100 protein-coding genes and 2 pseudogenes (2 of these 102 only partly in view) are annotated in these 115,343 nt (G+C 42.0%); 48 read left to right on the top strand and 54 right to left on the bottom strand.

Going from position 1 to position 115,343, the window contains the following annotated elements:
* From HEQ19_28895 to HEQ19_28835, 13 genes are all read right to left on the bottom strand, one after another.
* Positions 1-729, bottom strand: partial view of a WecB/TagA/CpsF family glycosyltransferase gene (locus HEQ19_28895; protein WYM03682.2) — the 5' portion only. 75 nt of this gene lie to the left of the window's left edge; 729 of the gene's 804 nt are visible here — the first part of the coding sequence; the start codon lies at positions 727-729; its stop codon lies off the left edge, out of view.
* A gap of 515 nt (positions 730-1,244) precedes the next feature.
* Positions 1,245-2,408, bottom strand: a complete 1,164-nt coding sequence (locus HEQ19_28890) for a glycosyltransferase family 4 protein (GenBank protein WYM02901.1) — start codon at positions 2,406-2,408, stop codon at positions 1,245-1,247.
* 150 nt (positions 2,409-2,558) lie between these two features.
* Complete coding sequence (locus HEQ19_28885) at positions 2,559-3,434, bottom strand: glycosyltransferase family 2 protein (GenBank protein ID WYM03681.2); 876 nt, start codon at positions 3,432-3,434, stop codon at positions 2,559-2,561.
* 545 nt (positions 3,435-3,979) lie between these two features.
* Positions 3,980-5,227 carry a glycosyltransferase family 4 protein gene (locus HEQ19_28880; GenBank protein WYM02900.1) on the bottom strand — a complete coding sequence of 416 codons (1,248 nt, stop codon included), beginning with the start codon at positions 5,225-5,227 and terminating at the stop codon, positions 3,980-3,982.
* Positions 5,228-5,335: 108 nt separating this feature from the next.
* Positions 5,336-6,436 (bottom strand): polysaccharide pyruvyl transferase family protein, encoded by a 1,101-nt coding sequence (locus HEQ19_28875; protein ID WYM02899.1) that lies wholly within the window; start codon positions 6,434-6,436, stop codon positions 5,336-5,338.
* Between the two features lie 418 nt (positions 6,437-6,854).
* Positions 6,855-7,703 carry an FAD-binding protein gene (locus HEQ19_28870; protein ID WYM02898.1) on the bottom strand — a complete coding sequence of 283 codons (849 nt, stop codon included), beginning with the start codon at positions 7,701-7,703 and terminating at the stop codon, positions 6,855-6,857.
* Positions 7,704-7,780: 77 nt separating this feature from the next.
* The gene (locus tag HEQ19_28865; protein ID WYM02897.1) at positions 7,781-9,118 is read right to left on the bottom strand and encodes a flippase; all 1,338 of its coding nucleotides are present in this window, start codon (positions 9,116-9,118) and stop codon (positions 7,781-7,783) included.
* Positions 9,119-9,249: 131 nt separating this feature from the next.
* Positions 9,250-10,398, bottom strand: a complete 1,149-nt coding sequence (locus HEQ19_28860) for an O-antigen ligase family protein (protein ID WYM02896.1) — start codon at positions 10,396-10,398, stop codon at positions 9,250-9,252.
* Between the two features lie 278 nt (positions 10,399-10,676).
* Complete coding sequence (locus HEQ19_28855; protein ID WYM02895.1) at positions 10,677-12,902, bottom strand: polysaccharide biosynthesis tyrosine autokinase; 2,226 nt, start codon at positions 12,900-12,902, stop codon at positions 10,677-10,679.
* A 45-nt stretch (positions 12,903-12,947) separates the two neighbouring features.
* On the bottom strand, positions 12,948-13,382 hold the full coding sequence (locus HEQ19_28850; GenBank protein ID WYM03680.1) for a hypothetical protein: 435 nt from the start codon (positions 13,380-13,382) through the stop codon (positions 12,948-12,950).
* A gap of 1,180 nt (positions 13,383-14,562) precedes the next feature.
* Entirely contained in the window at positions 14,563-14,685 is a 123-nt protein-coding gene (locus HEQ19_28845; protein WZI67049.1) for a helix-turn-helix domain-containing protein, read from the bottom strand.
* Positions 14,686-14,988: 303 nt separating this feature from the next.
* Positions 14,989-16,776 carry an aspartate--tRNA ligase gene (aspS, locus tag HEQ19_28840; GenBank protein ID WYM02894.1) on the bottom strand — a complete coding sequence of 596 codons (1,788 nt, stop codon included), beginning with the start codon at positions 16,774-16,776 and terminating at the stop codon, positions 14,989-14,991.
* A 269-nt stretch (positions 16,777-17,045) separates the two neighbouring features.
* Positions 17,046-17,519 (bottom strand): DUF29 domain-containing protein, encoded by a 474-nt coding sequence (locus HEQ19_28835; GenBank protein WYM02893.1) that lies wholly within the window; start codon positions 17,517-17,519, stop codon positions 17,046-17,048.
* Positions 17,520-19,411: 1,892 nt separating this feature from the next.
* On the opposite strand from HEQ19_28835, the gene crcB reads away from it, so the two are divergent.
* The 3 genes from crcB to HEQ19_28820 all read left to right on the top strand — a co-directional run bounded on the left by crcB (position 19,412) and on the right by HEQ19_28820 (position 23,059).
* Positions 19,412-19,810, top strand: a complete 399-nt coding sequence (gene crcB / locus HEQ19_28830; protein ID WYM02892.1) for a fluoride efflux transporter CrcB — start codon at positions 19,412-19,414, stop codon at positions 19,808-19,810.
* 118 nt (positions 19,811-19,928) lie between these two features.
* A complete protein-coding gene (locus HEQ19_28825) occupies positions 19,929-21,263 on the top strand; it encodes a nitrate/sulfonate/bicarbonate ABC transporter ATP-binding protein (protein ID WYM02891.1) in 1,335 nt (444 codons plus the stop codon).
* A gap of 56 nt (positions 21,264-21,319) precedes the next feature.
* Positions 21,320-23,059: an ABC transporter permease subunit gene (locus HEQ19_28820; protein ID WYM02890.1), complete on the top strand. Its 1,740-nt coding sequence runs from the start codon at positions 21,320-21,322 to the stop codon at positions 23,057-23,059.
* Positions 23,060-23,101: 42 nt separating this feature from the next.
* Here the strand turns inward: HEQ19_28820 and HEQ19_28815 are convergent, their stop codons facing one another.
* On the bottom strand, positions 23,102-24,589 hold the full coding sequence (locus HEQ19_28815) for an aminotransferase class I/II-fold pyridoxal phosphate-dependent enzyme (GenBank protein ID WYM02889.1): 1,488 nt from the start codon (positions 24,587-24,589) through the stop codon (positions 23,102-23,104).
* A 238-nt stretch (positions 24,590-24,827) separates the two neighbouring features.
* Between HEQ19_28815 and HEQ19_28810 the strand changes: the two genes are divergently transcribed.
* The 4 genes from HEQ19_28810 (at position 24,828) to HEQ19_28790 (ending at position 29,399) form a co-directional block, all read left to right on the top strand.
* Positions 24,828-26,381 (top strand): HNH endonuclease, encoded by a 1,554-nt coding sequence (locus tag HEQ19_28810; GenBank protein ID WYM02888.1) that lies wholly within the window; start codon positions 24,828-24,830, stop codon positions 26,379-26,381.
* A 343-nt stretch (positions 26,382-26,724) separates the two neighbouring features.
* Positions 26,725-26,913 carry a hypothetical protein gene (locus HEQ19_28800; GenBank protein WYL98139.1) on the top strand — a complete coding sequence of 63 codons (189 nt, stop codon included), beginning with the start codon at positions 26,725-26,727 and terminating at the stop codon, positions 26,911-26,913.
* Positions 26,914-26,952: 39 nt separating this feature from the next.
* A complete protein-coding gene (gene ychF / locus HEQ19_28795) occupies positions 26,953-28,044 on the top strand; it encodes a redox-regulated ATPase YchF (GenBank protein ID WYM02887.1) in 1,092 nt (363 codons plus the stop codon).
* Positions 28,045-28,568: 524 nt separating this feature from the next.
* Positions 28,569-29,399 carry a helix-turn-helix domain-containing protein gene (locus tag HEQ19_28790; protein WYM02886.1) on the top strand — a complete coding sequence of 277 codons (831 nt, stop codon included), beginning with the start codon at positions 28,569-28,571 and terminating at the stop codon, positions 29,397-29,399.
* A gap of 23 nt (positions 29,400-29,422) precedes the next feature.
* Here the strand turns inward: HEQ19_28790 and HEQ19_28785 are convergent, their stop codons facing one another.
* A complete protein-coding gene (locus tag HEQ19_28785) occupies positions 29,423-29,608 on the bottom strand; it encodes a hypothetical protein (protein WYM02885.1) in 186 nt (61 codons plus the stop codon).
* On the opposite strand from HEQ19_28785, the gene HEQ19_28780 reads away from it, so the two are divergent.
* The 4 genes from HEQ19_28780 (at position 29,594) to HEQ19_28765 (ending at position 34,743) form a co-directional block, all read left to right on the top strand.
* The gene (locus tag HEQ19_28780) at positions 29,594-31,027 is read left to right on the top strand and encodes a HAMP domain-containing protein (protein WYM02884.1); all 1,434 of its coding nucleotides are present in this window, start codon (positions 29,594-29,596) and stop codon (positions 31,025-31,027) included. The two genes, HEQ19_28785 and HEQ19_28780, sit on opposite strands and share 15 nt — an antisense overlap.
* A 28-nt stretch (positions 31,028-31,055) precedes the next feature.
* Positions 31,056-31,841 (top strand): MinD/ParA family protein, encoded by a 786-nt coding sequence (locus tag HEQ19_28775; protein ID WYM02883.1) that lies wholly within the window; start codon positions 31,056-31,058, stop codon positions 31,839-31,841.
* A gap of 263 nt (positions 31,842-32,104) precedes the next feature.
* The gene (locus tag HEQ19_28770) at positions 32,105-33,349 is read left to right on the top strand and encodes a hypothetical protein (GenBank protein ID WYM02882.1); all 1,245 of its coding nucleotides are present in this window, start codon (positions 32,105-32,107) and stop codon (positions 33,347-33,349) included.
* Positions 33,350-33,654: 305 nt separating this feature from the next.
* Positions 33,655-34,743 (top strand): cyclic nucleotide-binding domain-containing protein, encoded by a 1,089-nt coding sequence (locus HEQ19_28765; GenBank protein WYM02881.1) that lies wholly within the window; start codon positions 33,655-33,657, stop codon positions 34,741-34,743.
* A 429-nt stretch (positions 34,744-35,172) separates the two neighbouring features.
* On the opposite strand, the gene HEQ19_28760 is transcribed toward HEQ19_28765, so the two are convergent.
* Complete coding sequence (locus tag HEQ19_28760; protein ID WYM02880.1) at positions 35,173-35,601, bottom strand: type II toxin-antitoxin system VapC family toxin; 429 nt, start codon at positions 35,599-35,601, stop codon at positions 35,173-35,175.
* Positions 35,594-35,854, bottom strand: coding sequence for a YlcI/YnfO family protein (locus HEQ19_28755; protein ID WYM03678.2), 261 nt, complete (start codon positions 35,852-35,854; stop codon positions 35,594-35,596). Before HEQ19_28755 ends, HEQ19_28760 begins: the two co-directional genes overlap by 8 nt.
* 610 nt (positions 35,855-36,464) lie before the next feature.
* Between HEQ19_28755 and HEQ19_28750 the strand changes: the two genes are divergently transcribed.
* From HEQ19_28750 to HEQ19_28710, 9 genes are all read left to right on the top strand, one after another.
* The gene (locus HEQ19_28750; protein ID WYM02879.1) at positions 36,465-36,647 is read left to right on the top strand and encodes a type A2 lanthipeptide; all 183 of its coding nucleotides are present in this window, start codon (positions 36,465-36,467) and stop codon (positions 36,645-36,647) included.
* Positions 36,648-37,168: 521 nt separating this feature from the next.
* Positions 37,169-38,230: a radical SAM protein gene (locus HEQ19_28745; GenBank protein ID WYM02878.1), complete on the top strand. Its 1,062-nt coding sequence runs from the start codon at positions 37,169-37,171 to the stop codon at positions 38,228-38,230.
* A gap of 422 nt (positions 38,231-38,652) precedes the next feature.
* Entirely contained in the window at positions 38,653-40,101 is a 1,449-nt protein-coding gene (locus tag HEQ19_28740; GenBank protein WYM02877.1) for an NHLP bacteriocin system secretion protein, read from the top strand.
* A complete protein-coding gene (locus HEQ19_28735) occupies positions 40,088-42,313 on the top strand; it encodes an NHLP family bacteriocin export ABC transporter peptidase/permease/ATPase subunit (protein ID WYM02876.1) in 2,226 nt (741 codons plus the stop codon). Before HEQ19_28740 ends, HEQ19_28735 begins: the two co-directional genes overlap by 14 nt.
* 367 nt (positions 42,314-42,680) lie before the next feature.
* On the top strand, positions 42,681-45,563 hold the full coding sequence (locus tag HEQ19_28730) for an NHLP bacteriocin export ABC transporter permease/ATPase subunit (GenBank protein WYM02875.1): 2,883 nt from the start codon (positions 42,681-42,683) through the stop codon (positions 45,561-45,563).
* Positions 45,564-46,005: 442 nt separating this feature from the next.
* Entirely contained in the window at positions 46,006-46,209 is a 204-nt protein-coding gene (locus HEQ19_28725; GenBank protein ID WYM02874.1) for a type II toxin-antitoxin system HicB family antitoxin, read from the top strand.
* Entirely contained in the window at positions 46,206-46,430 is a 225-nt protein-coding gene (locus tag HEQ19_28720) for a type II toxin-antitoxin system HicA family toxin (GenBank protein ID WYM02873.1), read from the top strand. Before HEQ19_28725 ends, HEQ19_28720 begins: the two co-directional genes overlap by 4 nt.
* Before the next feature lie 1,125 nt (positions 46,431-47,555).
* Positions 47,556-48,020, top strand: coding sequence for a hypothetical protein (locus HEQ19_28715; GenBank protein ID WYM02872.1), 465 nt, complete (start codon positions 47,556-47,558; stop codon positions 48,018-48,020).
* Between the two features lie 474 nt (positions 48,021-48,494).
* Positions 48,495-49,268, top strand: a complete 774-nt coding sequence (locus HEQ19_28710; protein ID WYM02871.1) for a hypothetical protein — start codon at positions 48,495-48,497, stop codon at positions 49,266-49,268.
* Between the two features lie 120 nt (positions 49,269-49,388).
* On the opposite strand, the gene HEQ19_28705 is transcribed toward HEQ19_28710, so the two are convergent.
* A complete protein-coding gene (locus HEQ19_28705; GenBank protein ID WZI67048.1) occupies positions 49,389-49,952 on the bottom strand; it encodes an RNA-guided endonuclease TnpB family protein in 564 nt (187 codons plus the stop codon).
* A gap of 87 nt (positions 49,953-50,039) precedes the next feature.
* On the opposite strand from HEQ19_28705, the gene HEQ19_31450 reads away from it, so the two are divergent.
* Positions 50,040-50,219, top strand: coding sequence for a hypothetical protein (locus HEQ19_31450; GenBank protein ID WZI67047.1), 180 nt, complete (start codon positions 50,040-50,042; stop codon positions 50,217-50,219).
* The gene (locus HEQ19_28700) at positions 50,138-50,326 is read left to right on the top strand and encodes a hypothetical protein (GenBank protein WYM03677.2); all 189 of its coding nucleotides are present in this window, start codon (positions 50,138-50,140) and stop codon (positions 50,324-50,326) included. Before HEQ19_31450 ends, HEQ19_28700 begins: the two co-directional genes overlap by 82 nt.
* Before the next feature lie 790 nt (positions 50,327-51,116).
* Here HEQ19_28700 and HEQ19_28695 read toward each other — a convergent pair.
* The 3 genes from HEQ19_28695 to HEQ19_28685 all read right to left on the bottom strand — a co-directional run bounded on the left by HEQ19_28695 (position 51,117) and on the right by HEQ19_28685 (position 54,302).
* Complete coding sequence (locus tag HEQ19_28695) at positions 51,117-51,563, bottom strand: DUF2127 domain-containing protein (GenBank protein ID WYM02870.1); 447 nt, start codon at positions 51,561-51,563, stop codon at positions 51,117-51,119.
* A 64-nt stretch (positions 51,564-51,627) separates the two neighbouring features.
* Positions 51,628-52,389 carry a circadian clock KaiB family protein gene (locus HEQ19_28690; protein ID WYM03676.1) on the bottom strand — a complete coding sequence of 254 codons (762 nt, stop codon included), beginning with the start codon at positions 52,387-52,389 and terminating at the stop codon, positions 51,628-51,630.
* A gap of 602 nt (positions 52,390-52,991) precedes the next feature.
* Positions 52,992-54,302 (bottom strand): type IV pilus twitching motility protein PilT, encoded by a 1,311-nt coding sequence (locus tag HEQ19_28685; protein ID WYM02869.1) that lies wholly within the window; start codon positions 54,300-54,302, stop codon positions 52,992-52,994.
* A 702-nt stretch (positions 54,303-55,004) separates the two neighbouring features.
* On the opposite strand from HEQ19_28685, the gene HEQ19_28680 reads away from it, so the two are divergent.
* Both HEQ19_28680 and wecB read left to right on the top strand, forming a co-directional pair.
* Entirely contained in the window at positions 55,005-55,376 is a 372-nt protein-coding gene (locus tag HEQ19_28680; GenBank protein ID WYM02868.1) for a hypothetical protein, read from the top strand.
* Between the two features lie 255 nt (positions 55,377-55,631).
* Positions 55,632-56,744, top strand: a complete 1,113-nt coding sequence (wecB, locus tag HEQ19_28675) for a UDP-N-acetylglucosamine 2-epimerase (non-hydrolyzing) (GenBank protein ID WYM02867.1) — start codon at positions 55,632-55,634, stop codon at positions 56,742-56,744.
* Between the two features lie 45 nt (positions 56,745-56,789).
* Here wecB and HEQ19_28670 read toward each other — a convergent pair whose 3' ends face one another.
* Positions 56,790-58,265, bottom strand: a complete 1,476-nt coding sequence (locus HEQ19_28670; protein ID WYM02866.1) for an NAD(P)/FAD-dependent oxidoreductase — start codon at positions 58,263-58,265, stop codon at positions 56,790-56,792.
* A 12-nt stretch (positions 58,266-58,277) separates the two neighbouring features.
* Entirely contained in the window at positions 58,278-58,400 is a 123-nt protein-coding gene (locus tag HEQ19_31445) for a hypothetical protein (GenBank protein WZI67247.1), read from the bottom strand.
* Between HEQ19_31445 and HEQ19_28665 the strand changes: the two genes are divergently transcribed.
* Entirely contained in the window at positions 58,394-59,176 is a 783-nt protein-coding gene (locus HEQ19_28665; protein WYM02865.1) for an ATP-binding cassette domain-containing protein, read from the top strand. The genes HEQ19_31445 and HEQ19_28665 overlap by 7 nt on opposite strands.
* Positions 59,177-59,229: 53 nt before the next feature.
* On the top strand, positions 59,230-60,666 hold the full coding sequence (locus HEQ19_28660; protein ID WYM02864.1) for an MlaD family protein: 1,437 nt from the start codon (positions 59,230-59,232) through the stop codon (positions 60,664-60,666).
* Between the two features lie 376 nt (positions 60,667-61,042).
* Here the strand turns inward: HEQ19_28660 and HEQ19_28655 are convergent, their stop codons facing one another.
* From HEQ19_28655 to HEQ19_28640, 3 genes are all read right to left on the bottom strand, one after another.
* Positions 61,043-61,459 carry a DUF4363 domain-containing protein gene (locus HEQ19_28655; GenBank protein ID WYM02863.1) on the bottom strand — a complete coding sequence of 139 codons (417 nt, stop codon included), beginning with the start codon at positions 61,457-61,459 and terminating at the stop codon, positions 61,043-61,045.
* 304 nt (positions 61,460-61,763) lie between these two features.
* Positions 61,764-61,931, bottom strand: a complete 168-nt coding sequence (locus tag HEQ19_28650; GenBank protein ID WYM02862.1) for a zinc ribbon domain-containing protein — start codon at positions 61,929-61,931, stop codon at positions 61,764-61,766.
* Between the two features lie 224 nt (positions 61,932-62,155).
* Positions 62,156-62,608, bottom strand: a complete 453-nt coding sequence (locus HEQ19_28640) for a hypothetical protein (protein ID WYM02861.1) — start codon at positions 62,606-62,608, stop codon at positions 62,156-62,158.
* Positions 62,609-63,214: 606 nt separating this feature from the next.
* Between HEQ19_28640 and HEQ19_28635 the strand changes: the two genes are divergently transcribed.
* Positions 63,215-63,559, top strand: a complete 345-nt coding sequence (locus tag HEQ19_28635; GenBank protein WYM02860.1) for a hypothetical protein — start codon at positions 63,215-63,217, stop codon at positions 63,557-63,559.
* A 145-nt stretch (positions 63,560-63,704) separates the two neighbouring features.
* Positions 63,705-65,819 (top strand): pentapeptide repeat-containing protein, encoded by a 2,115-nt coding sequence (locus HEQ19_28630; GenBank protein WYM02859.1) that lies wholly within the window; start codon positions 63,705-63,707, stop codon positions 65,817-65,819.
* 231 nt (positions 65,820-66,050) lie between these two features.
* Here the strand turns inward: HEQ19_28630 and HEQ19_28625 are convergent, their stop codons facing one another.
* Positions 66,051-66,548 (bottom strand): DUF29 domain-containing protein, encoded by a 498-nt coding sequence (locus HEQ19_28625; protein WYM02858.1) that lies wholly within the window; start codon positions 66,546-66,548, stop codon positions 66,051-66,053.
* Positions 66,549-66,956: 408 nt separating this feature from the next.
* Here HEQ19_28625 and HEQ19_28620 point away from each other — a divergent pair, with 408 nt between their 5' ends.
* From HEQ19_28620 to HEQ19_28590, 7 genes are all read left to right on the top strand, one after another.
* Complete coding sequence (locus HEQ19_28620) at positions 66,957-67,451, top strand: hypothetical protein (GenBank protein ID WYM02857.1); 495 nt, start codon at positions 66,957-66,959, stop codon at positions 67,449-67,451.
* Between the two features lie 1,208 nt (positions 67,452-68,659).
* On the top strand, positions 68,660-69,544 hold the full coding sequence (locus tag HEQ19_28615) for a sigma-70 family RNA polymerase sigma factor (GenBank protein WYM02856.1): 885 nt from the start codon (positions 68,660-68,662) through the stop codon (positions 69,542-69,544).
* A complete protein-coding gene (locus tag HEQ19_28610; protein ID WYM02855.2) occupies positions 69,484-71,091 on the top strand; it encodes a tetratricopeptide repeat protein in 1,608 nt (535 codons plus the stop codon). The genes HEQ19_28615 and HEQ19_28610 overlap by 61 nt, the downstream gene beginning before the upstream one ends.
* Positions 71,092-71,728: 637 nt before the next feature.
* Positions 71,729-72,004, top strand: a complete 276-nt coding sequence (locus HEQ19_28605) for a hypothetical protein (protein WYM03674.2) — start codon at positions 71,729-71,731, stop codon at positions 72,002-72,004.
* Complete coding sequence (locus HEQ19_28600) at positions 72,004-72,396, top strand: type II toxin-antitoxin system VapC family toxin (protein WYM02854.1); 393 nt, start codon at positions 72,004-72,006, stop codon at positions 72,394-72,396. The genes HEQ19_28605 and HEQ19_28600 overlap by 1 nt, the downstream gene beginning before the upstream one ends.
* 891 nt (positions 72,397-73,287) lie before the next feature.
* Positions 73,288-73,491: a type II toxin-antitoxin system HicB family antitoxin gene (locus tag HEQ19_28595; GenBank protein WYM02853.1), complete on the top strand. Its 204-nt coding sequence runs from the start codon at positions 73,288-73,290 to the stop codon at positions 73,489-73,491.
* Positions 73,488-73,694, top strand: a complete 207-nt coding sequence (locus HEQ19_28590; GenBank protein ID WYM02852.1) for a type II toxin-antitoxin system HicA family toxin — start codon at positions 73,488-73,490, stop codon at positions 73,692-73,694. Before HEQ19_28595 ends, HEQ19_28590 begins: the two co-directional genes overlap by 4 nt.
* 288 nt (positions 73,695-73,982) lie before the next feature.
* Here the strand turns inward: HEQ19_28590 and HEQ19_28585 are convergent, their stop codons facing one another.
* Positions 73,983-74,195, bottom strand: coding sequence for a type II toxin-antitoxin system HicB family antitoxin (locus tag HEQ19_28585; protein ID WYM02851.1), 213 nt, complete (start codon positions 74,193-74,195; stop codon positions 73,983-73,985).
* 239 nt (positions 74,196-74,434) lie between these two features.
* On the opposite strand from HEQ19_28585, the gene HEQ19_28580 reads away from it, so the two are divergent.
* Both HEQ19_28580 and HEQ19_28575 read left to right on the top strand, forming a co-directional pair.
* On the top strand, positions 74,435-74,695 hold the full coding sequence (locus HEQ19_28580) for a prevent-host-death family protein (GenBank protein WYM02850.1): 261 nt from the start codon (positions 74,435-74,437) through the stop codon (positions 74,693-74,695).
* Positions 74,696-74,781: 86 nt separating this feature from the next.
* Positions 74,782-75,000 (top strand): type II toxin-antitoxin system Phd/YefM family antitoxin, encoded by a 219-nt coding sequence (locus HEQ19_28575; GenBank protein WYM02849.1) that lies wholly within the window; start codon positions 74,782-74,784, stop codon positions 74,998-75,000.
* Positions 75,001-75,237: 237 nt separating this feature from the next.
* Here HEQ19_28575 and HEQ19_28570 read toward each other — a convergent pair whose 3' ends face one another.
* Together HEQ19_28570 and HEQ19_28565 are read right to left on the bottom strand one after the other, a co-directional pair.
* Positions 75,238-75,585: a DUF86 domain-containing protein gene (locus tag HEQ19_28570; GenBank protein WYM02848.1), complete on the bottom strand. Its 348-nt coding sequence runs from the start codon at positions 75,583-75,585 to the stop codon at positions 75,238-75,240.
* Entirely contained in the window at positions 75,572-75,880 is a 309-nt protein-coding gene (locus HEQ19_28565; protein ID WYM02847.1) for a nucleotidyltransferase family protein, read from the bottom strand. Before HEQ19_28565 ends, HEQ19_28570 begins: the two co-directional genes overlap by 14 nt.
* Before the next feature lie 262 nt (positions 75,881-76,142).
* Between HEQ19_28565 and HEQ19_28560 the strand changes: the two are divergent.
* Both HEQ19_28560 and HEQ19_28555 read left to right on the top strand, forming a co-directional pair.
* A pseudogene (locus HEQ19_28560) lies at positions 76,143-76,331 on the top strand (gamma-glutamylcyclotransferase).
* Between the two features lie 160 nt (positions 76,332-76,491).
* Positions 76,492-76,755, top strand: a complete 264-nt coding sequence (locus HEQ19_28555; protein WYM02846.1) for a gamma-glutamylcyclotransferase — start codon at positions 76,492-76,494, stop codon at positions 76,753-76,755.
* On the opposite strand, the gene HEQ19_28550 is transcribed toward HEQ19_28555, so the two are convergent.
* From HEQ19_28550 to HEQ19_28535, 4 genes are all read right to left on the bottom strand, one after another.
* Positions 76,748-77,365: a zf-HC2 domain-containing protein gene (locus HEQ19_28550; GenBank protein WYM02845.1), complete on the bottom strand. Its 618-nt coding sequence runs from the start codon at positions 77,363-77,365 to the stop codon at positions 76,748-76,750. The genes HEQ19_28555 and HEQ19_28550 overlap by 8 nt on opposite strands.
* 155 nt (positions 77,366-77,520) lie before the next feature.
* Positions 77,521-78,177, bottom strand: a complete 657-nt coding sequence (locus HEQ19_28545; GenBank protein ID WYM02844.1) for a sigma-70 family RNA polymerase sigma factor — start codon at positions 78,175-78,177, stop codon at positions 77,521-77,523.
* Between the two features lie 318 nt (positions 78,178-78,495).
* Positions 78,496-78,681 carry a hypothetical protein gene (locus HEQ19_28540; GenBank protein WYM02843.1) on the bottom strand — a complete coding sequence of 62 codons (186 nt, stop codon included), beginning with the start codon at positions 78,679-78,681 and terminating at the stop codon, positions 78,496-78,498.
* Between the two features lie 2 nt (positions 78,682-78,683).
* Complete coding sequence (locus HEQ19_28535; GenBank protein ID WYL98138.1) at positions 78,684-78,878, bottom strand: hypothetical protein; 195 nt, start codon at positions 78,876-78,878, stop codon at positions 78,684-78,686.
* A 190-nt stretch (positions 78,879-79,068) separates the two neighbouring features.
* Between HEQ19_28535 and HEQ19_28530 the strand changes: the two genes are divergently transcribed.
* Positions 79,069-79,884, top strand: a complete 816-nt coding sequence (locus HEQ19_28530) for a L,D-transpeptidase (protein ID WYM02842.1) — start codon at positions 79,069-79,071, stop codon at positions 79,882-79,884.
* Between the two features lie 233 nt (positions 79,885-80,117).
* Here HEQ19_28530 and HEQ19_28525 read toward each other — a convergent pair whose 3' ends face one another.
* From HEQ19_28525 to glyS, 6 genes are all read right to left on the bottom strand, one after another.
* Positions 80,118-80,660 carry a late competence development ComFB family protein gene (locus tag HEQ19_28525; protein WYM02841.1) on the bottom strand — a complete coding sequence of 181 codons (543 nt, stop codon included), beginning with the start codon at positions 80,658-80,660 and terminating at the stop codon, positions 80,118-80,120.
* Between the two features lie 121 nt (positions 80,661-80,781).
* Positions 80,782-81,780 carry a M23 family metallopeptidase gene (locus tag HEQ19_28520; protein ID WYM02840.1) on the bottom strand — a complete coding sequence of 333 codons (999 nt, stop codon included), beginning with the start codon at positions 81,778-81,780 and terminating at the stop codon, positions 80,782-80,784.
* Between the two features lie 869 nt (positions 81,781-82,649).
* Positions 82,650-83,630 carry an AEC family transporter gene (locus tag HEQ19_28515; protein WYM02839.1) on the bottom strand — a complete coding sequence of 327 codons (981 nt, stop codon included), beginning with the start codon at positions 83,628-83,630 and terminating at the stop codon, positions 82,650-82,652.
* Positions 83,631-83,834: 204 nt separating this feature from the next.
* Positions 83,835-84,815: an AEC family transporter gene (locus HEQ19_28510; GenBank protein ID WYM02838.1), complete on the bottom strand. Its 981-nt coding sequence runs from the start codon at positions 84,813-84,815 to the stop codon at positions 83,835-83,837.
* 420 nt (positions 84,816-85,235) lie between these two features.
* The gene (murD, locus tag HEQ19_28505; protein WYM02837.1) at positions 85,236-86,609 is read right to left on the bottom strand and encodes a UDP-N-acetylmuramoyl-L-alanine--D-glutamate ligase; all 1,374 of its coding nucleotides are present in this window, start codon (positions 86,607-86,609) and stop codon (positions 85,236-85,238) included.
* A gap of 87 nt (positions 86,610-86,696) precedes the next feature.
* Positions 86,697-88,847: a glycine--tRNA ligase subunit beta gene (glyS, locus tag HEQ19_28500; protein WYM02836.1), complete on the bottom strand. Its 2,151-nt coding sequence runs from the start codon at positions 88,845-88,847 to the stop codon at positions 86,697-86,699.
* Positions 88,848-89,538: 691 nt separating this feature from the next.
* Between glyS and HEQ19_28495 the strand changes: the two genes are divergently transcribed.
* From HEQ19_28495 to HEQ19_28480, 4 genes and pseudogenes are all read left to right on the top strand, one after another.
* Positions 89,539-91,023, top strand: coding sequence for a HEAT repeat domain-containing protein (locus HEQ19_28495; protein WZI67046.1), 1,485 nt, complete (start codon positions 89,539-89,541; stop codon positions 91,021-91,023).
* A 530-nt stretch (positions 91,024-91,553) separates the two neighbouring features.
* Positions 91,554-92,591: pseudogene (locus HEQ19_28490) on the top strand (PBS lyase).
* A gap of 939 nt (positions 92,592-93,530) precedes the next feature.
* Complete coding sequence (locus HEQ19_28485; GenBank protein ID WYM02835.1) at positions 93,531-94,748, top strand: MFS transporter; 1,218 nt, start codon at positions 93,531-93,533, stop codon at positions 94,746-94,748.
* A gap of 361 nt (positions 94,749-95,109) precedes the next feature.
* On the top strand, positions 95,110-96,081 hold the full coding sequence (locus HEQ19_28480; GenBank protein ID WYM02834.2) for a hypothetical protein: 972 nt from the start codon (positions 95,110-95,112) through the stop codon (positions 96,079-96,081).
* Here the strand turns inward: HEQ19_28480 and HEQ19_28475 are convergent.
* The 9 genes from HEQ19_28475 to hisD form a co-directional block, all read right to left on the bottom strand.
* Complete coding sequence (locus HEQ19_28475) at positions 96,070-96,825, bottom strand: hypothetical protein (GenBank protein WYM02833.1); 756 nt, start codon at positions 96,823-96,825, stop codon at positions 96,070-96,072. The genes HEQ19_28480 and HEQ19_28475 overlap by 12 nt on opposite strands.
* 360 nt (positions 96,826-97,185) lie before the next feature.
* Positions 97,186-97,524: a hypothetical protein gene (locus HEQ19_28470; protein WYM02832.1), complete on the bottom strand. Its 339-nt coding sequence runs from the start codon at positions 97,522-97,524 to the stop codon at positions 97,186-97,188.
* A 252-nt stretch (positions 97,525-97,776) separates the two neighbouring features.
* The gene (locus HEQ19_28465) at positions 97,777-98,163 is read right to left on the bottom strand and encodes a nuclear transport factor 2 family protein (GenBank protein ID WYM02831.1); all 387 of its coding nucleotides are present in this window, start codon (positions 98,161-98,163) and stop codon (positions 97,777-97,779) included.
* 129 nt (positions 98,164-98,292) lie between these two features.
* On the bottom strand, positions 98,293-99,081 hold the full coding sequence (locus tag HEQ19_28460; GenBank protein ID WYM02830.1) for a DUF3598 family protein: 789 nt from the start codon (positions 99,079-99,081) through the stop codon (positions 98,293-98,295).
* 173 nt (positions 99,082-99,254) lie between these two features.
* On the bottom strand, positions 99,255-99,938 hold the full coding sequence (locus HEQ19_28455) for a serine/threonine protein kinase (protein ID WYM02829.1): 684 nt from the start codon (positions 99,936-99,938) through the stop codon (positions 99,255-99,257).
* Between the two features lie 138 nt (positions 99,939-100,076).
* The gene (locus tag HEQ19_28450) at positions 100,077-100,967 is read right to left on the bottom strand and encodes a UTP--glucose-1-phosphate uridylyltransferase (GenBank protein WYM02828.1); all 891 of its coding nucleotides are present in this window, start codon (positions 100,965-100,967) and stop codon (positions 100,077-100,079) included.
* Between the two features lie 1,052 nt (positions 100,968-102,019).
* The gene (locus tag HEQ19_28445; GenBank protein WYM02827.1) at positions 102,020-102,184 is read right to left on the bottom strand and encodes a hypothetical protein; all 165 of its coding nucleotides are present in this window, start codon (positions 102,182-102,184) and stop codon (positions 102,020-102,022) included.
* A 34-nt stretch (positions 102,185-102,218) separates the two neighbouring features.
* The gene (leuS, locus tag HEQ19_28440; protein WYM03673.1) at positions 102,219-104,828 is read right to left on the bottom strand and encodes a leucine--tRNA ligase; all 2,610 of its coding nucleotides are present in this window, start codon (positions 104,826-104,828) and stop codon (positions 102,219-102,221) included.
* A gap of 591 nt (positions 104,829-105,419) precedes the next feature.
* A complete protein-coding gene (gene hisD, locus HEQ19_28435; protein WYM02826.1) occupies positions 105,420-106,733 on the bottom strand; it encodes a histidinol dehydrogenase in 1,314 nt (437 codons plus the stop codon).
* 911 nt (positions 106,734-107,644) lie between these two features.
* Here hisD and HEQ19_28430 point away from each other — a divergent pair.
* Entirely contained in the window at positions 107,645-109,906 is a 2,262-nt protein-coding gene (locus HEQ19_28430) for a glycoside hydrolase family 65 protein (protein WYM02825.1), read from the top strand.
* Between the two features lie 81 nt (positions 109,907-109,987).
* Here HEQ19_28430 and HEQ19_28425 read toward each other — a convergent pair whose 3' ends face one another.
* Entirely contained in the window at positions 109,988-110,410 is a 423-nt protein-coding gene (locus HEQ19_28425) for an NUDIX hydrolase (protein ID WYM02824.1), read from the bottom strand.
* Positions 110,411-110,700: 290 nt separating this feature from the next.
* On the opposite strand from HEQ19_28425, the gene HEQ19_28420 reads away from it, so the two are divergent.
* Positions 110,701-111,342 carry a phosphoribosyltransferase gene (locus tag HEQ19_28420; GenBank protein ID WYM02823.1) on the top strand — a complete coding sequence of 214 codons (642 nt, stop codon included), beginning with the start codon at positions 110,701-110,703 and terminating at the stop codon, positions 111,340-111,342.
* Positions 111,343-111,394: 52 nt separating this feature from the next.
* Here the strand turns inward: HEQ19_28420 and HEQ19_28415 are convergent, their stop codons facing one another.
* On the bottom strand, positions 111,395-112,396 hold the full coding sequence (locus HEQ19_28415) for a tRNA-dihydrouridine synthase family protein (GenBank protein WYM02822.1): 1,002 nt from the start codon (positions 112,394-112,396) through the stop codon (positions 111,395-111,397).
* Between the two features lie 312 nt (positions 112,397-112,708).
* Here HEQ19_28415 and HEQ19_28410 point away from each other — a divergent pair, with 312 nt between their 5' ends.
* Positions 112,709-113,194, top strand: a complete 486-nt coding sequence (locus HEQ19_28410) for a hypothetical protein (GenBank protein WYM02821.1) — start codon at positions 112,709-112,711, stop codon at positions 113,192-113,194.
* Positions 113,145-113,828: a PAS domain-containing protein gene (locus HEQ19_28405; GenBank protein WYM02820.1), complete on the top strand. Its 684-nt coding sequence runs from the start codon at positions 113,145-113,147 to the stop codon at positions 113,826-113,828. Before HEQ19_28410 ends, HEQ19_28405 begins: the two co-directional genes overlap by 50 nt.
* A gap of 356 nt (positions 113,829-114,184) precedes the next feature.
* On the opposite strand, the gene HEQ19_28400 is transcribed toward HEQ19_28405, so the two are convergent.
* The 3 genes in view from HEQ19_28400 to HEQ19_28390 are tightly spaced (at most 33 nt apart) and all read right to left on the bottom strand, a layout consistent with a single transcriptional unit that may run on beyond the window.
* Entirely contained in the window at positions 114,185-114,640 is a 456-nt protein-coding gene (locus HEQ19_28400) for an EVE domain-containing protein (protein WYM02819.1), read from the bottom strand.
* Between the two features lie 5 nt (positions 114,641-114,645).
* Positions 114,646-115,263, bottom strand: coding sequence for a Uma2 family endonuclease (locus tag HEQ19_28395; protein ID WYM02818.1), 618 nt, complete (start codon positions 115,261-115,263; stop codon positions 114,646-114,648).
* A gap of 33 nt (positions 115,264-115,296) precedes the next feature.
* Positions 115,297-115,343, bottom strand: partial view of a response regulator gene (locus HEQ19_28390; protein WYM02817.1) — the 3' end only. Its footprint extends 340 nt past the window's final position; the window shows 47 of its 387 coding nt (coding positions 341-387); its start codon lies beyond the right edge, outside the window; its stop codon occupies positions 115,297-115,299.

Below are 115,343 nucleotides of genomic sequence, written 5' to 3'. Positions count from 1 at the left end.
AGGATTGTTGAATAAATATCGCTTCCACAATCTTTTTGGTTCTCTAGAGAATCTAAACAGCCATTCTAACCCCATATTCTGTATCCAAATAGGTGCTTGCTTTACTCTTCCTGAATGAAAATCAAAAGCTGCTCCTACACCAAGCATTACCGCTGGAATTTTATCTTTATGTGCAGCCATCCAATACTCTTGCTTGGGACAACCAATACCAACAAAAAGGATTTGTGCCCCGGATTCAACAATTTGTGCTGTGTAACCAGCATCTTCTTCAGGAGTAAGTGAACGAAAAGGAGGAGAAATTTGACATACAATTTTGATTCCAGGAAAACGCTGATTTAAAAAACTAGTAAATGTTTTTAAGCTTTCTGGAGTTCCACCATAAAGACCAATAGGAACCGCTTGTTCAGCAGATGCTTGACAAATGTGTAAAGTCAATGTTGGACCGTAAACTCTTGATGCATAATTAATACCAAACATTTTTAATGCCCATACAAGAGGCATTCCATCAGGTGTAACTAAATCAGAATTATTTACTATTCGAGCGAATTCTGGAGAATCATAAGTCTCCATTACCATATGAACATTACCGACACAAATGTAACTATTTTTCTTCTCTTTAGCCCAATTTAAAACTATTTTAGTAGCATTCTCATAGCTGGTAGCGTCAACTCGCATACCTACCAAATTACGTGATTTTAGGGGAATGACTTCACTATTATTCGCCAGCATATTACTTCCACTTATTCAGTAAATATAATTATTATACAACTTAGGCAAAATATTATGTCATACTTAACGCTCAGTTCTGAATAACCTAGGATCTGTGATCAATTAGTGCTAAAATGCTAGTCAAAGATTACAGGTTTTGTTGCTTCTTGAAATTCTTAACCTCAAAGCTTTAGAGGTTAAGGGTTATAAAAATATCGTTGTCGATCCCAACAACATGCATACCCAGTTGGGAAAAGAATCGTACTGCTTCAGAGCCGATTAAACCTGCTGAACCTGTAATTATGACTACGGACATATTTTGCTCCAGAAAAAAATATACAAAAACTTTGGCTTTCCGTTATTCCTCATAAATATTGAGAATGCCCAAACTGATTTCACGAACAACCTTATATATGGAGTCAGGCTTCAGCCCTTATTCTTAAGTTGGCTCTGGTTAACAGTTAAAGCTGTCCAAAGCCTGGCTCAGAGGGTGTTGCAAATTTTCGTACGAGTGAGTCTAATGTGCTTCTTGAAAGTTACCTTTGTGAAACTAGAAACGCAATATCAACAAAAAATTTGGCCGCTGCTTCAGGAGTATGTTCGGATATTAATTGCTGTGATTTTTGACCCATTGAGGAAATGAGCTTAGGGTTGTCTATGAGGGTCTTCATAGCTTCAGCAAGTGTTTCTGGATGGTGTGGATCAAAAACATAACCATTTTCCCTGTCAACAAGTACTTCAGATGTACCTGCCCACTTTGAACACAAAATAGGCTTACCAAAAGCCATTGCTTCTAGAACAACCATTCCCCAAGTATCTTCTAGAGTGGGGAAAACAAAAACATCCGCATTGCTAAAATATAGCCCTAGACTGCTATAGTCAATCCATCCTATCCACTTTACACAATCTTGCAGATCCTCTGCTTGACACAAGCTCTCCAGTTCTTCTTGCTGAGGTCCTTTACCCACTACTAACAAGGTATAGTTGTAATGTCCTTGTTTTTTTAGGATACTGCAAGCTTGCAGCAGTTGGTGAAGTCCTTTTCTTTGTTCTATGCGACCTACATAAAGAAAAACTGGCTGTTTTCGCCATGAATCAATACATTTAGCATCAGAACTTCTAAGTGTCTGCAATAGAGTTTTTATGTCAGGCACCATGTATGGTCTAGCTCGAATTTTATCTTCTTTGACTCCTAGAAATTTTATCAGATAGTCTTTGCCAGCATAAGTATTTGTAATTAATGCATCAGCAAACGAAGCCATTATGCTCCTGAACAACAAACGAACTTTCGAGTTTCTGAAGTCTACACTTGGTGAACTACCCTCCCAGGCAATTACAAGTCGCCATTTACCGACGGGTTTAAGTAGCAAAGCTAATAGCGTCCAAACAGAGAAACCACTTGCAATAATCACATCGGGTTTAAATTGAAATAGATAACGAACAATTCCTAATGATAAATACATTAAGCCACCACCATAGTCACTTTTATCTTTATTTATCGTTAGTCTTTTGGTTTTTCCAACTACTTGGACCACAGAATTGTCCAAAATCTGCGAATCAAAACCAGGCCAAGGACGACCTGTGTAAAGAACCACTTTTTCCGATAACTTTGCGAGTTCATCCAAAACTGGCTGCCAATAGGCTCCTAACTCCACTGTGGGAAGGATTAGAGCAATACGAGATTTATTGATATTGTTCATATTTCATCCACATTGACGTTTTAATAATTAAAACCAATTATCTATGAAGATGCACATAATTACCATGCGTAGGCAGGATTTGCTTTTGAGTGAGTGGCTTACCTAAGGGCGTTAATGTGCAGACTCACATAAAATTGGTATAAGAACTAATTAATCTATTACTAACCTGTGGGAAATTGACTTAAACAGCATTCTTAAGTACGGAAGTAACCAGTAAAACATCCAGAGTAATCCCGCATGTCGATGAGCAAATACTTTCCATTCCCTAATTGGAAGTCCTCTAGGTTGGTTAATTTTCTCCCATCGTTGAGGTAGGGTTAAACCTGGTTCTTCCCAAGCTTGCTGTCGTAAGGGATTATATTCGCAAGTCCCTATATATCCAGGTGCAATCCAAACTGAGCCACCTAGCTTATGATTTCTGAGTCCGTAATCAAAATCTCCACTGCTATGGAGAAATGATGAATCGAGGTTACCTACTACTTGCACTACCTGTCGAGATATAAGGACGCAGTTGCCATTTACTGTTAGACAAGGTTTTGCCTCTTCACTAGGTTCGACTAGATCAAACTTAAGAGGATGCCACCAAGAACTATTAATCACACCTCCATAGCTCAATACACCAGTTATTGGATCTTGGGTAGACCCTACTACAATTGCTTGTGTATAACCTTGCTGAATTAGATGTTGGGAAGTTGCCAGCAAAGTATCTATAGCTTTTGGATAAAGCGTGGTGTCATCATTGATCCAAATGTAGTAGTCATAGTCAGATTTGATAGCCTCGCTGAAGGCTAGTCTCATCCCTCCATTCCAAAATAGGTTTCCATTTCCCTGAATGACTTTGACTACAGGGTAATTAATACCCACCGCTTCACCCGTACCATCAGTGCTACCGTCATCTACTAAGTAGACTTGAATTTCTACATTTGACGATAGTTCCTGCTGAAATAAAGCTTGCAAACAAGCTAAAGTTTTTGCTCGGCGGTTATGGCAGGTCATTAGTACAGCTAGACGGCAGGTTTTTATCATAAATTGATAATCATTTTTTGGTATTTACAAATTTAACGAAATTGGTCTTCGATAAATAGGGCTTGCTGAATAAGTCTCTAAAGCGAATCTAGAAGCCACACAGATTGCAAAATGGTTGTTTCATTGCTCAGTTTCCAAATTTACCCAGCGCTCGCTAACGAAAGCGCAAGGGTTTTGAGACTTTAGATGTTATAACCTTGCACTTGTTTGGTGAAAAAAGGCTGGAATTCCTTACATGGGCTACATTACACCTTTATTCAGCAACCCCTAAATAGGTTTTTATGACGATAACCGGCTTTATTTTTTATCTTCTTCTCATCAAGCATATACGATGTCGCAGCAATCAATATTGAAGGAAACACAGGGTGTAGCACAGGCAATCAATAGGTTCCATAAGTGCCCCAATTTATCCTCAGTAGAAGGTAAAACAAACACATTAACGTAATGTAATGAATTTATTCTCGTTTTGACTTTTCATAGTTCGATAATATTCCCTAGCGCATGACCAAGTAATTCCTATTGGGAATATCCATTATCGTCATGAACTATTTCGCCATATTTTTCATGTTATTAAACACCGACAAATATCGACGCGCTTGAATTTCTTGTGTAAATTCTTGCTCTGCCTTCTGACGAGCGTGGTAGGATAGCTTTTCATGCCTATCTGGATTTTCTAGTACCCAAGCAATTCCTTGCGCCAAGTCTTCAACTTTGAAAGGTTGAGCTAAATAACCATTTATCTGATGGTCAACAATATCTTTTAAACCAGTAGCATTAAACGCTACCACTGGAGTGCCACAAGCCAAAGACTCAGAGGCAGTCTGTCCAAAAGCTTCTTGAATTGATGGCACGAGCATCACATCAGCTGCTGAGTAAATAATTGCCAACGGAAGATCATCATTAATGTGTCCCAGATAGTGAACTTTTAAACCAAAATCAGGTTGATTTTCAGCTGCGCCGAAAATGGCTACCTCTAACCTATCTTTCCAACCTGATTTACTGAGATCTTCGAGGGCTGGTTTTAATAAATGAAATCCCTTTCGCGTATCACTAGTTGACCGTACCGCTCCGAATAAAATGAGTTGTTTATCCTGGGGTAAATTCAGCAGTTCTCGTGCGACACGTTTATTGATAGGTCTATAAGTTTGAGTATCAAGCCCATTGGGAATTACTTCTATTTGCAAATCTTTAAACAGAGAACTGGATTTAGCACAATTGGCCAACCAAGTGCTAGGGGTAACAATTGTCAGATTCAAATTCCTCCACGCCTTAGCTTTACGCTGCCATATCCAACTAGATAGGTCCCAATTTTTACTACTACCAAGCTGAGGACAGCCACCACATGATTTTAAGTATCGTTCACAATCCCCAGTGTAATGACACCCCCCGGTAAATGCCCACATGTCATGCAGTGTCCAAACCAAAGGACGCTTGAGCTTGGAAATTGTTTCTATCTGCATAAATCCTGCATTAATCCAGTGCAGACTGATGATATCAGGATTAATCTGATTCACTTTGGGAAGAATTGTGTCTGGTAACCACTGAAGAGAATATGTGGCTTTACTACGCTGACGATAAAATTTTAATGGCAAAGCATCAACCATTATCTTTGCTCGTGCTATGCCTTGAGACAGCCTTGTCTTGGGTGCAAACACTGTTTTGTCATCAATAGATTTTTCATGCACCAGCATCTGTGAGTTTAGACCTATATACTGTAATCCTTGGTGTAAGCGATAGGCAGCCCGAGCTGCACCACCTTGAATGTCAGAACTGTTAATCAGTAAAACCTTCATTATATTAGTTAGTTATTGATGAATAATTGAATCTGAAAAATATGATGGCAATTTTAACCAATTATATCCCATGTGCAAACTGGATAAAGTTTATCTTATAAAGTACCTTTATTTTAGAGCGTTACGCAATAAATAATCTTTTGATATTTGAATTTGTTGATTCAAACTTATTTTTTGTTCCTCTGTTAATAAGGGAGATAGTAAATCATAATCATTAGAGGTGATTGGTGAATTACTTATTTCACTTAAGTCTAATAATCTACTTTCTAAACCTAAAGGATTTAGTATATCTTTCACCTTAACTGTTTTTTGAGGATGACTAAAAACAATAAATTGCTTATTAAATATAAGTGAAAATAATACACCATGAAAAAATTTTGTGGCGACAAAAGATGCATTATAAAAATAACCTAGCCAAGATTCTGGTGCAATATCAAATATATTCAGCTTAAGGAATGGTGTTAAATATTTTCTTTGTCGTGAACCTATGGAAATAATATCTAATCCTTCTTGATCTGCTAATATTTTTACATATTGGGCTTCTTTTTGGTCTAGTAAGCCATAAACGAGAATGTATTTATGCTTAATATTGGGCGGCTTTATAATATCTTCATAATTTCCTAAAAGTGTTGGATCAACAACTTTTGTAATATTAAAATTTTCCTGATTAATTAGCGATAAGCTATTATTATCTCTTACTGAAATAACATGAAAATCACTAAGAAAATCATATATTTTTTCTTTATGTAGCCCCAGATTTATCGTAGAGCCAAAACTGGCTGCATAACTCACTTTACGGGCATCTTTACCAGATAGAAAATCTAGAAAATAAGGAGTATCCAAACCTCTTGGGCTATTTATATTCCATATCTCATCACTGCCACAAATAACAACATCATATGAATGTTTGTATTCATTCAAGCTATCACTAGTATCAAATCTTTTTTGACTAAGTTTAAGGTTTTTTTCCACAAATAGATTCATATTTAGATTTTTTTTCCTAGCCTCTATAATCCGAATTGGATTTAACCAAGAACGTTTAGGGTATAAATATCTTCTGTCTTCCAATCTAACTGATTTAGGCCTGTAATCAATAAACTCCACATCATATCCGTGCTTCATTAGAAAATCAGATAAAGCATAAGCTTGCAATGTGGCTCCATAGTTAATTGTAAAATGGTAAGTGATGATTCCGATTTTTAGAGACATATTTTTATTACACCTTTTGTTTGCAACTTTTTTGATGTATTAATTGGCTGAAAAAATTTCTAACAACAATGAAATGATAAGTACCAAATGATCAGGGTAGCATCCGACTTTTTATTTAGCTAGCAAAGATTAATCCATTAAGATAAGCACAAGGAACGGTGATTACTCTGAGATAAATTGCAAATTGTGTAACCAGACTGCTTTTTTGGAAAAAAACTGGGATGCTCCAAATTATAAGTAGCAATAGTTTTCTGGATTTCGTAGTTAAAAATCAATAAATTTATCAATATCCACTGACCGCCAAAACATTAAATTTCGTAGTGTAGGTTAGATTAAAAAATGTAACACACTCTTCAACACTATGATATTATCACACAATCAAACCAATATACAATAGATTTACTTTATAAATAGCCTCTCAATCAACTGTAATTATTTCGAGAGCAATTTTTTGCCTAGTTACGAAATGCAAAATTTGCGCTATTTTAATTAGGACAATTATTGAGTAGCTACTTTCTGATTGATTCCGTATCCAATTAGTAGTTTTATTAGAAAACATAGATTTACCTATTGAGAGACCTCTAAGCTTTCCGAGTATTCTAAAATTACCCAATTTGAATACAGAGCCACAATTAGGCGCTGTATTATCTTGATATTCTTTTGCCCACATTATTCTAGAATTTATAGGATTATCGTTAAATTTTGTTCTTTCAAACTTGAAAATCGCGCTCAATATCAGTTTTGAATGTATGCCAGTAAATAACGTTTCTCGATAATTACGGGTAATCTGACTATTTTCAAGTGTTTTTATACATCCATCTTCAAAAAAAGTTATACTTTCAACAAATTCGTATATTGTAGCTCCACCAAAGTGCTTTCCTTGACCAGCGTTCATTGCTAATGCACCCCCAATAGTTGCCGGTACAGACGCAAGATAATAAAAAGAATCCAGAGAATTTTGGTAGCAGTACTTTAATACCTCCATAACTGAAACCGAAGAAGATACTTCTAGTATATTGTCAGGCAAAGGAGTTATGTATTTAGGTAATTTATTTTTTAGTACCAACGATTGTATGTTTCTTTTAACAAAGAGTGTGTTAGAGCCATTTCCAATTATATAAATATTTACTTTGTTTTCTTCTGCGTAACTACAATATTCACGTAAGTCATCTACACTAGTAATCTCTCCTATTCGCTCGAAGTTATGTTGAGTTCTATAGTGGGAAAGAGTGTTTGATGTGAAAGACTCAATTTTTAAGTTAGACATAAGATTTTTTCCTAAATTTTATTTTACCTGTACTGAGTTGCTGAGTTGCTTTGATCGACTGAATTTTCTAGTAATAGTTAAAATTTGTGTGATTTAAAATCAAATATGATCAGAGATTTAAGTTGCACCATAAATAGTTTTTTAGTCAGCGGATGAGCAGCATTAGCTAAAAATGAGGAAAATGAATAAGAAATTATTGTTGCAATTGCAGCACCTACTCCTGAGTAACGAGGAATCAGAAATAGGTTTAACAGTACATTGATAATTGCACCAATCAGTTGTCTAATAAAAGCAATGTGAGTTAATTCTTCCGCGACAAACCATATGCCTGATGCGTATCCGAAAAATATAAAAAATGAAGACCATATGTGAATTGATAAGATTGTACCTGATTCTGCATAAGCGTTGCCGAATAGGGTAGTAATTAATGTAACTGATAAAAATGTCATTGGTAAGCTAATTATAACTGAAATAAGCATTAATATACGCATAATTTTTTTGAGCCGCCCATAGTATAGATTTTCATTTCCTTCTTTTTTAGCTGCATAAATTGCTGGGGCGGAGGAAGAGATAATTGCTGCTGGAATAAAATACCAAACTTCTGAAATACGGGAAGCAGCAGAGTAAATTCCCACTGCCTCTTCTCCGAGAATTTGACCTAACATTACTTGGTCTATTTTTAAATTAACGAACATTGCGAAAGCAGAGAATATTAGTGGCAAACTTTCATGCAGTAGAGACTTAGCAAGGGAAAAACTCCAACGCCAGGAAAAAAATGAACTCTTTTTAAATTTGTAAGCAATCACCAAACCTAATGCACCTAGACAAAACTCTGCCAATGTTGCAAAAGCAAAAGCTAGCAATGGTGCTTTTAGTGTAATCAGAGAAATCTTTAGTAAGGAAGTGACTACAAACGCTGTATTTTTAGCAATCACACTATACTTTGACTGCACTTGAGATTGAAACCATAAGTCAATTGTATCAAACGCTTGCAAAATAGATGTTGCTGAGAAAATTACTACTAACGACACAGTTAGTGGCTCATGCTCAGTTAACAAAAAGATGCTACCAGTTGCTAATAGTAGTGATAAAATTCCACCGACCAATTTCAGGCGAAAAGTTGTTCCTAGAATTTTTTCCTTAGCCGATGGGTCACGAACTATATAGCGGATTACTATATTGTCTAATCCCAAAGTAGCAATCGGGGTAAATAGTCCTACAAAAGCATATGCATAGTTAAACAGACCATATTGCTGCACTCCGAGATAGCGTGCAACCCAAACTCCCACAATCAGACTTATAACCATACGGAGTATACGGTCAGCAAAAAGCCAACTTGTATTTGTAATAATTGCACCCATATTAGTGCGATATTTTAAGAGCGATAACTTTTTAATTTTGAATTTATCTAGCATGAGGCTATAATAATTTTTGTGAGTTTTATTAATTTGTGACTTTTGACTTTTATTAACTCATAAATCAAACAAATTTGTAATCAATTTCACGGTACGGTATTGTTGATGCCATAAAATTTATCTATTTTAAATTAAATTAAATGAGACTTGGTTAGATTTTTATTTTTATGAATTCGACTATACTCTGTATAGCATGAAATACTTACGGCTACATGAATAACCCAAAATATATTAGGCGACAAAAAAGTCATAGTACCACTGATATTATTAATAATAATAAATCCTAAAAATTCGAGCATCCACAAACTTTCTATTGTTAGAGTTAATATGAGTAATTTAGTTGTTTTGATGATAAGATATAACATATGTATTATGGTTAATCCTAATCCTATAATACCTAATTGTACAAGCATTTCTATATAACCATTATGAGCATTCCATGCTGTAATACTAGCAGAACCCTCCTGTCTTCCAAGCCAAGTATTATTAATAACATAAGCACCCGCATCAGACTGCCAGAATGCCGAATATCCATATCCCAACCAATATCGTTCTTTAATTTTCTCTAAAGCTAAAGTCCAAATCGGTACACGTCCATTAAGTTCAAGTCCTTTACCTAGAAAATCTACAAGTATAAATTCTAAATTATCTATGATAATATAAGCTATCGACGCACTAAATAATATCATTGTTAATGATATTACTACCCGAACTAAGCTTTGTTGTTTTGCTATGTTATAAATTGACAATATTCCTATTGAGAGTAACACGAGGATCAAGCTAGACTTACTATTGGATAGCAAGATAAGGGCAAGTGGTATGATAACCAAAGATAAATTTAACCAGCGTTTCTTATCTTTATTGAAAATCTGAACTATAAAAAGTGAACATCCAAGAGCCATCGTCCGACCTAGCAGTTGTTTGTGAAAAAAAATACCTTTCCAAACTGCTCCAGCCTCTGTAAATTCAATTCCAAAAGATGGAATTAATATACAAACAAGTATACTAAGAATACTTGATACTATAATAGACCAAGATAGGAGACGCATCTGATCTCTAATGGTATATCTTGCCGCTAGATAAGCTCCAAATATAGTTGAACGAGCTAATGATTGAAGTTTTGAAAAAGTATCCCCTATGTATCCAGACCAAAAAACAGACAAACAAGCCAATGCAACTAACAGGATTAAAGTTTTGTCCTTGCTTATACAATAAGCAATCCGCTTCCAATACAATGAACCGATTACTATCACTCCTAAATTGAGAATGGTATTTTTCAAAGGGGCTACCTCCAAGTCCATTGCGTAAATAAGTAATATTACGACGATGCACCCTTCCATTTTCTGCAATACATGCTTCTCAATTTTCATTTTAATTTTAGGATTATCCTGTGATATGATATGTATTCTATGTAAGGAATTTCATGTCCTAATCTTTACTTATACAATTCCAATTTTTTGGACAAGGTATACTATTATCTCGACTAGGGCGCAAGGCCTTGCGCCCCTACTTTATGCCGAACTACTCCAGCATTGTTTCCACAATTTCGAGCAGCCGCTTATCTCGAAGCATCGCCTTTGCGTGTAACCTTGGAAGCCACTTCTTTGGGAACTAGAGAATTGCGCGACACAGAACCATACTCCAGCGCATTTCGCTGAGAATAGTAGAAGTAACTATCAGGCTCTTGTTTGACATTCACACCATTAATCACCATACCCAACACATGCTGTCCAGATTGTTTGAGATAGTCCTTAGCCGCATTGGCGCTGCTATAGTTAAGCACTCCCGGACGAACTACGAGTAAAACACCGTCAGCTAACTTGCTTAACACGGAAGCATCCGCCATTCCTGACAGGGCTGGAGTATCGAAAATTACGTAATCATAATCCGCAGCAAATGAGGTTACCAATGACGCCATCCGCTTGGAATCTAACAGCGCCACAGGGTTTGGAGGCACAACTCCCGACGGAAGAACGTAGAGGTTGGGCATAACTTCATCTATTGCTGTATGAAGCGACACTTGATCAACCATCACATTCGATAGCCCGACTACATTCGTCAGTGACCAGATATGATGCTGGACAGGATGACGCATGTCAGCATCTACCAATAGCACCCGATGTCCTAACTGAGCCATACTCACAGCTAAATTTGCAGCCACCTCAGACTTACCCTCTTTGGGTATGGAACTAGTAACTACGATTGCTTTGGGCTTCTTGTCTGAACTGAGGAACTTCAAGTTGGCTTGCAGCATTTGGTAGGCGTCACCAACAGGAAACTGGGGAATGTCTCTACCAATAACTTTGGGAATCTGTTGTTCTACCCCTGGCAGAAAAGAACTCTTCTTACTAAATGCGGGAATCACTCCCAACAAGGTGTATGGGAACAATTCTTTAGCTTCTTGAACAGTCTTGACGGAGCGGTCTATTAAATCTACAGTAAAGGCAGCAATGATGCCAACAATACCACCGACAACGGCACCGCCGATGATAATCAATAGTTTTCTTCCACCAGATGGCTTCTCAGGGACTAAGGCTGGGGAGACAACACGAGCATTACCAATAGTTTGGTTCTCTGCTAGCTGCACCTCTTGCAGTTTCGCCAACAAGGCTTCGTAAGTTTTTTGAGATGCATTCAGCTGGCGCTCTAGCTCCCGTTGGGTTTGTTCTAGCTTGGGTAAAATATTTGCTCTTTGTTTGTAGGCAGACCATTGATTAGATAGGGTAGTTATTTGTTTGACTAAACCGACCCTTTGTGCTTCAGTGCTAACAAATTGTCCAATGAGGTTTTGTCGCAGTGGACCAATCTGTAAATTTCCCATAGAGACTTGCTGATTGCTAGCACCGATTTCCTGTATCCGTCCATCTAGCAAGTTTTTGAGACTAGCTACTTTGGCTTCCAAGCTGATGATGGTAGGATGGGATGGCTGCAAAGTGTTTTTCTGTACTGCTAGTTGGGTTTGGGCTTCCTGAAGTTGCACCAGCGCTTGCTGAATTCCTGGTGTTTGACTCAAGGACGCAAAGGTCACAGCTTGGCGCGGATCAATGTTTGCCTCACTTTGTAACTGTTGTGACTGAGCGGTGACATCAGCTAGTTTGGATTGGGCTTGAGAAAGTTGCTGTTCTAACTGAGAAATCAGCTGGACTGATATCACTGCTTCTTGTTCGAGAGAAATGATTTTATTTTGCTCTTTGAATTTACGCAGGGCTGACTCTGCTTCTCTTACGGATTTTTCACTTCCAGGTATTTGTTCGACAATAAATTTGCGAGCTAAGACTGCTACTGCCCGATTCGTTTCTATATTATTTTTGATATAAATTTCCATAATTTTGTTGACCACTTTCGCAGCAAAAGCGGGATCATAGTCAGCATAGGAAACATCTAAAATTTCAGTGCCTTTGGCAACTTCTAATCTCAGACTTTGAATCAAGTCATCGACTGGGATGGGCTGTCCTTTGTCATCTTTGAGGTTAAGTTCTTTAATCGCTTCCTTCATCACTGGCACAGATAGCAGTATCCTGGCTTGAGTCTCTAACGGATTGTTTAGAGAAGTTAAAGACTGGATTTGTCCTAGACCTTGACCCAAACCAGTTAGTGAACTGGTTGTATCCGTCTTAATCAGCATACTTCCCGTTGCCATGTATGCGGCTCTGCCTGAGAATGCTAATACGGATGCGAGGGTAACGAAAATCCCACAAACTCCTGCCGCATGTATCCAACGTCTTTGCAGAACGAGTATGTATTTTTGCAAATCTATTTCTTCAATGTTTGGTCTAGATTCCATAATGCTTGATGTATGTATTTGTTCGTAATGTTAAGTTAAAATTAATTAGAAATCCTTGCTTTTATAGCAAAGTGTCCGTGCATTCCTGCGCGTAAACTCGCCAACGCAAGGGTTGCCGTCGGGATGAATTACCCCAGTCGCTTGTTGCCAAATTTCTGCCGATGGTACTGACAGTTCATAGCGGCAAGCCTCCTTCACAGGAGTTTTACTAATGCATTTTTTCACATGATACCACTTTGTTTCTTGGCATTGGTCACACCAAAATGCTTCGAGCCATTCATTGTCTAGGGAAACAGCGGTCTTACTCGCTATCAAAATTAGTGCATTCTGCCTACCGATACCTCTTTGTTGGAGTTGTCCAACAGTATCAGCAAATAACCTGTACTTTTGACTCACACTATCGAGGTAGCATCCATGAATTGGACAATAAATACCCCGTCGTTGGGAACGTTTCCGTTTTTTCTCACACTTATCCTGCAATTCGACCTCACTCATCGGCAGACATAGAACAGACAATGAAGAAGGTTACGCTGGAGGGACTGAGATAAATATCATCGAAGCCCAACTCCTAAATCCGCTATATTTAATTAAATTTATTAGATACACCCTTAACATACAACAGTGTGAACACTCGTTCACCGACTTTATTTCAGTTTTTGCTAACCTATGGTTAATAAAAAACCAAAAACTCAATTTGTTTAACTTACTTATTTATGACTAGGCTTCATCTTGCAGTGATATTATCACTCATGAGGCTGAATCATGGATTACAGCGGTTATTGTGCCCTAATTAACCACTATATTTATGTATTTGACTTATAATACCACTCACAAAGCTTCTGAAATAAGCATTTTTCCTCCTCTTTGATAAATAGGGATGATGCACTAAGACATATTGCCTAAGTCTTTATACTGTTTTGTTACGTTCAGTATACACCAACTGATTTTTTTTTGGAAGTAGTTAAGTTGATATATTTTTCTCTCATCCTTCAGCAATTATCCCACCTCAACCACGTCCATCTTCACAAATGGAGCGTTTTGAAAAGCTAGCTGAGATATATAGCCATTGATATATAAGCTTTTCAGTCAATAGGATTAAAATTACAGGCTCCAATGTGGATGAGACGTAAGCAGCAGTCATATCACAAGTTAGTCCGATTGAAAACAGTATTTACTTTTAGACTATAGAAATCGTACTCGTCACTTATTCTTGTCTAATTCAGTTCTCAAGTATTTTGTCAATAAGAAATTATACTTAAAATACTGCCGAGATGGCGATAGGGGATAGGCTACTCCCTTCCCGGTTTTTGATTATCTATAATTTTTCTTACTTTGCGCCTTCCCTACGTTCCCTGCGGGACGCTACGCATAAGCGAAGCTATGCCGCAGGCTTTACGTGGAGCGTATCGTAGACAGACGCTCCGCGAAACAGAAGCTCAAAATTATTTCCCTACGGAACGCGGAGTGTCCCGTAGGGAACGTTAATCTTGTAGTGGTTCGGGAGTAGGACTAAAGCTGTGTGTCACACTCAAGATATCGTGTAGGGTGTGCAACTTTTAAGCTAATCAAAACGCCTAAACGTGATTAACTATGGCATCCGTCAATTCTGTTCGCGTAGCCTGTCGCAGACACGAGTCAGAAAGCACGATAGAATCATGCGTCATCGCCTTTGACCACCTGGTGTCCGGATTGCTCTAAGCTTGCCTTCGTTTTCCCATCTGCGGAGACTGGAGACGTGAACACCAAGGATTTTAGCGGCTTCCTTGGGAGTGACATGTTGCATCAAAACCTTATTAACTCAACTATTTCTAGTCTAGCGTGAGTTAGTAAGTTTTACTCGGTTTCAGCAAATATTTTCCAATTAGTTACACGTCTCAGATTTTAGAAATAGCTGATTATCAAGAAATTTTTGACTTCTGACGCACCCCTCACTGTAGGGTAAAATCAGGGTTTTCGGCGTCGAACGATGATCTTCCGGGGCGCAAGTCCTTCTACCCCGGAAGATCATTGTCCTCACATAACCGATAAAATTTACCGCTAAAGCGCTACTACAAACGTTTTGCCTAGAAATTTCGGAAATGCTATACTAGGACTTGGGCTTGTAGGTTGAAGCAACGTGCAACTCTTTTAACTGCTTGACATCTACGCCGGCAGGTGCATCTGTTAACAAACAGCGTGCTTGCTGTGTCTTTGGAAAAGCAATGACATCACGAATCGATTCTTCCCCACTGAGTAACATTACCAAGCGATCTAAACCGTAGGCGATGCCACCATGCGGTGGTGTACCATATTCAAATGCTTCTAAGAGAAAGCCAAATTTATTCTGTGCTTCTTCGGGAGATAAGCCAATAGCTTCAAATACCTGTTCTTGAATTTCCCGCTGATAAATCCGCCGACTACCACCGCCAACTTCAAAGCCGTTAAATATCAAGTCGTAAGCTTGGGCGCGTGCGGTTTTTAAGTCGTCTAAATCATCAGGATGGGGTGCGGTAAATGGGTGGTGTAATGCTTCTAACCGTTTTTCCTCTGCATTCCACTCAAACATCGGGAAATCTGTAATCCACAGTAAGTTGATTTTCTCTGGATCAATTAAGTTAAATTCCCTAGCAGTAACTTGTCGCAGTCTATCTAAAGTTTTGTTAACAGTAGCTGCATCACCAGCACCAAATAGTAACAAATGACCTGCTTTTGCACCGGTGCGACGCAAAATTTCTTGTTTTTGTTCTTCGGTGAGGTTGTCTTTAATTGCGCCAATGGTATCAATTTCACCATTTTCTCGGACGCGGATGTAAGCTAAACCTTTGGCACCGGCTTCACTGGCTTCTCGGAATAAGTCGCCACCTGGCTTGATGCGGACATTAGATATGGCATCATTTCCGTTGGGAATGGGTAGGATTTTGACGATCCCACCATTGTTAATAGCTTCACGAAAAACTTTGAACCCAGAGTCTTTGAGTAGATCCGAAACATTAACTAATTCTAAACCATAGCGGGTATCTGGTTTATCACTGCCATAGCGTTCCATCGCCTCAGCGTAGGTCAGACGCGGGAAGGGATGGTATAAGTTAATGTCTTTAACTGTTCTGAAGATATGAGCAACTAATTTTTCATTGAGTTCGATAATTTCTTCCTGGGACATGAAACTCATTTCCATGTCTAACTGGGTAAATTCTGGTTGTCTGTCGGCGCGGAGATCTTCATCGCGGAAACAACGGGCAACCTGATAATATCTATCTAAGCCGGATACCATCAGTAACTGTTTGAATAACTGCGGTGATTGGGGTAAAGCGAACCATTCACCAGCATTGACGCGACTTGGTAAGATATAATCTCTAGCACCTTCTGGGGTGGAACGAGTGAGGACGGGGGTTTCGACTTCGATGAAACCTTCCACATCTTCAAGATAACGGCGGACAGCTTTGACAACTTGATGACGCAATTGTAAGTTACGGGCCATGCGATCGCGCCGTAAATCCAAATACCGATATTTTAACCGCAAGTCTTCCCGCACGGGATCATTATTCCCACTGGCAACTTGGAAGGGTAACTGCTTGCGGATCGTGTTGAGTAAAGTAATTTGATCAGCGTAAATTTCTACTTCCCCTGTAGGGATGCGGGAATTGAGGGATTCTTCAGGGCGTTGCGTTACCCGACCGAGGATTTCTACAACGAATTCATTTCGCAGCGTGTTTGCCTGTTCGTAAGAATCTGGTGTACGTTGGGGGTCGCTGACGATTTGGACTAGCCCAGAGCGATCGCGTAAATCTAAAAAAGTCACGCCTCCATGATCACGGTAACGGTCTACCCATCCGTACAAGGTAACTGTTTCTCCAATATGTTCTTTTCGGAGTTCGCCGCAATAGTGAGTTCGCATAAGTATTAATTCTATTTGTCTGGACTAGGTTGGGAAGTAAAAGTCAAAGCTTTCCCATTATCTAGCATCACTAGTTATTGTAATCATAAAAATGCAACAATCTCATGCCAATTTGGCAAATGTTTAGTTTGTGCGGGCGGGTGAGAGGGGGGAAGGGCTGTTACTTTGAGGCTGTAACAGAATTTCTGCAATAGTTCCCTGAATTCCTCATAACCGAATCGACATGACGATGTATTTTTGTTAACCAAAAAGCCTAAGTAACTTAGTTTCTAGGAAATACCTCCATAAAAATCTTCATCTAATAATTCTTCTAGAATAAAAGGACAATCGAGAGGATATTCTTCTAGAGCAGGTTTTCTCACGCCTAATTTAGCGTTTTTACTTTCTTTGATTGCCAATTTGCGAGCATCGGCATAGGCTTGAGACATAACTTCAGCAATATAGGTTTTAAATGAAGGATTTTCTGCGAGATCCTTTTTGACTCGGAAGCGATGTTCTGTTACAGAACTATACCAGCTTGCTTTCATCATTTCAGGAGCATCAGCTTGAACGGTTAATTTGAGTAAATGAGCCATCAGTATTGTTAAATTACTCACGAATGACCGTTTCTCAGCTTTTCCCATGTCTTCTAATTCTAAAAGCAAATGCTCCCAATCTATATCATTAAAACGATTTTCTTTAATTTGCTCAATTATGTTTTTTCGCCAAAGATTAAAATCTTGTTCATACAGTTGATTGTTCATAGGGCAATCCTCATGAGTAACTATGCAATTTAAAATAGGACTTATGCACTCATGACGAAAAATAAGCCTTTGCGATTACTACCCTAGGGGAACGCTACGCTCGTAATGACGTAAAATCCTAGTCCATGCCTAAGTCCTATAAAAGCGTAACACGCATGGTGCTGAAAACCTGTCTGATGAGTAGGGTTTTCCGGCTTTAAGTCTGAAGGAAGATATATTTAGGAGGTAAATACAGGTGAAAATTCTGTATTAGGGAAGAGGATTGTTTGAGAACTTAGTATATCTGCCGACACCTTTTCCATTATCTATATAATATCTTGTCAACTTGGTTGATGTCAAGGATTCTGGGTCTGACATTAGGGAAATCAGTTGAGCTGATTTATTCACCAAAGCTGGGTAAGATTCGCTGTTTGTTTTGTTGTGGATTTGATTACTGTTGTGGGTTGGCGTTAAGTTCACAATTAGGGAAGAGGATGGTTTGAAAACTTAGTATATCTGCCCACACCTTTTCCATTATCTATATAATATCTTGTCAACTTGGTTGATGTCAAGGATTCTGGGTCTGACATTAGGGAAATCAGTTGAGCTGATTTATTCACCAAAGCTGGGTAAGATTCGCTGTTTGTTTTGTTGTGGATTTGATTACTGTTGTGGGTTGGCGTTAAGTTCACAATTAGGGAAGAGGATGGTTTGAAAACTTAGTATATCTGCCCACACCTTTTCCATTATCTATATAATATCTTGTCAACTTGGTTGATGTCAAGGATTCTGGGTCTGACATCGGGGAAATCAGTTGAGGTGTTTTATTCACCAAAGCTGGGTAAGATTCGCTGTTTGTTTTGTTGTGGATTTGATTACTGTTGTGGGTTGGCGTTAAGTTCACAATTAGGGAAGAGGATGGTTTGAAAACTTAGTATATCTGCCCACACTTTTTCCATTATCTATATAATATCTTGTCAACTTGGTTGATGTCAAGGATTCTGGGTCTGACATTAGGGAAATCAGTTGAGGTGTTTTATTCACCAAAGCTGGGTAAGATTCGCTGTTTGTTTTGTTGTGGATTTGATTACTGTTGTGGGTTGGCGTTAAGTTCACAGTTAGGGACGAGGATTGTTTGAGAACTTAGTATATCTGCCAACACCTTTTCCATTATCTATATAATATCTTGTCAACTTGGTGGATGTCAAGGATTCTGGGTCTGACATTCGGGAAATCAGTTGAGCTGATTTATTCACCAAAGCTGGGTAAGATTCGCTGTTTGTTTTGTTGTGGATTTGATTACTGTTGTGGGTTGGCGTTAAGTTCACAATTAGGGACGAGGATTGTTTGAGAACTTAGTATATCTGCCCACACCTTTTCCATTATCTATATAATATCTTGTCAACTTGGTTGATGTCAAGGATTCTGGGTCTGACATCGGGGAAATCAGTTGAGGTGTTTTATTCACCAAAGCTGGGTAAGATTCGCTGTTTGTTTTGTTGTGGATTTGATTACTGTTGTGGGTTGGCGTTAAGTTCACAATTAGGGACGAGGATTGTTTGAGAACTTAGTATATCTGCCTACACCTTTTCCATTATCTATATAATATCTTGTCAACTTGGTTGATGTCAAGGATTCTGGGTCTGACATCGGGGAAATCAGTTGAGGTGTTTTATTCACCAAAGCTGGGTAAGATTCGCTGTTTGTTTTGTTGTGGATTTGATTACTGTTGTGGGTTGGCGTTAAGTTCACAATTAGGGACGAGGATTGTTTGAGAACTTAGTATATCTGCCCACAGCTTTTCCATTATCTATATAATATCTTGTCAACTTGGTGGATGTCAAGGATTCTGGGTCTGACATTGGTGAGCAAGATTTGTCCAGTAGAATAATCTCCTAGTATTAAACTTTGATATGTTGCAAGATCCAAACCTGCGCCATCCCATCGCGATTAGTTTAGGTGCGATCGCCGGGGCTTTAAGTCGTTACTATATCGGTATATGGTTTGCACAGCGTTTCGGGACAAGTTTTCCCTATGGCACCTTTTTTATCAACCTCAGCGGTTGTTTGGCGATGGGATTTTTCGCTACCTTAGCTGTAGAGAAGGTGGCGATAATTTCCCCAGAAGTGCGGTTGTTAGTAGCAACAGGATTTTTAGGCGCATACACAACTTTCTCTACCTACGGGTTAGAGACTATTTCTTTATTGCGTACTGGTCATTTATTAGCCACCATTGGTTACTGGGGTGGTAGCGCAATTTTAGGAATTATCTGCGTTCAGTTAGGTGTCATCGCAGCCAAATTATGGAAGTAAAGGAGTCAGGAGCGAGGAGTGAGGAATTGGGAGTTTCAATGACAACTAACTACCCACTTTAACTGTAAGATAACCTGAGCATGAGATTGTATTTAATTATAGGTTTAGTGAGATAGCGGTGGTTCCCAAAACAGCAACTGAACACCTGATTGCCTTAAGAGGTGTAAATAAATCTTATCGGCAGCCTAACGGTCAGCAAATTGTTATCCTGGACAATATCAATCTCGAATTGCGTCCAGGGGAAATCGTTGCTTTGCTGGGGCCTTCGGGTTCAGGAAAGTCTACCTTAATGCGGATGATTGCGGGGTTGATTCCCCCCACCCAGGGTGAAGTGATATACCACAATCAGCCGATGGTTGGTTTAAATCCTGGAGTGGCGATTGTTTTCCAAAGTTTTGCCCTTTATCCTTGGTTAACTGTACTGGAAAATGTGGAACTGGGTTTGAAGGCGAAAGGGGAACCACCGGAATCTCGGCGACAAAAGGCGCTGCGAATGATTGACGTGATTGGTTTGGATGGGTTTGAAAATGCTTATCCTAAAGAACTTTCTGGGGGAATGCGTCAGCGTGTCGGCTTTGCAAGGGCTTTAGCCGTAGAACCAGAACTATTATGTATGGATGAGCCGTTTTCAGCTTTGGATGTGCTGACGGCTGAAAACTTGCGATTTGAATTATTAGATTTGTGGTTAGAGCGTCGTATACCTACCCAAGCAATTTTAATCGTTACCCACGGCATTGAAGAAGCTGTAATTTTAGCTGACCGGATTATTGTTTTAGGACGCAATCCTGGGAGAATCAGATCTGATTTATCTGTGACGTTACCCCATTACCGCGATCGCAAACACCCCAACTTTCAAGCTCTGGTAGACCAGGTGTATAAAATTATCACAAATCCAGAGATGGAGACAGTAGAATCAGCCCAAACGGTTTCTGTACAAGCACCAACACCACAGCCTAGGTATCAGTCTTTACCACCAGTCAGAATCGGCTCCATCGCCGGGTTATTAGAATTGTTAGAGGATCGTCAAGAAAAAGACCTTTACCGTTTGGCGCAAGAACTGCAATTAGAAGTGGATGAAATTCTCCCGATTGTGGAAGGTGCAAAATTAATGGATTTTGTGGAAGTAGCAGAGGGGGATATTAGCCTGATTCCAATCGCACATCAGTTTATTAATGGTAGCATTGACGAGCGTAAACAACTCGTCCGTTCGCAGCTGCTGACCCATGTCCGCTTGATACAGCAAATCTATCGTCTGCTAGAAGCAAAACGCAATCAACGCATCCCAGAGGAACTGGTTTTAGATATCCTAGAAAGTCACTTTAGCCCTGAAGAAGCCGAGCGACAATTAAAAACTGCGATTGATTGGGGTCGTTATGCGGAGATTTATGGTTATGATGAGCCATCTGGACAAATCTTCCTCGAACAAGCTGCAAATGTTGAAGCTTTAGGTTAAACAAATTTGTCATTTGTCATTTGTCAATGACTCCTAACTCCTAACTCCTAATTGATATGACTCGACCCCTAACGCCGGCTAACAAAATTTTAGGACGCTTAGGCTGGACTTGGCAAGATGGATTGCTGATTCTGCTGATTGTGGCTTTTGCTGTCGCTATTGTCAAAACTGGTTCCCAGTTCAGCGGTACATTTCAAGGTAATCTGACGATTTCCACAGACATTTCTGCTTTACCAGGGTATACAGCCCAAACTTTGGTAAGGATGACATTAGCTTACTTTTTATCCCTATTTTTTACCCTGATTTATTCCTATACTGCTTATCGTTACCGCGTCGCAGCAATGGTGATGATTCCTTTACTGGATATTCTGCAATCGATTCCAGTATTATCCTTTTTACCAGGAGTAGTGTTAGCTTTAATCGCCCTATTTCCAGGTCAGCGCATTGGTATAGAACTTGCCTCAATTCTGCTAATATTCACAGGTATGACCTGGAATATGACCTTTAGTTTTTACCAGTCACTGCAAAGCATTCCGCGAGAATTGCTAGAAGCAGCACAGATTTATCGCCTGAATTTATGGCACCGGTTTTGGACATTAGAATTACCAGCAGGTGTAATTGGGTTGGTTTGGAATAGCGTCATGTCTGTAGCTGGAGGCTGGTTTTTTTTAATCGCCATAGAATCCTTTACCCTGGGAGATAAAGACTTTCGCTTACCAGGATTAGGCTCATTTTTAGCCAGCGCAGCTAGCAAGGGAGACTTTAAAGCGATATTCTGGGGTTTAACGTTGCTAATTGGCGTCATTGTCGCCATAGATTTTTTTGTATGGCGACCATTGATAGCTTGGGCAGAAAAATTTAAATTAGAGATGGTAGAATCGCAAGATGCACCGCAATCGTGGGTATTAGATATTTTCAGGCGATCGCCTACCTTAAAAATCCTCAGTGATAGCATTTTTCGCCCATTGCAAGCAGCCCTTGACGATGGTTTGATTCGCTCCTTTCCTGTGCGTACCCTCCCCGTCAACGCTCAAGGAAACTTACACTGGTTGAAATTCGTCAATTGGCTATTTGTCAGCGGTTTCGCCTTAATTGTCCTCTGGGGAACCTGGGAAGCAGTCTTATTATTAAGAACCTTGACTTGGGATAATTGGCTACAGGTAATTAAAGGCGCTGTATTTACCGCCTTACGGGTGACAATTGCCTTAATATTATCATTATTGTGGACAGTTCCCGTCGGAGTCGCCATTGGTCGTAATCGTCGATTAGCCCAAATTTTACAGCCAATAGTGCAAATAGCCGCTTCCGTACCAGCGACAGCATTATTTCCCATCCTGTTGTTAGGCTTAACCCACATCGCAGGTGGCTTACAAATTGGTGCGATCGCCCTAATGATGTTAGGAACAATGTGGTATCTTCTATTTAACGTCATCGCCGGCGCACAATCGATTCCCTCAGACCTAATCGAAGCCGCATGGGTATATAAACTTTCCCTTGTGGAACGCTGGCGCACTCTAATTTTACCCGCAATCTTTCCCTACCTAGTTACAGGAATCATTACCGCCGTTGGTGGCGCTTGGAATGCTAGTATTGTGAGTGAATACGTCACCTTCCAAGGACGGGTGATTACCACATCTGGACTTGGTGCGACAATTTCTAATGCTACAGCTACAGGTAATTTTTCCTTACTTCTAGCAGCTACAACGGTCATGTCTTTGTTAGTGGTGATGACTAATCGTTTAGTTTGGCGTCCCCTCTACCGCTTGGCTCAGGAAAAATATCAATTGTTGATTTAAAAAGAGTCAAGGGTCAAGGGTCAAGGGTCAAGAGTCCAAAGTTTAGACTCTTGACTTTGGACTCTTGACTCTGGACTGTTTAACTACCTTTAAAGTGCGGAGGGTAGTATCAGCACAACCTGTGATAAACCCTCCCATCGCCTGAATTTGGCACAGGTAATCTATGGCGGCTTTGGTAATTACTTCTCCTGGCATTAAAATAGGTATTCCTGGAGGATAGGGACAAAGGATTTCTGTACAAATGCGATCGCTTGTTTTTTCGATGGGTAAGGTTTCTGTAGGACTGAAAAAAGCTTCGCGGGGCGAAATTTGCACAGAGTTACCCATCATAAAATCATTATCCCATAAAATTAATCCCCTCTTCGCTTGGGGGGTCATCTGGGATAGGGTGGCAAAACTTTGGACTAATTGCTGAATATCTGCTGGTGTATTTCCCAAGCTGAGAATAAATGTGAGATGCTGTAGGGAAGAAAATTCTGCAGTTACGCCAAGTTGGTCTAAAATTTCTTCTGCTGCGAAGCCGGTGAAACCTAAGTCGGAAACGGTGACGGTTAGTCTGGTTTGATCTAACGCGACAAAACCAGGTGACTCTTTGCAAGCGGTGAGGGGGATAGAGAATCCAGGAATTTGGTTGATTTTGGTTATGGCTTCCTGTGCAAGTTGCAAAGTGCGGGACATTAGTTGTTCCCCGTTGATAGCCATTTGGTGACGTGCTGCGTCGAGGGAAGCTAAAAGTAAGTAGCTGGGGCTGGTAGACTGGACTAATTGCAAGGCTTTACTGATGCGATCGCTATCTATCCTGTTACCTTGGATATGCAGCATCGATGCTTGGGTGATTGCACCCAGGGTCTTATGGATGGATTGTACGGTTAAATCAGCACCTGCAGCTAGGGCTGGGGTGGGTAGTTGGGGATGAAAGGCGAAGTGTGCGCCGTGGGCTTCGTCTACGAGTAAAGGGATATTATATTGATGGGTAATGTGGGCGATCGCTCTCAAATTTCCACAAACGCCGTAATATGTTGGGTAAACTGCGAATACTGCTTTGGCTTGGGGATGTTTTGCTAAAGCTGCTTGCACTGCCTTGGGTGTGATACTGTGGGGAATATCTAAAATTGGGTCATATTCAGGATTGATAAAAATGGGTATGGCGCCAGAGAGAATTAAGCCGGCGATAACTGAAGAATGTACGTTTCGCGGCAGAATAATTTTATCTCCTACACCACAAGTAGCGAGAATTGCGGCTTCAATTCCACAGGTGGAACCATTGACTAAAAACCATGTTTGTGATGCGCCAAAAGCTGCTGCTGCTAATTCTTGCGCTGCTAAAATTGCGCTTTGAGGTGTGAATAAATTATCTAATTCTGCTAGTTCGGTTAAATCGGCGCGGAAGACTTGTTTACCTAGTAAATCAGTTAATGTCGGTGAAATTCCTGCACCGCGTTTATGTCCTGGGGTGTAAAATGGTGCGTGATGACGAGAAATGGAGGTTTTTAAGGCTTCTATTAAGGGTGTTTGGTTTTGATGGAGCATTTTTTGAAGATCCGACTTACGCCTGCTATAATACTGATTAGTGGTTATACCAATTCTGCATGAAGATGCGCCGAATTATATAACGAACCGCATTCGCATAGCGTCTCTTAGAGAAGGACACAAAGAAAGAACTCAAGAAATTTGTCGCCCCGTCATAAAGAAACGATATTAGAGTTACTTGTAGTCAAGTATATTTGTGGTTGAAAAAATATAGATACAAAATAAATTAATAAAAGTAATGACTAAAGTTAATTTAGATGCGCTGATTCCACGAGAAGATTTTGAAGTACAAGAGAATAGTAATCCTGGAAAAAAGAAAGAAACGATTTCTATTGAAGATATTAAAACAGATTCTTTTTTCTTTTCAAATATACGCAAGCCTGATTTTCAGAGAGAAACTAATGAATGGGATAAAACCAAAATATGCGAATTTATCAAGAGTTTTATAGATGGTGATTTAATCCCGGCAATTATTCTATGGCGAAGTACAGGTGGATATTTATTTGTAATCGATGGTAGCCATAGATTAAGTGCTTTAGCTGCTTGGGTAAACGATGATTATGGTGATGGAACAATATCCAAATCATTTTATGACCATGTAATTCCTGATGAACAAAACAGGATTGCTGAAGAAACCCGAAAATTAGTGAATAAAAAAGTTGGTTCATATAATGATTTTAAGTTAGCTCTAACACATCCTGAGAAAGTTAAACCAGAAATTGTCAAATCTGCTAAAAATTTAGCTGCGTTAGCAATTCAACTTCAGTGGGTTGAGGGTGATGCAAGTAAAGCAGAAAATTCTTTCTTCAAAATAAATCAACAAGCTACGTTAATTGATAAAACTGAGCTAAAGCTTCTTGAATCTAGAAGGAAGCCTAACAGTATAGCTGCACGTGCAATTATTAGAAGTGGTAAAGGCCATAAATATTGGTCATCTTTTCCAGATGAAATACAGAATGAAATACAAGAGATAGCTAAAGAAATTAATGCAATTCTTTTTGAGCCTAAACTGCAAACTCCAATCAAAACTTTTGATATTCCAGTTGCTGGAAAGCTTTATTCTGATCAAACACTACCACTAATTTTAGAGTTTGTAAATATTGTTAATAATATAGATTTTAACAACAAAGGAATTGAAGATGATACCACAGGAGAAGCAACAATCAAAATTTTAAAACATGTCAGAAAAGTTGCTTATCGATTAAACAGTAATCAGCCTTCATCTTTGGGGCTACATCCAATTGTATATTTTTATTCAAAAGATGGAAGATATAAAACAGTGTCGTTTTTGTCTATTGTTGATTTTGTAATGAAACTAGATCAAAGAAAAAAAATTAATGATTTCATTCAAGTTAGAGAAAAATTTGAAGAATTAGTTTTAGAATATGATTATTTATTACAGCAGATTTACGTAAAGTATAGGTCTGTTCAAAAAAGCTACATCCATATATCTGAGTTTCTTCAAGAAGCTATTGTCTATTTAAAATCTGAAAAAACAATTGAGGAAACGATAGATGCAATTTTATCTACTAAAACTTTTCAATATTTGACTGTTCGTAAGAACATTCAGCCAATAGATTCATCAGCACAAGACTTCAATACAAATAAAAAAAGTGAGATTTACATTAAGGGAACATTAAAAAATATACCCAGATGTAAAATTTGCAGCGGTCTTATTCATAGAAACTCTATTTCCATTGATCATATACAGCGTAAAGAAGATGGTGGATTGGCAAATGTAGATAATGGACAAATAACACATCCTTATTGTAATACTGGATATAAAAATTAATCTTTATTAAGAAAATATCTCCAGGATTGAAATTGTATTTCTAGTTAAAGATGATCCAGATGGTGGTTATACAGCCAGAGCATTAAGCGAATCAATTTTCACTCAAGCTGATGATATGGAAACTCTACGAATTATGATTCGTGATGCTTTCTCTGTGATTTTCCTGATGAAGAAAAACGTCCTAAAATTAATTGTAAAATTAAATAATTTTCTCCCCATCACCCCACCCCTCCATCCGCCCAACTCCCCCATTTCTCGTTAAAATAAGTCTCTTGGGTATAGCCATTTTGGAAGATGTCAGCGATTCAGGTTGTCATCTAGCTTGGGAAGGTCGAACAATTTTATGAGACTTACCATGATTTACCCCGCTGCTATCTCCATACCCGAACCACAGATACCCACACCCGAACCGAACCCCCTACCAACTCCCCAACATCCACCTTTTCCAGAACCAGTACCGGAACCAGTACCAGCACCCATTCCTCAGCCAGTTCCAGGTCCAATTCCCCAAACCATCCCCAAACCTGTTTGAATTATCTTTGTATATAGAAACCAAAATCCAAAATCTAAAATGCTACGAGCCGGAATTGTCGGACTTCCCAACGTCGGAAAATCTACTTTATTTAATGCTGTAGTTGCTAACGCTAAAGCAGAAGCTGCTAACTTCCCTTTTTGCACGATTGAACCGAATGTCGGTGTGGTCGCAGTACCGGATGAACGCTTAAATGTTCTGGCTAATATTGCCGGTTCGGTGCAAATTATACCCGCACGGGTTGAGTTTGTGGATATTGCTGGTTTGGTCAAAGGCGCAAGTCAGGGTGAAGGACTTGGTAATCAATTTCTCTCTCATATTCGAGAAGTTGATGCGATTGTCCATGTAGTACGTTGTTTTGAAAATGATGATATCATCCATGTTGCTGGTTCTGTTGACCCAGCGCGAGATATAGAAATCATTAATTTGGAACTTGGTTTATCCGATTTATTTCAAATTGAAAGACGTATTGACCGCACGCGCAAACAAGCACGCACCAGCAAAGATGCACAGTTTGAAGTGACAGTGTTAGAAAAATTAGCTGTTGCTTTAAACGAGGGTAAATCGGTACGTCAGGTAAGTTTGACTGCAGAAGAATCAGAGATTATTAAGGGATTGGGACTGCTTACTAATAAACCAATTATCTACGCTGCGAATGTTTCTGAAGATGACTTAGCAACAGGTAATGATTTCGTCGAACAGGTGCGACAAGTTGCGTCCCAAGAAAATGCCCAAGTTGTGATAGTTTCGGCGCAAGTAGAAGCGGAATTAGTCGAATTACCAGAAGCAGATAAAGCTGATTTCTTGGAATCTTTAGGTGTGAAGGAAGGTGGTTTAAAATCTTTGATTCGCGCCACTTACGCCCTCTTAGGTCTGCGGACATATTTCACCTGTGGACCGAAAGAAACCCGCGCTTGGACAATCAATGCAGGAATGTCAGCACCCCAAGCTGCAGGCGTGATTCACTCTGATTTTGAGCGGGGTTTTATTCGCGCTGAAACCGTTGCTTATGATGCTTTAGTCACCTCTGGTTCGATGAATGGCGCCAAGGAAAAAGGATTGGTCAGAAGTGAAGGTAAAGAGTATATCGTGCAGGAAGGAGATGTGCTGTTGTTTAGATTTAATGTGTAGGTAAAAAAGTCACGATTTAGAGTTTTGAATCCCAGATAGAGCTAGATAAATTATCTGCCTCTATCTGGGTTTTTTCAATCTTTAAATCTTATACCAATTTGAAAAAATAATGGGACAGATAGGGTAGGGGCGCAAGGCCTTGCGCCCCTACAGATTATTGATGTGTTGCATTCTAGTTAAATATACGCCAATACAGTTCAGTTAGGCTCGAATGATATACACTGTAGGGAACATCCAAAATTTTTTCTTCTAATGACAATTTTATTCGTGCCGTGCCCCTACGACAATTTTCCTTAACTGAACTGTATTGAAATATACGCTACAATAGAGGGTTGGTTTTGACACTCAGTGTATAACCTTGTAATTAAATTTTTGCAAGTTGATATTAATCGTAATATTTATTACTTTACTGTAACATTAGAACACACATTTATTTATTCAAGATATATTAATTCTGCGGTTAATAATTTACAGTGCAAATTACGATAACTTTTAGTTCTCAGTAATTGCAGTGAGTAAAACCTATGGTTGTTGACACCTGTATTTCAGTGCAACGTGCCTCTCAAGTCAAACAGCAGCTAGAAAAGGAGTTGCTGCTTACTAACTTGGTGATAGATCGTGTGACAGATGCAGTATTCTGGGTCAAGCCAAACGCAAAGTTTTTCTACGTCAATGATGCAGCGTGCAGTTTAGTAGGGTATTCCCGTAAGGAATTACTCTGCATGAGTATACAAGACTTAAACTTGGAATTTTTGATAGAAGTTTGGTTACAGCACTGGGAAACTATCAAACAGCAGGGTTCTTTATACTTTACTTCCCTATATTGCAATCAGGAAGGCCTTAGCTTACCAGTAGAAATCACAGTTACCTATATGGAAGAGGAAGGTAAGGAGTATGGCTGTCTCTTGATCCGCAAACTTAACGATCGCCAACAGACTCCATTTGAGATACCTGCAAGTTTACCGCCAGCCCTTGCTCAGACTGCAAAACCATCGTTGTCAATATTTCCTGCTAACCCCCTCTTAAGTCAAATATTCGAGTTCATTGAAGCTAATTACCATCAATCAATCAGCTTGTGCGACGTGGCTACTGCAATTGGTTACTCTCCAGCTTACTTAACCAACCTAGTGCGTCGTCATACAGGACAACCAGTGAATCATTGGATTATCGAGCGCCGGATGGCTGAAGCACGGGCTTTATTGATAGAGACTAACCAATCTGTGCATGAGATTGCTGAGACTGTGGGCTATCAAAATGAGGGTCATTTCTTTCGCCAATTTCGCCATCACCACAAAACCACCCCCCAAGTCTGGAGAAAAGCACAGCGCGAAGAACATCTAAAGATTGTGCATTGAAATTAGAGGCATCCTTGCCTAAGCTACTGATTATCTATAGGAGTAGGTTGGCTCAATCCAAACTTTACACTTGTGGACAGGTTGGAATCGACCGCTTTGATGGTTCGCCCTTCGCGTTCCCGAAAGGTAGCAAAAATTGTTGCACGATGTCCAAAGATGTTTAGTAAATCAGGGACTGCTAAAGCAGATAGAAAATGAAGCTCTTCCATCGGTTGTTTTATCCACCTGCCTGGTCAATTGCTGCCAAAATATCGGTAGCATTGGTTTGTGCTGTCCTGATACCGATGATCTCCACTGCCTACTACAATTTGCAACAAAGCTTAAAAAGTGTAGAGGCTGGAGAATACCGCAAACTGGAAGTCTTAGCCACCAGCACAGCTAGTCGTTTTGACCAGTTAATTATTGATCATCACCGTGTTGTAGCTCAAGTCAGCAGCGATCGCCATGTGGTGAGTTTCCTGGCTGCTACCACCCCCGAACAGCGGGAAGCCTACCGTCCCCAGCTACAACAAACCCTACAAAACGTCTTTCACTCTCATCCAGACCTGGATGCTGTGTTACTTATGGATGCAAAGGGTCAGTGTCTAGCGGCGACAGATGCAAAATTCATTGGTCAAAATTATTCTACTATTCAGGGCAAATTTTATGGAACTAGCATTTTAGTGGATGAAACAACCAGATGGCCAGGAATGTTTTTTTCCCAATTGGTGCGATCGCCTGATTCTGAGATTGTGGGAACTACCCTACTCAAGATGCGGGGAGAAGATATCTGGGTGATGATTAATGCCTTACAGATAGACTCCCACACGGACATCTTTCTCATTGACCAACAGGGAGTAATCATTGGTCATCCCAATCCATCTCTGCTCTACCATAGCCTGATTCCCCTACCACCAGAAACCCTCAACCAGGAGCTTAACAGGGAAATAGCGCCCGATTCTAATTCCCATCCCTACGGTGTGAAGCAGATTCAGAGCTTAGACATTCCCAGCTTAAAGGTAATGGTGAGAGCTAAACAGCCAGGTCAAGCCACCTATCAATTACCCCATTCCCAGATTCCTCAGATAGTGGGTTTTGCACCCTTAGCTACCCAAGCTTGGGTATTGGGAATCAGCCAACCTAAAGCTCAGTTTACCGCGCCTTTGAATCGCCTGATTTGGCTCAATAGCTGCAGCGTGGTCATTGTCGGCGGAATTACAGCAATTATCGCCCTGCTTTTAGGGCTAAGTATTTCTCAACCGATTCACGCCCTTACTATCGCCGCTCAAGCACTAGAAGATGACAATTTTGATAGTCATGTACTCGAACTACATCATACCTTGGCGAAAGTAGGTCATAGCCAAGACGATATCGGTCAATTAGTCCGAGTCTTCTTGGAAATGACCGAACAAGTGAGAATGCGCGACCAGCAGCTAAAAGTGCAAGTCCAGGAACTTCGCATCGAGATAGACGAAACCAAAAGAGCCATCCACGTTGCAGAAATTACCGAAAATGAACACTTTCAGCAAATACAAAAAAAGATTCAAAAACTCAAAGAACAGCAAGTAAATGCTAATGAAACTGAAACAGAGTACTACCAGCGATTGCAGAATCAAGTGCAAACCTTAAAAGAGCGATCGCTCAATTGACCCTTAACCCTTGACAATGAGGTAATCTATGGCACAAATTATCGCTGTTCACTCATTCCGTGGCGGTACTGGAAAATCAAACTTAATTGCCAATCTAGCGGCTACTATGGTGCTGCAAGGGCAACGTGTAGGCATTATTGATACAGATATCCAATCCCCAGGAATTCACGTCATTTTCGGTATTAATGAGAATAATATCCAATATACCCTCAATGATTATTTATGGGGGCATTGTGATATCAAAGAAACCGCATATGATGTTACTAATGCTTTAATTGCCGAACAGGGAAATACAGGTACTATTAAGGGCAGTCTTTACTTAGTTCCTTCTAGTATTAAAACCAGTGAAATTGCCAGAATTCTCCGCGAGGGATATGATGTAATCAGACTCAACGACGGCTTTCAAGAACTCATTCGCAGCCTGAAACTGGACTACTTATTAATAGATACACACCCTGGTTTAAATGAAGAAACCTTACTTTCCATTGGGATTGCTCATGCTCTAGTCATCCTGCTACGACCAGATCATCAAGACTTCCAGGGAACTGCTGTTACAGTTGATGTAGCGCGAAAGTTGAACGGATCAAAAATGGTATTGGTAATCAATAAAGTGTTACCAAACTTAAATTTTACCGACTTACAACAACAGGTAGAAAAAATATATAACGTCCCCGTGGCTGGGATTTTACCCCTAGCGGAAGAGATGGTACAACTAGCAAGCAAAGGAGTATTTTGTCTGCGCTACTCTCAGCATCCAATCACTGAGACAATCAAAGCCATTACTAACCAAATTGCTGGTGTAGTTGTTAGTTAGGAGTGAGGAGTTGGAAGTTAGGAGTTAGGACTGAGGAGTTACTCCTTTCCCGCTGGAAGATTACCGTTCGCGGAGCGTCCCGTAGGGAAATAATTTTTAGCTCACGCAAAGGCGCAAAGGCGCATTCGCGCAGCGTCTGTCTTCGACACGCTACGCGAACGCAGAGAAGAAGGAAAATTATAGGTAATCTTAGACCGGGAAGGGAGTAGGAGTTGGGAGCAATGACAAATAACAAATGACCAATGACAAATGACAAATGACAAATGACAAATGACAAAGATCAAAAATCATTTCGTACTGGTGTCCTTGCCTACTTCCAAGCCACTGCTGAACAGGCGGAGGAACTATTGGAATATAACCAAAATGTCTTTGCTCACAACACATTCACCCATCCCATTCAGTTTCCGCTGACTTCTGAACCCCATGTAGCGGTTTGGGAGGAATACGGGGTTTTAGCAAGGGTTGTCGGCGCATTTGAGGTGCTTCAGCAGCGGTTGGTACAATTCAAATTCCCTATTTTGGCTGGTATCAGCGAGACGGAAGCGTATCGGTCTGCTACTCGTCGGGGTGTGAGTGCAGATGGTATAGTTGAAGCGACTGGTTTAGTCTTGCAGGAACCGGAGAAACTCCAATTAATACTACACCAAAGTTTGGCTGGAACCATCCCGGTTTTGTTACCGGGGAACCGAGAAGACTTTGTGTCTTTGGTACAAGCGCTGACAATGCGAAATGAACCCCAACCGATCCCGAATTCTATGGGAGCTTGTATCGTCAGCGGGTTTAACAATTGGGATAGAATCCGCCAGTATCGTCAACAATGGCAAGCTGAAAATTCTGTTAATGGCTCTGCAAGTAATTGGGCTGCAGAATTTCAAAGTATTATACCACAAAAGCATCTCTATCAAGATAAATTCATTATTTTAAGTAACGGTTCCTATAGCAATGTTTCTGCTACAGACATGGGACTTGAGGAACGGGAATGGGAGCGTCTATCTTTGACAATTAGGCTGGAACATGAATGTACTCACTACTTTACACGGCGCTTGTTTAACTCGATGCGAAACAATATATTTGATGAATTAATTGCCGATTATAGAGGGATTATTGCGGCGATTGGTTACTATCGAGCCGACTGGTTTTTACGCTTTTTAGGGTTAGAATCATTTCCTACTTATCGCGAAGGAGGGAGACTGCAAAACTATCGGGGTAAGCCCCCAATTTCTGATGGTGCTTTTGAAATTCTCCAAGCATTAGTAAAAGCTGCAGCCGAAAATTTACAGCGCTTTGATGCTGAGTTAAGATCATATTTTTTACGGGAAACTAGCCAGCCAAAACTAGGCGTGAGAGATGCTAATATTCAACCATTGATGTTAATATGTTTGACCTATTTGACATTAGAAGAATTAGCTTCCCCAGAGGCACAATCACGACTTCAAGAAGTTTTAGATATTTATCAAGATTGCTGGAAATGCGAAATTGCGCCTACACAAATAACAAATGAAAAATGACGACCTGACTTTAAATCAGTGAACAGTCAACAGTTATCAGTTATCAAAACTTTTAACTGATAACTGATAACCCTCTCTCCGCAAGCGAGGATGGGTATAAGACAATACAGTTCAGAAAATTGTCGTAGGGGCACGGCATGAATAAAATTGTCATTAGAAGAAAAAATTTTGGATGCCGTGCCCCTACAGTGTATATCATTCGAGCCTAACTGAACTGTATTGGGGTATAAGAGATTTTTTCATTTTTCCTGGTGTATCAGTTCGTTTTTCTTCAAATTATTAACCAAAAATAGGATAATTAAATCATGACAGAAGTCCTACTTAAAGAATTAACTAACAGTGACATTGATTGGATGATTGCTATCGGTCATCAAAGAGAAATAGCGGCGGGTGGTGTACTTATTCAAGAAGGAAAAACTGCTGATTGTCTACATATTTTGCTAGATGGCATTTTAACAGTTAATATCTCTCAACCTGAGAATAATCCTCTAACTCGTGCTTTTGCAGCTATCGAGGGTAGTGAAATTTTAGGTCGCGAAGTTGGGAGATTATCTAGAGGTGAGGTAGTGGGAGAAATTCCCTTTGTAAGTAGTCGCTCAATAGCCACTAGTATTCAGGCTGTAGAAAAGTCGCTGGTGATGTCGATTCCTCAACAGGAATTGGCGGCGAAATTGCAGCAGGATGTAGGATTTGCGGCGCGGTTTTATCGGGCGATCGCCATTTTGTTAGCAGATAGAATCGAAAGCACGATCCATCAGCTTGGGCGCAGCAAATTTACCCCAAGTCAACCAGTTAAAGATGTACTATTTATTTTGGGAGCATTACATGATAGTGACATCGATTGGTTGATGGCTACTGGGACTCCAGAAAAAATTCCGGCGCATACGACACTCATCCATGAAAGAGGTCCTGTGGATGCGCTATATCTTGTGTTAGATGGAACTTTGTCCCTGTCTATTTCTCTTGATGACCGTAATCCTTTAGCTCGTGCTTTTGCTGCTATTGAGGGTAACGAAATTTTGGGTAGAGAGGTAGCCAGATTATCTAAAGGTGAAATTATTGGCGAAACACCATTTATTGATAGTCGCCTACCTTTTGCAACTGTTAAAGCTATTGAAGAGACAATGGTTTTGTCAATTCCCCGACAACAACTAGGAGCAAAATTGCAGCAGGATGTAGGATTTGGCTCGCGTTTTTATCGCGTGATTGCTATTTTACTTTATCAGAGATTGCAGGGAATGTTGAGTCAGTTGGGTTATGGTCGGTTGGTTTATAGTCAAGGTTTACCCTTGGCTGAAAATCTCGAATATGAGGATGAGTTAAATGATAGCGTTTTAGATGGTGTAGCCCTGGCTGGGAAAAGATTTGATTGGATGTTAGGGCGATTGAGGTGATTTTTTACAGCAATTTTCACGCAAGCGGTTGAAGAACCCGACCCCGGTTTTGTCTAAGAGGATGTTTGAAAAGTTCTCGGCGAATGAAGGTGACAACTACACAAACAAAGTCCACCTCCGTGGACTAATGAGAAATTAAGGGTTTTGAACCCGCGCAGGTGGTCACTGAGCTTGTCGAAGTGCGGGTTTTGTCTGTGTAGCCGCGATTTCTAATCGCCAGGGCACATGAAAGCGGACTTTTCAAACACGCTCTAAAGCCAAAACCTCCACGGACCGCAAGCGGGGAGGGGTTGGGGGTGGGGTGTTAGGGGATTTTTGCAAGAAGTTTTATTGTTGTCTCCTAAGAAACACAGGGAATGGGGAACAGGGAATGGGGAACAGGGAACAGGGAAGATAAAATTTATTTGTGGGTACAGATACACCTATTTGCTAGACTCCCAGTTGATTTACATAAGTTGGTAGCGGCAATAATTTATTCAATAGTACTTTATCAGCCGTCCAAAATAGAGCTTTTTCACTCTCAGCACAGGCTAAAAATGCAGCATCGTAGAGCGTTGGTAGTTGATATTGCTCTGCAATCTCCCAAGCTCTGACTCTGAGTAACTCCTCATTGATGTAGTTTATCGGTAAATTGCAAAAATCCTGATAACAGCCTTCTGCTTCTTTTCGTGTCAGTAAATTCATCCTGATTTTCTTACGTAATACTGAGCCTACTTCAGCCCAAGCAAAGGCGGGAGAAACTAAACATCCATTTCCTGCAATTGCTTCCAGCACGAGATTATCTGCTAATGGTTCATTTTCATCAGGGACAAGATAGGCAATAAGAATGCTTGTGTCCAAGCATAGGACTTTATTCACTTCGCAGATCCCCTTCTCTGAGGCTATGAATTAGAGCATTCACATTCGGGTGTACACCAGTTCTAGCCTTAATTTTGGCACGCCTGGCGACGATACTGTGATGAGTAGCAATAGCCTGGCGTCGTTTAACCTCTCGTTCCACGGCTTCAACTACTAGCTCATTGAATGACTCTGAGCCATCTTTAAGATCTTTTGCTTTGTTTAGCAGAGGAATAGGAAACCTGATTGTAACCGCTTCACGTTCCATATGCATTTATAGCATTCATACTGTGATATCTCATTATATAACCATTTTTTGGTTAGCATGGACAGTCGAATAACTGCAGCAGTGGACTATGAAATATAACGAAAAAAAAGGTAGTTTTATCTAAAAATTGTGCATTGTGTTAAAAAGCCGCTAGCCATACTCTGCGCTTTTAATTTTATTGGAATATTTAATAGACCTCTTGCAAAAGTACCCTAATACCCAATACAGTTCAGTTAGGCTTGAATGATATACACTGTAGGGGCACGGCATCCACAATTTTTTCTTCTAACGACAATTTTATTCGTGCCGTGCCCCTACGACAATTTTCCTTAACTGAACTGTATTGCCCTAATACCCCAACCCCATACTGCAGGCGGTCTGGGGAGCCTTTGAGGTAAGTCGAAGGCGGGGCGGGGTTCTTTGTTGGAATTATGCGACAAATCTAAGATCTAAAAAAAGGTGAGTATTGATCTAAAAATAAGGTATTACATCTAAATGTTAAAGACGCTATTCTTGTAGCCAAGGGCATAGAAAGTGTGATGTTCGGTGATAACAAGGAGCAAATATTCATTTTTTATGCTGATAACAGTTGTTGTAGAATCAGTTAGGAGAAATTATGTCTACCCCAAACGAAAACGAAAATCCTAAACAGGCTAGTGAGTATATCGAGATTAATGAAAATGGGGAATTAGTGGTTAAAGATCCTAAAATGGCAGACTTACTCCAAGAATTAAGCCCTGAAGAGCTTGAACGGATTGCTGGCGGTGGTAATGGTAATTGTCATTGTAATAAGCAATAGTAGTCTAAAGTCTTTATAGCTTAGAAATTGGTCTTTTATATTTTTTAGTAAGGATTCAGGTCATACCAATCAGGTAGGGTTTTCCGGGGATTAGCCACAGATTTATTATATTCTCAATAATAATTCTGCAACACCTATATTCTCGTGCCTTATGGCGACTAAAGGTATGTTAATAAGCCAAACTCAATTTTGTAACTGGTTATGTGAGTGGTTTTCAGACACTTGAATCCTTACCTTACTCTTTTTAAAAGACCAAATATACCTCAGTTCTATCATGCCGACTTACTAAATTCTAATTCTCTCTTAACTTACTCCGGTTGTTAAGGAAAATAAAGATTCAGAATTTTAGATTATATTTAGTTCGACATTGCTGTTGAGAGAAATTGGAATGTTTGTATGCAAGTGATCGCTGCACTTGGCTAAATATTAACCAGGATTTTAGTGATCATGCTTTTTGTCAATAAGTTTAGATTCTCTTTCCTATTTATAGGGAATAAATTCTCGAATTTAGAGGTGTTATTATGGCTGTAACAGTTTTGAACAAAGCTAGTGCTATCGATACTGATGATGTCAGACGTGTGCGATTAATGTCTGATAAGCGTCTTGAATTAATTATTTTACCGACAGAACAGTGTAATTTTCGTTGTATCTACTGTTATGAAGATTTTTCCGTAGGGCGGATGCAGCCAGAGACGATAGCAGGTATTAAAGCTATCCTTGCAAAACGAAGCCCAAATTTAAGTTATTTAAATTTAGCTTGGTTTGGTGGAGAGCCACTTGTGTCCAAAAATATTGTATTAGATATTTCTGAATATGCCCTGTCCCTAGCATCCCAGTATCCTCATCTCCATTATTCAAGTAACATGACCACAAATGGTTACTTGTTGGATTTCAATACAGCTTGTGCTTTAGCCGATGCGGGAGTGACAAAATACCAAATTTCTCTTGATGGTCCTAGAGAAATTCATGACCAAAGTCGTATTCGTGCCGACGGGAAAAGCACATTTGAACGCATTTGGACTAATCTACTAGCAATTCGCAATAGTTCATTACCAATTTATATAAATTTACGCCTGCATTTCACTGTTGATAGGGTAAATATTCTCGACCCATTATTAGAGGATATCAAAAGAGAATTTTTACCTGATTCAAGGTTTTCTGCTTACTTTCAATCGATTGAACCTCTCGGAGGTAGTAATGCTGCTTCAATCAAGATGTATTCAGGGGCTGAAAAAAAGGCAGCCGCCAAAAGTCTCGAAGCAAAATTATTTGGCGAGAATTTGCAATCACCACAAAATAGTGCCTTGCCAGATGACTATGTTTGTTATGCATCACTTCCCAACTCTTTAGTAATTCGTGCCAACGGTTCTGTGGGTAAGTGTACAGTAGCCCTTTCTGATGAACGCAACAATATTGGCACGTTACGGTCTGATGGTCGGCTTGATCTCATACCAGGTCGTTTTGCTCCTTGGGTTCGGGGAATTCAAACCCTTGATCCTGATGCATTAGGCTGTCCTCTCGTTTCTTTGCCAACAAGTGATGAAATAGCGACTAATTTGCAAACAAAAGCACTTGCTGTGTAGCAAAGAATAGCAGTCATATTCAGGATTTGCTGATACACCATTGCTCTGGTACGCGACTGTTATTGATTTAATTGTACTGTGCGAAGAACTTGATTTCCCCGACTCTAAATTGTTTACGCAGGAGGTTGCTAAGGATGCAGCTACTTGGAAACATCTACCCCAAAAGTTTTCTTCCCTGCTAGGTGTCCATCCAAAAACTGAGGCTGCATAAAATCCAGATTAGTTATGATTCCCACAATCGTTGCACCCCACTCCTTAATTCCCTAAGCGCAAGGATGCTGAGTCGCGAATGGTAGGTCTGTCCCCTCACCCTAGGAGAAAATCAGGGTTTTTGGCGTCGTTGAATGATCTGTAGGGGCGCAAGGCCTTGCGCCCCTACCCACAATCGTCCTCACATAGCCGATAAAATGGGTGTACAAAAAATGCTCCACCAAAAACGTAGTATATTCCGCAAAGAATCCCTAGAGCGGCTATCATCACCCGAAAGACTAGACCAATTGATGCAGGTAGTCAGCCCCAAAAGCTGGCTACCCCTAGCCGCCTTGGGTTCTATCCTCACAGTAGCCGTCATCTGGAGCATTTACGGACGCATCCCCGTTACCGTTCAAGGTCGAGGAGTGCTGATTTACCCCAGCAAAGTTGTACCCCTACAATCAAAAAGCGCGGGACAGTTAATTGCTCTGAATATCAAAGTCGGTGATATCATCAAAAAAGGGCAAGTACTGGCGACCATTGACCAAGCTGAACTCCGCAAGCAACTGCAACAGCAACAAGCTAAACTGACGGAACTACAGTCACAAGACCAAGCGGTTGCTTCATTGCAAGGGGTAAGACGAGAACAGGAGCAACTCTCAAGAGAGCAACAACGTCAATATCTCCAGCAACGCATCGGGGAATTGCAAGCTGTAACACCGCTGCTGAAAACCACAGGTAATACCTCCATAGGACAGCAACGCCAAGGCTTACAGCAACGCCTCAAGCAAGCCCAAGGGTTGAATCCTGTTTTCCTCCAGAGAATGAAAAGCCGCCAACAGTTATTTAAACAAGAAGGGGCGATTTCCGGCGATGAAGCCCTCAAAGCGGAACAGGAATATCTGCAAAACCTGGAAAAAATTGCCGACATCCAGAACCAATTAAAGGAACTGGATGTAAAGACGACGGAAACAGAAAGAGACTATCATCAAAACCTGAGTACTATTTCTGACCTCCAAGCCCAACTCAAAGAATTGGACAGCAAACGCGCTTCTGTGGCTCAACAAGACCTAGAAAATGCCACTGCCCGCAAAAAAGAGATTCAAGAAGTGAAGCGGGAAATTGCCAAATTACAACTGCAATTAGGCGACAATAGCCAAATTATTAGTCAATACTCAGGACGCATTTTAGAAATTACTCTGACGCCAGGACAAGTTGTCAATGCTGGTACTCGTCTAGCAACCATTGAGGCGGAAAATCCCCAAAGTCAGCTGGTGAGTGTGACTTATTTCCCTGTGGCTGAGGGTAAGAAAATTCAGTCAGGGATGAAAATTCAAATTACGCCGCAAACTGTCAAACGGGAACGCTTTGGTGGTATTGTGGGTAATATCACTAGCATTTCACGGTTTCCCATTTCCAAAGAATCAGCCGCTGCAGAGGTGGGCAATGCGGAAGTGGTGGAAGGTCTGCTATCTCAACAAAAGGAAGGTTTAATCCAAGTATTTTCTGACCTAGAGCTAGATTCTACCACACCAAGCGGCTACAAGTGGTCTTCTTCCACCGGACCGCAAACAAAAATCTCTTCTGGAACTACTACCCTTGTGCGGGTCAAGGTCGAAGAACGCGCCCCCATCACCTTTGTGTTACCAATCTTGAGGGAATACAGTGGTATCTACTAATCAGACCGTAACAACAGGAATTAATCCTTGGCAATACCTGCTAACATTAGTCTCTGGTAAAAGCACAGGACGGGTAAAAACGCCGACTGTTTTGCAAATGGAGGCTGTGGAATGCGGTGCTGCAGCTTTGGGGATTATTCTTGGTTATTATGGACGCATTGTACCCCTAACGGAACTGCGTCGAGAGTGTGGTGTCTCCCGCGATGGTAGCAAAGCATCGAATATGGTCAAAGCTGCTAAAAGGTATGGACTGGAAGCGAAAGGCTTTAAAAAGGAACTGAAGCAGTTACAAGCTTTGCGCCCTCCATATATCATATTTTGGCACTTTAACCACTTTGTTGTAGTAGAAGGATTTGGCAAAAAACGGGTTTATCTCAATGACCCAGGGACCGGACCGCGTACGGTATCACACCAAGAATTTGACGAGGGGTACACTGGGGTGGTGCTGGTCATGGAACCCAGCAAAGAGTTTGTCAAAAGTGGTCGCAAAACTAGTATTGCGGTATCCCTGTGGGAACGGTTGAGCGGTGCTGCTGGGGCGTTAATTTATTGCCTAATTGCCGGTTTTTTGTTAACCTTAGTTGGGTTAGCTGTGCCCGTGTTAACCCAGGTATTTGTCGATGATATCCTGGTGCAGCAAAGACAGGATTGGTTACGTCCTTTGCTGGTAGTCATGGCTATTATAACTATACTCCAAGGGTCGCTCACCTTACTGCGGTTAAAGTATCTCCGCCGGTTGAAGATTAAGCTGGCTATTGGGATGTCTAGCCGCTTTTTTTGGCATATTCTCCGCCTACCTGCGAGTTTTTACGCTCAACGCTTTGCTGGAGAAATCAGCGATCGCACTCATCTTAATGACGAAGTTGCTAATGTCCTTTCGGGAAAATTGGCGACTACGCTCATTGATGCAATTATGGTAATATTCTATGCCTTAGTCATGGTGCAATACGACTGGGTACTAACCTTGATTATGGTAATTTTTGCAGCTATTAATATCGTCACATTACAGTCAATTTCCCGTCAGCGGGTCGATGCGAATCAGCGGTTAATGCAGGAATATGGCAAAGCGGCTGGTATTTCGATAGCGGCTTTGCAAGGTATAGAAACTATCAAAGCATCTGGTTTAGAGTCAGATTTCTTTGCTCGCTGGTCGGGTTACTATACCAAAGCAATTAATTCCCAGCAGCAACTGGGGACAACCAATCAGATATTCTCTGTCTTACCGGTACTTTTGTCAGCCCTTTCCTCAATGCTATTATTAGTAGTCGGTGGTTTGCGGGTGATGGATGGACACTTGAGCATTGGGATGCTAATAGCTTTTCAAGGGTTAACCCACAGTTTTCAAGAACCGGTGAACAATCTGGTCAACTTCGGTACAAGTTTGCAAGAGTTAGAAGGTAATTTAGTCCGCTTAGATGATGTGCTGGACAACCCGATTGAGGAGACAGGGAACCCGAAAGAAAGAGAAACCGATTTTTCTGTCCAATCCAAATTGCAGGGATATGTCGAATTGCGGAATATCACCTTTGGCTATAGTCGCTTAGAACCCGCACTCATAGAAAACTTTAACCTATCAATTAAACCAGGACAGCGGGTTGCTTTGGTAGGTGGGAGTGGTTCTGGTAAATCTACTATCGCCAAACTAGTTAGCGGACTTTATCAACCGTGGACAGGGGAAATTTTGTTTGATGGTACATTGAGAGAACAGATTCCCCAACAAATGCTGACCAATTCTGTGGCAATGGTAGAGCAAGATATCCTACTATTTGGCGGAACTGTCAGAGACAATTTAACCCTATGGGATTCGACAGTCCCAAACAACAGCCTGATGAGAGCTTGTAAAGATGCCGCTATTGACGATATAGTTCTTTCAATGTCTGGAGGTTTTGATGCAGAACTGATAGAAGCTGGAGCCAACTTAAGCGGGGGACAACGCCAGCGGTTAGAAATTGCGCGTGCTTTGGTAAATAACCCCTCAATTCTGGTCATGGATGAAGCTACCAGCGCCTTAGACGCCGAGACAGAAAAAATCATTGATCAGAATTTGCGGCGACGGGGTTGCACCTGCATTATTGTCGCACATCGTTTAAGCACTATCCGCGACTGCGATGAAATCATTGTCTTGGAGCGAGGAAAAGTAGTGCAACGTGGTACTCATCAACAATTGTGGCAAGTCGAGGGCGCTTACTCGCGGTTACTTAGCAATTTGTAACTTTGTCATTTGTTATTTGTCATTGGTCATTTGTCATTTGTCCAACTCCAAACTCTTCACTGTGACTACAACTCCTTACTCCTTACTCCTTACTCATTACTCATTACTCCTAACTCCTACTCCCTTCCCGCTGGAAGATTACCGTTCGCGGAGCGTCCCGTAGGGAAATAATTTTTAGCTCACGCAAAGGCGCATTCGCGGAGCGTCTGTCTTCGACACGCTACGCGAACGCAGAGAAGGCGCAAAGAAGGAAAATTATAGATAATCTTAGACCGGGAAGGGAGTAACTCCTAACTCCTAACTCCTAACTCCTAACTCCTAACTCCTAACTCCTAACTCCCAACTCCCAACTCCCCATGAGGTGACAATGCGCGGTCAATTGTACCAAGTAAATGGTAATCAACCAATTCTTTTAAATGACCCTTTGCGGGTAAGGCTTGTTCAGTCTGGCTCTGTGGCTTTGTTTGCTGTGACTGTCAAGGATGGGGTAATTGAAGGTACTCGGCGTTATCTGTGTAGTGTCAATCCCGGTGAGGCGCTGTTTGGAACCGCTGTAGGTTCTGGTGGTGAACAGCGTCAGATTTTAGCTGTGGCGATAGGTGAGACGGAATTACTACAACTACATCCAGAATATTTCGCTGATTTAATCGCTCATGGAGATGAAAGTGCGATCGCTTTGGTAGAATCTTGGTTGAGGCAACTTGGTACTGCTTTATCTTCAGTGGCTACTTTGGCGATGTCAGAAAAAATCGGCGGAATCGGTCGATTTTCTCTGTCTAATGGTCAAGTTTTCCAACCGGATGCGGGTGTTTTGAGTTGGTTAGAAATTACAGATGGGAATCTCAAGTTTCTGGGGTTTGAGCAATTAACTCTGACTAGTTCTACGGGTATTTTTCCCCTGAGTGAGCAAATGTGGTTAGAAGCTGTGGATGCAGTTCAATTTGCTACTGTTTCTACTCCCGAAATTAAGGAGTGGGAGATAATTGTCACGGGGGTATCCCAGTTTAATATTCAGATTTTACACTCTATTGAGATTTTAGACAAGCAAGAAGCTGAAGCGGAATTAATTAGATTGCGCGATCGCCAAAATCTCAATCGTCAAGTCACGGCTGAGGCTCTCGGTGAACTAGCATCGACGCTGAATCAGCAAGCTATCGATTTTTTCGCTGATGGTACACCGTTATTGGTCGCTGCTGGTGCTGTGGGCAGAGCGATGGGGATAAAAATTCGTCCGCCGGCGCGTTCGGAAAATCTCCAGCGGGTAAAAGAACCATTGGAGGCGATTGTCCGCGCTTCCCGCATTCGGATGCGCCAAGTGCTGTTGCGAGATAATTGGTGGGAGCAGGATTGTGGTCCGCTATTGGCTTATACTGAAGATAATCAACCAGTGGCATTACTCCCAGTTTCCCCTACTGTCTATGAAATATTCCAGCCTGGAGAACACAGTCGCGTCAGAGTCGATGAATCCATAGCTGCAAGAATCTCTCCTGTGGCTTATATGTTTTATCGGTCTTTACCCGAACAAGCATTTAGAGCTATAACTTTAGTGCAATTTGCGCTCAAAGGAAGGGTTAAGGATCTCCTGACAATTTTTTGCACGGGTATTGGGGTGACAATGTTAGGAATGTTTACTCCCCAAGCCACGGCGATGATTATGGATAATGCTATTCCAGATAGCGATCGCGGATTATTGCTGCAAATTGGTTTAGGTTTACTGGTTGCTGCTGGGGGTACAGGCTTATTTCAGATCGCCCAGGGATTTGCACTGCTGCGAATCGAAAGCGCTGGCGATGCTTCTACTCAAGCTGCTACCTGGGATAGATTGCTGAATTTACCCGTATCCTTTTTCCGACAATATACCACAGGCGATTTACTTTCTCGTGTCACTTCTGTCAGTGCAATTCGTCGTCAATTGGGTGGTAGAACGCTCATCAATCTCTTCACGAGTTTCTTTACACTGTTTTACCTCGGACAATTATTTTATTATAATTCTAAACTAGCTTTAGTTGCCGTTGGCGTGGCAATAATTGCGATCGCCGTCACTACCTTTTCTGGGTTGCTGCTGCTGCGTCAGGTACGTCCCCTACTAGAAGTCAAGGGAAATATTTTTGGACAGACAGTACAACTAATTAATGGTATTTCTAAATTGCATATCGCAGGCGCACAAGAACGCGCTTTCGCCTTCTGGAGTAAAAACTACAGTCAACAAGTCAAGCTAGAATTAAAGACACAACAAGTGGAAGACGCGGTGGCTCTGTTTAATGCCATCATGCCCATAGTGACCAATGGAGTCCTATTCTGGTTTACCCTCAAACTACTTGAAGAGTCAAAAAATGCAGGAACTGTCGGTTTATCCGTGGGAACTTTTTTAGCCTTCAACGCCGCTTTTGGCAGTTTTATTCAAGGAACCAGCAACCTCAGCAACACAATTACCGAAGTCTTACAAATCATCCCCCAGTGGAAACGCACTAGTCCAATTTTAGCCAGTATACCAGAAGTCAACCTCAGCAAAGCCGATCCTGGGAGACTCCAAGGGCGAATTGTTGTAGACCATGTTACTTTCCGCTATCGCCCTGATGGACCAATCACACTTGATGATATCAGTCTTCATGCAGAACCAGGAGAGTTTATTGCCTTAGTTGGCAGTTCTGGCAGTGGTAAATCGACTATGTTAAGATTACTGCTGGGTTTTGAGTCTCCAGAATCTGGTGGAATTTACTACGATGGTCAAGACCTATCTGGATTAGATATTGAAGCAGTCCGCCGACAATTGGGCGTGGTCTTACAAAATAGCCAATTGACCTCAGCTTCGATTTTCGAGAACATAGCCGCAGGCGCTCACATTACCCTAGAAGAAGCTTGGGAAGCAGCCCGTTCTGCTGGTTTCGCTGATGATATCACCGCCATGCCCATGCAAATGCATACTGTAGTCAGTGAAGGTGGCGGAAATATTTCTGGGGGACAACGCCAACGTCTGCTAATTGCTCGCGCCCTAGCATTGAAACCGCGAATTTTATTTTTTGATGAGGCTACCAGCGCTTTAGATAACAGAACTCAAGCTATTGTAAGCCAAAGCTTAGATAAATTGCAAGTTACCAGAATTGCGATCGCCCACCGACTGAGTACAATCCGCAACGCTCATCGTATTTATGTCCTCCAAAGTGGGCGAGTTGTCCAACAGGGAAGCTTTGAGGAATTAACAGCAGTCGAGGGGTTATTTGCTCAGTTAATGGCGCGACAAATGACTTAAAAAGTAGAGACGAGATTTTGGGCGTTGCTGATTTACAGCAATTTTCACTCATTTGAACCACAGATCTTCGTAGGGGCGCAAGGCCTTGCGCCCCTACCCTGTGGTCTATTTACCTGAAAATGGCTGTAAAGTATGAATTAGTCTCACGCATACTGCAGAGCAGAACCCGCAGGGTAGCCGTATTCGCGGAGCGTCTGTCTTCGGCACGCTACGCGAACGCAGAGAAGGCGCAAACGCGAGTGCGTCTGTCTCCGACACGCTTCTCTACGAGCGCCGAAGGCTATGCGTTCGCGTAGCGTCCCGCTCTTAACGCAGAGAAGAAGGAAAATTATAGGTAATCTTAGACCGGGAAGGGAGTAATAACGACCAAAGCCAGCACGGTTTATTTGCGCCGATCTGATCTATTTATTATTAAAATAATTATATTCCAGAGGAATTAGCGATGAAATGGCGTGTGATTCTTGAACCAGACCCAGAAACAGGTGATTGGGCTATATGGTGCCCAGAGTTACCTGGCTGTACTTCTGCAGGAGAAACTCAGGAAGAAGCTTTAGAAAATATTACAGAAGCTATTCAATTGTATTTACAACCTGAATCTATTCAGTTAGCCCCAGGCGCGATCGCACGGGAGATTATTGTCTCATGAGTGAACGCATCCGGCGCATGACGGCTAAGGAGGTTGAAATTATTCTGAGACAATATGGATTTGAACTGATTTCTCAAAAAGGTAGCCACCGCAAATGGCGAAATGAAGACCTTGGATTACAAGTGATTGTACCTGAACATCGAGGGCGTACTTTACCAATTGGTACATTACACAGCATATTTCAGGGTGCCAAAATTCCTGAGTCTGAATGGAGAGGTTGATATACCCGAAAAATATAATATAACTATTTTTTGGTGAAAAGTACTTAGTGATGTATCAAATACTTTTAGAACCCCCTAAATCCGGTTCTTGCGTACTTAACGTGCTAAATTTTTAATTACAGTCGATAACTTTGTTTTAAAATCAAGGCTTACAGGCGCTTATAGCCAAAATTTTAATCATCAGACCTAAAAGGCAGTAAATAATGGCTGTCATCTTATCCCAGCAAGGATTTCAAGCTTATTTTTCAACATATTTAGCACGCTAAGTACGCAAGAACCAGACCCCTGACGCTCGTTCGCTCTTAGAGGTTGTTTGAAAAACAATAATACAAATACAAATACAAATACAAATACAAATTACACCCTGTACAAATTAGTCTTATCAGTATGAAAAACAATAATACAAATACAAATACAAATTCAAATTACACCCTGTACAAATTGTATTTTATAGCAACCCCCAAGCTGGTTAGGACAAAAGATAGGTAAGTCATTCCCGCTTTCGCGGGAATCCATATCCTCATCGTTATGGCGGTTGCTATATGTATACCAAATAACAAAATATTGTTCCAACTGTTAATAACTACCTTTAGATAGATAGTAACTTCTTGCTAATTATGGAAAAATCAAACTTTATAGGACTTACAGATTGGTAAAAAATCCCAAATATGTATGTGTGATGATAAAGACGTGATCTGTCCTAGGGTTTTAGCAATGCGCTTTAGCCCGAAAAAGCAGATCTATTTACCATCAAAATAACGATTAATCAAAGCCGGAAACGGCTTATTTTGGTAAAAGTATACCATCATAAAAAACTCCACCCACAAGGGGATGAAGTTTCCCGGCGACTTCCAATTAATTGATACAGTGCATAACTCCTACCTTAGTGTCTGAAAATCTGAACTTCAGTCCTTGATGATGCTGTGAATACGTAAGTTCTAAATAAGTACAATACCGTTGAACCAACGTTTTTATTGGGTTTAAAGGATGCAAAATTTTGGGACTCGCGCATAGCTTTATGCTTCCAATGTTAGGACTTACTGACAATCCAGCAACGCAACAATAAGGGTTTCAGACATTAAAATACTCGGTTATGCTTCTAAACCCTGAGATCTTTTGGGTATAGTGACACCTGTTCCCACTAAAAGACTTTTTCAGCAAACCCTACTTAAATCAATTATTTTTGGAGTTTCTCCTATGCCTGATGTCGAAATAGTTGTAAATGATATACAAACGAAAATTAAAATATGGCAAAAAAGACAAATTAGGAATCAAAAGTTTTCTTATGCCGTAAGTTTAATAGTAATTTTAGGAGGCCTTACTTCTAGTACTTTAGCATTATTAGGCGGTAATAATGCTAAAATATGGGGTGGTATTTCAGGGGCTGTAGTCGTTGCAGCAAAAGCTGCTGGTGATACTTTTGGTTTCACAAAAAAATCTGCAACCTTAAAAAGTATGGCGACACAAGCAGAGATTATAGCAATGACACTAAAAGAGAGTAAAGCTGAGACTCTAGACGATGACAAAATACAAAACTGCCGTAACCAGTTCCTTTCATTAGTTAAAATGGAAGCTGATTTAGGGGGGTGAGTAGCAACCGAGCGGGAATCCATATCCTCATCGTTATGGCGGTTGCTATATGTATACCAAATAACAAAATATTCTTCCAACTGTTAATAACTATCTTTAGATAGATAGTAACTTCTTGCTAATTATGGAAAAATCAAAATTTATAGGACTTACAGATTGGTAAAAAATCCCAAATATGTATGTGTGATGATAAAGACGTGATCTGTCATAGGTTTTTAGCAATGCGCTTTAGCCCGAAAATGCGGATCTATTTACCATCAAAATAACGATTAATCAAAGCCGCAACCGGCTTATTTTGGTAAAAGTATACCATCATAAAAAACTCCACCCACAAGGGGATGAAGTTTCCCGGCGACTTCCAATTAATTGATACAGTGCATAACTCCTACCTTAGTGTCTGAAAATCTGAACTTCAGTCCTTGATGATGCTGTGAATACGTAAGTTCTAAACAAGTACAATACCGAGGTATTTGGATGTTATTTTGGATAAAGTTATCAAAAATCACCACTTGTGCCGCATTTTTTGCATTGGGTTTAATTATTAGAACGCCAGTTGCTAATGGTGCTACTCCGTACTTAGGAAATCAGCCGTACAAAAGCTTTAACGATAGTCCCTTCCAAGGGCTTAGTTATTCGTACTTTCATCTGGAAGATTTTGAAGACGGCTCTCTGAATACACCAGGTGTCACAGCCTCTGCTGGTAAAGTAGTTTCGCCGAATACGTTAACCGATTCTGTAGATGGCGACGATGGATCTATCGATGGTAGCGGATCAGGTGGTCACAGTTGGTATTCTCAAGGTAGCTCGATTTTGAAATTTTCTTTCAATTCCAGTGTTCTTGGGACTCTACCCACGAATGTCGGTATTGTTTGGACTGACGTTGGATTCTCTAATGTTGGCTTTGGATATGGTAAAGTTAACTATGAAGCTTTTGACGCAGTTGGTACTTCTTTAGGTATTTTTGGTGTGAATTCTGTCGGCGATGGCGATGTTAGTGGAAAGACTGCTGAGGATAAGTTCTTCGGTGCGACTTACGCTGGAGGTATTTCTGCTATTCAAATCAGTATGCCAGATAGTACAGACTGGGAGGTTGATCACCTACAGTATGGTCGCGCAAAGCCTGTTCCTGAACCTACAACTTTTTTAACTTCGCTTTTTGCTGTTGTTATGGGTGTAGCTTTACGTGGTAAAAGTAGGCGGAAACTAGCCGATAAAATCAAAAGCAATATTTGCTATAGTTCCAAGTAGCAACCAAGCAGATTGACTCAGCTGTACCAAGTAAGTAGAAACCGCTCTATTAAACTTACCCAAAACTACCTAAGTCTAGACAAAACTTTCCACTGGTAGTTTTGGCGTTAACTTCCTGTTTCATCGTGGTCTGAGGATGACTCCTAAGAGGTTTGTCCACTCCACAGACAATCTCGGTAGAAGCTCTACCGTTTCTGACCGTTCAGGAATAAAAATATTCTCAAACCATCGGTTTATATTTTTAGCTGCGTTTAAATCTCTATCCTCAGTGTTACCGCAATCAGGACAGACATAAACGCGGTTTTTTAATGGCATTATATGACGATGATTACCGCAATTAGAGCAAATTTGAGAACTAGGAAACATCCTATCTACAAGGATTAATATACTAGAGAATTTCTCTGTTTTGTACTCTAGCTGACGGCGAAACTCATACATACCACAATCAGCAATCGCACCTGCTAACTTGTGGTTTTTCAAAAAAGCCTTAACTTGTAAATCCTCTATCTTTATAACGCTGTGGTTTTTAGCTAGATAGTGAGTCAATTTGTGAATTGAATCTTTACGGATGTTTGACACTTTAGGGTGTAATTTAGCCAGCTTTTTCACAGCTTTGGCGCGATTTTTAGAGCCTTTAACTTTTTTGCTCACACGACGCTGGGCACGTTTTAAACGCTTACTCATACGTCGATAAGCTTTAGGGTTAGAAAACACTTTACCAGTGCTATAGCGTTTCTCGCCCTAGTTAGGTACACTCGTAGGGGCACGGCAATGCCGTGCCCCTACACATCGCGATATGATATTGTACCGAATCTGAATGTGTTGCGCTATGAGTTTATCTGGAGGTTGTCAAGCATCAGCCTGGATTTATCTCTGCTAAATTATTCCAGAGCGATGATGGCACTAGAGTCACTGCGATCGCTAATTGGGAAAGCGCAGAAAATCTACTAGCCTTGAGAGAAACTCAGGGTTTTAAAGATTTGCACAATCAGGAATTTTATAATGCGATCATTTCCAATGATGCTCATGTTTACAGCAACTCACCAGAAATTGTATAATTTGTGTGAAATCTCTATTTCAACATCAGCAACAAAATACCCCACCCAGGCAATCCTGAGTAGGGTTTTCAATCAAAACATTTCTTTAAACCCAGTCTTATTTTACACTGAGAATTTAAATGAGTATTGTGGGGCGATACCCCCCACTTTACTTTTTATTCCATTTTTCAGTTTTTAATCTCTGTTAGATATATAAATATATGTCTCATTAATATACTTGTATCAATAGTGCATGAGCTTGGACTTGATACGAGGCATCTTGAGTCTTTTTCCTTGCATAGTAAGGCTAATAGACCGGGGAAAAATCAGTATGTATGTTCACATATCAAATGTATTATATCAAAAATTTACTCTTATCAGAGAATAATATTAACTTAGCTTATGAGTTTACCAAATGGCTTAGGCGTAGCCCGTCGTACACATCGCCACTGGGATCAGGTCGAATATACTCAATACTCAAAATAGTATTTTTGTCAAGCGTAAAATCACATGGATTTAGAATGTAAATATTGCAGCAACCTTGATCACCGAATTTGAGATTTTTTTGAATCGAGCAAGAGCATCGATTTCTGGGTTATAGCAGGGGACTGGGGACACAACGACCGCTCAGTGCATCGCTGGGGACTGGGGACTGGGGACACAACGACCGCTCAGTGCATCGCTGGGGACTGGGTTACAAGTCTGATTGTGTCTAGGTTTTATCATCAGTTAATGTCCTAAGCACTTTGGCGGTTGCTATAAATCCAAAATCTCAAATTGATGGATCTATTCCAAACTGAATTTATAGCAATTAGTGATGATGTTTAGGAAAGTTGCGGAATAAATACCAAAATACTCCTGCATTCACAACAAACACAATTAATTTTAGGAAAGAAATACCCCGAATTAATTCATAAACTTCTGGCGGAATACTGATACCTACAAGAACCAAGACTAGAACATGTGCCCAGCGCTTTTCGTACCATAAGCCAACCGCTTCAATAGCGGTGACGACTGCATAAATTCCTGATGCAATACTGCTGAAAGCTAGGGTTTTGCGATTAGAAGCCAGAATTTTTTCTACAAGCCAATTGATAATTTGCGCTTTACCTTCTAATACATAATTATCAGAAAAATCTTCAAGACTATGATGATTTTTTAAGGCCAAAAATATCGCTACAGAAGTAACCATAAGTAATGCGGCTACAAAGGATTTGTAATATACAATGGCTATTAACCCAAATGGACGTTTTTTCAATTAACTCCTCAACGGATATTATTTACAAACTGCTGATGGCCATCAAAATTTTTATTGAAAATTTTTATTGCGCGCCTAACATTTGTAGGATTTTCTCCACATGATCCAACTCGCCAACAATGCGCCGAATTGGGAGAGGCCAAACCTTGACGATAGTAGGAGTTGCAGAAACCTGATCAATTTCTGCTTGTTCTGGATTAGTTAAAACATCAATAACTTTGAGAGTGTAAGGGTGTCCGAGCGATCGCTCTAAAAGTTCGTGTAGATTGTGCAGAATGCGTTCAGTTGCTGCACTATGACCAGCAACAAACAGCCGGAGAACATAACCTTGTGTTTGGAGTTGCGATCGCTCTACATTTGCTGCCAAAGTATGGTACTTTGGTGCAGCTTCGCCAAGGTCTAAACGCATAATTAAATCATGGTCTTCCCACAGTTGGGGAAAAGAAGAGCGATAACTAGCCAAAACCATGCGATCGCACAACCCTTCTTGCCAAGGTGCTGGTTCCCATAATAAATCCCCTGTGCCAAAAATGGTGTTAAGCACAACCTGATGGCGGATAATCGCCGGATAAGCTTCCGCAAACACTCGTACTTGTTGGGTTCGCGGATCTAACCAATGATCAATAGTCGCAGTGTAGCAAGGCACCAAAAAGTGAGGCGGTTCTGGTAAATCTAAAATTTCCTGTAAAGCAGCGCACAAATGCAAATGCCATCGACCTTGCTTGCTAGGGTCGATACAATAAATTAAATCTCCGCCTGGTGTAAATAAGGCAATGCCTTTAAACAGATCGGGTTTAGATGGTTTGTCTGTACTCAAGTCAGTTATGGAAACGAGGGAACTGATAGGTGAAAAGTAAAAAATTGTGTAGTTTACCTTTTACCTGTTACCTTTTACTGTATTACAAGTATCTGCCACTCAGACCTGTTGCCAAACGAAAACTATACCAATTCAAAAAATCTTTGCAACACACCGATAATCTGTAGGGGCGCAAGGCCTTGCGCCCCAGATGCAATGACCAATGATAACCGTTACATAAGACCTACTCAAAGCTATTCAACTATGCGCTTTTCTATCATAGATAACTGGCTCAAAAGTTAGCTTTGATGCTTACTTCCTCTTTCAACCTGGAAGAGTCGGCTCTATCCAGTCCAGAGGCTAAAACGGTCTAACTGACCGCTATATGTGTCGAAGTTCTAGAAAAACTTCTTTTTTTTGAGGCGCTACTAACGACCCTCTGTCTATGGAACTTGCACTTCGCCTGTGGCACGTTTACCAAACGCCAGTCTAAGCTGGAAGGGTTATCCTCTGACGGCACGGTTGTTAACCGTTACTAATGCTGATATTCTAACACATTTTCCGCAATATCTATTCAAAATTGACTAATTATGAACAGAGATGTGTAGGAATTATGTTACAGTTTCCATCCCTTAGACTCGACCTCGAAGGAATTGAGCCATTTCGTTGGGAGTTGGTGACATTTCCAAAGCGGTTTCTTCAGTAATGCGACCGTCTTGGTAGAGGTTGAGCAGCGACTGATTCATAGTAATCATCCCATCAAAACCAGCTTGCTTCATCAACTCGCCAATTTCATCGTATTTACCATCCTTAATCCATTCTTTAATCGCCTCAGTGTTGATGAGAATATCGTGGAATGCTGCACGCTTACCATCGGTAGTGCGGCACAAACCTTGGGCAATTACGGCCACTAAACACTCTGAAACTGCTACCCGCATTGAATCCTGTTCTTCTGCTGTATAGAGATTGAGTATCCGCTCAATAGTTTTCACAGCGCTATTGGTGTGTAGGGTTCCCATCACCAAGTGACCAGTTTGAGCAGCTTTGAGTGCCGTGTTGACTGTTTCTTTATCCCGCATTTCCCCCACCAGAATCAAATCTGGGTCTTCTCGTAAAGCGGCTTTCAAAGCATTGTCAAATTTGCGGGTATGCATTCCCACTTCCCGCTGTTTGACTAAAGACTTGCGACTTTGGTGGACAAATTCAATTGGGTCTTCGATGGTAATGATATGCTTGGCCATCTCTTTATTGATGTAGTCAATCATTGCCGCCATTGTTGTAGACTTACCAGAACCCGTTGGACCAGTCACCAAAATTAAACCTTTGTGGGAATGGCAAATATCCCGAAAAATTGGGGGTAAGCGCAACTGTTCCATCGTCAAGATTTTCAGCGGAATCAACCGCAATACCATTGCATGGCCTTTGAGGGAGCCAAAAACATTGATCCGCACACGAGCAAACTCGTACTGCGTGGCACCGTCAAATTCTAGGTGTTCTTCAAACCGCTGAATTTCCGCTGCGGTCATCACCTCCTTTAACCAACTCATGAACATCTCATGATCAGTTTCTGGATACTCTGTGGCGTTGATTTCTCCTCGGTTGCGGAAGCGAGGTACTTCGCCTACACCCAAGTGGATGTCAGAAAATCCTTGATCAAAAGCTTCTTTGATGAGCTGCTCTAAAGTCAGTTGGGAATTGCTACTTTTTTCAGGAACTGAATTAGGTATTGGCGGTGGAGTGCTTGGACGATGACCCGCAACAGATGCGGACTGGTTGGGGGTCTTATAGGATGACAAGTCCAACGTTTGTGCTGACATGTCCAAGGTTTGTACAGGCTGGCGCTGTGTACTCAATGTTGGTGGTGGTGGTGGTGGCGGCGGTATTGGCGGCAAATTCCGCATGGAAGCAGGGTTAGAATTCGATTGACGTTGAGAGTCTGTCATATATCTTTATATTTTTAACATGTGGTAGACAAAAGCTGGAATCGGTCAAAATTAAATCCTGAACGCTTTGATGGCAATGGCTGGGCGAGTGGTTGATCTCCTTCTACTCCCAATTGCCATTTTTAGTATCTTTTTTGACATAAAATCTACATCATTGAATAATTTAATTGAAATTTTTCAACCATGTAAACTTGTTTAACACACCAAATCCCTGATTAAGCTTCAGTATATATACGATATAATTTAGCAATATTTAGAACTAAATTATGGGACGGCTAATACCCACCCTGTTAGATGAGAAATTATTCCCAGATTATGAATACAAGTTGGTAGCAATTAACAGCAAAATCATTAGCAGCTAATTTTTTCAGCCCGCCCAGAAAATTATGAGAGCCAAAGTCAATTTATATAAGAAATGTTAAGCGCTATCCAGCCAAGGTATTGATAAACCATCTGAGAACCTAAAGGTCATTAGGTTCTATTCCTTTCGATAGATGGCGGAATCGAGCATTGTCTCTAATTGTCAACTTGAGTTTACATTCATAATTACAAAACATTAAGTGTAAAGTTTAGTAAACAAATGCTCATTTTTTCAGTAGGTTTTTATATACTGAACATCACTGAAGGAAGAAATTAGTTTGGTCGCCAAAAGCGATAGACCATTGAAGTTAAATTTTTGCTGTGTATTTAGGAGGAAAAGTCATGGTTTCGGCGGAAAGCTCTAATCTGGGTAAGACCTACTCCTGGTTAATGATCAAAAGCTTTTTGATCTGGACTTTCACATTGGCAGTATGCTTATTGGTTGTCGGTTTTCCATTAGTTGTTTTTATGGCTACTGTTGGGTGTCTGTTGTCGATAGTACTGCAATCAGTAATGCCTGTTAGCGCTGTTTTGCTTGTAGCTGGGGGCTTGATTCTGTTTAATGTCATGGCGGTCATGATTACTGCTGGTGTATTAACTGTTAAGGGTGTACATCCGAAACAAGTTAAATGGTTGAGTTGGCTACATGGAGAGGCAGAGCAAATGCAGACTACCGTCTACGCTGCTTGTCCTTTAACCTGTGAAATCAAATAACCCTCACTGCTCAATTCGACAAACAGCGCATCTACCCGGTTCAGCCGGGTTTTTTCATGGTTTTTTGTCATTAGTCATTTGTCATTTGTCCGTAGGGGCGCAAGGCCTTGCGCCCCTACAATAGGAGACGCTAGGCGAAGGCGTCCCATAAATCCACGCTGAAAAATTTCCACAGTTAGTGACGAATGACTATTGACTAATGAGCAATGACTAATGACCATTGACTATTGACCAATGACCAATGACTTTTGACAAATGACAAAAAAGCGAGTTTGCATTATCCTAGGTACTCGTCCCGAAGCAATTAAACTAGCTCCGGTGATACAGGTCTTTCAAAAGTCCCCAGACTTTGAGTTACAAGTAATTTTGACTGGACAGCATCGCGAAATGGTTGAGCAAGTAATGCAGCTGTTCAACTTGAAGGCCGATGGAAACCTAGAGATTATGCAGCCGCAGCAATCTCTGAGTGATATTACCTGTCGCAGCTTGCGAGGCTTAGAAGGATTATTTCAACAAAGCAAGCCTGATTTAGTCATCGTCCAGGGAGATACGACCACCGCTTTTGCTGCAGCCTTGGCAGCATTTTACCAAAAAATCCCTGTAGGTCATGTAGAAGCTGGGTTAAGAACTGATGACATTTACAATCCTTATCCAGAAGAAGCTAACCGACGGCTAATTTCGCAAATCACCCAGTTACACTTTGCACCAACACCTTTGGCTGTGGAAAATTTGCAGCGTTCTGGTGTTGTGGGTAAAATTCATCTCACAGGTAACACGGTAATAGATGCACTGTTGAATGTAGCTGCAACCCAACCAGATTGCAATATACCAGGCTTAAACTGGGATTCCTATCGGACAATGCTTGCAACAGTTCATCGGCGCGAGAATTGGGGCGAACCACTACAAGGAATTGCTCAAGGATTTTTACAAATATTAGACAAATTTCCCGATACAGCCCTGCTGTTACCATTACACCGAAATCCTACAGTCAGGGAACCATTACAAGCGCTATTAGGGAATCATCCGCGAATTTTCTTGACAGAACCCTTAGATTATGCAGAACTAGTGGGAGCAATTGGGCGATCGCATTTTTTACTCACTGACTCTGGTGGGTTACAAGAAGAAGCACCCAGCCTGGGAAAACCAGTGCTAGTCCTCAGAGACACCACAGAAAGACCAGAAGCAGTGACTGCAGGTACAGCCAAACTTGTCGGAACTAAAACCGAGAACATTGTTGCAGCTGCAGCCGAATTGCTAAGTAACCGAAGCGCCTATGACACAATGGCGAACGCAATTAATCCCTTTGGCGATGGTCATGCTGCTGAGTACATTTTGCAAATTGTGCAAAATTACTTGGGTTTTGAGTAATCTGGGGATTGGGGACTGGGGACTGGGGACTGGGGAATAGAGGATTTATCCGATCAGCGTATTGGCACATAAAATACCTGAAGCCGCCACTGCTGGGACACCAATTCCCGGAATGGTGCTATCACCGACGCGATATAAACCCTGTATGGGCGTGTGTGTGCTGGGAAACATCCCCTTACCAGCTGCTATAGCCGGGCCATAGGTTCCCTGATATCTTCGCAAATAATGGGCATGAGTGAGGGGTGTACCAATCAGTTCCAAGACCACACGCTCACGGATATCGGGGATAATCTGCCCTAGGGCGCGATATAAAGATTGGGCTTTCTGCTGTTTTTTCTGCTCATATAAATCATTGCGTTCCCATCCAGTGTAGGGTTCGAGGGTGTAAGCATGAACTACATGATGTCCATCAGGTGCAAGGGTTTCATCCCACACACTGGGAATTGATATCATACAAGTATTTCCCGGTGTGGTGATATCTAGGAGAGAATCGTGAACTACTACATGGTGTCCCGTCAAATTTTCTAACCCTGCAGCCCGGATACCTAAGTGTAAATGCATAAAACTTTCGACTGCTGGTGTATCCAGAGCCACTTGACGATCAGCCGCTGGCAAATCTTCAGGACGCAGTAGGTGATTATAGGTATCCCAAATTGTGGCATTGGAAATTACTATGGGTGCCTTGAGAATTTCACCCTGGCGCGATCGCACACCCAGGACTTTACCAGATTCCACCAAAATTTGCTCAATATGGCATCCCAGACGCAATTCACCACCCCAACGTTTTAAGCCCCGCACCAAAGCCTTGACAATTGTCCCACTACCGCCCACAGGATACTCAACACCAGCACGGGTGCGTTCACCCAAAATAAATGCTACCTCTGGGGCGATTGTCTCGTGTGCCTTTAAACCAGAAAGCAGAAAGCATTCTAAATCGATCAGCCGCCGTACCCAAGGGTCATTGACTGTTGTATCCATTACATTCCCCACAGAACCCTGAACCATCGGCAAATAGGGCAGCATTTTCAGCAAAGATGGTAAATAACGCCTCAGTAACACCAGTATCACCTGCCAATCTGCCCTCAGAGCTATGGTAGGAATGCCCTTCATCGCCTCATATAGCCCTAGTAACCGTTTTTCAAACAGTTGGAGTTCTTTAGCACCTTGGGGCGTAATTTTATGCACCTCATAGTGATAACGCTCGGCATCACTATAAATTGCCACAGTGCCTTCAGGAAAATGGTAGTGTCCTAATGGATCATAAGGTATAACTTGGATGGATTCACCGAGAACATCCAAAACTTGTTTGACAGGATTAAAACTCTCGGCATCCGTCAGTCCACAATAGAAAGAAGGACCAGAATCAAATTCAAATCCTCGTTGTCTAAAACCATGAGCAGCACCGCCAGCAATTGTATGACTTTCACACACAATCACTCGTTTACCATAACGCGCCAGTAAGCCCGCAGCACATAACCCGCCGATACCGCTACCAATAACTATGACATCAATATCTTGCATTTTTGTCAGTTGTCAGTTGTCAGTTGTCTTCAGTTTATTTTCTACTAACCAATGACAAATGACCAATGACCAATGACAAATGACAAATGACCAATGACAAATGACCAATGACCAATGACAAATGACAAATGACAAACCCATTAATTGAATTGAAAGGTATTTCTAAAACCTTTGGTAGCAATAAGGTGTTAGATAATGTGGATTTGAAAATTGACCGGGGGGAAGCAGTGGGAATCATTGGTCCTTCGGGGACTGGTAAATCCACGGTTTTACGGATGATTGCGGGATTACTAGCTCCCGATGCTGGGGAAATTTATGTGCAAGGGGTGCGGCGAGATGGTTTGATTGAGGATGGCACTGACCCCATCGATATTGGGATGGTGTTTCAGCAAGCAGCATTATTTGATTCGTTGACAGTAGAAGAGAACGTGGGATTTTTACTATATCAAAATTCCAAAATACAGCGATCGCGCATTCGAGATATGGTACATGAAAAATTGGATATGGTCGGTTTACCAGGAATCGGTCATCTCTACCCATCTGAACTTTCTGGAGGGATGCGAAAACGGGTAAGTTTTGCGCGTGCGATTATGTCTAACCCCGATAGCCCCAAGGAAGGCGCAGAACTTTTACTCTACGATGAACCGACAGCCGGACTTGACCCAATCGCCTCAACCGTAATAGAAGATTTAATCCGCCACTTACAACAGGCTCAAGGAGTCTGTAGCACTTACGCCATTGTAACTCACCAAGACAGTACTATTCGTCGCACCGCTGACAGACTTGTGTTTTTGTATCAAGGTAGAGTGCAATGGCAAGGTAAAGTTAGTGAAATAGATACCACAGACCATGCATTAATTAGACAATTTATGAGTGGTAGTGTGGAAGGTCCGATACAAGTAGTCGGGTAGCAAGTGAGGACTTCACTCCTCACTTCTAACTAATTTTTGGGTGGAGGAAAAACATGCGATCGCGAACGTTTAGAGAAGGTTCTGTAGGGATATTGATCCTAGTGGGACTGGGGGTATTTGGGTTAGTAGTTTTGTGGCTGAATAGATTTACTTCGACGCGCAATTCATACAAAGTTATTGTAGAATTTGCGAATGCTGGCGGGATGCAAAAAGGGGCACCAGTCCGCTACCGTGGCGTGAAAATCGGCGCAATTTCTGCTATTCGACCAGGGCCAAATGCTGTGGAAGTGGAGATTGAAATTGCCAAATCTGACTTGATTATTCCCAAGGATGTAGTGATCGAAACTAATCAGAGTGGACTGATTGGCGAAAGCATCATTGAGATTACACCACAAAAACCCTTATCTTCTGGGATTGTGGCGTCTAAACCACTAGACCCAAATTGCGATCGCAATCTAATTATTTGTAACGGCTCTCGGTTAAAAGGTGATATTGGTATCAGTCTTGATCGACTGGTTCGCAGCAGCACCGACTTAGCGACTACCTATAATAACCCAAAATTTTATCAAAACGTCAATAAGCTGCTGGAAAATTCCTCAGTAGCAGCATCCAGTGTCACTGCCCTGACTCGGGATTTGCGGGGTTTGACTAAAAATGCTCAAACACAACTAGGCACATTTTCAGCTACTGCTAATACAGTCCAACAGGCGACAAATCAACTAACAGCATCGAGTACAAAAACACTCGATCAATTCGGTACAACAGCTAAGGAATTCCGCTCAACAGCAAAACAATTTACTTTAACCGCCAGTCAAGCCAATCGTCTACTGACTAATCTGGATAATCTAGTAACATCCAATCGTTCTGGGCTGGTTAACACCTTAGACAATATCAGCAAAACTAGTAATAAACTACTCGTGATAGTCAACAGTTTCACCCCCGCAGTTAATCGGTTATCCCAAGGAGAATTACTCAAAAACTTAGACACTCTCTCCGCGAATGCAGCGGAAGCATCAGCTAATTTGCGGGATGCTAGTAAAGCCTTAAATGATCCCAATAACCTCCTGCTAGTCCAAAAAACCTTAGACTCAGCACGAGCAACATTTGAAAACACCCAAAAAATTACCGCTGATTTGGATCACTTGACAGGTGATCTAGAGTTCCGAGAAAATTTGCGAAGATTAGTTAACGGTCTGAGTAAATTAGTGTCATCCACAGACCAGATGCAACAGCAAGTGCAGGTGGCTACTACCTTAGACTCACTCAAAGCAGGCGTCATCACACCAGATGAGGTAATTCCTACCCCAACCACCAATCAACAACCAACCACCATTAATCTCTCATCTACTGCCATTAAAAGTGCTGAAAAAGAACCTCAGCCAATCCCTTCTCCAGTTACTCCCAACTTATCCCAAGAAGTTCTATTAAAGCAACTGCGAGAGTATGGAGAACAACGGAAGAAAGGGGAAAATCAGGGTACTTCCAAATAATTTATTTGTTGGAGTTCCCCTATGTGAGGACGATTATTGCGTAGGGGCGCAAGGCCTTGCGCCCTGACATTTGCAACGACGCCAAAAACTCTGATTTTTCCCTATGTGAGGACGATTATTGCGTAGGGGCGCAAGGCCTTGCGCCCTGACATTTGCAACGACGCCAAAAACTCTAATTTTTCCGTGCTATGAGGGGATTAGGTTTTTGAGACTTAAATGTTAGTTACCCAAAATACTTTTAAAACTAGGACTTACTCTCCGGGCACATTAATAATCGTAGGGTGTGTGACGCTGCGATAAATATTGTACGCCAAGACTTGTGGCGTCACGCAGCATTCTTTAAATGTGACACTAGCGTAAGTCCTGAAAACATCCTCTAAGACTTAGAAACAGCAGTGATGCTTTTTTCTAATAACTGCAGTGCTGACAACAATTTTTGTTTTTGGGGTTTAGATGCTTTGAGTTCTCCTGTAATCTCATCGCTACTTTTTTCTATAGCTTCATAGTTTTTAGGCGATTTAGTTTTAATCCCGTCTTCTACTTCTTTCCAAAAATCCTCAAATTTGTCAAATTCTTTTTTAGCTTGGACAAAATTGCCAGATGTAACTGCAGTTTTAGTTTTAGCTACTACAGCTAGTAAACCATTATTACCCTGAGTAAATTTTCCTGTTGCTAGGCTAGCTTCAGGAGTTGCTGCTGGGGTATTAGTGCTAGCTTGTTCGCCGCCATTACAGCCTACCAAAGTCAGCAAGCTGATACCAACAATAATTAACATTGGTTGGAAACGTTTCATTTTATTGTCTATTCCTTGATGAATTTTTGACACTCTCAGGTCTAAAGACACTGAGATTTTTTAATCAAAGACGTTGCTTACTCAGACAGGATTACTGTAACCTGAATAGAGGCATCATCTGCTACATAAAATCTGGACAAATCCAGACATTACTTGACGTTTCAACGGGAGCATGGGAGCGCGTAGCCACTGGATGTCCAGGCACGGTTTAGCGATCCTTTGCATATTTTTCGAGATTTTTAAATGCGTTTAAATCTCTGTCTGACCTGTGCTGACATATTTTACAGTCGTAAACCCGCTGTGATCAACTAATTTCTTGAATTTCTCCACAATTTGCACAAGTTTTACTAGATGGGTAAAATCTATCTACAAATACAACAGTTCCATCATATCTAATTACTTTATATTCTACTTGTCTACTACAGTCCAGGATTGCTGCCATTTTGGTAGAAACTGTTACCTGCTGCGACATTGATGATGATGTTTTCGCTGGCGATCGCCGCTAATTCATCACCAATTTCATAGCCAGAGGTGGCTGTTGTCCAGTTTTGGCTATCTCCTAGAGATAGATTGACATAGGCAATGTTATATGTATTCCTGCTGGGGGCGACCCATTGCTTGGCTCTTTCTAAGTCAGAGAAACTACCAGAACCGCTATCTTTAAAGACTTTGAGGATAATCAGATTAGCGTCGGGACTACTTATTGGATATTTTTTTAATTTGTCGCGAAATCGAGAGTGTATAGTTAAACTTATCTGGGGATAAATCGCCTATATACCCTATATACAGCAAGTATTTGCCTGGCTGCCAATAACCAGAAAGTTCTGCCTTACCGCCAGAGTAGCTATCTGCTAGAACACAAAAGCGTCCCCCTGGACCTGAAATCAGTAGGGTTGGTTGTCGCTCGCTCTCTACTGTTAATCGCAAGTAAGGTAGTGGCTCTTTAATCTCGATAATTTGATTGGGTGCAGTGTTTATATTACCGCAATTACCTTTAGCTCCTCCTCCCGACGTTCCATTCAAAATCAGTGGATCTTGATTAAACTGGGAATTAATTTCGATCTGTGGCGTCTCGGCTTGAGCTTTGGTCAGCACCAAACTCATCGCTAAAGCTGCAGCAACAACCGTAAATAGTCTAGGCGTTTTCATAATGAAATTAATCCTCCCAGTTTTTTCAGGAGAGCCATATTTTATAGATCATCCGAGTTTATAGACGATCGCCATCCGTCTGTGTTCCAAAAGAAACCGTATCAATTTTTATTTTATTTATTCAATTAATGCGGGTTTTTTACTTCAGAAAGATAAAAATAGCAATCCTGTAGCAATCATATGGAGTAGGCATTGCCAGCCCTACCGAAATCATATTATCCATAAGTGGTGTAAGTTGTGAAGATCAGGATTATCATGGAGTAAATAAACTTTAGCAGGTAAGCTTTATTACATAAAATACTGGAGTAACATCTGATAGAAATTAGCACCCTGAAGCGATCGCCATCTCTGTACCATTTGGGAATGTCCGGATTTTAGATGATTAATGATGAAATCCTGGCTATAGACCTGATTGAAAATTTTATGTGTGTAGAGTTTAAACAAAATCATACCGAAGCCAACAAAAGAAAAACATAATATTTTCCGGCCGCGAAAGTTCTCGCAAACACTGACAGACATTAGCTAAAATCACAAACAAAACCGCCAATAATGGGATGCGGTTGGTCTGTTGTTGAGTAAGTGTCTTAGCTGAGGTAAAAAAGATTAATGAATCCTGAAAGAGACGAAGACTTACAGCGTCGCCTGGAAAATCTAGAGGCCGAGATTAATTCACCTACAGTCGAGGTGTCCAAAGAGAAAGAACCTAGACCTACATCTGGGTTTAGTTTTCCCGACTTAAACTCGCACCTAAAACGATTGCGGGGTTGGTTTGATGGCTTGTCGGGGACGAAAAAACTAGTAGCTGTAGGGGTGACGGTGTTATTAGGCTTTGCGATGTTGCAAGCAGTACTTAAACTCGTTGCTTCTGTGATCAGTTTGGCACTCTTGGCAGTGTTGGTGTATGTTGGATACAAATTTTTTGTGTCTAGTAGCTTTCAACGTAAGCAATAATACCGCTAGACAGAATTCAAAAAGCTGACTTTCTCAGCTTTTTAGTGATTTTGTACACCCATAGCGGTTTTTCACAGGGTAAGGTTAGTCTATTTTAACTACGCCGAGAGCGGTATACAAATAAAGTCAAGGGGAATTATTTAGCATGACGACGCCAATTGTCAGGAAAAACACTAATCAAAATCGTTCACAAGAACCAGAAAAAACTAATTCAATCCCGTTAGTGACGAGGCGCTTTGCTGCTTGGACTGTTGAAATTACACTGGTGGTTGTCAGTGGATTGGTTCCCTTCGGCTTAGGCGCCTATGCCAATTCCAGAAGCGAACTCAACCGAGTCCCGCTGAACCCGGTATTGGTGGTAACAGAGAGAGCGATCGCCCGCCCTTTAGCTTTACCTGTCAGTTATGGTATCCATAATGTCGCATGGCCGACTAATATCTTGTGGACAGTAGCCCTGTTAGCGCCTGTAACCCTCTCAGCGTGGCAATTGTATTTACTAGGGAAAACAGGTAGCACTATTCCCAAGCGCTGGTTTGGTGTGCGAGTGGTGAATGAGGAAGGTAAGCCGCCTGGTTTTGGGACAGTTTTGGTGCGAGAAGGAATTGGTCGCTGGTCTGTGCCAATATCCGTTGCCTATCTGTTGTGGCGCTACAGCTTACTGTTTCCTAACTTAGGTGTTTTCACGGTTTTAGCTCTGTTGATGGTGTTGGCAGAAGGAATGGCTTTGCCATCACGACAGGGGCGTCGGGCACTGCACGATTACTTGGCGGGTACTTACCCCATAGATGCCAACCGTCCCTTACCATCCTACCTTGTTGCTAACCAACAGCAAGAAGGAAATGAAGAAATCCGGGCGTCAGCAACCACAGAGTCCTCTAGCCCTTGGGCGCAGATCCGCCGCTACCCTAATCTGGCGCTGACTGGTGTCGCTCTTGTCAGTATGGCTGCGGTGTTATCAACTTTAGTTGGTACTCAAGTTTACAGCCAAACCCAAGAAACTCAGCGCAAATCTCAACAGATTAATAGCCAGCAGTTTTTGGTACTAGTCCAACAATTAAATCCCAATTCTACTGCTAGCCAGGAAGAGCGTCGCAGTGCAATTCTGGCTCTGGGTACTCTCAATGACTCACAGGCTAACCAATTTCTGACGGATTTGTTGGTAACCGAAACAAACCCTGTCCTAATTGATACAATTCAACAAGCTTTAACAAATATCGGACCCAAAGTCATACCCGAATTAAAAACCAAAAATCAGTTTCTCACTGGCGAGTTAGCATCTGTGAGCAATGTACCCCAAGAGCAGGAAGTCAGACAAAAGCGCTTACAACTCAACCAACAGGCAATTAACAAGATTCTGGCTGTTTATAGTGGTCAAATCAACGACATCGATTTGAGCAGTACGCAATTGGGTAACAGCGGTTCTGGTGATAGTCCCTCCTTCAGCTTGGTCTTAGAAAATGTTGATTTATCAGGGATTAAGTTCAAATCCGCCAATCTTAACCAAGCCAGTTTTAAGGGTAGTCGTTTCCGGGGCGTCGGTGAAGATGGACGCTGGGATACCTACGACGATGTGATTGCTGATTTGAGCCAAGTTCAGATGAAACAAGCCAATCTCAGTAATGCTAACCTCAGCCGCGTGGTCATGAATCGCAGCGATTTAAGCCGCGCCACCCTCAACAAAGCCAACTTATCTAATACACGACTGATTGAGGCTAACCTCAGCAGCGCCCAACTAGTAGGAGCCGACCTGCGTGGTGCAGTGTTAGAAAATGCCAGCCTCACAGGAGCAGATTTAGGTGATGCAAAATTGAACGAAGCCAATTTGTATGCAGCTCGTTTAGGTCGGGTAAATGCGATCGGCACACAATTATCCTACGCCAACTTAACTAAAACCGATTGGCAAGCATCAGACTTATCTGGTGCCGATTTTGAACATGCCAATCTCACCAATGCTAACCTGAGTGCGACTCGTCTTGCCGGTGCTGTTTTGCGCTCTGCTCAGTTACAAAACGCCAACCTGCAGAATGCTGACCTCACTTTAGTAGATTTACGGGGAGCCAATGTAGCAGGCGCTGATTTTCGCGGCACAGCTCTCTGGGACAGCAAACAAGACCCAGCAGATCAATTTGTCCAAACACCAGCCAAAGGCGCAAAATCTGCAGTAGTCCAAGGCGTTGATTTTACACAAGCCAAAAATTTAGATCCTAAGCAACTAGCTTACATTTGTACTCAAGGAGGTATTCATCCTCGTTGTCCCTAGTACTCTGTCAAGATAAAAATGATAGACTGTAGTGCGGGCATCTTGCCCGCGTGAGCGAGACGCTCACACTACCAAAAATCCCTCAAAACAAAATTGACAGACTACTAGGGAACCTGGGGGGATGGGGAGAGGAGGACCTCCTCATTCTCCAAGACTGCTCGGTTAGCAATTTTCATGCAATAACCGCACATATCCGTAGGGGTGCAAGGCCTTGCGCCCCAAAAGCGTGGTCTATTTACTTTCTTCAGGTAGCCAATTTTCATCTAAAGCTTGTTCAGGAGTCACAATTGGCTCTAAAGGAAAGATTTCTGCTTCAATACCAGTTTTAACAATTGTAATATCTCTAGCGTCTTGATAGGCTTCGGTAAAGACTTCTAGTAAATAAGGTTTGAGGCTAGGATTTCTTTTGAGCAGTTTTTTGAGTTGTTTTCTCTGCTCTATAATTGTACCTTTCCATCCTCGACTATTATAGTTTCTTTCTTGATGCCAATAAGTTAGTTTGAGCAGATGCTCAAATAAGACAAGTAAGCGATTTTCTAATTGATGTTTTTGTTCGTTACCCAAGTCTTCTAACTCTTCTAATAAATTTTCCCAATCTAGGGAATTCAACTCTCGATTACGGATGTTTTGAATAGTAGTTTGTATCCATTGATAAAAATCTTGGCTATATAAAGCTTTTAAGTAGGTCGGCGCAAATAAAGCGTACTGGCTATGTTCGTCATTTGTCATTTGTCATTTGTCATTGGTAAGAGTTTGGGCATAGTATTGTATACACTTGCCTACTGTCTACATAATAGTCAACTTAGTCAAGCTCTTTCAGTGTCTGATTCATATATTTGTGAACTGGCGACAACTATTTATATGCTACAACAGTTACATTCTGTGGAGAAACCTCTGCTCTTCTTAGGAGACAACTGGCGAATGGGGGGTAAGACTCATTTTATCAGCTATGTGAGGACGATTGTGGTTCGGGGCGCAAAGCCTTGCACCCCTACAGATAAATGCATCTGAAAATCTGGAAAAATATGCACGAAAGGCTAAACCGTGTCTGAACGTTAAAACTGACAAATGATTATAGCGATAACATAGGTATTAAAGCGAACCTTGATAATCTAAAATGGTGTGAGGAATTGGGTCATGAAGCATGTTCCGTATTTGGTGACAGTTTTAGGGGTTGGTTCGGTGTTGAGTGTTTTGATGAATACTCAACCAGCACAAGCTCAAGTAGCCTATGGTAGTTATGTTGGTGTCGGTCCAACAGTTGGTGTAACTGACGGTTCTCAGGTTGGTGGGGTGATTGCTTTTCGCTACAAGCTTCTGGAATCACCGATTTCTTTCCGCGCCCAAGCTTTAGTTGGTCGGAGTACAGCGATTGTACCTACAGTTTCTTATGATGTGCCCCTAAACTGGCAAACTGATGCTTACTTGGGTGCTGGTGTAGTTTTCGCTAATGGTGATACTCCTTCCCCTGTTGGGAATAAAATCAGTTTTGCCTTACAACCGGGTATTGATTATATGGTACCCAATAGCAATACGGTGATTTTTGGCAATGCTATTATTGCCTTTGACGGCTACCGCGATGGTGGTGGTACTGCTGTTTCTGTACAAGGTGGTTTGGGTTTGAGATTTTAAGTGACACTCCTACACCAATTGCAAGCAATGTGGTGTAGGCTTCCGAGTCCTGTTAAGGATATCAGGAACTTCTTTTGTGGTACTCCATTTTTCCCACTACAGCATTTTATAGTGAGGTACGTGCCCTGCCCCACTCTTGGTCTTAAAAAAATTCCAAGTTCAAACTAGTTTCCTTGAAAATTTTACTTACAGGAGGTAGCAACGCATACACGGTTGCATTTCCCTATAAAACCCCATATTTTCAGTTTTCTTGGCGCAGCCTCTCCCTTTGGGAGAAGGTACTATGTTAGACCAGCATTTTAGGCTTTGTCGTCACTTATATATTCTAGCAAGAAGTGATTACCTATCTCAAGATATTGATAAAAACTCAACTGCCCTCTAATCTGTTTTACTTGCGGTAAAAAACAATTAGAGGGCGTCTCGTTTTTATCCCGTCATTCATCCCACACCAACTTCGGGTATGGTGTGGGGCTTCTGCCGGGTTAAGCTAAAATCAAGGGTCAATCCAAAATCAATTGACCCTCCGAATTTTAGATTTTAGATTTTAGATTTTAGATTGTTTCGGTACCTTGCAGGCTCCTTGTGGGCGGAACAAATCCAAAATCCCAAACTTGTACTGAGCGTACCACTACGTGGAAGCAAGCTACGCGCAGCGTCCCGCTCTTAAGTCGTACCACTACGTGGAAGCAAGCTAGGCGTAGCCTCTGTCTACGACACGCACTCGCGAACGTAGAGAAGTATCCAAAATCCAAAATCAATTGACCCTTGACTCTTAATTTAACTGATTCGCGTAATTCCCCTTCCTCAACTCTTAGTAGGGAGGGGATGTAAGCGAGTAAAAATCGAAACGTTCTGATAATAAAATTTTTACCGCAGGTAGGAACAGATTATCAGAGGCGCAAGGCCTGGCGGTAAGGGCGCAAGGCCTTGCGCCCCTACTACAGATGAATCCTATTAGATTATATTCGACAAATCAAACTTTAATATTTATAAAACTAATACTTTTTTGTATCATATCTGATGATTTTTATCAAGATATGACTGTTACTAAAATCATAGTTTTTACCCAAGTCCTGAATTTAACTGAATTTAACTGAGATAATCCTTACTCCTAAATTTCAATAATCCTGAATTTAGCTGAATTTTAAAATTCATAAAAGAAATACAATTCTTGTATATTTTTTCATCAACATCCAAAAACCTGAAAAATGAGCCTTATTCTCTCATCAGAGCTAAAAAATAGAGGTAAATCTGGCTGTAATTCCCAGGTGAGCAAGGGTAGAACAGTATTAGCAGAGCCTATTGGATTAAAGCATTTTTCCCAAGGCGATACCTGCGGCGAGGGTAGCCATCGCAGTGAATTTTGGCAGTTATGGCAGCAATATCGAGATTATCATTACAGTTGCTGCCTAAAGTGGATGAATGGTAATTCTTATGATGCTGAAGAATCCCTCAGTCAAGCAATGTTGAAAGCCTGGAGTAAATGGCCAGACCATAGGGAGCAAATCACCTATCCCAAAGCTTGGTTGACCCAAGTAATCCATAACCACTGTATGGATATCCATCGCCAACGCCAGCGAGAGGCGCAAAAGATGGAAAATATTGACGATATTAATGCAGATCATCTAGCAGTCAACGCTAGTGGCGAATCTCCCGAATCAGACATTTCTCGGTGTGAGATGAGAGCATACCTGAATAAAGCGATTGAGTCCTTACCTCCCAGACTGCGTGACCCTTTTATTCTCCGCTACTTCCAAGACAAGTCATGTCAAGACATCAGCAAACAACTCACCCTCTCTGAGGAAAACGTTTGGAAACGGGTTCAACAGGCGCGAACCATTCTGCGAAACCGGTTGAACAAGTATCTGACGGGGGAAGATGACACTTCCTTAGATTCCCTCCTACCAGACTTGAAATCGGTGATTCCCACGGTAAAAGAGTCGCAACCCGACAAAACAGTGATATTTGACGGGGAAGCATCGATAACTACAACAAACAACACTGAAGAAATTAGTTACAAATTCACCGTGCTATGTATACAAACTTTGCCACATTCTTGGTACAGTTCTCCGAGCCTTCAGGGGTGGAGATGAATGCTCATCTAGTCTTAAACGAAAAGCCAAGTAGACAAGACCAAAAGTTGAAAAGCTTAAGTAAGCACGTCCAGGAGCATCCCCAAGGATGGAAGAAAAGGTGGGAATTAGCTGAACTTCTGATCAATATAGGTCACTGGGAACAGGCTATTGACGAGTATCATCAAGTGATTGAGCGACAACCTCAATTGATTGACGTGCGACTACAACTAGGGAAAATTTTACAGGTAATGAGACGCAACGCAGAGGCGATAGAGGTTTTTCAAGGTGCATTGCCATTGTCCCGCAATCTTGGAACTCGACATCATATATATGGATTGATTGCAGTTTGTAGAGGTGACAGTGACAAAGCAATTACAGCTTTTGATTTAGCTGCTGCTTCAGAACCAGACAAAATAGTTCACTGGCTGGCTTTGGGACAAGTGCAGATGGACAAAGAGAATCCTGTTGGCGCTTTACGAGCCTTTGATCAGGTTTTGTCAATCAATCCAAATGATATTGTGGCATTGATTCATAGCTATGATGCACTGATGGCGATGGGGAATGTTCAGGAAGCCAGAGAACGCTTGCAGAAATTGATGGTCTTAGCTCCTGATGATTTGCGGGTACTTCAACGACAGTTAGATGAGCGTTGCAATCTGAGATTGGTATCCGGTGAGGATGGCAAGCAGACTAAAAAGATAATTACCTCTGTTCTGCAACAGACTTCTCATGGGGTGCTAGCCGATAATTTACTGGCATATTATCACATTTATCGAGGCGATTCGGCGAAGGGGGTAGCCCTGTTGCAACAGTATACTTTAAAATATCCAACTCAACCAAGTAGCTGGTATTATTACGGACGCTGCTTATTCCAGACAGGTGAATACGAGACAGCCGATGAGGCAATGTTCAAGGCTTATCGTTTGTACGCCAAGGATTGTGAAATCTATCGAGCCTTGTGTGAAATTTTACCCATGACTCCACCCTCCCAGGAGAGGGGAGCAAAACTAGCTTTGATAGTGGAAGAAATGCTAGAGCAGTTTCCTGACAGATGGAGTATTTGGGCGTCTGCGGGGTTAGTCTTGGTGGAATGCTTCAACGACTTTGAACGAGGGTGTAGTGTTTCTGAGCAAGGGACAAAACTACAGCCCCAGTTAGCTGATGCTTGGGTTCGTCATGGCCGGGTGTTGGCTTTGGCTGGTAAACACCAACAAGCGGTGGAGGCTTTCACCCAAGGATGGGAGTTGTTACCAGTGGGGGGTTATCTGCAATTAGTACCTGCTGCGTTGTGGCTAGGCGAGAGTTACCAGGTTCTGGGGGATGCTGAGGCTAGTCAGGGATGGTGGGAAGCAGCTTGTGAGGGAAGTGAGAAATTGAAGGCGTTTCACCCGGTTTTGGCTGATTACTGGTTAGGGCGAGCCTTGGCGGAGTTGGGCGATAGGTTGGGAGCGATACAGGCTTATGAAAGTGCTTTGAGTCTGCAGTTGTTGTATCCGGCTCGTGGGGAAGTTGAAAAAAATATGCAGCGGCTGAAAGATAAGAGGCGTAAGGGTTATGGGGGTTGAGTGCGGATTTTTTGGCAAAAAAGTGCCGCTAACTCGAAAAGTTCAGGAATTGGGGTGGAAAAACGTCACAAAGGTGTGGGAAGAAAAAACCACTTGATTCAGCGCAAACGCATCTTATTTTTAGGATCTTTGCTGGGACATGTAAATCATTGAAAATAAAGAGACAAAGCGGTATCTGTTTTCTGATGGAGACCCAATCAAAGGAGAGCGCGGAGCTGAGGGAGGCTGGCTAATATCAAGCGGCTTTGCAAGTCCTAATGTCGTTGGCGCTGATGACAATTACTACAACCGTGCTTTATGGAAGATACGCGGCTAAAGTCCAATTCTTCGCTGACTTTAGCTAGTGCGATGCCTGCGGCGCTTGCGGTGCCATCGCCTCCTATTGTAGGGTGCGTTAACTGAAAGTACGCCACTATCCCTATGATTAAATTAGGTGGGTTACGCTATCGCTAACCCACCTTACCTTTTAGTGCGATCGCTTTGGGGAATTTGGAAGGGCTACGCCGGAGCTTGTTTGTGGTAAGATGGGTTGCAGCACTTCTTAGACATCGCCTTTTTTACGGGAATGCGTAGGCGTAGCCCATCGTAGACATCACTATTAATAAAGGAAAAACTAAAATAAATAAGTCAATTTAATTTGGATCATAAAACAATGCAGCAAATAAATATTGATGCCCGTGTAGACGAGAATGGTTTTATATCTCTAAAAATGCCTCCAAGTTTTGCTGGCATGGAAATCAAAGGAAAACTTTTGTATCAACTTTCTCCTATTTCCTTAGAAAATCTCAAAACGAAAGAGATTGATATTAATGCTGTTCGCAGTATTTGTTATAATATTAGAAATTTACCTACTCTTGATAGCAGAAGCCCTGATGAAATTATTGGCTACAACGAGTTGGGAATTCCAGAATAATGGTTGTTGATCCTGCCGCTATCCTGGCAATTATTTATGCTGAACCTGAAGAATTGATATTTATTCAGCTGATTAACGAAAGCAAAGATTGCCTACTTTCTGCTCCGGGCTACGTTGAAGCATCCATAGTTTTAGGTACTAAATATGGTCAGCAGGGAGTCGAGAATTTGAATTTATTGATTGAAGCACTCTCTCTAATCATCATGCCTTTCAGTGTAGAGCAAGCACAATTAGCTAGCGAAGCATTCTTGAAATTTGGTAAGGGTCGCCATCCAGCAAAGCTGAATATGGGAGATTGCTTTTCCTATGCTTTAGCAAAATATACAAATCAACCTTTGTTATTTAAAGGTAATGACTTTATTTACACCGATATTGATCAAGTAAATTATTAATTATTGAATACGGTTCGGTTAAGAGCCGTAGTCGTTTTCATAACTGTTAGCTTAAACCCATTGAAATGGGTTAAAAGACTCCCCAGTGCGATGTCTGCGGCGCTTGCGGTGCGATGCCTGCGGCGGGCGTAGCCATCGCCTCCTATTGTAGGGTGCGTTAACCGAAAGTACGCCACTATCCCTATGATTAAATTAGGTGGGTTACGCGATAGCGTAACCACCCTACCTTTTAGTGCGATCGCTTTGGGGAATTTGGAAGGGCTACGCCGGAGCTTGTTTGTGGAGAGAGGCTTTATATCATGGAATTTGGTAAGGGATATCTGTTAAAATTTGTTGAGATCAACAAAAAATGTCAAAGCAGTCAGCAACCCAGCCCTAAAGGGACTGAGCTTGTAAGAGAAATCAAGCAAGATGTGCTGACCAGACCACCCTGAGCGTAGTCGTTCGCGTCAGCGTCTCGTTGGCGCAGCCTCTCGTAGAGAAGAGAAGGGTAGCCGTTATTTGAGTCACGACACCTCGGAATGCGTTCGCCCTTGGCGTTGCCGAAGGCTAGCTAGTTCCCTGCTCTGTCGCTTGTGATTAAACAGTTCTAAGGTCACTGGAACAGTGTTGCAAGCCTAAAAAGCTCTTATAACTGGTCGTTCGCGTAGCGTCTCCTCTTAGGAGAAGCTAACTTTACCCCGAAAGGGTGGCTCCTCGGAGCAAAACATTATGCGTACAGGGTTGCAAAATTTGAAATGGTAATTGTCCCATTGAAAGTGCAATACAAAAGCACACCAAATTAAACAACCCCAAGGCGGTAATGAATAAAGATTGACTGCGGTTAAAACCGCCGAGTCGTTTCCCTCTCAGCACTAAAGTGACTGAGTTTCCCACATCCCACGAAGTTCTATGAAAATCAAAGCCATTATTTATCCTGCAGAAGAAGGGGGTTATTGGGCTGAAGTACCTGGTCTTCCCGGTTGTATAACAGAAGGAGATACAATGGAAGAATTGGTCAATAACCTCCATGATGCGATACAAGGCTGGTTAGAAGTAGCGAATGAAATTCAAAAACCAGATCCTCTTTCACAAGTTATTGAAATTGCGGTATGAAATCAATCTCCGGGAAAAAGCTATGTAAAATTGTTGAACAAAAAGGCTGGCTTCTCAAAAAAATTACAGGAAGTCACCATATTTATGAAAAGCCTAATGAGAATAAAATTATCTCTATTCCCGTACATCGAAATCAAGATTTAAAACTGGGAACTTTAAAATCAATAATGAAAATAGCCGAACTATTGGAAGATGATATGTAGTCAACCGCCCCACCCACAAGGCTACTGTGTATACACAAGTGCGATACCTGCGGCGCTTGCGGTGCCATTGCCTGATATTATAGGGTGCGTTAACTGAAAGTATAGCGATTCTCAGTTAAGTTAGGTACAAAAGTGTATCACGCGGTGTAAGGGCACGGCAATGCCGTGCCCCTACGGGTGTACCTTACTAGGGCGAGAAACGCTATACGGCACCATCCCTATGATTAAATTAGGTGGGTTACGCTGTCGCTAACCCACCTTACCTTTTATTGCGATAAAGAAATTGGCTCATACTTCAACAGCAACTCGTTGGACGCCCACAAAATCCAATGAATCCTGTTCTGATTCAAATTCCAAACAGAGTGCGATCGCTTCTCGGATACGTTCCATCAACTCATCTAAAGATTTGGCTTGTGTATGACATCCAGCTAGATTAGGGACGGAGGCGATAAAGTAGCCATCTGCATCTCGTTCGATAATTACATTAAATTCTCTTTTCATGATTAGTTGCTTTTGATTTTTATGCTATTTTCTCACGATTACAAGAGTGCAATCGCTATTACGAATAATACAAAAACCCAGTTGTTATCCGTAAGCGTAACTGAGCGATCGCTGTTTTATGGGGAGAAGGGCGATGTCTACTACGGGCTACCTTAGAGCTTGTTTGTGGACAGAGGTCCGATTGGCATGATTTTGTGTTATGGTGTACTCCTGTGTACACTTATTGCCAGTTTACTATCATGGAAATACAATCTGTAGGAATCAAGGAATTTCGTGCCAATATACACAAATACACAAAACAGACATCTGAACCAATAGCAATTACTTCTCATGGCGTGCAAATAGGTTACTATATCCCGACACAACCTACTCCTCAAAAACAAGATTTAATTGCTTTACAAGCAGCAGTACAGAAAATCAAACAATTACTGGAAACAAAAGGTATTAGTGAAGATGAGCTATTTGCCGATTTCCAGAATGCCAAAAAAAGTACACTATAACGATGAGAAAGTTATTCGATTCAGATTAGAATAAAGATAATATTCAGATTCAGTATCCAACACTTATCGTAAAAGAATTACTAATCATGACTAAACTAGAAATAAATCAATTCCAGTCTAATTTAACTAAATATCTCGACCTGGTAATCAAAGGAGAGAAGATCATTATTACACAAGATGATAAACCAGTGGCGGAAATTTCCCCAATTCAACGCCCGTTAAAACGAGGTAGTGCTAAAGGGAAAGTATGGATGTCATCAGATTTTAACGACTCTCTCGAAGACTTTAAGGATTACATGGAATGAAATTATTATTAGATACCCATATATTTCTTTGGTTCGTTAACGATGATATACAACTGAATGCTCATCTAAAAGATTTAATCGAAGACAAAAACAATACTATTTAAGTCTTGCTAGTCTTTGGGAAATGTCTATTAAATATAACTTACAAAAACTAAAATTTGAGAGTTCATATCAAGAGTTTATTGAGGTAGAAATTATCCAAAGTTGTCTCAATTATCCTGTTTCTGTTAAAATAATTTATCTTTCTAAATCTTTAATTGCCTTTTGAATCTCACTTAAAAGTGAACCTAAATCTTGAGTGATTACTTGCCAGATTATATCTAAATCAACATCAAAATAAGCATGAATTATACGGTTTCTCATGCCGATAATTTGTCGCCAAGGTATTTGAAAATACTTAGCTTGGCAAGATTCAGAAACATGATTAGCTGCTTCACCGATGATTTCAATTAATCTTACTAGAGCTAAAGATAGCATCCTATCATGATCTAAATCTTCTCTGGTACGATTGTTCACAAAAGATAACGCCTCTTCTGCGGAATCTCGGATGTGTTTTAGCCGAGTTAAATCGTCAATTTTGCTCATAAATAACCATAGCTTCCGCTAAGACTTGCTCACGAAAATAACGACTTAAATCTGCTGATGTTCTTAAATCTATCTGGCGATTTATTATACTTGACAACTCATCTTCCATCGTAATAATAGCTAAACCTGGAGTTTTTCCCGGTTCAAATTCTACTAAAACATCAACATCACTTTCTCTTGTAAAATCATCTCTTAATACTGAACCAAATAAAAACAACTTGCGGATCGAATGACGTTGACAAAAATGGTTAATTTCTTCTTGAGATAACTTAATAGGAAGAGTCTTTTGTTTCATGGTTAAAACTCCTGATTGATGATTTTATCTCCATGAGATATAGCGTTTTTCGCCAAGCGTGAGGTACACCTGTAGAGGCACTGCAACTAGTTGGACGCCCACAAAATCCAATGAATCCTGTTCATAGAAACACAATCCATGAAGCCCATTTTTGCTGATACCTTTTACAGGAAGATGCTGTAATCACAATTCCCTAGAACCTTGCAATCTCTGACATAATTCATTCAAGCACGACTATTGACTTACCCTAATTCTATCAAAAATGCAATCCTCTGACGGGCTGCGGGTCTTTGTCTACGGCACCCTCAAGCCAGGTGAAGCGAATTATCAAAGATATTGTGCCGGCAAATTGGTCAATGCTCAACGCGCTATGGCACTAGGTAAGCTATTTGCTTTACCTGCAGGCTACCCAGCCATGACTCTAGGAGATACACCAGTCCAAGGCTATTTACCGAAAATTTGGGTCTAGAGCCGCCGTTCTTTTAGGACGGCTTTTTGGTAAAATGGTGGCAACAGGCAGGGCATTGTCTGTCGGGCTAGGTGATGTAAGACGGGCTATGCCTGCTATTGCTGTTTGAATCCAGAATCCCTGAACTTTCAGATCAGGGAGTATGTCAATTTCTTTTGCCGATTCAGAAAATTTAACTGAATTAGATCAGCTAGAAGATTACCAGACTACTAGACAAAAATCAGAAAACCTCTATAATCGAGAGCATATCGAGATATTTAATCTTGATATGCTCTCGTTGGGTCGGGCTTGGGTCTACTTAATGACCTTAGACCGGGTTTACCAATTAAGAGGTTTTCCCCAACCTGATGGCTGGTGGAGTGGCTGCGGCTTAACTCCAAACACAGCGAATTGGGCAATTAGTTGATATCCTGTTTCGGATCAACTTGTTTCGGCTGTCGGTGATTTGCAGGTTTTGCCGATCGCGCAACTGCTGCTTTGGGAATTTCAATCACTGGGTTATTTAAAGCCACCATCAGCGGTGAAGCAGGAACGGCAATGACGGGGGTCGTTTTTGCTGGTTCTGCTATTCTTTGCTGCGCTAATTGCAGGGTTTTGGATTCCCCACCAGGGAGGACGCCTGATACTGCGCCAATCACACAAGCCGCAACAGCCGCGCCCGAACAAGCCCAGACAAACTGAGAACGGCGACGTAACCGCGCGAAAACCTTTTGGATTGTTGTTTCTATTGGCTGTTGGTTCTCTGGTACGGGCAGATTCCGCAAGCCTTGTCTTAATTTTAACAGTCGAGCGTACAAGCACTTAACGCCGGCATCATTTGCCAGCCATTCTTCAACTTGCCTGCGTTCAGCAGCTGTGACCTCGCCATCGAGGTAAGCACTCAATAACTCGAAGCGATCGCGCTTCACCATATCCTTTGCACCCGTCGATTCATTGGTATGCTTGGCCAATCCATCTGCCATAACGCTTGGAAGTTGCGAGTCAGAGTGGTTGTAGAACTGAGAATCAGTAGTCATCTTAACATTATTACCAATTCATGAACGGGTAAAAGCAGCGGACAATTTTGAGAAATATTTCAAATTGGCTGCTGATGGCAGAAGGCTTGACATTTCTTGACAATTATTAATCTATGCTTAAGTTCTGCCACTGAGCCAGGGAAAGATGCTGTAAATTAGATATTAAGATAAGTTTGCAACTGGGTTTGCAATCTCGATCTAGCCCTAGCTATTCTCGATTTCACGGTTCCTAAAGAAACGCCAGTGATTTCGGCAATTTCTTCATAAGCCATCCCTTCGATTTCTCTGAGGACAATTGTAGTACGAAATACTTCTGGTAAATCGGCGATCGCGTCTCGCAGTTGCTCGTAAAATTCTCTAGTCGTCAGTTCTTCCTCCGGTCCTGGGGTATCTCCAGCAATTTCCCAATCCATCTCGCCGTCTTCTACCGAGCGGGGAGCATCTAGGGATAGAGGACTGACAACCCGCTTACGTTTGCGCAACTCATCATAAAACAAGTTGGTAGCAATGCGGCTTAACCAGCCCCGAAATTTGGCAGGTTCTTGTAATCGGCTAATATTCCGATATACTCGAATCCAAACTTCTTGAGCCAAATCGGCTCTGTCAGCCCAATCTGGAGCCAGGTGGTATAACACCCTATCGACTTGAGTTTGATAGCGGCGCAATAGTTCTGCAAACGCAGCACGATCTGGTCGCTGTCCGACTTGACAGCGCAAAATGAGATCGTGATTTGAGAGTTTGTCAACTTGCACCGATGCTTCTGGGCACCTCGCATCAACCGTTGACCAGGATACAGTAATCGACTGACTCATAGATCGTACTGGCTTTAAATAATCCCTTTTTATTAGACCTGCTAATCGGCAGGAAGTTCCTCAGATAAGTGACGGAATTATGAGTGGAACACTGAGGTATACAAGTTGGGGTAGATTCGTGAGAACTCAGAGCGCCCTTGTTTAGCCCTAATGATTGCATGGTAACTCCTTCAGCTATTAGACCTCTGCTGGCAAAATCCAGCAATGTTACGTATAGTTGTGCTGTTAGTGATATCGTACTACATACAATTGACAAACCAGTTGTAGTATGTATCTTAAATAAATGATAGAGACTCATTGGGGATTGAGGGATGAGGATTATTCTCCCTCATCCCTCAATCCCCAATCCCCAATCCCCAATCCCCAATCCCCAATCCCCAATCCCCAATCCCCAATCCCCAATCCCTGGTAACAGAGCGGAGCCGTACCACTACGTGGAAGCAAGCTACGCGTAGCGTCCGCACCAGAAGTGCAATCCCCAATCTCCAATCCCCAATGCCCCATTGTTATTTCTCCGGTCTGCTGACTAGAATCGTTGCTGATGTTTTTGTATCCTGCTGATAACTAGCACCAGTCTTAGTTTGATCGGGTAGACGAACTTGAAAAAAGAAATTGAGGGAAAATGTAATTGTGACAGCTAACAATAGTTTTTCAAACATGGTTTTTCTTCCACTCACACCATTAATGATTGATTGCTGCACTTCAAGAGTTCCAATAAATAAAAATTCTTACCGGGAATTTTTTTAGGTTATGACTTCTGGATAGCTTTAGTGTGCCCAGAGGTATATGCGGATTCATAAGGAAAGTGATAAGTATTTATAAATTTTTGATAAAAGGATGCTTAACACATCCAATTAGTCAAGTGGATAAGTCAGGGATTAAAAATAGGCGATGACAATGGAAAGAAATGTATCTGTAGCGCGGATAATCATGTGGCTCTGTTTTGGCACAGCAATTTTATCTCTGGCTGTCCATTGGCACCTGAATACAACAGAACAGAAAACTGAGCAGCTAGCCTCCACTCAGGACAGTCAGAGAAAGCTGTCGAAAACGGGGATCGAGGGAACCGCGCTGGGCGCGTCTGTTCCTGCTAAAGTGACTGATAGGACATCTAAATCAAAGACCTCAACGATAAAGTCTCATAATACTAAGTCGGGAACAGGGAGTAAAAATGTAGCCAGAGCAACTGAAAAAGCTCAAAAGACCCGGTTAGTGGGGCAAGGACAAGCACAGAACCCAAGGGCGGTGGACGACTGGCCAGAGTCGCTAATGCCAAGGGCTGCAGCCCAACAAAAAACAGGTAATAAGGTGGTATACGATAAAAGGCAAGTGATGATTGATTTAAGCGATCGCCGCGCCTATGTTTACCAGTCAGATACAGTCATAGCCAGCTACCCAATTGCGGTAGGTAAGAAGGGATGGGAAACACCCACAGGGAATTTTCAAGTCATGCATAAGCAACATGATCCTATTTGGCTGCATCCCATTACCGGCAAAGTCTTTGAGGCTGGCCCCGATAGTCCTTTGGGAGACCGCTGGATTGGTTTTTGGTCGGATGGACACAATGAAATTGGCTTTCATGGCACGCCAGATACCCACCTGCTCGGATCTGCTATCTCTCACGGGTGCATCAGAATGCGAAATCCCGATGTCCGATTACTGTACGAGCAAGTGAGGTTAGGGACGCGAGTTATAGTACAAGATTGATCAAGGGTCAAGGGTGAACCGTCCAGGGTCAAGGGTCAACGGTCAAGACTGAGGACTTTGGACTCTTGACTCTTGACTCTTGACTCTTGACTCTTGACTCTTGACTCTTGACTCTTGACTCTTGACTCTTGACTCTTGACTCTTGACTCTTGACCCTTGACTCTTGACTCTTGACTCTTGACTCTTGACTCTTGACTCTTGACCCTTGACTCTTGACTCTTGACCCTTGACCATTAAGATTGGGATTTTTGCTCATAATTAAGAGCGTAGGCTTGAAGTAAAGTGCTGACGTGCTTTAGCACCTCATTGCCAGTAGTTTTACCCGATACTGGTGTTTGATTGTTATTGGGTTGGTCGAGGTTACGACCAATAGCTTCGCCTATTTGCTGGGCAATTAATTCTTGAAGATCTGCCTTAGCGCGTTGGCGCTGGTAGTTAGCACCTTCTTCCGTTGTTGCATAGAGGGGAGGAAGGCGATTGAGGGCGTAAGCGGCTATATCGCCTACATCCAGGGAACTTTCGCTAGTAGCTTCGATTTCTGCTACTCTGGAGATCGCTTCTGTTAATACCAACTCTTCCATGACGTTGATGAACTGTTTGCGAGGTACCGCTACCACTTCGCCAGTTAATAGCGCCCCCATTAGCCTATCCAGTGCCATGTACTCTTCTATGGAGAGTTCTGAGGCATTATCGCAGATGCGCCCGACTTCTGCTTCCATAGCTGGTGTCAGATAACCATCTTGGAGAGCTTGTTCGACAATTTTTTCAATACTCATAACACTCATAATTTCTAAGCTACCAATGCTTGGTAGGGACGGTAACAATCTAATTTATTTTGCCCAAAATTAGGCAAAAAAAAATACACTTCATGTACAGAGGAAATTAATTTGGTCTCTACTAATTAAAAACCTTAGTTTGCCAAGGTATTGGATCAATAGATAGACCATTGACATATAGACCCCAGTGCAAGTGTGGTCCGGTGGAAGCACCTGTTGCACCTACTGCGCCAATTTTTTGACCAGCTTTGACTAAATCGCCTTCTTGGACATTAATGCGACTTAGGTGCATGAAAATGCTAGTGACTCCTTGACCGTGGTCAATGCCAATTACGTTACCGTGAACCCGGAACCCTTGGGAGACTGTGCCGACTAAAGCAACTCGTCCTGCGGCTGGGGCGATGACCGGGGAACCCGTTGCACCAGCATAGTCAAGGCCACGATGATAGTAATCCTCTGCAAATTTACCATTATAGTAGCGACGTACACCAAATTTTGTACTCATCCGCCCGGCATTTGGTTTCAAGAATACACCACTCCAATATTTTTCGGGTGTTTGTAGTGCCTTGAAAGCGGCTACACGCTTGAGTTCAAACTCTGTAGCTTCTACTCCCGCTTTCCCTGGTGGTAAATTAATGCGTTGAACGGGAAATGTACGGTTTCGCACTCGCACTGGCAAGTTTTGCACCTGACCATCCCCTGTAATCTGGATTGTTCTGATTCCGGGCTTTTCTAATGGAGTTGTGGGTATAAAAGCCCGATATTGTTTGGGTGCAATTTCAAACGTTGGGTAGGTCTTCTCGCCAATAGCTACCCCTGGATGATTATCAGTTATGGATTGAGGGTTTTCAGTTGAGGGTTGGGGGTTTTCAGTTGTGGGTTGAAGATTATCAGTTGAGGGATTATCTAGATTAATCACCACTGACAGCGTATCCCCCAGTCGAGGGTTACTGGGAGAGACCTGTACTTGTAAAGCATCTACAGGTAATGTCAAAGCGACGGGGAAAGCAGCCAACATTCCCATTAACCGACTAACTGCACGGCCCTTGGGTTGAGAAACTTGGACACCACAACAGAGCAACTTACTTTCAGAATTATTAATGCGATCCTCGATAGTCATAGACGTAAAACAAAACCCCTTACTGATGTTGACAACAGACTAGCTTATTACATCTAGTGTTGCCTAATCGCAGCAGATGTTTTGGCAAACGATAAATCTCATGAACCGTTTCTGCTACTGAACTGTACCGACTCTAGGGAGAAGAATCGAGATCAGTAATTATCCTGGCTATATTGCCAGGGGGAACAAACAAGGGATGGGGGAAGAAAACACCACCCCGAACAAAAGTTACAACATTTTGGATTGTGAAAGAATTACTGATAATCGCTTTCAACTAAACCCGCAAGGAGTCCCACACCGTAATCTATGATTCGGTGTCGGGAGGAATTGTGGGTTTGATTTGTTGCGTCCTGCGACCAATTCTTACCGTAGGTAAGAGAGGAAGGAGGACAGCGACAAATCAAACAATCTCTTAGACTGCAACGCATAATCTTTAGGTCATTATGAATAACCTTTGCCTTCCCCTCCTTTAGCCAACTTCGAGCTTCTACTGGCTTTTGTTGGCATCATGGGTTTACCGTTTTTATCTAACACTGTCACACGAATCATGGAGATAATCCTCTCGTGTAAGTTGTAAGTCCCTTAGCCCACTATTACCAAAATGTCCTTTCTGCAAGCACTACTAATCAGGTAGTTTGTAGTTATTCCGAGTTAGGGAAACGCTCGGAGGTACGTATCAGGTAAGAGCTACTGGGCTAGTCATCTTTTGCTTTGAAAGCTGATTCTTTCAAGCCCACACTGTACTGTATTCAGTCAGTGTGGGTAGTTGACGTATCCATCTGTCAGCATCATTATTCAACTTGGTATTAGTTTAGCTGTTTTTGACGTTGATCAAGCGATCGCCGCCAAGAGTTTTTATAGCAAGTCCCTTAACCAAACCAGGCAAGCCACAAAGGTAATGCCAGGAATAATCCGACAAAGGTCAGGGCGATGCTGCTAGCCAACAAATTCCGATCTAGGTCATAAACTTCTGCTAAAATGAGTACAGAAAGTCCTGTGGGTGTTCCAGACATCAGCACTAGTACCAGCCGTTGTTCGCCCGTCACACCGAAATAGGTAGCACCTAATCCCACTACCATCGGGATGATCAAGACTTTGAGGATGCTGGCAATTGAGGCGATTTTCAGACTTTTCCAAGACCGCATTGCCCCTAGCCGCAGTCCAACCAGTAATAAAGCAAAGGCGATAACGACCCAAACAGCTTGATCTAGTCCTGACTCTACAACTTGTGGTAATTTCACAAACTGTGTATTCAAGCCCAGGAAAAATGTCCACAGGCTGGGGACAGTTATCAAATCCCGCAGCTGTATCCACCAATGGTTTTTGGTTTCCCGCTTACCAAAATAGCTAGCAATTAAGACCGCAATACCGTATGTACCAACAACATTGTTGGTAACGCTAAATAACACTGCCCAATCCGTATTTTCTGGGCTAGTCAGCACTTGTGTTAGTGTCAAGCCGACAAAACCTGTATTGCCTAAAATAGCTGCCAGTATAAAACTACCCAAACTTGCCTGTTTGAGCGATTGAACATCTCTGGCGAGGGGGAATTCCAAACTTCTCGGTTGTGGTTGCATTTTTCGATTCATGAACCATTGCAGTCCCCACCACAATAAGAGTGCTAGTACCAGACTCAGGAGTAATACTCCTACTGCTATCCCTGGGATGAGTCCACCATTAGACAAGTTAGTGTGACGCGCCAAAACCAAGAGTTGCAATGGAACTCCAATCCAGTACAGTCCTTGTCCTAGTAGCTTCAAAAAACTATCTGGGGTGAACCGAGATAGGATCAGTCCTAAGCCTATCCAGGTGAATAGAGGGGTGTAGGCATTGAATAGATTTTCAATCATTTTTGAGCCTCAAAAGCTAAAACTTCACTTCAATCGCCAATCGCCAATCGCCAATCCCTTAAATTTGAACAAAAATGTTGAGCGCAGTCCCTACCTATAACGAAGTTTAGGTAGGGTTAGCGAAACCCAGGGTACGTGGTACAATAATCCAAAATCTAAAATCTCAAATTGTTGGCCCTTGTGGGTGGAGTTTTTTATCCCCTGTTAACCAAACCAGGCAAGCCACAAAGGTAATGCCAACAGTAATCCGACAAAGGTCAGGGCGATGCTGCTAGCCAACAAATTTCGATCTAGGTCATAAACTTCTGCTAAAATGAGTACAGCAAGTCCTGTGGGTGTTCCAGACATCAGCACTAGTACTAGCCGTTGTTCGCCCGTCACACCGAAATAAGTAGCACATAATCCCACTACCATCGGGATAATCAAGACTTTGATGATGCTAGCAATTGAGGCGATTTTCAGATTTTTCCAGCCCCGGAGCGACCCTAGGCGCAGTCCAACCAGTAATAAAGCAAAGGCGATAACGACCCAAACGGCTTGATTTAGTCCTGATTCAACAACTTGTGGTAATTTCACAAACTGTGTATTCAACCCCAACAAAAATGTCCACCGGCTGGGGACAGATATAAAATCCCTTAAGTTTATCCACCAATGCTTTTTGGTTTCCCCCTTACCAAAATAGCTAGAAATTAAGACCGCAATACCATATGTACCAACAATATTGTTGATGACGCTATATAATACTGCCCAACCCGTATTTTCTGGGCTAATCAGCACTTGTGTTAATGTCAAGCCGATAAAACTTGTATTGCCTACAATAGCTGCCAGTATAAAACTACCCAAACTTGCCTGTTTGACGGAGTTAACATCTGTTACAACTGGGAATTCCAGACTTTGCGGTTGTGGTTGGACTTTTGGATTTATGAACCATTGTAGCCCCCACCACAATAACAGTGCTAGTGCCAGACTCAGCAATAATACTCCTACTACTATCCCGAGGATGAGTCCGCCATTAGACAAGTTAGTGTGACGCGCCAAAACGAACATTTGTACTGGAACTCCAATCCAGTACAGCCCTTGTCCTAGTAGCTTCAAAAAACTATCTGGGCTGAACCGAGATAGGATCAGTCCTAAGCCTATCCAGGTGAATAGAGGGGTGTAGGCATTGAATAGATTTTCAATCATTTCAATTTAAGTAGCTGTTATGAACTGCGTACACCAGGATGCATGGAAATGGGATAATTGGGGATACATGGTGTTCCACAGAGGTCGAGCCTACCTGGTATATAATAACCTGTTAAGTACCCAGACCGTGATACCCTTTCAAGGTGACTTTTGACGTTCTCACCGCACTTTTAGGGCGGTGATTCTAAAAAAAGGACGGTGGCTCTAGACCCAGTTTTTTTTTGGTAAAATCCATTTTTTTCTCTGCGCTCTCTGCGGACTCAGCGGTTAAAAAAGTAATTTATTTAACTACTTACCCACAGAGGACACAGATATAAAAGATGAAAAAGGGATTTTTTGAGCAAAATTTTTACTCACATTGAAAGGGCTAGCCCTAAATTTGTAGTGGAGCTTTAGCGCTTTCAGGCTACTACAAACTGTTTAGTTTTTTTGCACCCACGCCAAACACAACTGACGAAAATCATCACCCCGGACTTCAAAATTAGGATATTGGTCGAAACTCGCGCAAGCTGGAGATAGTAACACCACAGAAGCTTGATGTTGTTTCGCTAATTGGGCTGATTTGGGAATTGCTTTCTCCATTGTTTCGACAATTTCGTAATTAGCATATCCCACCTCTTGTAGCCGTTGGGCAAATGCAGGCGCAGCGTTACCAATTAATAAGACTGCGCCGGCTTTGGCTTGAATTTTTGCTAGCCAGCCTGTGTCATCACCCGCTTTAGCTTCGCCACCGGCGATTAAAATGGCGGGACTGTTAACAGATGCTAACCCGACTTCGGCTGCGTCGTAGTTGGTGGCTTTGCTATCGTTAATAAAATCAATACCTTCCCAAGTGCAGATATGTTCTAAACGATGGGGAACTCCTGGAAATTCCCGCACCCCATGTTCAATAGCATCGGCTGCAATTCCGGCTAACCGCGCTGCTGCTACAGCCATGAGCAAATTTTGCTGGTTATGTTCTCCTACCATCCGCAAAGCAGATACTTCTACAATGGGTTCTGGTGTTGCGGTTGGAGTCAACTTTTCTATAACCCAGCCATTTTCGATGTAAAAGCCTTTTTCACCAATCAGGTAATCTTTGCCTTTAACACTTGTCCAATAGGCATCAGGCCAATCAATGACACCCACTTTGCTCAAGTAGACATCATCACCATTAAACACTTGCAATTGCGATTGACGCAACAACTTGGCTTTGATGTTGTAGTAATTTTTTAAAGTTTTGTGGCGACTGAGGTGATCTGGTGTGAATGTTGTCCAAACACCGATGCGGGGGGTAAGGGTAGTAGATGATTCTATTTGATAACTGCTAAGTTCCCCAATCACCCAGTCGGGAGGTGTTGCAGCTAAGGCAACTTCACAGGCAGCATAGCCAATATTACCACAGGCGGGGGCGTTTAATCCTGCTGCTTGAAATATGGCTGCAGTTAAAGCAGTTGTGGTGGTTTTACCGTTAGTGCCGGTAATTCCTACCCAAGGGATTGATTGCAAATTCAACCAAGCGAGTTGCATTTCGCCAATGGTTTCAATGCCTAATTCTCGTGCCTTGATTAATATGGGAATATCCCAAGGCACTCCCGGACTGACGACAATTAATTGCGGGATTTCTGAACCATTTAACTCCGGGGAATGCCCCAGTTTAACGGTTATTTGCTCCGCCGCGAGTTGTTGTTGTTGTTCAAGGAGGGTTGGGGAGGTGTTGCTATCACTTAGCACTACCTCCCAGCCTTCCCTTTGCAACAATCTCGCCGCAGCAATCCCGGATTTTCCTAATCCAATTACAGAAGCTTTTGGCATAGACTGTGTGTAGCAGAGATCCCCGGTTAAGCACTACCTATAGTAGCGTTTATTTCCCAAAATTACACCACCCTTAATTGACTGATGCTACAAATTTTTGACAATGGCGCCAAAATCAGCTAAGACACGGGCATGATTGCGAAGTAAACCGAGTAAATGTAACCGATTGCGCTTGATGTCGGGATTGGGGTCCATCACTAAAACGCTGTCAGCACCATCAAAAAAGCTACTAACCGTTGGGGTGATTTTCCCTAGCGCTGCTACTAACAGTTGGTAATTTCGTGATTGCTGGGCTACTTGTGTTTGCGGCACTAATTCGACTATGGCATTGTAAAAAGCTGCTTCGGAAGGCTTTTGGAAGAGTTCTGGCTGAACTACTGCTGTTGGGTCTAGTTGTTGTGTATCCAAGTCTCCTTGGACTGCTAATCGAGCGGAACGGTTAACAGTTTCGTAAATGTGATCTAAGGTACCGTCATGGCGAATTTGTTGGAGATATAATGCGCGATCGCGGACATCTAATAAATCTTTTAATGCCCTTTCGGCATATTCGGGGTCATTTTCTCCCAAGACGGCATTTACTAGGTCATAATCTATCTGCTTTTCTTCTTGCAGTAGGGTGCGGATACGTTGCAGGAAAAAGTCTCGCAATGTCGCAACTAATGGCGCTTGTTCTTTGTCATAGGCGGCGACAAAATCTGTAGTGATTTGCTCTAGTAGATGTGCTAAATTAATTGGTAAGTTAGCCGCCCAGGCAATGTTAATTACCGCATTTGCTGCCCGTCGCAAAGCAAAGGGGTCAGATGAACCTGTGGGAATTAAACCCAAGCCAAAGATACTTACCAAGGTGTCTAATTTATCGGCTAAGGCGACAACTTGACCTGTGATGGTTTGGGGTAAAATATCATCAGCATTTCGGGGTAAATAATGTTCAAAAATTGCCTTGGCAACTTCGGAAGTTTCGCCACTAGCTAAGGCATACTTTTCCCCCATAATTCCTTGCAATTCCGGGAATTCGTATACCATTTGAGTAACAAGGTCAGCTTTAATTAGCAAAGCGGCTCTTTGAATATTCTGGCGTTGATCGGCTGCTAATTGCAGTTGGTCTGTAATTTGTCCGGCAATTTTGACAATTCTATCGACCTTGACACGCAGCGAACCTAAATCTTCTTGGAATGTGACCTTTTCTAACTGAGGTAAATAACTTTCTAAAGGCTTGGCTAAATCTGTTTTGTAGAAAAACTGTCCATCAGCCAAACGGGCGCGGATGACTCTTTCATTCCCTACGGCAATGATATCAGCTTTGCTGGGGTCTCCGTTGGAAATGGTGACGAAATAAGGCAGTAATTCTTTGCTATCTGCGGCTTTGAAAACTGGGAAATAACGCTGGTGACTCACCATGACAGTGGTAATCACCTCCGTGGGTAAGTTCAAAAATTCATCTTCAAATTTACCAACAACAGGCGAAGGCCATTCTACCAAATTACTGACTTCTTCTAACAAATCAGGGTAGATTTCGGCATGACCATTTAACGTTTGTACAGATGCGTTAACTTCCGCTGCAATGTTCGTCGCCCGTTCCTGGGCATCAACTGCCACATAAACAGAGCGTAAGGTGGTAACATAATCAGTAGCACGGGCAATGGTCACAGGTTCTGGATGCAAAACCCGATGAGATTGGGAAACGCGATCGCTCTTGACAATTTTAGAAGCATTCACCAATTCAATCGGTAACACCGCATCATCCAACAAAGCCACCAGCCAACGAATCGGGCGAGAAAACCGCACATCCCCATCACCCCAGCGCATCAACCGCTTCCCTTCTAAACTCAAAATCCATTGGGGAACCAGTTCCGTCAAAATTTCCGCCACCGGACGACCGGGAATGCTTTTGTTGACAAAGACAAAATCCCCCTTGTCCGTGGGGCGAATTTCCAAAGCTTCCAGTTCCACACCTTGCTTTTTCGCAAACCCAGCAGCAGCGGGCGTCGGTTTACCATCCTTAAAAGCAGCTTGGGCTGGTGGTCCTTTGATTTCCTCTTCCCGGTCTGGTTGTTGCGATGGTAGACCTTTGATGAGTACCGCTAAACGTCGGGGAGTACCATAAACTTCCACCGCATCACTCGTGAGATTGTTGGCTTGCAGACTTTGCGGAATGCGCGATCGCCATTGTAAAATCGCATCACGGAGAAAGTTTGCAGGTAGTTCTTCTGTACCAACTTCTAATAAAAATGCAGGCATAGGACAATCTTTTGTAGAACAGCCAATTTCACCAGTTTACCTTGCCGATGGCGGGATGGGGGGATGAGGGGGATGAGGAGACTTGTACTGAGCGGAGCCGAAGTATGGGGAGACATAAGTTATATCCTAGCCCCCTCTATCCCGTGGTAGAGGGGGTTGGGGGTGGGGTACAAAGTATGTCGGGTAAGCGTTTGAACTTACAGCAGCTTTCAGCTAAGTATACCACGGGGTAGGGGCACGGCAATGCCGTGCCCCTACAGTACAGCCGGCACATTGCATAAGTTTTCCTCATAATTTATTCACAAACACATAAGCGTCATCACAAAAAAAACCTTTGTCGTAACGACAGCAACCTTTGTCCTTATAGCACTTCCTATTCAGATGAGGTACAAAATTGTATCACGCGATGTAGGGGCACGGCACTGCCGTGCCCTTACCGATGTACCTCACTAGGGCGAGAAACGCTATACGACAGCAACCTTTGTCCTTACGACAGCAACCTCTGTCCTTACGACAGTGAAAAAAGACATACCCAAAAACTTCTGCGAAGACAGGTAGATAAACCTCGCGGTTGTCACAAATTACAGCGTACAGGGAAAAACAAAGCGGTGAGATTATTATACATAAAATCACGGAGAAACCCTGATATTATAATCACAACCGCGTGCAATTTGGATTATTACCCAGAATCATGCTGATAACACCCCGGCTGACTAGCAAACCTGCCCCTTACATCCTTTATCCTTTAATATTCATCCTTTCCTTATTTCTCTCCCTGTCTTGGGTGAGTGCGAAGGAAAAACCCAAGCCAAACCCGCAAGCGTGGCAGATTAATGGTATTGTAGCTGCCCTTAGTGATGGACATGACCAAGTAAAGGGATATGCTTTTGGCAAATTCAGTAAATATGACCTTAAAAACTTGAAAACGGTGATTGAGAAACCGGAGGATCTTGCCAAAAAAGCTGTTGACATCCTCAAGGATAAAACCGTTGAGGACTATGTTCGTAGCAGTGCAGCATCAGCATTGGGAAATCTGGGAGATGCAGCCAAACCCTACGTCAAAGATATCGCCGACATCCTCAAGGATAAAACCGTTGAGGACTATGTTCGTAGCAGTGCAGCATCAGCATTGGGAAATCTGGGAGATGCAGCCAAACCCTACGTCAAAGATATCCTCGACATCCTCAAGGATAAAACCGTTGACGCCAATGTTCGTAGCAGTGCAGCATCAGCATTGGGAAATCTGGGAGATGCAGCCAAACCCTACGTCAAAGATATCCTCGACTTCCTCAAGGATAAAACCGTTAACGCCTGGGTTCGTAGCAGTGCAGCAAAAGCATTGGAAAATCTGGGAGATGCAGCCAAACCCTACGTCAAAGATATCGCCGACATCCTCAAGGATAAAACCGTTCACGCCGATGTTCGTAGCAGTGCAGCATCAGCTTTGGGAAATCTGGGAGATGCAGCCAAACCCTACGTCAAAGATATCGCCGACATCCTCAAGGATAAAACCGTTGACGCCTATGTTCGTTACGGTGCAGCATCAGCTTTGGGAAAACTGGGAGATGCAGCCAAACTCTACGTCAAAGATATCGCCGACATCCTCAAGGATAAAACCGTTAACGCCTCTGTTCGTAGCAGTGCAGCAGCAGCATTGGGAAATCTGGGAGATGCAGCCAAACCCTACGTCAAAGATATCGCCGACATCCTCAAGGATAAAACCGTTGACGCCTATGTTCGTGGGTATGCAGCATTAGCTTTGGCAAACATAGAACAACTCAACTTAAATAATGTGGTTGTAATTCTCGATAGCGTCTATTACGATAGTCAATCAGATTTCCAACTGTGGCGATTTTTCACTTATTTCCTGAGTGGCGGTACTGATGAAGTCAAAACCCTGCTGACATGGCTGGGCAAACCTAAAAGTATTCCTGATAAACTCACACATGATGAAGGCGTCAAAACACTTCAAGTCTTTCTCAAAGCCTGGGAACCTACTAAAGACTTAAAAGAATTACGAGAGGACTTAGCAAAGCAAATTGCAGAAGTCGCCGCCAACAAAAATGTTGACTGGAAATTACAAGATATCAATTTACTGCAAAGTCATCTCAGCAACCTGAAAACAATCAACTCTACCAATGCTAATGCAGTGCAGTCGGTAATCGATAATCTGTAAGGTTGGCAATGGATTGTCCGTAGCCGAAACACTATCATCATTCATCTTACCTTCTGGCTGGCTCTGATTTTCGCCTACCCCAAATTCCCCCAAGTCCAAGCCATCTTTTTCTGGAACCCCTGGGTACGCCGCATTCTGGGTGTGGGCTATGTCGGCTTTCTCCTCACCTGGGTTCCTTTCTTCCGCCGCAAATTATTTGAACCCTTTAAACCTTCCCTGTTAATTGCATTGTAATGATATTTTCACTACAATAGCACTAGATGGCAAAGCCGAAAATGCTGGTCGTCTCTTTGCAGAACCTTGACAACTCAGAGTATGGGGTTCTACCCAGTAATAGACATTTGTGTGTTGCTTCTGTGGGTAGGTAAAACTCTGACAGTACAAAGGATTGAACATTTTTGTACTTGTTCAACTGTGCGGTGGGGCATCTCGTGCAGTCTAAACAAAGCTCAGTTAATGTCCGACGGGATACCGGGAGTCGCTGAGAAGCCCACACTGTATGCTTGCATCAGTGTGGGAGTATGTCACGCAAGTCGATGTTTCTCCCCCATCTGCTAACAACCTCCCAGCGCATCGTGGTTTTTCTCCCCGCCCACAAATGTGATAAAGGTGTAATTGAAGCAATTCAGCAAAAACTACACGGTCAAACCCAAGACGGCGACTTTCTCAAAAACCTGATTTACAGTGGCGCTATTGACATCTGCATCGACGGACTTAACGAAGTCACCGCCGACACGCGAGCCAAAATCGCCCAGTTTGTGGAAAATTACTTCCGGGGTAACATCATCATGACCACCCAGCCCCTGGAGTGGATAGCCCCTTCCACAGCTAAGACATATAAATTGCAGCCCTTAGAACAAGCACAAATTCAAGAGTTTTTGCTTTCTCGCCAATCGCGACTCCCCAAAAATGCCCAAGTTCAAGGAACTGATTACACCACAGCCTGCACCGAATATTTAACCACAGCCCTGAATCCCCAGCAATTGCCAGAAGAGTTAAACGCAGCCTTGCGGATTCTTTCTAATCCGATGGATTTAACTGTCGTAGCCTTAATGATATCACAAGGCAAACAACCTAATTTATTTCGACTGCAAGAACAGCAATATAACTTAATGGCTGATGAATATCTCCACGAATGGAAACAGGAATTCCCCCTCAAACAATTCTCCGCCGCAGTTTATCAAATGCGACTTGCAGATAAACAAGCCTTACCAGCGGATGAATTTTATCAAGTTTTGAAGTCTTTAGAAGACGAGAAATATAAAATGGTCGTCAGCCGTCAATGGCAAAACGATCAAGGCGAAGCCAAGCGAGAATGGTACTTTCGCCACGACAAAATTATGGACTTCTTTTTAGTGCAAAACTTTCTCGGTGACAGCCCCCAAACCGAAAATATATTAATTGATAATATGGGCGACTCCCGATTTCGCGGAGTGTACTTTTTACTCGCTAATTTATTACCCTTAGACGCAGCCAAAGAACTGCGAGAAAAGTTAATTCAATACGCCGCAGATACCAAAGACCACACGGTGAGTGATACCTTTGTCCAGTTGTTGCGGACGCGGTGAGGAAATGAGGAGAGAGATTGTCCCCCAATCCCCAATCCCTGGTAACAGAGCGGAGCCGTTCGCGTAGCGTCTCGCAGAGAAGTGCAATCCCCAGCCCTTGCATCTGGAGTAGTTATAAATGTTCTGCTGAATCGCAAAAATCCTGACCTTACAACCAAGACTTTTTTCTTTTTTAAAATAAAAAACAAGTGCTAGCAATTGTTTTTTTTGTTCTCATACCTCGTCTTAATATGCATCTTTTAATGAAGATTTTATGAAGTATTCATGATAATATGATTAACATTCTTTACAAGCATAAAAAACTATGATTAATCATGTGCTATAGTTTTAAAAAACTAATAATGTAATCAATGTAGTACCGATGGAAAAAAAATATACTATTATATTTTTGAACATACAGAAAAAATAGAATAAATTTTACAAGCTTATGACCCATAGAGAAATGGAACAGATGATAGACGCTAAAATACAAAAAGCTATACGAAAACACGAAATGATAGTTGCTTGTATTAGTAGCATTATCGGCATGATTATAATAGTCGGTTTATTCCATGCTATATGGCTAAACCATCTTCAAATTCAAAGAACTTTGGGACAATTAATTACTGGATAAATTTCACGAAAGTTGCCTAAAGTTTTCCTTGATATCCCTAAAATTAATTTAGGGTTTTTAGTGTTTGTGATGACAAATCTTGATGCAATTGAAAATTAATTATTGTCATATCCAACATGTAATAATTTCCATCTGCACACCAATAGTCCTAAATAATTTGTGAAATTTCCCATATCGGCTGTTCAAAGTTGACGGTTGACAGTCAACCGTCAACAGCAGCACTGATATTTTTCAGATATTTTTCAAACCCTAATTAGGATTGCTATATTTCTATTGCCTATTGCCTTTAATTTATTGATATCAGTGATATACCCAGGGGACTTGTGATGATGGAAAATAAGAATAATCGCAAAGCTTTATTTGCTTTGTTTTTAACTGTTTTTATAGACCTACTCGGCTTCGGAATTGTTCTGCCAATACTTCCTTTGTACGCGGAACAATTCGGTGCAAAGCCAGATGTAGCAACGCTACTTGTAGCTATTTACTCGTTGATGCAGTTTTTATTTGCAGCATTGTGGGGTAAATTAAGCGATCGCTATGGGCGTCGTCCTATTTTGTTACTTACTTTATCAGGTTCAGTAATTGCATATATAGGATTAGGCGTTGCGAATTCGTTATGGATTTTATTTGTGGCTCGTGGTCTTGCTGGAGTCATGGCTGGGAACATTTCCACAGCTCAGGCATATGTAGCAGACATTACCACACCAACTAATCGATCCCGTGGGATGGGTGTCATAGGAGCAGCTTTTGGTCTTGGGTTCATTTTCGGTCCTGCTATTGGCGGTATATTGACCGGGACTGATCCGCAAAATGCCAACTTTCATCTACCGTCATTATTCGCCGCCGGATTATCTGTATTGGCACTGCTTTCCACCTTAATTTTACTTCCAGAATCTCTCAATCCAGAGATGAAAGCCAAAATTAAAGCTCATCGTCAGCACCATAAGCAACGGCTAAATTTGCTAGAGGTGTTAAAGCATCCACAGATCGGCGTCCTCGTGGCAATATACTTTTTAGTCACCTTTGCGGTTGCGGCTATGGACTCTACATTGGCTCTGTGGTCTAAGCAGCAATTAAATTGGGGACCTGGACAAACTAGCTATCTTTTTGCCTTCATGGGTGTTCTCAGCACAATCATCCAAGGAGGACTCATAGGATTGCTGAAGAAACACTTGGGTGAAATCAAGCTCCTTATTTTAGGAATAGCAGGATTAGGTTTGGGATTACTGCTACTTGGCTTTTCAAAAAGCCTAATTTTATTGTTAATTACCATGACATTTGTAGCTTGGGGAATTAGTATTAGCCAACCTATATTAAACAGTCTAATATCTCAGTTTACAACAGCAGAACAACAAGGACAAATGTTAGGAGTTGCTAGTTCTTTATCCGCTTTGGCAAGAATTATCGGACCAATATGGGCAGGGATGAGCTTTATAAAATTTGGTAGTTCTGCTCCTTTTTTGAGTGGAGCTTTAGTAATGTTGGTGGCTTTGACTCTTAGTCTGCAATTAACTAAAAGCTCATTTATACCCAAGTCTCTATAACTAAGAGTTGAAGATATCCCTTGCAATCTAGGTAATATCAATTTTAAAAAAGAATGGGACAGATAGGGTAGGGGATCGAGGCCTTGCACCCCTACAGATTATCGATGTGTTGCATTTTTGAATTGGTATAGCAACCGCCAAAGTGCTTAGGACATTAACTGATGATAAAACCTAGACACAATCAGACTTGTAACCCAGCGATGCACTGAGCGGTCGTTGTGTCCCCAGCGATGCACTGAGCGGTCGTTGTGTCCCCAGTCCCCTGCTATATAAAAAATCAGCCAGGAAAATTATGCATTATTTTCGACATTTTACCTTCGAGTTCTTCAGATCCAGACGCCTTGTGACAGGTTCCCATATATTGTTACTAGGTATCGCTATCAGCATCCTGCTTACCTGCTTGATATGGTTTGGTGGAAGCATCCCAGCAAGCATCATCAAACTTCCTGACCAAGGGTTAAGCTGGTACTACTGGAAGCTTCCTCACCCGACCTTTTGGAGCCGAGCGACGGCTTGGGGTATGTATTTTACTCATCAGTTGAGCATCTGGATATGTATCTGGTGGGCGCAGCAAACGAAGCTGAAATACAAAACAGTGCTGCACCCAGTTAACTACCTCATGCTTGCGATCAATGGCATTTTCATTGCGCTACACTTCCTCCAGACCTATATCTGGTACGATGCTCTGGCTCAGGATACCTCTATCTGGAGTTCCCAGGGCGCAGTTATATTCCTACTAGTCTTTGTGCTGATTCTGGAGACTCCTCGGCGTGGTCTGTTTTTTGGCCAGTCGATAGCTTTTCGTGAACAGTTTTTGCAAATTATCAAGCAGTACCACGGTTACTTCTTCTCCTTCGCGGCTATTTACACCTTCTGGTATCACCCGATGGAAGCCACCTGGGGACATTTAATGGGTTTTCTCTATATGTTCCTACTCTTACTCCAGTCGTCATTAATCTTCAACCGCATTCATATAAACCGCTGGTGGACTTTCACGCTGGAAATTATGGTGCTAGTACACAGTGTAGTTGTGGCCTGGATGATGGGACGAGGTAAGTGGCCAATGTTTCTCTTTGGCTTTTTTGGTATCCTCATCATCACCCAGATGCACGGTCTACCTATTGGAAACTGGGCTAAACGTACTATGTATGGAACTTTTTTATTGAGTGTGCTGCTAGTCTACGGACTGACAGAGCGCGGCTTTGGTAGACTCTACGAGATCACCCAAATCCCGATTATTGAATTCGCATTGGTTGGTGTAATCTATTTAATTTTCTCGTTTGGTTTTTGGGTGATTTCGCACTTATTTCCACAACAGAATTCATCTCAATGAAAATAATTGTTGTTGGCGTCGTTGCTGTCTCAAAACATTGATTGAAAGACCAACAGCTAATGTAGCCAAGGTCAAACTTGGTTCAGGAACTGCAACAATACTCAACTTATTGATAGCCAATGCACGATTTGGCACAGAAGTGCTAAATACAAGTTGGGAGATATTAGCCTTGTCACTGCTAATCCCCAGAAACACTGCGGAATTATCTAATATCAGCGAGGAAGTCCCCGGTAATGAGAAACTACCCAACAAGTTATTGGACTGATCAAAAGCTGAGATAAATGTGTCAAATGTAAAAGTATCATCAACAGCCAACTGAGTACCAGCAGCGAATACAGGCTGATCAAAGTTAATGGTCAAAGGACCTGGGTTCCCGTCAGCGGGAAAACCTTGTCTTGGGTTAAAACCTGCGAAGAGAAGATAATCTCCCTCAGCAAAGTTAGTCTTAATCTCTGTGGATTTAGTTTGAAAAACAAACGGCGAGCTAATCAGAAGATCATTGCTTTTAGGTATGTTTACACTCAGTCCTAAACCGCCTTGGGATTTGGCTAAAAACGAGTTAGGTAAAGGTTTAAACACAGGTCCAATGACCGACCAATCAATTTGGTCATTTGCTTTTATGGCCTCAGGAGTCTTTACTAATGTAACCGCTTGAACTGGTAATGGTATAACTGCCATTAAAGCAGCAATTGCCAGTAAATATTTGCTATAAAATTTGTATAATCTCGTTGTTGCAGTTGCCAAAAGCTTTACTCCTTATACCTGGTAATGCTATAATTTGATTACTGTGCTTATAGTTCAATACGGTTGCTGTTAAGGAGAATCCTAGGTTGGGATTACCGTGGAGAAACCCAACAAAGCCCCGTCCATGTTGGGTTAGCCTACAGCAAGCAAGCTACGTTCCTCAACTCAACCTACGTGGGTTGAGGGATTTTGGCGCTAACTGAACCGTATTGGCTGATAGTTAACAGTGTCTTTAATAATACGGATAAAAGATTTTAAAGTTGATAAATTTTTTGTAAAGATATAAGTAATACCGTTTCTTTATATGGATAATCGCAAAGTACGGCATCAAAGGAATAGTCAAGATACCGTACTTTCGACTTAATCTTCATCAAGCGCCGGGAAAGCTTCCTCCAACTTCCACAACTGATTTTTATTTTCCACGAACCAAATACGAGTTTCTGGAGTTAATTGACTCCAAACCATATCAATGGGAACATGGGGAGATGCATATCTATATTGCTCACCCAGGCTTCTGAGATTATCAGCCACATCAAGGGGAATACCGAACTCTCGCCAGTCAACTTTTAAATTTCTGCCAGAGAGTCCTGCAGCAGGATCGAAAATTAATTGTGCAGCGCGAATTAAATCAGCAAAGTGATTTGGTTTAAGTCCCGTGATTTGCTGAATTTGAAGTGAATCGTTATGCTCTTGAGACATTTTCACTGGAGTGGGAAAGATTAATGGTGTAGTGAACTTACTGCCAGAGATTTTTATCCCAATGTCTCTAGTTTAGCGCACAGGTAGGCCGTTGGCGCTCAAAAATGGTATAATTATAAGGAAAATCCAAAAAATAAATTATCCAAGATTTGAGTCCGTAGGGTGCGTCAGTACCAATAATATCTCGCGATGTCATAGATTTCTCCCTGCTGACGCACCCTACATGTGGAATATTTTTTGATTTGTCAGTCCCTAAGACCGCAGTTGCGCCACCATCGCTACTGGATTCCAGTAAGCGCGAGTCGTTTGAATCTTCCCGTCTTCGTTGACCTCAAAAATTGTAATCCCCTCAAAGGTAACAGACTTACCACTTTTGCTGAGTCCTCGCATAGTCCACTTGACTGCAGCTTCATGACCAGCAACAAAGATATGCTCAGTTGTAGGTTCTAGTTTCTCAAAAACTGCTTGTAATTGCCCGATAAACTCACGAAATCCCTCATGAATTTTTGTCGGTGGTTCGCCAACAGGATCATAACTCAAAGCATCTTCGGCAAAGTTCTCTACCCATCCTTCTGCATTCATGGCTGCAATATTAGCAAAGTAGTCTGCGACCACTGTTTCAAGTGTTGCACGTGACATAACATTGATTCCCTTGATTCTAGAACATAAGCTTAATGTCTCACAAATTGCTGGTAATACCAATTTGAAAAAAGAATGCGACATATAGATTGGGTAAGGGCGCAAGGCCTTGCTACCCTACAATTTCATTTAAGATTGGCGATAAAATACTTCAGAAATCAATAGCTGAAAATCACCATGCTCATCATATTTAACTGTCAATCGCTTAAATTGATTCTCAGTGACAAATCTACCGGCTATCAGCTGAAAATCTTGGGAAATTTTCAATCTTTCAGGAGCATTAATAACTATACCATCAGGCAAGAATAACGTTTTATTTATACCATTTGTTGGATCTAAAACAATCTCTGGAGTTGGTTCAGTAACTGAAATGGTTAAAGCTGAATCCATAGAAGTTCTTTCGCCTATCCATTGACCATTAATTTCCTTAACTTCTAAACCTGGAGATTCTGGGGGAAAGCTATCTAAATGTTCACGAATATGAGAAATTCTCTCTAAATCACCATTTATCCCATATATAATAACTACGCTAGTGCGCCAAACTTCATGCTTAAAAAATAACTCTACACCAAAATTTTTCTCTGGTTCAAATTTTTTACTTACCCCACCAGTCGCGCCTTGACCAAAAGACAGCGCCCTCATGTTAGGTAAAGCTACATGAATTAATCCATCAGGCTGATTACAAGTTTGTTTATCAAGTTGCCATTTTTTTTCTTCTGTACTACCATCAGCGTAGGTATAATTATTGGTATGATAGATAATTGTTTTATCTTCATTAGCCCAAAATTTTCTTATACCTTTAAATGAATTGATAACTTCTATTTCAGGTGAATATCTAGTCCATGTTCCATGCCAAGCAAAACCTGCAGGACTGTGATTACCAAATAAATTGAGCCAGTTTTGTTCTTGTGCATTCATGATCTTAAAACAATATGATTTCTATATCTTCCTTGGGGCGCAAGGCCTTGCGCCCCAACCCTGTGATCTATTTACCTGAAAGTGTCTGCTTTGCAGTACAGCCCTGAAAATACTGGCTATGAGCGATAAATATCTTATACGAGCAAAAAAATACTCAAATTTAATTATATCAGTTATTTGCCAACATTTTGGATGAATTGACAGCAAATTGCCCTCAAAGAAGTTGCTAAACGATAGCTTTTGCGGACAATATCCAGGATAAAGTACGGTATTCGTAGCCCTAGTGGATAAATCAGGGGGAGGTATAACCAGTAATATGCCTTCTTCAAGTTATTCCACTTTGAGCAGCTGTCCTCATGGAGGAAGTCTGAGATGTCCACAACCAATCCCCTGCCTTCGTGCATCATAACATTCCGTCCATGAATGTCATGGGGGTAAAGTCCGCGATCGCGAGCATAATCCAAAGCTTGATCCACGTCTCGAATCACCTGCTTTGGAATACGTAGACCAAGTTTCATGCAATCGTAGAGGGTTACTCCATACAGTCGTTTCAAGAGTAACAAGCCATCTTGTGCATACAAACACTCAGAGAAAGCAGGATGGAAACCTAAGCGACGATAAACCTCCACTTCCTCCTCAAAGCCCGGACGCCCAGGGGCGTAAATCTTCACCACCAGATTTGGATAGTCAGAATGATAAACAACTACAGCGTAGTTCCCTCTACCCAAAAGTTGCCAAGGTTCAGGGACATAGTGAACTTGTACTGGGTCATGGGGATTGACACTCTCGATTCGTAGTCTAGGAACTAGCTCTTGGTGGATACTCTTGATTATCTGCTGAATATGCGATTTATTCATACTGGATTAGTACCCTGATAAATAGATAACAAGAATCTACTAACTCACTCAGCTTACCTATTTTTCGCGATCACCGAAAGTCCAAGGTTATACCATCTATTTAACTATAAAAATAAAAAATTTGTCTGCCAAAGTCAGCTAAAATACATTTCTAAAATCAATCATTGTCTGCCGATAAGCATCTGGTAAGCCCGTATCAAAACATTTCCCTGGGACAACATATCCTGTCATTCCCTCGGCTTGACGCAATCTATCGAGACAGGATGTTAACTGAAATTCACCCCGTTCGCGGAAGTTTTGATTGATATGTTCTTCTAAAAATTCAAAAATTTTCGGCGTCAGTAAATACAAACCAAATACACCTAAAAACTCATCCTCTGACATCCCCTCTACACGCAAATGCTGACGTGCATACTCCACACTTGGCTTTTCGTAAATTTGTGTAACTTCAAGAATCGAGTTGAACTCTTGCCAAACTCCTGTAATACACCCAGCTTTATGAATAATTTCAGCGGGCACTTTAGTCAAGCCTACCACACTTTGACTCACTTGTTCATAAATATCTAAAATTTGCCGCGCACAAGATTTGTCCGTGTCAGATGCGTAAACATGGTCCCCTAGCAACAGCAGAAATGGCTCATCTTTTACCCATTCCTTAGCACAAAATACCGCGTGACCGTAGCCTTCTTGCGCCTCTTGCGTTAGGATTGTGATTTTGCTGCCCAAATCTTGCAAATATTCGCTATATTCTTGATTTTGCGGCGAAAGTTTCGCCAAAAGTTCTGATTTAGGTGGATTTTGAAATAAATTTGTAAATACTTCTTTGTCATCAGGTTGAGCCACAATCCCGACTTCGACAATTCCCGCATTGATTGCTTCTTCAACAATTGCCAAAATCACAGGTTTTGCCCTACCATCTCGATCAATAATCGGGAAAAGTTCTTTTTTCACAACTTTCGTCGCTGGAAACAACCGAGTACCAAAACCAGCAGCCGGAATTACAGCCTTTCTAACTTTATTTTTCTCCATAAATCGTCCTCCGCTTCAGCGTATTTAAATTAAAAATTAAAAAACAATTTTGGTTAGGCGTTCCAGAATCAAATGAAAAATTCATGCTACCACGTTCAGTATCTTGCTCAACTCCTCTCTTGGCGATCGCTTGCTCCTAATTACGCGGGTATATTATACTTTTTTATACAAAATACTTAACTTGACTACGGGTTAGCTTGGTCTTGATGGGCACCATTCATCATGAGTCCTTTTTAACTAGTGTCAGTTAACAAACTGTCACTCACTAGATTACCGATTTTATTCAGGAAGAGATATTCTTAATTAGTGCAAGGAGTGATACCACTTCACCACATGTTTGTTACAAGTTCTCCTCGTAATGCTCCTCCTCTAGGGGCAGTTGCGAAACTCAAATGTTGCATCAAACTAGTGGATTGGTATACAGTTATACGGGAAAGCGCTTGGGTGAGCAAGAACCTCAGGCGTTTTTTCGTGTATAAATAAAAAATATTTTCTCTGTGAGAAAATTAGAGAAGTTTTTAAAGGCACATGCGATCGCACGCCATAAATTAGGGGTACAACAGCCGTTATCCCCCTGAATCCTTTTGAGCGTAAATTTTATTTAAAACCACTTTCTAGCGATGATCACGGAGCAGAGCGAGGAGTTAGGAGTTAGGAGTTAGGAGTTAGGAGTTAGGAGTTAGGAGTTAGGAGTTAGGAGTTAGGAGTTAGGAGTTAGGAGTTTGGAGTTAGGAGTTAGGAGTTAGGAGTTAGGAGTGAGGAGTGAGGAGTTTGGAGTTAGGAGTGAGGAGTTTGGAGTTAGGAGTTAGGAGTTAGGAGTTAGGAGTTAGGAGTTAGGAGTTAGGAGTTTGGAGTTTGGAGTTTGGAGTGGATTATTTTTTATTTTTCTTTCAACTTGTTGATTGAAGTTGTTAATATCTTAATAATTCTTTCATTACTCATTACTCATTACTCATTACTCATTACTCAGGAGTGAGGAGTTAACGAAAATTTGGGTCTAAAACCCCGTCCTTTGCGGGTAGGGGCGCAAGGCCTTGCGCCCCCGAAGATCATCAAACAACGCCAAAAACATCAAACAACGCCAAAAACCCTGATTTTCCCATATGTACGCCTAAAATCCTTACAAATGACAAATGACAAATGACAAATGACAAATGACAAATGACAAATGACAAATGACAAATGACAAATGACAAATGACAAATGACAAATGACAACCAAAGCCAGTAAGATTTATTTGCGCCGACTTACTTAGTTGACAACAAAATTGACCAACTTCCCAGGTACGACAATCACCTTCTTAATCTCCTTACCCTCAATGTAACGTTGGGTAATTTCCGACTCACGAGCATATTTTTCCAACTCGGCTTTATCTGCTTGCGCTGGTACTTGAATTGAACCGCGAGTTTTGCCCATAATTTGAATTACCAAAGTAATTTCATCAGCTACTAAAGCCACCGGGTCAAAAACAGGCCAAGTTTGTGTGTGGACAGAATCGCTGTTACCCAATAAATGCCACAATTCATCAGCAATGTGTGGTGCTAAAGGCGCAAGCATGACAACTATTGTCCTGATTCCTTCGGCAAAAATTGGTGACTTTTTGTCGCTAGCATCAGTCAGGGCGTTACTTAACTTCATCAATTCCGAAATAGCCGTATTGAATTGATATTCGTCTTCCACATCTTCAGTAACTTCTTTAATCGCCGAGTGAATTGCTCGACGTAACTCTTTTTCTGGTTTAGTTAAATTGGCGAGTTGGGCTGGCTTGTGTGATACCCCAGCAGCAATATAATCTGTGACCAAGCGCCACACCCGATTTAAGAAGCGGAATTGTCCTTCCACATCAGCTTCATCCCATTCTAAGTCCTTTGCTGGGGGCGCCTTGAATAAGACGAACATCCGGGCTGTATCTACACCATATTTGGCGATGACATCTTCCGGCGCGACACCGTTACCCTTAGACTTAGACATGGTAGCATAAAGGCGTTGCAATGGTTCACCTGTTTCGGGGTCACGGGGGTCAGCGGGATTTGTCACCAAATTAGAAGGAATCCACTTATCCTTACCGCCCTTGTTGGGATTGAGATAAGTTAAACCCTGTACCATTCCTTGAGTTAACAGGCGTTGAAAGGGTTCATCAAAGTTCAATAAGCCTCTATCTCGCAGCACCTTAGTAAAGAACCGCGAAAACAACAAATGCAAAATCGCGTGTTCAATTCCCCCGACATATTGATCCACAGGCAACCAGTCATTGGTCTTTGTCGGGTCAAATACCTGTTGTTCATTCTTAGCATCAGCATACCGCAAGAAATACCACGACGAATCAATAAAAGTATCCATCGTGTCAGTTTCCCGCTTGGCTCTGGTACCACAAGTGGGACAAGGGACATTCACCCAACTTTCTAACTGCGCCAAAGGTGAACCACCGCGTCCCGTCAATTCTACATCTACCGGCAACTCTACTGGTAAATCTTGCTCAGGAACTGGTACAATCCCACAATTGGGACAATGAATCACTGGGATAGGTGCGCCCCAATACCGCTGTCGGGAAATCAACCAATCCCGCAAACGATATTGCACCCGCGCTTTGCCAAAACCTTGTTGTTCGGCGTATTCAATGATTCTTTGCTTGGCTTGTGTGGATGGGACGCCACTAAATTGTCCAGAATTAATCAAAATTCCTGGTTCAGTGTAAGCACTATCATAAGAAATCATGATTAAAGGCGGATCTTCTTGACGGAAATCCTCATCCACGACCTCATCAGGTTGAACGATAACAAACTCAATGGGTAAATTATATCTATTGGCAAACTTGAAATCTCGCACATCATGTGCTGGTACACCCATAACCGCCCCAGTACCGTACTCATACAGCACATAGTCAGCAACCCAGATGGGTACTTCTTCCCCCGTGAATGGGTTAATCGCCTTACCACCAGTGGGAATACCGCGCTTAGGCTTGTCTTCAGCGGTACGTTCCAATTCACTTTGCTGGGAAACTTCTTTAATAAAAGCTTCTACCGCTCCTTGCTGTTCTTTAGTGGTGACGCGCAAGGTTAAGGGATGTTCGGGCGCCAATACCAAATAACTGACACCATAAACCGTATCAGGGCGCGTCGTGTAAACGGGGATTTTTTCATCCAACCCAACAATGGGAAATTCCAAGTATGCACCTGTTGATTTACCAATCCAGTTTGCCTGCATCAACTTGACACGTTCAGGCCAACCTGGTAATTTATTTAAATCATTGAGTAATTGTTCCGCGTAGTCGGTAATCTTAAAAAACCATTGCCGTAATAATTTGCGCTCAACTATTGCCCCACTGCGCCAAGAACGTCCTTCGTTATCAACTTGCTCGTTAGCCAGTACAGTTTGGTCGATAGGGTCCCAATTAACCGCTGCTTCCTTTTGGTAAGCCAACCCCGCTTGCAAAAATTGCAAGAAAATCCATTGCGTCCACTTGTAATAGTCTGGCGAACAAGTCGCAACTTCCCGTTCCCAATCGATAGACAAACCAAGACGTTGCAATTGCTGCCGCATTTGGGCAATATTTTGATAAGTCCACTTAGCAGGGGGAACGCCACGGTCAATAGCCGCGTTTTCTGCAGGTAAGCCAAAAGCGTCCCATCCCATTGGATGCAGTACCCGATAGCCTTGCATTCGCTTGAGACGAGCAATCACATCTGTAATTGTATAATTACGGACGTGCCCCATATGTAGGCTGCCCGATGGATAGGGGAACATAGATAGAGCATAGAATTTAGGCTTGCTGCTATCTGTAGGCGTTTTATCTAAGCCAAGTTCTGCCCATATAGTTTGCCATTTTTCCTCAATTGCTGCTGGGTTGTATCGGGAATCCACCGAAAATACTCCTAATGCATCTGTAATCGTGTCTGTCTCCATATTGTAGATGCTAGGCAGAGGAATCAGCTGCTTAGGGACTTCTAATTACTGGAAAATTGCTGTAATTCAATTGTAATTTCAGGCTTGGTGTGGTCAAAATATAGTATTTTGTCATAAAATATACAGCTACAATACGTGAGATACTTCCCTAGAAGGATGTGTAAGTAGTTCAAATATTTTAGATTAAATATATACTTTTACCCTGAGTGAATTGGGGGCTTGGTTTCCCTCCTAAGCCCCTTTTTTATATGCATTATTCAGTGGGAATTACGGAACTAGCAAATTAATAGGGTGCGTCAGATTTGGAGTAATCACTTGTTTGATAAAATATTATCACGCATATGGAATGGTCAGGTCAACCGATGCCTGGATTTTGGATTTTGGATTGACCCAGACCACAAGGGGAAAACAATTTTGGATTTTGAATTTTGGATTAAATCTAAAATCTAAAATCTAAAATCTATAGCGTTTCTCGCCCTAGTAAGGTACACCCGTAGGGGCACGGCAATGCCGTGCCCCTACACCGCGTGATACAATTTTGTACCTCACTTAACTGAGAATCGCTATAAAATCTAAAATTGGCTTGGTCAACCGCACTGCTACACTACCGGCATGGGCTGGTAAACCTTCCGCTTCTGCTAATGTCACCGCTGCTTTACCAATTTCTTGCAATGATTGTTGATGACATTCCAAATAGGTAATGCGCTTGAGAAAATCGTAGACACTCAAGCCAGAAGCGAATCGCGCAGAACGGGCGGTAGGTAGTACATGATTTGGTCCGCCTAAATAATCACCAATGGCTTCGGGGGTATAACGTCCTAAAAATACACTACCAGCACATTTAATTTGGACTGCAAGTTGTTGTGGGTTATCTACGCACAATTCAACGTGTTCTGGTGCTAGCTGGTTGAGCAGGGGGATACTTGCGGCTAAGTTATTAACTATTATTACTGCTCCGTGTTGTTCCCAACTAGCTGCGGCTACTGTTTTGGTAGCCAGAGTAGGGAGAATTTGCTTAACTGCTGCAATAACTTGCTGTGCAAAAATTTCGGAATCAGTAATTAAAATTGATTGGGCACTGGGATCATGTTCGGCTTGCGATAATAGATCCCAGGCTATCCACTCAGGGTTATTTTGGCTATCAGCTACCACCAAAATTTCCGAAGGACCAGCAATGCTATCAATCCCTACAATACCAAATACTTGCCGCTTGGCTTCGGCAACATAAGCATTACCCGGACCGACAATCTTATCTACAGGGACAATGGTTTCTGTACCGTAGGCTAAAGCTGCTACTGCTTGTGCGCCGCCGATACCGTATATTTCCGTAACTCCGGCAATTTGGGCAGCTGCTAAAACGGCGGGATTGATTTCCCCGCGAGGCATTGGTACTGCCATGACAATTCTTTCGACACCAGCAATTTTTGCTGGCAGGGTATTCATTAGTACAGAACTCGGATAACTGGCGCGTCCTCCGGGGACATAAATTCCGACTTGGGACAAGGCTACCCAATTTAAACCCAGGCTGACGCCGCAGGTATCAGTATAACCGATATTTTGGGGTAATTGTTGTTGATGAAAAGCTGTAATTCGTGCCGCTGCTAATTTTAAAGCTGCTTTGACATCTGTAGGACATTGGGCTGCTTGTTCAGCAATAAAGGTATCACTTAATCGCAAAGATTCAGGATGAAAATGGTCAAAACGGCTGGTATAGTCCTTAACTGCAGCCTCACCCCGCACCTTGACATCAGCTAAAATATCGCGGACTGTCCCACTCACATCAACTGTAGCTTCGCGGCGATCGCTTACAAGTGTGTTGAATTTGGCTGAAAAATCTTTGTCGGTGGTGTCAAGGAGTTGCATGGACAGTATTGTGCAGGGGGTAAAGGTCAATATTTAGTTTAGCTTGAACCGAGCTTATGCTAACCCAACGCCAATACACAATCCTCATCGTTGATAATTTACCAATTAATTAGGAAGGATATCGGTATTATCTAAATGCCAATTCAGATATCACTTATATAATTTTGCCAGCAGAATCGGCCAAGGATGCTTTAGCTGTGGTGAGTGATTGTGATATCCTGTTCACAGAAAGACTTTTGGCGTTGCATAATTGCGGGATAAAATCGTTAAATTCAACTTTGAAAACTCTTCCTCTTCCCTACGAGACGCTCCGCGAACGTAGAGAATGCGTGAGACAAAAATCATCCCATTAATCAGCAACGCCGAAAAAAGAATGGGACAGATAGGGTAGGGGATCTAGGCCTAGATCCCCTACAGATTATCGATGTTTTGCAAAGATTTTTTGAATTGGTATAGCAACCGCCAAAGTGCTTAGGACATTAACTGATGATAAAACCTAGACACAATCAGACTTCTAACCCAGTCCCCAGCGATGCACTGAGCGGTCGTTGTGTCCCCAGCGATGCACTGAGCGGTCGTTGTGTCCCCTGCTATAAGTCGGCGGTTCAGGAGTCATTTGTCAAAAATTTAACTATTTTTAGCTCAAATAAACAAAATAAACAAAATAAATATACCTCTTCTTTGTTCCATTCTTAATAAAATGTGTTTTAATAAAATCTAACTCAAGAGGGATTAAATCCGAAAATTCCCTGTTAAATACAACACCAGAGTTTGTTATGCAAACTAAATCAAACTCTCGATAATAACGCCAAGCAAAAACTGCCGATTTCCACCATTAATAGCCGCAGTTAGCAATAGTCAAGCCTCAAGCATCCACCGTCAACCCTCAAGCGTCAGAGGTTAAATTACTCATGGTTAATCTATCTGTTCACAATTATCAACAAAATCAGGAATTGATTACAGCAAATGACTGGAACATTATTGAAACAAAATTTAATCCCCAGGAGTTACACCATCAAGAAACTGTTTTTACCCTGAGTAATGGTTATTTAGGAACGCGGGGTAGTTTTGAGGAAGGATATCCTGATGATTTTGCCGCAACACTAATTAATGGTGTGTATGATGATGTGACAATTGCCCATACTGAACTTGTCAATTGTCCTAGCTGGCTACCATTGGTGGTGCAAGTGGCAGGCGATCGCTTTAGTATGGATAGTGGTGAAATCCTCAACTATGAACGCCGATTAGACCTGCGTTTGGGTATACTTAGTCGTGATGTCCGCTGGCGATCGCCTCAAGGTCATACCCTCGATTTCCACTTTGAGCGTTTCGCTAGTCTAGCAGATCAACATGTACTCGCGATTCGCTGTCAGATTACATCTATAGATTTTGCAGGAGAAATCTCTGTCAAACTAGGCTTTGAACCGGAACCGGACACTAATAGGGTCAAACATTGGAAAACCCTAAACCAAGGTGGCGTAGATAAAATTATCTGGCTGTATAATCAAACTCGCCGATCAGAAATTAAACTGGGGATGGCTGCTAAGTTAGTGGTAGAGGGTGAAGATGCTCCACTCGTAAGCCTCCAGAATGCTGATAGTTCCCCAACCTTACAAACCACCTTCCAATCAACACCAGGAAAAACGGTGGCTATAGAAAAGATTGTCACCATGTTTACTTCACGAGAATCACAAATCCCCATCGCCGCAGCTTTACAAAGGCTAGCCGATGAACCCCGATACACAACTTTGTTAGCCGCCCACATTACCGCATGGGATCAGGTTTGGCAAAACAGTGATATTATAATTGAAGGCGATCGCCACGCACAATTGAGTGTCCGCTACAATCTGTTTCAATTACTGGCTGTAGCACCACGTCACGATGATAAAGTGAGTATTCCGCCCAAAACCCTCTCTGGTTTTGCCTATCGCGGACACATCTTCTGGGATACAGAAATTTTTATTCTCCCTTTGCTCACCTGCACTCAACCTGATTTGGCGCGTAACTTGCTTACCTACCGTTACCACACCTTACCAGGTGCTAGACGCAAAGCCCAAGAAGCTGGTTATCAAGGGGCTATGTTTGCCTGGGAAAGTGCTAATACTGGCGATGAAGTTACTCCCCGCTGGGTACCAGATGCCAATGGCGAGTTAGTTAGAATCTGGTGCGGTGATCTAGAAGTGCATATTACCGCTGATGTCGCTTATGCAGTTTTGCACTATTGGCAAACCACCGAAGATGATGATTGGATGCGGGATTATGGCGCGGAAATCATCCTAGATACCGCTGTTTTCTGGGAAAGCCGGGTGACGTGGAACCAAGAACGCCATTGCTACGATATCAAAGACGTAATTGGTCCGGATGAAAATCATGATCGCGTCGATAATAACGCTTTCACCAATGTGATGGTGCAGTGGCAGTTACAATCTAGTTTAGCATTGTGGGACTGGCTCAAGCAAGCCTATCCCGAAAAGTCAGCCGAACTGGCGCAACAACTCCACTTAACCACAGAGCGTTTACACCATTGGGCAGAAATCCAAGAGCGGTTATTTGTTAACCAAGACAAGTCTTCAGGTTTAATTGAACAATTTGAAGGCTTCTTTGGGCTTGAAGATGTCAACCTTGCTGATTACGAACCACGTACCACATCAATCCAAGGTCTGTTGGGAATTGAAGCCACAAGCAAAAAGCAAATCCTCAAACAGCCAGATGTCTTGATGCTGCTCTACTTGCTCCGACAGCATTATGATTATAACACATTGCACAACAACTGGCAATATTATAGCCAGCGCACCGACCATACCTATGGTTCCTCACTCGGACCTGCAATTCACGCCATTTTAGCTTGCGACCTGAATCAACCAACCGAGGCATATACCCACTTTTTGCGAGCAGCCTTGGTAGACTTAGAGGATGTCAGACTCAACGCCAAAGAAGGGATTCATGCAGCCAGTGCGGGAGGAGTTTGGCAAGCAGTAGTATTCGGCTTTGGCGGTATCCGCATGACGCAATTTGGACCTGTCGCCTGTGCAAAATTACCGCCCAACTGGACACGGCTGAAATTTCGCCTGCAATGGCACAACGAGTGGTATGACTTCGATTTGCAACAAACAACAGACCAAATAGCAACTTCATCTGCGAAATTAATGGCGTCATCTTTGTTACGCAATTAATCCCAATTTGAAAAAAGAATGGGACAGATAGGGTAGGGGCGCAAGGCCTTGCGCCCCTACAGATTGCAAGGCCTTGCGCTCCTACAGATAATCGTTCGAGGCCAAAAAACCCTCGAGAATTCGTTTGAGTGAATTTGTTTTAATCTGGCTAATGGCTTTAGTAACATCTAGCCACTGACGCTCTCTTTCACTGGCTTCTGGATAATCTTGACTCAATGTCTCAACTGGTAACAAATATATCTTCACACAGTAAGTTTTGCCTTTTTTGCGATACTTGTAAGTACCAAGTTCATGACCCTCTACTTGTCCAATCACACCAGCTTCTTCCCAGGCTTCTTTTGCTGCTGACTCAGGTGGACTCATACCATTACAGATCCCTCCTTTGGGAATTACCCAATCTTGACCATCACGGGTGGTAATCAACAAAACTTCGATTTGACCGTTTTGAACTCTATAAGGAATTACCCCAGACTGTTTAAATACTTTGTTGCCTTTTTGAACCATCTAATTTATATCCCATAGCTATTGGGAAATTGGGACGAAATCTCGATAAAATAGTGCCACTTAAGCCTTCAGGGTGATTTTAGCTTTGGTTCCCACATAGCGATCGCCCTCAAGTACATGCCTTTGGGCTGCCACACTCCTGTGAAGTTTTTGCTCAAATGGATATATTATGAAGACAGGAGTTTGAAACCTTCATCAGTTCCTCAAAGTAGCAGTCTCACCTAAAGATAGATCAAGATTGCCCTAGCTCCCCTTGTGGGCGTCTATTTCACCCAAGGCTGGTGATCATCATGCCAATAATCTTCCGCAATCGCATTGAAGCAGGTCAGATGTTAGGACGACAACTAACTGCTTATGCTAACCATCCAGATCTGTTGGTTTTAGGTTTACCCCGTGGTGGTGTACCCGTGGCATTTGAAGTGGCAAAATTATTAAATGCACCACTGGATATCTGTTTAGTTAGAAAACTCGGCGTACCTGGCCACAAAGAACTCGCAATGGGAGCGATCGCCTCAGGAGGTATTCGCATACTGAATGAGGATATTGTCAATTCCTTACACATATCTCAGCAGCGAATTGAAGAAGTTGCTGCAGATGAATTACAAGAATTGCAACGTCGCGATCGCGTCTATCGCGGCGATCGCCCTCCACCAGAAGTAAAAAATCGCACTATTCTTTTAGTCGATGACGGTATTGCCACTGGCTCGACCATGCGTGCTGCCATTGCTGTATTGCGACAACAGCAGCCCAAAGCCATTATTGTCGCCGTTCCGGTCGCATCGCCGACAACCTGCGATGAGTTACAACCAGAAGTAGAAAAAGTATTATCTTTGACAACGCCAGAGTCAATGTATGCAATCGGTGCCTGGTATGAAGACTTTTCGCAAACCACTGATAAAGAAGTGTGCGATTTGCTTCGGGAGGCGCAATAGGCAAGGGTCAAGGGTCAAGGGTCAAGGGTCAAGAGGGGAATAGTTGCCATAGTTACACGCCTTGGTAGGGTGCTAGGGCTAAAGTTTTCGTCTCCTCAGCTAAGAGAAAGCGATCGCAGACCTTAAACAATTCTACCTCAGTCTGGGTCTGTCGCATCAGTCGCAGGAAATGCCCTTGGGCATCAACACTCAGAGCAATGTAATTGAGGAACATTTTGAGGTAGCCTACACGCGCTCGCTCTGGCATAGTTGGTGCTGTGGGGGTCTGCCATAAACGCTCAATATAGTTGCGTACCTCCACCAAAGGAACGGGTGTAATCGGCTCTCCTCGCAAAGCTTGCCGAATTTGATGAAAAATCCAAGGATTCCCAATCGCCCAGCGTCCCACCATCACACCCGCTGCGCCTGTTTGTCCAAGCACTGATAGTGCAGTTGTCGCTGAGTCGATATTGCCATTGGCAAGTACTGGACAATCAACCCGTCTAACCGCTTCAGCAATCAAATCATATTTCACTGCTCCGTGGTACATATCTTTGACCGTGCGACCATGCAAAGAGAGCAAATCAATGCTGTGGCGATTAATTATATCGAGAATTTGGTAAAAAGTATCTGTATTTTCAAAACCTAGGCGCATCTTGACGGTCAAAGGTCGGTCGTTGACTGCTTGTCGCAGTGAAGCCAAAATCAGATCGACTGTTTCTGGTGAGCGCAGCAATCCACCCCCAACATTTTTGCGATAGATTCTCGGTGCTGGACAGCCCATGTTTAAATCAACTCCAGCGATATTATAGCGGCAGAGTTCCTGTGCTGTTCTTACTAAGTCGGGAATGCTTTCGCCAATCATTTGGGCAAAAACGGGGCGACCCGTGTCGTTTTCGGTGATTGCAGCCAGAATGCTACGATTGAGCCGTGAGGTCTCATTGACGCGGAAATACTCGGTGAAGAAGTAGTCAGGACTACCGTAGTGGGCAATGACTTTCATAAACCAGAGGTTTGTCACATCCTGCATAGGCGCAAGAGCGGTAGAGTCTTTGTGGAGCGATAACTGGGACATAAAATTAAAAAATAGTTACTGAGATTAGGCACGGTGAGTCCTACTTGATTTTTGGGCAAAACCTACCCAGTATTGCCTGGTGATAGCTTCGCCATGTCTACCCTAACTCCTAGTAAATTTACCGGATAACGTCTAAGTCCTACTGTATTAACTAATATGACTTCGTGTTTTATCGTCACCTTTTACCCAGCTTGTCATTTTTGTATGCCAAAATGTCATTTAAAGTTTACACAAAATGTCTTGATCTCCAGATGTCATGAGAGAAAATAGAGAAGAGAACAACAAATTACTCAGAAATCCCACATCTAAAATATGACCGACAGAAGGCGTTCTAACGAATATAAGCAGGTTAGCGGCTATATTCCGGTAGAGTTAGCGCGAGAATTCAAAAGCATCTGCGCCCGTGAAGGGATATCCCAAAGTGACGCATTAGAAGAGATCACCCGTGAATGGATAGCTAAAAGAACAGGTTCTCACTCGTCAATTCCTCAACCAAAATCCCCAGAAACAATTGCTGATTTAGTCAAAGCTAACATGAGCAAACTCAAACGTTGTGGTGTCAAAAATTTGCAAGCCCTAGCCGATGGGGAAGTGCTACCGACACCAGGGGACTTTGCCATTATCACATCGGCGTTAGCCATTCCCGAAGAGGAGCGAAAAATAATTTGGCAAAAAACTTTAAAATTTTCCGTGTTGAGTGAATTCATGAGTGTAAAAGTATATAGAGATTCTGGAGGTGTCAAAGAAGATGAGTGTAAGCATTCTCAAAACCCTAAACCTACCGGGCTGGAACTATAAAATCTCCTTTGAGGGGATTTCTATCCTTGCCCCGACAAAGCGAGATGCTACACAGATAGCCCAAAGCTACGGAGATGCTCTCAGTGAAACAGCGTCAAAAATCAATGGTAAAGTACGGATAGGATGGAGAGGCTGCAAACACCCAATTGAGTTTTTTGGGTGGATGGCATCTAGCCAAATGCCAACAGCTTCTCAAACAGCCGAACGTATCTTGAGTACTTCCGGTTCAGTCTTTTGCAGCCAGTTGCATTTACCAGTAGATTTGTTATGCCGCATGGTTGCAGCCGCAGACAATGATCGCCCGGTGAGTATTGTCAGACAAGATAACCGTAAGCAAATCATTGTCAACCAGCCAATGGCTGACATGTTGGAGACACCACCAGAAATTGCCACTCAAAGGGTAATGAGCCAATTTTGGCTACCGGAAGATTTAGCAGAACTGGAAAAACGACTCCAGACCCAGGGAAGATTCACATGGACTTACGCTGCTGGACTCAACGAACGAGCCTGGGCTATTCTCACAACCCAATTTGAGGCGTTCGAGGTGGAAGGCGTTTGGTACAGACAGGGAATTTGCTTGTCAACTCCCCAGCTTGTGCCCATTCCACCAGGAGTTTTTGCTCCAGCTGCTTAGACCCACTAGTACTCTGTCAAGATAAAAATGATGGACTGTAGTGCGGGCATCTTGCCCGCGTGAGCGAGACGCTCACACTACCAAAAATCCCTCAAAACAAAATTGACAGACTAGTAGTTCACCTTCCAGAATTAAACCATCTTTTTTAGCAGTGCCTGCATCATTTCAGGGTGCGCTGCTTCTCAAACGCAAAATATCTCTCAAACTCTCTTTCCTTCTCTACGAACGCGAGTGCGTGTCAAAGACAGACGCTACGCGAATGTTGTTCATTTCTCCGTTAGTTGTGCGTAAGTCCTGTAGTTGATAACTAAAAATTGCTCGAATGTTTAATTTTGTAACGCACCAGACAAAAACAGCTAAAAATCTTTCATTGCTAAAATTTTTGTCGCCACAGATTCTAAAACAGGTATCACGGATAAGCGATTACCTTGCTTAACCACCAATAACTCCTCCGGGCTAAACTTCTCCCTAAGTATTGATAAAGCGATAGGATGAGAGAACACCTCAACAAATTCTACCACAACCGTGTGCCAGCGAGGCGATTGGGGACTTGATTTAGGATCATAATATTTACTTGTCGGGTCAAATTGCGTAGGGTCAGAAATATCTGATTTCACCACACGCGTCAACCCAGCAATCACCGGCGGGTTAGTATTAGAATGATAGAAAAAAACTAAATCGCCCAACTGCATTTGACGCAGAAAATTGCGAGCCTGATAATTGCGAACACCATCCCAAATAGTCTCACCATCTTGTTCCAGGTCAACGATGCTATAGACTTCCGGTTCAGATTTCATCAACCAATAATTCATTGAATTTATAAAATAACCTCAAACACTTGCTGTACTGTAATATTTAATTGGGGAAAAAGCGGTGATTCAATCAGACTATTACCGCGAAACTCTTTCATCTGATACTCCCCATCGACTAATTCACATACAAAAAATGTCGGCAATTTAGGATTGCCAATAAATTTCCTACCTCCTAGTGCTGCATAATCAACAATCCAATATTCAAGAATTCCCATTTTTTCATAAACTGCAAACTTATCATGATAATCATCGTGCCAATTTGTGCTGACGATTTCAACGACTAAAGGAATTGATGCGGATTGTGTAAGTGTTGATTCCTTTTTCCACAACGGTTCATTTTTCAGATTATCAAAATTCAATAATAAAATGTCGGGATTGTAGGCAGAATTTCTGTTTTGCGGTTTAATAAATGCTGTTTTAGGTATTCCATAAGGTAATTTTAAATTCGCATACTGCAAAGTAATCTTTTCAGCTAAAAACGCAACAATAAGTTCGTGGTCTCCACTTGGTGGGGTCATTTCAATAATTATGCCATCATGCAATTCATAACGTACTCGTGATTTTTCTGGATACCATTCAATAAAATCATCGAAGGTAATTGATTTGGCTAGTGATTGAGTCATATGAAATAGGTCGGCGTCAATAAAGCGTACTGATTAATTTTCCCAACTCCAACCCAAGGCCGTAGCAATTTGACCAGGTA

It is taken from the genome of Gloeotrichia echinulata CP02, from assembly GCA_038087035.1.
Lineage (GTDB): Bacteria > Cyanobacteriota > Cyanobacteriia > Cyanobacteriales > Nostocaceae > Gloeotrichia > Gloeotrichia echinulata.
Note: the sequence above shows the minus strand (reverse complement) of the source record. Positions and strands in the feature narration are given on the sequence as shown.

Excerpts from the sequence above, each read along its gene's own strand:
- HEQ19_28540 (WYM02843.1), bottom strand. The coding sequence starts at position 78,681 with ATGGGGCATTGGGGATTGGAGATTGGGGATTGCACTTCTGGTGCGGAC.
- HEQ19_28565 (WYM02847.1), bottom strand. The coding sequence starts at position 75,880 with ATGAAACAAAAGACTCTTCCTATTAAGTTATCTCAAGAAGAAATTAAC.
- HEQ19_28530 (WYM02842.1), top strand. The coding sequence starts at position 79,069 with ATGACAATGGAAAGAAATGTATCTGTAGCGCGGATAATCATGTGGCTC.
- HEQ19_28775 (WYM02883.1), top strand. The coding sequence starts at position 31,056 with ATGGCACAAATTATCGCTGTTCACTCATTCCGTGGCGGTACTGGAAAA.
- HEQ19_28845 (WZI67049.1), bottom strand. The coding sequence starts at position 14,685 with ATGCAACATGTCACTCCCAAGGAAGCCGCTAAAATCCTTGGTGTTCAC.
- glyS (WYM02836.1), bottom strand. The coding sequence starts at position 88,847 with ATGCCTGCATTTTTATTAGAAGTTGGTACAGAAGAACTACCTGCAAAC.
- HEQ19_28890 (WYM02901.1), bottom strand. The coding sequence starts at position 2,408 with ATGAACAATATCAATAAATCTCGTATTGCTCTAATCCTTCCCACAGTG.
- HEQ19_28545 (WYM02844.1), bottom strand. The coding sequence starts at position 78,177 with ATGAGTCAGTCGATTACTGTATCCTGGTCAACGGTTGATGCGAGGTGC.
- HEQ19_28420 (WYM02823.1), top strand. The coding sequence starts at position 110,701 with ATGCCAATAATCTTCCGCAATCGCATTGAAGCAGGTCAGATGTTAGGA.
- HEQ19_28395 (WYM02818.1), bottom strand. The coding sequence starts at position 115,263 with ATGACTCAATCACTAGCCAAATCAATTACCTTCGATGATTTTATTGAA.
- HEQ19_28585 (WYM02851.1), bottom strand. The coding sequence starts at position 74,195 with ATGAAAAGAGAATTTAATGTAATTATCGAACGAGATGCAGATGGCTAC.
- HEQ19_28670 (WYM02866.1), bottom strand. The coding sequence starts at position 58,265 with ATGCAAGATATTGATGTCATAGTTATTGGTAGCGGTATCGGCGGGTTA.
- HEQ19_28575 (WYM02849.1), top strand. The coding sequence starts at position 74,782 with ATGACTAAACTAGAAATAAATCAATTCCAGTCTAATTTAACTAAATAT.
- HEQ19_28765 (WYM02881.1), top strand. The coding sequence starts at position 33,655 with ATGACAGAAGTCCTACTTAAAGAATTAACTAACAGTGACATTGATTGG.
- HEQ19_28650 (WYM02862.1), bottom strand. The coding sequence starts at position 61,931 with ATGTCGCAGCAGGTAACAGTTTCTACCAAAATGGCAGCAATCCTGGAC.
- HEQ19_28820 (WYM02890.1), top strand. The coding sequence starts at position 21,320 with ATGACTCGACCCCTAACGCCGGCTAACAAAATTTTAGGACGCTTAGGC.
- HEQ19_28685 (WYM02869.1), bottom strand. The coding sequence starts at position 54,302 with ATGACAGACTCTCAACGTCAATCGAATTCTAACCCTGCTTCCATGCGG.
- HEQ19_28485 (WYM02835.1), top strand. The coding sequence starts at position 93,531 with ATGATGGAAAATAAGAATAATCGCAAAGCTTTATTTGCTTTGTTTTTA.
- HEQ19_28460 (WYM02830.1), bottom strand. The coding sequence starts at position 99,081 with ATGAATGCACAAGAACAAAACTGGCTCAATTTATTTGGTAATCACAGT.
- HEQ19_28785 (WYM02885.1), bottom strand. The coding sequence starts at position 29,608 with ATGGAAGAGCTTCATTTTCTATCTGCTTTAGCAGTCCCTGATTTACTA.
- HEQ19_28730 (WYM02875.1), top strand. The coding sequence starts at position 42,681 with ATGCGCGGTCAATTGTACCAAGTAAATGGTAATCAACCAATTCTTTTA.
- HEQ19_28750 (WYM02879.1), top strand. The coding sequence starts at position 36,465 with ATGTCTACCCCAAACGAAAACGAAAATCCTAAACAGGCTAGTGAGTAT.
- HEQ19_28660 (WYM02864.1), top strand. The coding sequence starts at position 59,230 with ATGCGATCGCGAACGTTTAGAGAAGGTTCTGTAGGGATATTGATCCTA.
- HEQ19_28595 (WYM02853.1), top strand. The coding sequence starts at position 73,288 with ATGAAAATCAAAGCCATTATTTATCCTGCAGAAGAAGGGGGTTATTGG.
- HEQ19_28465 (WYM02831.1), bottom strand. The coding sequence starts at position 98,163 with ATGTCACGTGCAACACTTGAAACAGTGGTCGCAGACTACTTTGCTAAT.
- HEQ19_28655 (WYM02863.1), bottom strand. The coding sequence starts at position 61,459 with ATGAAACGTTTCCAACCAATGTTAATTATTGTTGGTATCAGCTTGCTG.
- HEQ19_28865 (WYM02897.1), bottom strand. The coding sequence starts at position 9,118 with ATGCTAGATAAATTCAAAATTAAAAAGTTATCGCTCTTAAAATATCGC.
- HEQ19_28800 (WYL98139.1), top strand. The coding sequence starts at position 26,725 with ATGAGACTTACCATGATTTACCCCGCTGCTATCTCCATACCCGAACCA.
- HEQ19_28555 (WYM02846.1), top strand. The coding sequence starts at position 76,492 with ATGTCAATTTCTTTTGCCGATTCAGAAAATTTAACTGAATTAGATCAG.
- HEQ19_28400 (WYM02819.1), bottom strand. The coding sequence starts at position 114,640 with ATGAATTATTGGTTGATGAAATCTGAACCGGAAGTCTATAGCATCGTT.
- murD (WYM02837.1), bottom strand. The coding sequence starts at position 86,609 with ATGCCAAAAGCTTCTGTAATTGGATTAGGAAAATCCGGGATTGCTGCG.
- HEQ19_28625 (WYM02858.1), bottom strand. The coding sequence starts at position 66,548 with ATGACAAATGACGAACATAGCCAGTACGCTTTATTTGCGCCGACCTAC.
- HEQ19_31450 (WZI67047.1), top strand. The coding sequence starts at position 50,040 with ATGCCGTGCCCCTACACATCGCGATATGATATTGTACCGAATCTGAAT.
- HEQ19_28665 (WYM02865.1), top strand. The coding sequence starts at position 58,394 with ATGACAAACCCATTAATTGAATTGAAAGGTATTTCTAAAACCTTTGGT.
- HEQ19_28790 (WYM02886.1), top strand. The coding sequence starts at position 28,569 with ATGGTTGTTGACACCTGTATTTCAGTGCAACGTGCCTCTCAAGTCAAA.
- HEQ19_28755 (WYM03678.2), bottom strand. The coding sequence starts at position 35,854 with ATGCATATGGAACGTGAAGCGGTTACAATCAGGTTTCCTATTCCTCTG.
- HEQ19_28615 (WYM02856.1), top strand. The coding sequence starts at position 68,660 with ATGAGCCTTATTCTCTCATCAGAGCTAAAAAATAGAGGTAAATCTGGC.
- HEQ19_28590 (WYM02852.1), top strand. The coding sequence starts at position 73,488 with ATGAAATCAATCTCCGGGAAAAAGCTATGTAAAATTGTTGAACAAAAA.
- HEQ19_28875 (WYM02899.1), bottom strand. The coding sequence starts at position 6,436 with ATGTCTCTAAAAATCGGAATCATCACTTACCATTTTACAATTAACTAT.
- HEQ19_28410 (WYM02821.1), top strand. The coding sequence starts at position 112,709 with ATGACCGACAGAAGGCGTTCTAACGAATATAAGCAGGTTAGCGGCTAT.
- HEQ19_28780 (WYM02884.1), top strand. The coding sequence starts at position 29,594 with ATGAAGCTCTTCCATCGGTTGTTTTATCCACCTGCCTGGTCAATTGCT.
- aspS (WYM02894.1), bottom strand. The coding sequence starts at position 16,776 with ATGCGAACTCACTATTGCGGCGAACTCCGAAAAGAACATATTGGAGAA.
- HEQ19_28725 (WYM02874.1), top strand. The coding sequence starts at position 46,006 with ATGAAATGGCGTGTGATTCTTGAACCAGACCCAGAAACAGGTGATTGG.
- HEQ19_28815 (WYM02889.1), bottom strand. The coding sequence starts at position 24,589 with ATGCTCCATCAAAACCAAACACCCTTAATAGAAGCCTTAAAAACCTCC.
- HEQ19_28710 (WYM02871.1), top strand. The coding sequence starts at position 48,495 with ATGTTATTTTGGATAAAGTTATCAAAAATCACCACTTGTGCCGCATTT.
- crcB (WYM02892.1), top strand. The coding sequence starts at position 19,412 with ATGTTGCAAGATCCAAACCTGCGCCATCCCATCGCGATTAGTTTAGGT.
- hisD (WYM02826.1), bottom strand. The coding sequence starts at position 106,733 with ATGCAACTCCTTGACACCACCGACAAAGATTTTTCAGCCAAATTCAAC.
- HEQ19_28885 (WYM03681.2), bottom strand. The coding sequence starts at position 3,434 with ATGATAAAAACCTGCCGTCTAGCTGTACTAATGACCTGCCATAACCGC.
- wecB (WYM02867.1), top strand. The coding sequence starts at position 55,632 with ATGACAAAAAAGCGAGTTTGCATTATCCTAGGTACTCGTCCCGAAGCA.
- HEQ19_28430 (WYM02825.1), top strand. The coding sequence starts at position 107,645 with ATGGTTAATCTATCTGTTCACAATTATCAACAAAATCAGGAATTGATT.
- HEQ19_28680 (WYM02868.1), top strand. The coding sequence starts at position 55,005 with ATGGTTTCGGCGGAAAGCTCTAATCTGGGTAAGACCTACTCCTGGTTA.
- HEQ19_28570 (WYM02848.1), bottom strand. The coding sequence starts at position 75,585 with ATGAGCAAAATTGACGATTTAACTCGGCTAAAACACATCCGAGATTCC.
- HEQ19_28705 (WZI67048.1), bottom strand. The coding sequence starts at position 49,952 with ATGAGTAAGCGTTTAAAACGTGCCCAGCGTCGTGTGAGCAAAAAAGTT.
- ychF (WYM02887.1), top strand. The coding sequence starts at position 26,953 with ATGCTACGAGCCGGAATTGTCGGACTTCCCAACGTCGGAAAATCTACT.
- HEQ19_28495 (WZI67046.1), top strand. The coding sequence starts at position 89,539 with ATGCTGATAACACCCCGGCTGACTAGCAAACCTGCCCCTTACATCCTT.
- HEQ19_28515 (WYM02839.1), bottom strand. The coding sequence starts at position 83,630 with ATGATTGAAAATCTATTCAATGCCTACACCCCTCTATTCACCTGGATA.
- HEQ19_28835 (WYM02893.1), bottom strand. The coding sequence starts at position 17,519 with ATGAACAATCAACTGTATGAACAAGATTTTAATCTTTGGCGAAAAAAC.
- HEQ19_28470 (WYM02832.1), bottom strand. The coding sequence starts at position 97,524 with ATGTCTCAAGAGCATAACGATTCACTTCAAATTCAGCAAATCACGGGA.
- HEQ19_28520 (WYM02840.1), bottom strand. The coding sequence starts at position 81,780 with ATGACTATCGAGGATCGCATTAATAATTCTGAAAGTAAGTTGCTCTGT.
- HEQ19_28770 (WYM02882.1), top strand. The coding sequence starts at position 32,105 with ATGACAAATGACAAAGATCAAAAATCATTTCGTACTGGTGTCCTTGCC.
- HEQ19_28510 (WYM02838.1), bottom strand. The coding sequence starts at position 84,815 with ATGATTGAAAATCTATTCAATGCCTACACCCCTCTATTCACCTGGATA.
- HEQ19_28525 (WYM02841.1), bottom strand. The coding sequence starts at position 80,660 with ATGAGTATTGAAAAAATTGTCGAACAAGCTCTCCAAGATGGTTATCTG.
- HEQ19_28405 (WYM02820.1), top strand. The coding sequence starts at position 113,145 with ATGAGTGTAAGCATTCTCAAAACCCTAAACCTACCGGGCTGGAACTAT.
- HEQ19_28810 (WYM02888.1), top strand. The coding sequence starts at position 24,828 with ATGACTAAAGTTAATTTAGATGCGCTGATTCCACGAGAAGATTTTGAA.
- HEQ19_28550 (WYM02845.1), bottom strand. The coding sequence starts at position 77,365 with ATGACTACTGATTCTCAGTTCTACAACCACTCTGACTCGCAACTTCCA.
- HEQ19_28740 (WYM02877.1), top strand. The coding sequence starts at position 38,653 with ATGCTCCACCAAAAACGTAGTATATTCCGCAAAGAATCCCTAGAGCGG.
- HEQ19_28580 (WYM02850.1), top strand. The coding sequence starts at position 74,435 with ATGGAAATACAATCTGTAGGAATCAAGGAATTTCGTGCCAATATACAC.
- HEQ19_28620 (WYM02857.1), top strand. The coding sequence starts at position 66,957 with ATGAAGCATGTTCCGTATTTGGTGACAGTTTTAGGGGTTGGTTCGGTG.
- HEQ19_28450 (WYM02828.1), bottom strand. The coding sequence starts at position 100,967 with ATGGAGAAAAATAAAGTTAGAAAGGCTGTAATTCCGGCTGCTGGTTTT.
- HEQ19_28600 (WYM02854.1), top strand. The coding sequence starts at position 72,004 with ATGGTTGTTGATCCTGCCGCTATCCTGGCAATTATTTATGCTGAACCT.
- HEQ19_28720 (WYM02873.1), top strand. The coding sequence starts at position 46,206 with ATGAGTGAACGCATCCGGCGCATGACGGCTAAGGAGGTTGAAATTATT.
- HEQ19_28855 (WYM02895.1), bottom strand. The coding sequence starts at position 12,902 with ATGGAATCTAGACCAAACATTGAAGAAATAGATTTGCAAAAATACATA.
- HEQ19_28880 (WYM02900.1), bottom strand. The coding sequence starts at position 5,227 with ATGAAGGTTTTACTGATTAACAGTTCTGACATTCAAGGTGGTGCAGCT.
- HEQ19_28870 (WYM02898.1), bottom strand. The coding sequence starts at position 7,703 with ATGTCTAACTTAAAAATTGAGTCTTTCACATCAAACACTCTTTCCCAC.
- HEQ19_28635 (WYM02860.1), top strand. The coding sequence starts at position 63,215 with ATGAATCCTGAAAGAGACGAAGACTTACAGCGTCGCCTGGAAAATCTA.
- HEQ19_28425 (WYM02824.1), bottom strand. The coding sequence starts at position 110,410 with ATGGTTCAAAAAGGCAACAAAGTATTTAAACAGTCTGGGGTAATTCCT.
- HEQ19_28640 (WYM02861.1), bottom strand. The coding sequence starts at position 62,608 with ATGAAAACGCCTAGACTATTTACGGTTGTTGCTGCAGCTTTAGCGATG.
- HEQ19_28630 (WYM02859.1), top strand. The coding sequence starts at position 63,705 with ATGACGACGCCAATTGTCAGGAAAAACACTAATCAAAATCGTTCACAA.
- HEQ19_28415 (WYM02822.1), bottom strand. The coding sequence starts at position 112,396 with ATGTCCCAGTTATCGCTCCACAAAGACTCTACCGCTCTTGCGCCTATG.
- HEQ19_28610 (WYM02855.2), top strand. The coding sequence starts at position 69,484 with ATGTATACAAACTTTGCCACATTCTTGGTACAGTTCTCCGAGCCTTCA.
- HEQ19_28455 (WYM02829.1), bottom strand. The coding sequence starts at position 99,938 with ATGAATAAATCGCATATTCAGCAGATAATCAAGAGTATCCACCAAGAG.
- HEQ19_28745 (WYM02878.1), top strand. The coding sequence starts at position 37,169 with ATGGCTGTAACAGTTTTGAACAAAGCTAGTGCTATCGATACTGATGAT.